The organism is Halogeometricum sp. S3BR5-2, from assembly GCF_031624635.1.
GTDB classification, from domain to species: domain Archaea; phylum Halobacteriota; class Halobacteria; order Halobacteriales; family Haloferacaceae; genus Halogeometricum; species Halogeometricum luteum.
The window spans coordinates 1-115,343 of the sequence record NZ_JAMQOQ010000007.1; the positions used below are offsets into that span (position 1 = coordinate 1).

Annotated in this window: 102 protein-coding genes, 9 pseudogenes and 1 CRISPR repeat array (1 of these 112 running past the window's edge); of the genes and pseudogenes, 67 read left to right on the forward strand and 44 right to left on the reverse strand. The window is 56.8% G+C overall.

Translation table 11 applies throughout. The annotated features are described in order from the left end of the window. The 5 genes from NDI79_RS20540 to lrp form a co-directional block, all read left to right on the forward strand. Positions 1-833, forward strand: an 833-nt coding sequence (locus tag NDI79_RS20540) for a hypothetical protein (RefSeq protein WP_310930564.1), incomplete at its 5' end; no start/stop codon positions are given. Next, on the forward strand, positions 830-2,002 hold the full coding sequence (locus NDI79_RS20545; protein ID WP_310930565.1) for a helix-hairpin-helix domain-containing protein: 1,173 nt from the start codon (positions 830-832) through the stop codon (positions 2,000-2,002). The genes NDI79_RS20540 and NDI79_RS20545, both read left to right, overlap by 4 nt. Before the next feature lie 532 nt (positions 2,003-2,534). Next, entirely contained in the window at positions 2,535-3,461 is a 927-nt protein-coding gene (locus tag NDI79_RS20550) for an ArdC-like ssDNA-binding domain-containing protein (protein WP_310930566.1), read from the forward strand. A gap of 153 nt (positions 3,462-3,614) precedes the next feature. Beyond that, a complete protein-coding gene (locus tag NDI79_RS20555) occupies positions 3,615-3,788 on the forward strand; it encodes a glycine zipper domain-containing protein (RefSeq protein ID WP_310930567.1) in 174 nt (57 codons plus the stop codon). Positions 3,789-3,968: 180 nt separating this feature from the next. Continuing rightward, positions 3,969-4,424 carry an HTH-type transcriptional regulator Lrp gene (gene lrp, locus NDI79_RS20560; RefSeq protein WP_310930568.1) on the forward strand — a complete coding sequence of 152 codons (456 nt, stop codon included), beginning with the start codon at positions 3,969-3,971 and terminating at the stop codon, positions 4,422-4,424. Between the two features lie 261 nt (positions 4,425-4,685). On the opposite strand, the gene NDI79_RS20565 is transcribed toward lrp, so the two are convergent. From NDI79_RS20565 to NDI79_RS20575, 3 genes are all read right to left on the reverse strand, one after another. Continuing rightward, the gene (locus NDI79_RS20565) at positions 4,686-5,966 is read right to left on the reverse strand and encodes a hypothetical protein (RefSeq protein WP_310930569.1); all 1,281 of its coding nucleotides are present in this window, start codon (positions 5,964-5,966) and stop codon (positions 4,686-4,688) included. Further along, a complete protein-coding gene (locus NDI79_RS20570; protein ID WP_310930570.1) occupies positions 5,938-6,417 on the reverse strand; it encodes a Panacea domain-containing protein in 480 nt (159 codons plus the stop codon). Before NDI79_RS20570 ends, NDI79_RS20565 begins: the two co-directional genes overlap by 29 nt. 148 nt (positions 6,418-6,565) lie before the next feature. After that, positions 6,566-7,300 (reverse strand): IS6 family transposase, encoded by a 735-nt coding sequence (locus tag NDI79_RS20575; protein ID WP_310930571.1) that lies wholly within the window; start codon positions 7,298-7,300, stop codon positions 6,566-6,568. A gap of 785 nt (positions 7,301-8,085) precedes the next feature. Between NDI79_RS20575 and NDI79_RS20580 the strand changes: the two genes are divergently transcribed. Next, on the forward strand, positions 8,086-8,376 hold the full coding sequence (locus NDI79_RS20580) for a hypothetical protein (protein WP_310930572.1): 291 nt from the start codon (positions 8,086-8,088) through the stop codon (positions 8,374-8,376). Positions 8,377-8,391: 15 nt separating this feature from the next. On the opposite strand, the gene NDI79_RS20585 is transcribed toward NDI79_RS20580, so the two are convergent. After that, positions 8,392-8,841 (reverse strand): HVO_A0114 family putative DNA-binding protein, encoded by a 450-nt coding sequence (locus NDI79_RS20585; protein ID WP_310930573.1) that lies wholly within the window; start codon positions 8,839-8,841, stop codon positions 8,392-8,394. Continuing rightward, the gene (locus tag NDI79_RS20590; RefSeq protein WP_310930574.1) at positions 8,822-9,160 is read right to left on the reverse strand and encodes a toxin-antitoxin system TumE family protein; all 339 of its coding nucleotides are present in this window, start codon (positions 9,158-9,160) and stop codon (positions 8,822-8,824) included. Before NDI79_RS20590 ends, NDI79_RS20585 begins: the two co-directional genes overlap by 20 nt. Positions 9,161-9,262: 102 nt before the next feature. Between NDI79_RS20590 and NDI79_RS20595 the strand changes: the two genes are divergently transcribed. Next, positions 9,263-9,628, forward strand: coding sequence for a hypothetical protein (locus NDI79_RS20595; protein WP_310930575.1), 366 nt, complete (start codon positions 9,263-9,265; stop codon positions 9,626-9,628). Between the two features lie 301 nt (positions 9,629-9,929). Next, positions 9,930-13,292: a CRISPR direct-repeat array (repeat unit 30 nt; unit sequence GCTTCAACCCCACGAGGGTACGTCTGAAAC). Positions 13,293-13,393: 101 nt separating this feature from the next. Here NDI79_RS20595 and cas2 read toward each other — a convergent pair. The 8 genes from cas2 to cas6 are packed head-to-tail and all read right to left on the reverse strand — an operon-like array spanning position 13,394 to position 22,761. After that, positions 13,394-13,654 carry a CRISPR-associated endonuclease Cas2 gene (gene cas2, locus NDI79_RS20600; RefSeq protein WP_310930576.1) on the reverse strand — a complete coding sequence of 87 codons (261 nt, stop codon included), beginning with the start codon at positions 13,652-13,654 and terminating at the stop codon, positions 13,394-13,396. Continuing rightward, complete coding sequence (gene cas1b / locus NDI79_RS20605) at positions 13,655-14,647, reverse strand: type I-B CRISPR-associated endonuclease Cas1b (protein WP_310930577.1); 993 nt, start codon at positions 14,645-14,647, stop codon at positions 13,655-13,657. Positions 14,648-14,649: 2 nt separating this feature from the next. Further along, a complete protein-coding gene (cas4, locus tag NDI79_RS20610; protein ID WP_310930578.1) occupies positions 14,650-15,195 on the reverse strand; it encodes a CRISPR-associated protein Cas4 in 546 nt (181 codons plus the stop codon). After that, positions 15,192-17,876 (reverse strand): CRISPR-associated endonuclease Cas3'', encoded by a 2,685-nt coding sequence (locus NDI79_RS20615; RefSeq protein ID WP_310930579.1) that lies wholly within the window; start codon positions 17,874-17,876, stop codon positions 15,192-15,194. Before NDI79_RS20615 ends, cas4 begins: the two co-directional genes overlap by 4 nt. A gap of 19 nt (positions 17,877-17,895) precedes the next feature. Next, a complete protein-coding gene (cas5b, locus tag NDI79_RS20620; RefSeq protein WP_310930580.1) occupies positions 17,896-18,687 on the reverse strand; it encodes a type I-B CRISPR-associated protein Cas5b in 792 nt (263 codons plus the stop codon). Further along, positions 18,687-19,808: a type I-B CRISPR-associated protein Cas7/Csh2 gene (gene cas7b / locus NDI79_RS20625; protein ID WP_310930581.1), complete on the reverse strand. Its 1,122-nt coding sequence runs from the start codon at positions 19,806-19,808 to the stop codon at positions 18,687-18,689. The genes cas5b and cas7b overlap by 1 nt, the downstream gene beginning before the upstream one ends. Then, complete coding sequence (gene cas8b / locus NDI79_RS20630; RefSeq protein WP_310930582.1) at positions 19,805-21,958, reverse strand: type I-B CRISPR-associated protein Cas8b/Csh1; 2,154 nt, start codon at positions 21,956-21,958, stop codon at positions 19,805-19,807. Before cas8b ends, cas7b begins: the two co-directional genes overlap by 4 nt. Next, entirely contained in the window at positions 21,955-22,761 is an 807-nt protein-coding gene (gene cas6 / locus NDI79_RS20635; protein WP_425499640.1) for a CRISPR-associated endoribonuclease Cas6, read from the reverse strand. Before cas6 ends, cas8b begins: the two co-directional genes overlap by 4 nt. Before the next feature lie 912 nt (positions 22,762-23,673). Here cas6 and NDI79_RS20640 point away from each other — a divergent pair. From NDI79_RS20640 to NDI79_RS20665, 6 genes are all read left to right on the forward strand, one after another. Then, complete coding sequence (locus tag NDI79_RS20640; RefSeq protein WP_310930583.1) at positions 23,674-24,765, forward strand: tyrosine-type recombinase/integrase; 1,092 nt, start codon at positions 23,674-23,676, stop codon at positions 24,763-24,765. Between the two features lie 613 nt (positions 24,766-25,378). After that, entirely contained in the window at positions 25,379-25,651 is a 273-nt protein-coding gene (locus NDI79_RS20645) for a HalOD1 output domain-containing protein (RefSeq protein WP_310930584.1), read from the forward strand. A gap of 507 nt (positions 25,652-26,158) precedes the next feature. Beyond that, positions 26,159-26,848, forward strand: a complete 690-nt coding sequence (locus tag NDI79_RS20650) for an AzlC family ABC transporter permease (protein ID WP_310930585.1) — start codon at positions 26,159-26,161, stop codon at positions 26,846-26,848. Continuing rightward, the gene (locus NDI79_RS20655) at positions 26,845-27,204 is read left to right on the forward strand and encodes an AzlD domain-containing protein (RefSeq protein ID WP_310930586.1); all 360 of its coding nucleotides are present in this window, start codon (positions 26,845-26,847) and stop codon (positions 27,202-27,204) included. Before NDI79_RS20650 ends, NDI79_RS20655 begins: the two co-directional genes overlap by 4 nt. A 335-nt stretch (positions 27,205-27,539) precedes the next feature. Further along, a complete protein-coding gene (locus NDI79_RS20660; RefSeq protein WP_310930587.1) occupies positions 27,540-27,731 on the forward strand; it encodes a hypothetical protein in 192 nt (63 codons plus the stop codon). 271 nt (positions 27,732-28,002) lie between these two features. After that, the gene (locus NDI79_RS20665) at positions 28,003-28,788 is read left to right on the forward strand and encodes a histidine kinase (protein ID WP_310930706.1); all 786 of its coding nucleotides are present in this window, start codon (positions 28,003-28,005) and stop codon (positions 28,786-28,788) included. Positions 28,789-29,191: 403 nt separating this feature from the next. Here NDI79_RS20665 and NDI79_RS20670 read toward each other — a convergent pair whose 3' ends face one another. Then, positions 29,192-30,688, reverse strand: a complete 1,497-nt coding sequence (locus tag NDI79_RS20670; RefSeq protein ID WP_310930588.1) for an MATE family efflux transporter — start codon at positions 30,686-30,688, stop codon at positions 29,192-29,194. Between the two features lie 680 nt (positions 30,689-31,368). Between NDI79_RS20670 and NDI79_RS20675 the strand changes: the two genes are divergently transcribed. The 7 genes from NDI79_RS20675 (at position 31,369) to NDI79_RS20705 (ending at position 36,575) form a co-directional block, all read left to right on the forward strand. Continuing rightward, the gene (locus NDI79_RS20675; protein WP_310930589.1) at positions 31,369-31,629 is read left to right on the forward strand and encodes a hypothetical protein; all 261 of its coding nucleotides are present in this window, start codon (positions 31,369-31,371) and stop codon (positions 31,627-31,629) included. Positions 31,630-31,997: 368 nt separating this feature from the next. Continuing rightward, positions 31,998-32,585: a TetR/AcrR family transcriptional regulator gene (locus NDI79_RS20680; protein WP_310930590.1), complete on the forward strand. Its 588-nt coding sequence runs from the start codon at positions 31,998-32,000 to the stop codon at positions 32,583-32,585. 115 nt (positions 32,586-32,700) lie between these two features. Beyond that, positions 32,701-33,093: an avidin-fold protein gene (locus tag NDI79_RS20685; RefSeq protein WP_310930591.1), complete on the forward strand. Its 393-nt coding sequence runs from the start codon at positions 32,701-32,703 to the stop codon at positions 33,091-33,093. A gap of 224 nt (positions 33,094-33,317) precedes the next feature. After that, entirely contained in the window at positions 33,318-33,848 is a 531-nt protein-coding gene (locus NDI79_RS20690) for a hypothetical protein (protein ID WP_310930592.1), read from the forward strand. A 7-nt stretch (positions 33,849-33,855) separates the two neighbouring features. Next, positions 33,856-34,521 (forward strand): DUF2306 domain-containing protein, encoded by a 666-nt coding sequence (locus tag NDI79_RS20695; RefSeq protein ID WP_310930593.1) that lies wholly within the window; start codon positions 33,856-33,858, stop codon positions 34,519-34,521. A 575-nt stretch (positions 34,522-35,096) separates the two neighbouring features. After that, positions 35,097-35,681, forward strand: a complete 585-nt coding sequence (locus NDI79_RS20700) for a YdeI/OmpD-associated family protein (RefSeq protein WP_310930594.1) — start codon at positions 35,097-35,099, stop codon at positions 35,679-35,681. Between the two features lie 324 nt (positions 35,682-36,005). Further along, positions 36,006-36,575, forward strand: coding sequence for a flavodoxin domain-containing protein (locus tag NDI79_RS20705; protein WP_310930595.1), 570 nt, complete (start codon positions 36,006-36,008; stop codon positions 36,573-36,575). Between the two features lie 261 nt (positions 36,576-36,836). Here the strand turns inward: NDI79_RS20705 and NDI79_RS20710 are convergent, their stop codons facing one another. Both NDI79_RS20710 and NDI79_RS20715 read right to left on the reverse strand, forming a co-directional pair. Further along, on the reverse strand, positions 36,837-37,919 hold the full coding sequence (locus tag NDI79_RS20710) for an NAD(P)-dependent alcohol dehydrogenase (protein WP_310930596.1): 1,083 nt from the start codon (positions 37,917-37,919) through the stop codon (positions 36,837-36,839). Beyond that, positions 37,916-38,680 (reverse strand): DUF4386 domain-containing protein, encoded by a 765-nt coding sequence (locus NDI79_RS20715; protein WP_310930597.1) that lies wholly within the window; start codon positions 38,678-38,680, stop codon positions 37,916-37,918. The genes NDI79_RS20710 and NDI79_RS20715 overlap by 4 nt, the downstream gene beginning before the upstream one ends. Before the next feature lie 1,127 nt (positions 38,681-39,807). Between NDI79_RS20715 and NDI79_RS20720 the strand changes: the two genes are divergently transcribed. The 9 genes and pseudogenes from NDI79_RS20720 (at position 39,808) to NDI79_RS20760 (ending at position 44,205) form a co-directional block, all read left to right on the forward strand. Beyond that, positions 39,808-40,491 carry a hypothetical protein gene (locus tag NDI79_RS20720; protein WP_310930598.1) on the forward strand — a complete coding sequence of 228 codons (684 nt, stop codon included), beginning with the start codon at positions 39,808-39,810 and terminating at the stop codon, positions 40,489-40,491. A gap of 199 nt (positions 40,492-40,690) precedes the next feature. Continuing rightward, a pseudogene (locus NDI79_RS20725) lies at positions 40,691-40,956 on the forward strand (DUF8069 family protein). A 23-nt stretch (positions 40,957-40,979) separates the two neighbouring features. Then, positions 40,980-41,360: pseudogene (locus NDI79_RS20730) on the forward strand (DUF7558 family protein). A 102-nt stretch (positions 41,361-41,462) separates the two neighbouring features. Further along, positions 41,463-41,831: a hypothetical protein gene (locus tag NDI79_RS20735; RefSeq protein WP_310930599.1), complete on the forward strand. Its 369-nt coding sequence runs from the start codon at positions 41,463-41,465 to the stop codon at positions 41,829-41,831. Beyond that, positions 41,828-42,397: a hypothetical protein gene (locus tag NDI79_RS20740; RefSeq protein WP_310930600.1), complete on the forward strand. Its 570-nt coding sequence runs from the start codon at positions 41,828-41,830 to the stop codon at positions 42,395-42,397. The genes NDI79_RS20735 and NDI79_RS20740 overlap by 4 nt, the downstream gene beginning before the upstream one ends. A gap of 177 nt (positions 42,398-42,574) precedes the next feature. Continuing rightward, a complete protein-coding gene (locus NDI79_RS20745; RefSeq protein ID WP_310930601.1) occupies positions 42,575-42,865 on the forward strand; it encodes a DUF8069 family protein in 291 nt (96 codons plus the stop codon). Further along, positions 42,865-43,243 (forward strand): annotated as a pseudogene (locus NDI79_RS20750) (DUF7558 family protein). The gene NDI79_RS20745 and the pseudogene NDI79_RS20750 overlap by 1 nt, the downstream one beginning before the upstream one ends. Before the next feature lie 32 nt (positions 43,244-43,275). Continuing rightward, on the forward strand, positions 43,276-43,917 hold the full coding sequence (locus tag NDI79_RS20755) for a class I SAM-dependent methyltransferase (protein WP_425499641.1): 642 nt from the start codon (positions 43,276-43,278) through the stop codon (positions 43,915-43,917). A 114-nt stretch (positions 43,918-44,031) separates the two neighbouring features. Continuing rightward, the gene (locus NDI79_RS20760; RefSeq protein ID WP_201740252.1) at positions 44,032-44,205 is read left to right on the forward strand and encodes a glycine zipper domain-containing protein; all 174 of its coding nucleotides are present in this window, start codon (positions 44,032-44,034) and stop codon (positions 44,203-44,205) included. 114 nt (positions 44,206-44,319) lie between these two features. Here the strand turns inward: NDI79_RS20760 and NDI79_RS20765 are convergent, their stop codons facing one another. Both NDI79_RS20765 and NDI79_RS20770 read right to left on the reverse strand, forming a co-directional pair. Beyond that, on the reverse strand, positions 44,320-45,084 hold the full coding sequence (locus NDI79_RS20765) for a DUF6036 family nucleotidyltransferase (protein WP_425499646.1): 765 nt from the start codon (positions 45,082-45,084) through the stop codon (positions 44,320-44,322). A 43-nt stretch (positions 45,085-45,127) separates the two neighbouring features. Next, positions 45,128-46,051 carry a helix-turn-helix domain-containing protein gene (locus tag NDI79_RS20770; protein WP_310930604.1) on the reverse strand — a complete coding sequence of 308 codons (924 nt, stop codon included), beginning with the start codon at positions 46,049-46,051 and terminating at the stop codon, positions 45,128-45,130. A 227-nt stretch (positions 46,052-46,278) separates the two neighbouring features. Between NDI79_RS20770 and NDI79_RS20775 the strand changes: the two genes are divergently transcribed. Next, positions 46,279-47,088 carry a hypothetical protein gene (locus tag NDI79_RS20775; RefSeq protein ID WP_310930605.1) on the forward strand — a complete coding sequence of 270 codons (810 nt, stop codon included), beginning with the start codon at positions 46,279-46,281 and terminating at the stop codon, positions 47,086-47,088. Between the two features lie 244 nt (positions 47,089-47,332). On the opposite strand, the gene NDI79_RS20780 is transcribed toward NDI79_RS20775, so the two are convergent. Both NDI79_RS20780 and NDI79_RS20785 read right to left on the reverse strand, forming a co-directional pair. Further along, the gene (locus NDI79_RS20780; protein ID WP_310930606.1) at positions 47,333-48,325 is read right to left on the reverse strand and encodes a hypothetical protein; all 993 of its coding nucleotides are present in this window, start codon (positions 48,323-48,325) and stop codon (positions 47,333-47,335) included. A gap of 617 nt (positions 48,326-48,942) precedes the next feature. Continuing rightward, positions 48,943-49,842 carry a PhzF family phenazine biosynthesis protein gene (locus NDI79_RS20785; RefSeq protein WP_310930707.1) on the reverse strand — a complete coding sequence of 300 codons (900 nt, stop codon included), beginning with the start codon at positions 49,840-49,842 and terminating at the stop codon, positions 48,943-48,945. Between the two features lie 297 nt (positions 49,843-50,139). On the opposite strand from NDI79_RS20785, the gene NDI79_RS20790 reads away from it, so the two are divergent. The 3 genes from NDI79_RS20790 to NDI79_RS20800 all read left to right on the forward strand — a co-directional run bounded on the left by NDI79_RS20790 (position 50,140) and on the right by NDI79_RS20800 (position 52,225). After that, on the forward strand, positions 50,140-50,316 hold the full coding sequence (locus tag NDI79_RS20790) for a hypothetical protein (protein ID WP_310930607.1): 177 nt from the start codon (positions 50,140-50,142) through the stop codon (positions 50,314-50,316). Between the two features lie 147 nt (positions 50,317-50,463). After that, on the forward strand, positions 50,464-50,745 hold the full coding sequence (locus NDI79_RS23665; RefSeq protein ID WP_425499642.1) for a hypothetical protein: 282 nt from the start codon (positions 50,464-50,466) through the stop codon (positions 50,743-50,745). 580 nt (positions 50,746-51,325) lie between these two features. Beyond that, positions 51,326-52,225 (forward strand): DNA-binding protein, encoded by a 900-nt coding sequence (locus tag NDI79_RS20800; RefSeq protein WP_310930608.1) that lies wholly within the window; start codon positions 51,326-51,328, stop codon positions 52,223-52,225. A 711-nt stretch (positions 52,226-52,936) separates the two neighbouring features. Here the strand turns inward: NDI79_RS20800 and NDI79_RS20805 are convergent. The 3 genes and pseudogenes from NDI79_RS20805 to NDI79_RS20815 form a co-directional block, all read right to left on the reverse strand. Then, positions 52,937-53,614, reverse strand: a pseudogene (locus tag NDI79_RS20805) (IS6 family transposase). A gap of 497 nt (positions 53,615-54,111) precedes the next feature. Further along, positions 54,112-54,414: a hypothetical protein gene (locus NDI79_RS20810; protein WP_310930609.1), complete on the reverse strand. Its 303-nt coding sequence runs from the start codon at positions 54,412-54,414 to the stop codon at positions 54,112-54,114. Between the two features lie 113 nt (positions 54,415-54,527). After that, positions 54,528-54,859: pseudogene (locus NDI79_RS20815) on the reverse strand (hypothetical protein); the annotation flags it as partial. 144 nt (positions 54,860-55,003) lie between these two features. On the opposite strand from NDI79_RS20815, the gene NDI79_RS20820 reads away from it, so the two are divergent. The 3 genes and pseudogenes from NDI79_RS20820 to NDI79_RS20830 all read left to right on the forward strand — a co-directional run bounded on the left by NDI79_RS20820 (position 55,004) and on the right by NDI79_RS20830 (position 57,935). Beyond that, on the forward strand, positions 55,004-55,834 hold the full coding sequence (locus NDI79_RS20820; RefSeq protein ID WP_310930610.1) for a type IV toxin-antitoxin system AbiEi family antitoxin domain-containing protein: 831 nt from the start codon (positions 55,004-55,006) through the stop codon (positions 55,832-55,834). A gap of 5 nt (positions 55,835-55,839) precedes the next feature. Then, positions 55,840-56,175: pseudogene (locus tag NDI79_RS20825) on the forward strand (nucleotidyl transferase AbiEii/AbiGii toxin family protein); the annotation flags it as partial. A gap of 563 nt (positions 56,176-56,738) precedes the next feature. Next, on the forward strand, positions 56,739-57,935 hold the full coding sequence (locus tag NDI79_RS20830) for a Cdc6/Cdc18 family protein (RefSeq protein WP_310930612.1): 1,197 nt from the start codon (positions 56,739-56,741) through the stop codon (positions 57,933-57,935). Between the two features lie 95 nt (positions 57,936-58,030). Here the strand turns inward: NDI79_RS20830 and NDI79_RS20835 are convergent, their stop codons facing one another. Next, the gene (locus NDI79_RS20835) at positions 58,031-58,735 is read right to left on the reverse strand and encodes a nucleotidyltransferase domain-containing protein (protein WP_310930613.1); all 705 of its coding nucleotides are present in this window, start codon (positions 58,733-58,735) and stop codon (positions 58,031-58,033) included. Further along, positions 58,732-59,406 (reverse strand): helix-turn-helix domain-containing protein, encoded by a 675-nt coding sequence (locus NDI79_RS20840; protein ID WP_310930614.1) that lies wholly within the window; start codon positions 59,404-59,406, stop codon positions 58,732-58,734. The genes NDI79_RS20835 and NDI79_RS20840 overlap by 4 nt, the downstream gene beginning before the upstream one ends. A 391-nt stretch (positions 59,407-59,797) precedes the next feature. Here NDI79_RS20840 and NDI79_RS20845 point away from each other — a divergent pair, with 391 nt between their 5' ends. The 4 genes from NDI79_RS20845 (at position 59,798) to NDI79_RS20860 (ending at position 61,968) form a co-directional block, all read left to right on the forward strand. Then, the gene (locus NDI79_RS20845; RefSeq protein ID WP_310930615.1) at positions 59,798-60,616 is read left to right on the forward strand and encodes a ParA family protein; all 819 of its coding nucleotides are present in this window, start codon (positions 59,798-59,800) and stop codon (positions 60,614-60,616) included. Beyond that, positions 60,613-61,014: a DUF8160 family protein gene (locus tag NDI79_RS20850; RefSeq protein WP_310930616.1), complete on the forward strand. Its 402-nt coding sequence runs from the start codon at positions 60,613-60,615 to the stop codon at positions 61,012-61,014. Before NDI79_RS20845 ends, NDI79_RS20850 begins: the two co-directional genes overlap by 4 nt. 217 nt (positions 61,015-61,231) lie before the next feature. Beyond that, positions 61,232-61,537: a DUF6788 family protein gene (locus tag NDI79_RS20855; protein WP_310930617.1), complete on the forward strand. Its 306-nt coding sequence runs from the start codon at positions 61,232-61,234 to the stop codon at positions 61,535-61,537. A gap of 80 nt (positions 61,538-61,617) precedes the next feature. Continuing rightward, positions 61,618-61,968 carry a hypothetical protein gene (locus NDI79_RS20860; protein WP_310930618.1) on the forward strand — a complete coding sequence of 117 codons (351 nt, stop codon included), beginning with the start codon at positions 61,618-61,620 and terminating at the stop codon, positions 61,966-61,968. Positions 61,969-62,107: 139 nt separating this feature from the next. On the opposite strand, the gene NDI79_RS20865 is transcribed toward NDI79_RS20860, so the two are convergent. The 4 genes and pseudogenes from NDI79_RS20865 to NDI79_RS20880 all read right to left on the reverse strand — a co-directional run bounded on the left by NDI79_RS20865 (position 62,108) and on the right by NDI79_RS20880 (position 66,366). Beyond that, complete coding sequence (locus tag NDI79_RS20865; RefSeq protein ID WP_006054540.1) at positions 62,108-62,320, reverse strand: hypothetical protein; 213 nt, start codon at positions 62,318-62,320, stop codon at positions 62,108-62,110. A gap of 114 nt (positions 62,321-62,434) precedes the next feature. Then, the gene (locus NDI79_RS20870; protein ID WP_310930619.1) at positions 62,435-63,526 is read right to left on the reverse strand and encodes a tyrosine-type recombinase/integrase; all 1,092 of its coding nucleotides are present in this window, start codon (positions 63,524-63,526) and stop codon (positions 62,435-62,437) included. Positions 63,527-63,967: 441 nt separating this feature from the next. Beyond that, positions 63,968-65,556 (reverse strand): annotated as a pseudogene (locus NDI79_RS20875) (transposase). 126 nt (positions 65,557-65,682) lie between these two features. Next, positions 65,683-66,366 carry a hypothetical protein gene (locus tag NDI79_RS20880; RefSeq protein ID WP_310930620.1) on the reverse strand — a complete coding sequence of 228 codons (684 nt, stop codon included), beginning with the start codon at positions 66,364-66,366 and terminating at the stop codon, positions 65,683-65,685. A gap of 162 nt (positions 66,367-66,528) precedes the next feature. On the opposite strand from NDI79_RS20880, the gene NDI79_RS20885 reads away from it, so the two are divergent. The 7 genes from NDI79_RS20885 (at position 66,529) to NDI79_RS20915 (ending at position 73,942) form a co-directional block, all read left to right on the forward strand. Continuing rightward, positions 66,529-67,191, forward strand: a complete 663-nt coding sequence (locus NDI79_RS20885) for a winged helix-turn-helix transcriptional regulator (RefSeq protein ID WP_310930621.1) — start codon at positions 66,529-66,531, stop codon at positions 67,189-67,191. 240 nt (positions 67,192-67,431) lie between these two features. Then, positions 67,432-68,787: a DUF7350 domain-containing protein gene (locus tag NDI79_RS20890; RefSeq protein WP_310930622.1), complete on the forward strand. Its 1,356-nt coding sequence runs from the start codon at positions 67,432-67,434 to the stop codon at positions 68,785-68,787. An 826-nt stretch (positions 68,788-69,613) separates the two neighbouring features. Then, positions 69,614-70,135 (forward strand): plastocyanin/azurin family copper-binding protein, encoded by a 522-nt coding sequence (locus NDI79_RS20895; protein ID WP_310930623.1) that lies wholly within the window; start codon positions 69,614-69,616, stop codon positions 70,133-70,135. Between the two features lie 56 nt (positions 70,136-70,191). Continuing rightward, a complete protein-coding gene (locus tag NDI79_RS20900) occupies positions 70,192-71,589 on the forward strand; it encodes an arylsulfotransferase family protein (RefSeq protein WP_310930624.1) in 1,398 nt (465 codons plus the stop codon). 489 nt (positions 71,590-72,078) lie between these two features. Next, positions 72,079-72,348: an ArsR family transcriptional regulator gene (locus NDI79_RS20905; protein WP_310930625.1), complete on the forward strand. Its 270-nt coding sequence runs from the start codon at positions 72,079-72,081 to the stop codon at positions 72,346-72,348. Then, positions 72,345-72,623 (forward strand): DUF7521 family protein, encoded by a 279-nt coding sequence (locus tag NDI79_RS20910; RefSeq protein WP_310930626.1) that lies wholly within the window; start codon positions 72,345-72,347, stop codon positions 72,621-72,623. The genes NDI79_RS20905 and NDI79_RS20910 overlap by 4 nt, the downstream gene beginning before the upstream one ends. Beyond that, the gene (locus NDI79_RS20915) at positions 72,620-73,942 is read left to right on the forward strand and encodes an aryl-sulfate sulfotransferase (RefSeq protein ID WP_310930627.1); all 1,323 of its coding nucleotides are present in this window, start codon (positions 72,620-72,622) and stop codon (positions 73,940-73,942) included. Before NDI79_RS20910 ends, NDI79_RS20915 begins: the two co-directional genes overlap by 4 nt. A gap of 577 nt (positions 73,943-74,519) precedes the next feature. Here NDI79_RS20915 and NDI79_RS20920 read toward each other — a convergent pair. Genes NDI79_RS20920 through NDI79_RS20930 form a run of 3 tightly spaced genes read right to left on the reverse strand, consistent with a single transcriptional unit; the run spans position 74,520 to position 78,554 of the window. After that, positions 74,520-75,449: a cation diffusion facilitator family transporter gene (locus NDI79_RS20920; RefSeq protein WP_310930628.1), complete on the reverse strand. Its 930-nt coding sequence runs from the start codon at positions 75,447-75,449 to the stop codon at positions 74,520-74,522. A gap of 6 nt (positions 75,450-75,455) precedes the next feature. Next, positions 75,456-75,914, reverse strand: a complete 459-nt coding sequence (locus NDI79_RS20925; RefSeq protein WP_310930629.1) for a DUF7996 family protein — start codon at positions 75,912-75,914, stop codon at positions 75,456-75,458. A 3-nt stretch (positions 75,915-75,917) separates the two neighbouring features. Beyond that, entirely contained in the window at positions 75,918-78,554 is a 2,637-nt protein-coding gene (locus NDI79_RS20930) for a heavy metal translocating P-type ATPase (RefSeq protein ID WP_310930630.1), read from the reverse strand. 169 nt (positions 78,555-78,723) lie between these two features. Between NDI79_RS20930 and NDI79_RS20935 the strand changes: the two genes are divergently transcribed. Beyond that, the gene (locus NDI79_RS20935; protein ID WP_310930631.1) at positions 78,724-78,984 is read left to right on the forward strand and encodes a DUF7520 family protein; all 261 of its coding nucleotides are present in this window, start codon (positions 78,724-78,726) and stop codon (positions 78,982-78,984) included. 288 nt (positions 78,985-79,272) lie between these two features. On the opposite strand, the gene NDI79_RS20940 is transcribed toward NDI79_RS20935, so the two are convergent. Further along, positions 79,273-80,184 (reverse strand): iron transporter, encoded by a 912-nt coding sequence (locus tag NDI79_RS20940; RefSeq protein WP_310930632.1) that lies wholly within the window; start codon positions 80,182-80,184, stop codon positions 79,273-79,275. A gap of 210 nt (positions 80,185-80,394) precedes the next feature. On the opposite strand from NDI79_RS20940, the gene NDI79_RS20945 reads away from it, so the two are divergent. Both NDI79_RS20945 and NDI79_RS20950 read left to right on the forward strand, forming a co-directional pair. Beyond that, positions 80,395-80,808 (forward strand): hypothetical protein, encoded by a 414-nt coding sequence (locus NDI79_RS20945; protein WP_310930633.1) that lies wholly within the window; start codon positions 80,395-80,397, stop codon positions 80,806-80,808. A gap of 52 nt (positions 80,809-80,860) precedes the next feature. Then, positions 80,861-82,303: a hypothetical protein gene (locus tag NDI79_RS20950; protein WP_425499643.1), complete on the forward strand. Its 1,443-nt coding sequence runs from the start codon at positions 80,861-80,863 to the stop codon at positions 82,301-82,303. 74 nt (positions 82,304-82,377) lie between these two features. Here NDI79_RS20950 and NDI79_RS20955 read toward each other — a convergent pair whose 3' ends face one another. From NDI79_RS20955 to NDI79_RS20980, 6 genes are all read right to left on the reverse strand, one after another. Next, a complete protein-coding gene (locus tag NDI79_RS20955) occupies positions 82,378-83,208 on the reverse strand; it encodes a DUF7350 domain-containing protein (protein WP_310930635.1) in 831 nt (276 codons plus the stop codon). A 217-nt stretch (positions 83,209-83,425) separates the two neighbouring features. Continuing rightward, positions 83,426-84,730 (reverse strand): DUF7405 family protein, encoded by a 1,305-nt coding sequence (locus tag NDI79_RS20960; RefSeq protein ID WP_310930636.1) that lies wholly within the window; start codon positions 84,728-84,730, stop codon positions 83,426-83,428. A 192-nt stretch (positions 84,731-84,922) separates the two neighbouring features. Further along, positions 84,923-86,014: a hypothetical protein gene (locus NDI79_RS20965; RefSeq protein ID WP_310930637.1), complete on the reverse strand. Its 1,092-nt coding sequence runs from the start codon at positions 86,012-86,014 to the stop codon at positions 84,923-84,925. A 133-nt stretch (positions 86,015-86,147) separates the two neighbouring features. After that, on the reverse strand, positions 86,148-86,966 hold the full coding sequence (locus NDI79_RS20970) for an ABC transporter permease (protein WP_310930638.1): 819 nt from the start codon (positions 86,964-86,966) through the stop codon (positions 86,148-86,150). After that, positions 86,963-87,703: an ABC transporter ATP-binding protein gene (locus tag NDI79_RS20975; protein WP_310930639.1), complete on the reverse strand. Its 741-nt coding sequence runs from the start codon at positions 87,701-87,703 to the stop codon at positions 86,963-86,965. The genes NDI79_RS20970 and NDI79_RS20975 overlap by 4 nt, the downstream gene beginning before the upstream one ends. A gap of 70 nt (positions 87,704-87,773) precedes the next feature. Beyond that, positions 87,774-88,127, reverse strand: a complete 354-nt coding sequence (locus NDI79_RS20980) for a hypothetical protein (RefSeq protein ID WP_310926342.1) — start codon at positions 88,125-88,127, stop codon at positions 87,774-87,776. On the opposite strand from NDI79_RS20980, the pseudogene NDI79_RS23670 reads away from it, so the two are divergent. The 4 genes and pseudogenes from NDI79_RS23670 to NDI79_RS20995 all read left to right on the forward strand — a co-directional run. Further along, positions 88,029-88,271 (forward strand): annotated as a pseudogene (locus tag NDI79_RS23670) (NosD domain-containing protein); the annotation flags it as partial. The gene NDI79_RS20980 and the pseudogene NDI79_RS23670 overlap by 99 nt on opposite strands. 141 nt (positions 88,272-88,412) lie before the next feature. After that, complete coding sequence (locus NDI79_RS20985; RefSeq protein ID WP_310930640.1) at positions 88,413-89,753, forward strand: right-handed parallel beta-helix repeat-containing protein; 1,341 nt, start codon at positions 88,413-88,415, stop codon at positions 89,751-89,753. Between the two features lie 709 nt (positions 89,754-90,462). Further along, complete coding sequence (locus tag NDI79_RS20990) at positions 90,463-91,182, forward strand: CPBP family intramembrane glutamic endopeptidase (protein ID WP_310930641.1); 720 nt, start codon at positions 90,463-90,465, stop codon at positions 91,180-91,182. A gap of 764 nt (positions 91,183-91,946) precedes the next feature. Continuing rightward, complete coding sequence (locus NDI79_RS20995; RefSeq protein ID WP_310930642.1) at positions 91,947-92,351, forward strand: DUF7541 family protein; 405 nt, start codon at positions 91,947-91,949, stop codon at positions 92,349-92,351. A gap of 890 nt (positions 92,352-93,241) precedes the next feature. Here NDI79_RS20995 and NDI79_RS21000 read toward each other — a convergent pair. Beyond that, complete coding sequence (locus NDI79_RS21000) at positions 93,242-95,533, reverse strand: DUF6789 family protein (RefSeq protein ID WP_310930643.1); 2,292 nt, start codon at positions 95,531-95,533, stop codon at positions 93,242-93,244. Positions 95,534-95,780: 247 nt separating this feature from the next. Next, positions 95,781-95,852, reverse strand: a pseudogene (locus NDI79_RS23675) (IS6 family transposase); the annotation flags it as partial. A 601-nt stretch (positions 95,853-96,453) separates the two neighbouring features. On the opposite strand from NDI79_RS23675, the gene NDI79_RS21005 reads away from it, so the two are divergent. From NDI79_RS21005 to NDI79_RS21060, 13 genes are all read left to right on the forward strand, one after another. Then, positions 96,454-96,876, forward strand: a complete 423-nt coding sequence (locus NDI79_RS21005; RefSeq protein ID WP_310930644.1) for a DUF7985 family protein — start codon at positions 96,454-96,456, stop codon at positions 96,874-96,876. Between the two features lie 27 nt (positions 96,877-96,903). Then, complete coding sequence (locus NDI79_RS21010; protein WP_310930645.1) at positions 96,904-98,640, forward strand: DUF8186 domain-containing protein; 1,737 nt, start codon at positions 96,904-96,906, stop codon at positions 98,638-98,640. Further along, positions 98,637-99,497, forward strand: a complete 861-nt coding sequence (locus NDI79_RS21015) for a hypothetical protein (protein WP_310930646.1) — start codon at positions 98,637-98,639, stop codon at positions 99,495-99,497. Before NDI79_RS21010 ends, NDI79_RS21015 begins: the two co-directional genes overlap by 4 nt. 2 nt (positions 99,498-99,499) lie before the next feature. Continuing rightward, a complete protein-coding gene (locus NDI79_RS21020; protein WP_310930647.1) occupies positions 99,500-100,561 on the forward strand; it encodes a TrbL/VirB6 family protein in 1,062 nt (353 codons plus the stop codon). Positions 100,562-100,563: 2 nt separating this feature from the next. Then, entirely contained in the window at positions 100,564-101,685 is a 1,122-nt protein-coding gene (locus tag NDI79_RS21025) for a TraC-like domain-containing protein (protein WP_310930648.1), read from the forward strand. Beyond that, the gene (locus NDI79_RS21030) at positions 101,678-103,876 is read left to right on the forward strand and encodes a VirB4 family type IV secretion system protein (RefSeq protein ID WP_310930649.1); all 2,199 of its coding nucleotides are present in this window, start codon (positions 101,678-101,680) and stop codon (positions 103,874-103,876) included. The genes NDI79_RS21025 and NDI79_RS21030 overlap by 8 nt, the downstream gene beginning before the upstream one ends. Beyond that, entirely contained in the window at positions 103,869-107,672 is a 3,804-nt protein-coding gene (locus NDI79_RS21035) for an ATP-binding protein (protein ID WP_310930650.1), read from the forward strand. Before NDI79_RS21030 ends, NDI79_RS21035 begins: the two co-directional genes overlap by 8 nt. Further along, positions 107,669-108,553 (forward strand): bifunctional DNA primase/polymerase, encoded by an 885-nt coding sequence (locus NDI79_RS21040; protein WP_310930651.1) that lies wholly within the window; start codon positions 107,669-107,671, stop codon positions 108,551-108,553. The genes NDI79_RS21035 and NDI79_RS21040 overlap by 4 nt, the downstream gene beginning before the upstream one ends. Further along, entirely contained in the window at positions 108,550-110,061 is a 1,512-nt protein-coding gene (locus NDI79_RS21045; protein ID WP_310930652.1) for a primase-associated protein, read from the forward strand. Before NDI79_RS21040 ends, NDI79_RS21045 begins: the two co-directional genes overlap by 4 nt. 548 nt (positions 110,062-110,609) lie before the next feature. Beyond that, on the forward strand, positions 110,610-111,053 hold the full coding sequence (locus NDI79_RS21050; protein ID WP_310930653.1) for a DUF8030 family protein: 444 nt from the start codon (positions 110,610-110,612) through the stop codon (positions 111,051-111,053). Between the two features lie 137 nt (positions 111,054-111,190). Beyond that, positions 111,191-111,724, forward strand: a complete 534-nt coding sequence (locus NDI79_RS21055; RefSeq protein ID WP_310930654.1) for a DUF7342 family protein — start codon at positions 111,191-111,193, stop codon at positions 111,722-111,724. A gap of 8 nt (positions 111,725-111,732) precedes the next feature. Continuing rightward, positions 111,733-112,167, forward strand: coding sequence for a toxin-antitoxin system TumE family protein (locus tag NDI79_RS23680; protein WP_425499644.1), 435 nt, complete (start codon positions 111,733-111,735; stop codon positions 112,165-112,167). 168 nt (positions 112,168-112,335) lie between these two features. Next, entirely contained in the window at positions 112,336-112,626 is a 291-nt protein-coding gene (locus NDI79_RS21060; RefSeq protein WP_310926376.1) for a DUF8069 family protein, read from the forward strand. A 60-nt stretch (positions 112,627-112,686) separates the two neighbouring features. On the opposite strand, the gene NDI79_RS21065 is transcribed toward NDI79_RS21060, so the two are convergent. From NDI79_RS21065 to NDI79_RS21075, 3 genes are all read right to left on the reverse strand, one after another. Then, positions 112,687-113,781 (reverse strand): CAP domain-containing protein, encoded by a 1,095-nt coding sequence (locus NDI79_RS21065; RefSeq protein WP_310930655.1) that lies wholly within the window; start codon positions 113,779-113,781, stop codon positions 112,687-112,689. 591 nt (positions 113,782-114,372) lie between these two features. Then, the gene (locus NDI79_RS21070; RefSeq protein WP_310930656.1) at positions 114,373-114,885 is read right to left on the reverse strand and encodes a DUF7342 family protein; all 513 of its coding nucleotides are present in this window, start codon (positions 114,883-114,885) and stop codon (positions 114,373-114,375) included. A 110-nt stretch (positions 114,886-114,995) separates the two neighbouring features. Further along, positions 114,996-115,343: the 3' portion of a hypothetical protein gene (locus NDI79_RS21075; protein ID WP_310930657.1), read on the reverse strand. It continues 180 nt past the right edge of the window; the window shows 348 of its 528 coding nt (coding positions 181-528); its start codon lies off the right edge, out of view; it ends in the stop codon at positions 114,996-114,998.

A 115,343-nucleotide genomic window follows, 5' to 3' on the forward strand; every position in this document is an offset into this window, starting at 1 on the left:
GCGGGTTCGAGGTAGCGTACGAACTGGGCGTCAGACTGGAGGAGGGGACCGTCGAGCTCCGACCCGACCGGTTCGACCTGGACGAACTCGATGTCGTCTACGACCCGGTGCGCTTCGAGGTCCGGTTCGATATCCCGGAGCTGTGTACCCCGTCCGTCTGCATTCCCGGCTTCCTGGGCCTCGACGAGACGTGCCTCCCCCAGATCTGCTTGTTCGAGACCGATCCCGACCTCTCGTTCGTCCTGGACCTCGGTGGCATCGTAGAGTCGGAGGTGTCGGCACTGCTGGCGGCGCACGTCGAGTTCTTCGAGAATCCCGACCGGACGCCCGGGATGACTGACCTCGACGCATACGACGACGACGTGCTGGACGCATGGCACGTCGTGATCGAGCCGGTCACGTTCGACATCGACATCGTGGACTTGGCGGACACGGTCGGGAACGCTCTGGAAAAGCGACTAGGCGACGAGATCCAGTCCCTCATCGACGCGATTCCGGGCGCCTCGCAGGTGATTTCGGCCGCAGCCGTCTTCGACTTCCTCCGCGACACCTTCGACATCTTCGACGACCTCCAAGAGGCGATCCACGACGAGTTCGAGACGGGAGCCAGCCTCGGCGGGACGATCCTCTTCGAGCTGGCCGAGCAGTTCGCCCGCACGAAGCCCATCACCATCCCGACGCCGTTCCCCGCCGCAGAGGACGACCCCGAGACGGCGGCGGAGGAGGGCCGGGACGTCGTACTCGTGCCCGTGCTCCTCCCGCTGGAGCGCCCACGGGTGGAGGTGACCGACGAGGAACTGATCGTTGGTCTGGACGTGGGGGTGGAACAGTGACGCTTCGAGCCAACCGGCACGTCCTAGCAGCGACCCGTGTAGACAGCGGTGCGCTGACTCAGGTCGGCGTCGTGCTCCACCGGTTCGACGAACCCGGGACGTACCAGTGCCGGGTCTTTCGCGGCGAACGGCTCGCAGGGCGCTGCTTCGTCGTCGTCGACCCCGAGGCCGGGGCCTCGGACGCGACCGTCGACCTCGCCAAGGTCGGACACGACGGTTCCACGCCGTCGACGGGCGCCATCGAGGCGGACGACCCGACGTACCGCGTTCATCCGAACGGGGTCGTCATCTTCCACGTCTCGCGCGGCTCGGGTAGTTACCACGTGGTCGCCAGCCGACCACGGGACGGCGGCGAGGGGTTCGAGACGGTGTTCGACAGCACCAGCCTCGGTACCGACGACGTCTTCCTCGCCCGACCGATACGACCGGGCCGCTACACGGTGACGAACGCTCACTCGAACGCGGAGGGCGAACTGATAGTGACCCGTCCCGAGAAAGGTGACCTGTTCACGCCGCGAGTGCCGGTGTCCGCGACGATCGGTGGTACTGTCGACCCCGAACGCGTCGAGACGGTCGCCGCGCAGGGCGTCGCGTACCGCGTCGAGCGCCGCGCTCGTGTCGTCGTCGAACACGAGGCGGACCTCGAGTCCGACCGCGGGGACGGAGACCGGGAGCCAGTGCGACCCCGTCCTCGGCCTCGTCCCGGCCGATCCATCGTCGGATGGCCGCCGTCCGACGACCGCTTCACGCTCGTCCATCCTGAGATCGGGGAGCGTTCGGACGCGATTCCGGTGGACGTGATCGAGTCGATTGGTGAGGCGAACGCTGAGGGACTGGCGAGTGTGGGCGTCAGGTCGGTGGCCGACCTCGCCCGGATGAACCCCGCATCCGTCGCACGTGCGATCGACGCGAGCCCCGAACGGGCGAGCCGGCTTGTCGAGACGGCCCAGCTCGTGACGCTCGGCGCGAGCTCGACCACCGCTGACCTCCTCACACGGCTCGGCGAGACCAGTCGGACGATCACGGGAGCGGACCCCGAGGACCTCCTCAAGCGGATCCGAACGGGGATTGCCGAGGACGAGCTCCCGGAATCGGACGGCTTTGACCCGGCAATCTCGGAGTTAGGGCCCCTCGTCGCGAACGCCAATCGGTTCGGAGCGCATGACTAATGGAGGGCGATTATCGGAGTGGCCCCCAATCAAGATAGTCGCGACGAACTGGCCCGCTAGGGTGACCGTCGTGGTCGACTGCAATCCGAAGAGAGATGCGAGTGGGATGGTTATTTTCGACGACACGTAGGGAGAAGTATATACGTGTGAGTCGCCTCTATATTCCTGAGGGGCACTCCCCACATCCCCCCACCCCCGATACGCCCCTCACTCTTCCTGTTGGCTAATTCTGCAGTAGATTTTAACCCGAGTCGCGGCAGCGATTACTCAGCACTCATCTAGGGGTCGGGTCATATTCTACTGTCTCGTGTCGCCAGCATCTGGCCATCGTGTTCTAGGCAATAGTCAGTGCTAAGGAGTACTTACTCCCGGTCCCGGTAGCGAGTATCGGAAAGCGACTGAGCCTCTGCTCCGCCGGATTCAACGCCGTGGTCAAATCGCCGTGAGTCATACAGCTGTTGAAACGCTCTTTTTTTGCGCCGTGAGGGGTGCGGCGCATTCTGGTCTGACAGAAAGCGTCGTGGTGAATCCGATGGCAACCAGTGACTCATCGGCCTCCTTCGAGGAGACCGACACGCGAACAGACGAGATGCACAGTACGATCGAAGCATGGCTCGACGACCTCGTTGACGATGTCGATGCGGCGCAGGCCAGCGACGAGTTCCAAGAGTGGCTCGACATCCAGAGTCGCTTCCACGACTATTCGCACCGAAATACGCTGCTCATCAAACGCCAGTGTCCCCAGGCAACGAAGGTCGCCGGCTACAACACGTGGCGAAACGACTTCGATCGGCACGTCCAAGAAGGCGAACAAGCGATCTGGATTTGGGCACCGATCATCACCAAGCGATGTCCCGAGTGCGAAAATTCGCCCAGCTACCACGAGAGAACTGATTGTGAGTACGACGAGACGCCGCCCGAGGAGTGGTCGAAAGGTCTCGTCGGGTTCAAACCAGCACCAGTCTTCGACGTCTCCCAGACAGAGGGAGAACCGCTTCCTGAACTGGAGACCGCAGCGTTTGGCGATGCCGACGACCTAGTGCCAGCGCTCAAAGATGCAGCTGATGAACTCGGTGTAACAGTACGTATCGTCGACGTTGACGACTGGGACCATGGCGACGCGAAGGGCGTCTGCAAGCAACGAAATCTCCACGAGCTCCAGCCAGTTGTCGAAGCGAAAGCCCGAGCGAACCAGGCAGATCTCGCTGTCACATCGATCCACGAGTACGCCCACGCACTGCTCCATTTCGATATCGAGAATGAACCCGAACGGGCAAAACGCGAGGTCGAAGCAGAAGCCGTCGCGTACATCGTCGGCCGGTATTTCGGCCTCGACACAAGCGGGTCTGCGTTCTATCTCGCTGCGTGGCAGGGTGATGACTCGGAGGTGATTCAAGAGCGCCTCGGTCGTATCAGTTCCACCGCTCAGGAAATCATCAGCACAGTCGTAGAGGACTGAAAACGCAAGTTATAGTTAACCAACATTCGAAGAAAGCGGTACTCGTTGTTGGTTAAGAGAGTTGTGAGGTGGTCTCTTCACGCAGATTTCGTCCTGATACAGCCGCTACAGACAGACGGTGAACTTACCACCTCAGCGGTCGCGTAACAGCACATGGAGGAGGAGAATGAGACAGCGTCAAGCGGAAAAGACATGGGGACAGGGATGGCGATTGGGATTGCAATCGGAGTCGGTATTGGTTCTGCGACGGATAATCTCGGACTGTGGATCGCGCTTGGAGTGGCACTTGGTGCTGCGATCGGAGCTGGATTGAGTAGCCAGAAATAGAGACTATGGTTCTGATTGAGTAGTGTGCAGGCTCTACTCCGTAGTCCTGTGCGTTGGCTGACGTTGACTACTATAGATAAGTTTGCGACCCATGTAATGGATTTTTGAATGAGTTCACTGCGATTTTGAACGGGAGTATTGTACAAGCGTTAAGTTCCGGTGCGAAAACAACTAGAGACTATGGCATACGAAGATCTTGACAAACAGCTCATCAACGCGCTTATTGGGAATGGACGGGCGAGTCTGCGCAGTCTTTCTGAGGAATTGGATGTCTCGGTGACAACAGTCTCGAATCACATTAACGATCTCGAAAATGAGGGAGTGATTACCGGGTATACGCCGATACTGAACTATGAGGATCTTGGATACGAAGCAACCGCCGTGCTACAGCTCAAAGTTGAGGGACAGGCGCTCTCGGACGTTATTAGACGGCTACAGGAGCACAAGCAGATAACGACGGTATACGAAACGACAGGGGAATTCGACATTATCGGTATTGGCTCATTTCGAGACACAGAGGACGTTAACCAGACGATCAAGCAGCTACTGAACGACGCAACTGTCCGGCAGTCTTCAACTGCGATCGTACTGAACAAACCGGTAGAGAATGAACAGTTTAAGCTTGATGTTGAATGAGCTGCCCGATCTGCAATGATCGGGTGCCGACCATTTCTTCTTCAGTCATTAGTACCCAAGATATGACTCAGTAGTTGGCCACAATCGGCATTCACTGGACGCCGTTATCCCCTCCAATGGCCCGTGCAAACGAGACTACCGAAGAAAGTCTGAGAAACGCCTTAGAGTACGTTGAGGAAGAAGAAGCAGAATACTGGATTTGGACCGCACTTCAGCAGCTCGTGTCGGGGTAGCAGTAAGTATCAGACGGGTCCGCTCGTATTACACTCTGGCTGTAGTCGTTGAAGTCATGAAGACCTCAACCTTCTCCCTGCATTCCGAAAGTAGGCTCTCGTACAAGGAATCGAAGTTTTCGATAAAATCGACAGAACCGTGGTGATTCAGTGCATTCGGGTCTAAATCATCTTGGCTCACGTCATTTGGTCGGGATATAACATCTACCGAAATACCTAAATCAGATAAATTCTCCTGTGCGTCCAATGTTGCAGAGTCTTCATGAAGGTCGTCTGGATACGATCCGGTAGTCAAGTATATGTATTGTATCTCGAGTTCACTGTATCGGTTCTGTAGGGCGTGAAGTTGTAATATGACGTTGTGCTTGTTACGGAGCTTCGAAGAATTGACTTCATTTTCAGCAGTTGTCTCTATAACTACTACCTGTTGGTTTTCGTAGTCACTCAAAACAATATCTAATTCTTGACTCATCTTCATCGGGCCTTCACATCGGCAGTTCAGTTTGACCTCTTCAAAATCAAAATCTACGTTAAGCTGAAAGGCAATTACAGCATTGAACAGGAACTCACCTTCGTCTTCTAACCCGAGTGAGTCCATTTGTCCTTCGTGACTGGCTATGAAATCATCATCTGTTTCGACCTCTGACGGTGGGTCTGACCCTGTCGCCAGTTCCAGTATATCGTAGTCTTCGAACTCACCGGGGATTGTGTAATCCACAGGAATATCGTGCAAGAGTCCGCTACCACCCAACATCCACAGATAGTTCGGATTCTCCCTTACTTTATCGGAGAACCAAGAAGACATGTACTCTTGACAGTCTTCACAGGCCTCGCTCGTACTTTCTTCTGCATATTCGATTGTATCAGGAACCTCAATATCTCTTCGTCCTTGCTCCATTGTTCTCGGGAGATTCGAGTGACCGGAATTGAATCCAAGTAGGGATTTTGACGGACAGACACCACAATTTCCATAGGCGTGGCCGAGGTGTGTCAAGGGATCTCGAACCTTCCCTCGACCATACGGGGTAGCGGCGTCATTTGGACACCAAATTGACGCAATCAGGTCGTCGTCTAAAATGACATGAGACAAGTCTCCCTGACCACTCCACCCCTCGTAATAGAAGGAGAACAGCCCTAAACGACCAATGTCGTCGAAGACGTTTCGTTCAGAAACGTGGTACTCTTCTGAATCTCGCGTGATTACTCCATTCTCACGTAGGATACTCAAAAAGGCTGTTTGGAGTCTTTCCCCATCCGAATCCGGAATGAGATTGAACGAATCAGCTGTTAATTGCTCTTCTTCCGGCATTCACAGTAGTATCCTGCAACAGCGGAGTGTACTTCTCTATACCGTCTAAATCGTCCAAGTCGTAAACCGTCTCAACGAGTTGTTTCGTTTGAGTGTTCTCGTATTCGCGTAGAACCTGTTTCAAGATAGCCCGCTCTTCCCGAGTTAGAGTTGAGCCTTCATAGTCGCTGTTAGACTCATAACGATAGTAGGTACCATTCTGTGAACGGCCTGATAACTCCCGTATCTCGTCACCGTCCATATCCTGCAAGGCGTCCACTATGTCTTCAGAATACGGGCCGTAGTGATACTTTATGTACTTGATGTTAGAAATTTGCCTATCACGGCCAATGTATGATTCTCGGTCTGCCAAGTAGAGAAGCTTCACTATCTTGGTTCTGGTGAGTGCATTACCCGAGAAGTGACTCACGAGGTACTCAATCATATCGTTGAGTTTAGCCTTCTCGGGCATTGTCCTATGATGAAATCAAACCTACTTCCTGAAATGCTTTGTTGTGTATTGGTACGAATCCACACCTCTGAAAGTTACACGGCGAATACATAGACTACCACTCAATGCAGTCCTCTATTTGGGAAAATGATAGCGTGATTGGCACTGTCTAGTTAACCTCCTGAGCTGGCGTTCGACCATCAAGCGATTGATGCGGTCGCTGAAAATTATAGTAATGAACGAACACTGCAAGCCATTGGCGGACGCTCAGCCGACTGCCCACCCATGAATTGTGGAAACGGTCGACCCTCATTTTGAACGTGTGAAACCACTTTTCGATGAGGTTTCTCTCTGTATAGTCAACCCGACCGTTCACACCTAATCGAGAGAAGGCAGTCCGATAGCCGAAAGCATCGGCCAGAAACACCGTGTCTGAACAATCGTGTTTCTCACAAACTCCGTGGAGAAACGCAGCCGCCGGATCAGTTCCGTGACGTTCGAACAACGCAACGTCAAGGATTACTTTTGTATCGAGGTCTATTGCAGCGTACAACCAAGACCACTTGCCGTTGATTTTGACAGCGGTCTCGTCAACTGCGACCCGCCTTGGCTGCGCCTTCGGCGGGTCTGACACGCTGTCAGCCAACCGATGTACCCACTGGAAAATCGCTTGAAACGAGCGTTCTACGCCGAGAAGATGCAGAATCGCTTCTGTCTCTCTGAGCGAAAGACCGGCAGCATGGAGTCGGACGGCGAACGCCCTGACGGGCGTCCCCAGAACCCGAAGGGTTCTGGTGTGCGAACGAGACGCGAAGCGTCTCGTTAACGTCGCCGTCCGCTCCCGCTGCCAACATTCAAGCGTAGAGGTGGCTAAACTCTGCTTGAGCAGGTCTCTGAGTAGCATGAATTACTAGCTCTTCGACCTGCTCGTTCCTTATCTAGACAGTGCCATTTTACTTTATCTCTCCGAGCGCTGACGGTGACGGCGGCGCCCCCCAAGACAGGACAGCGTGTCCTGAGTGTCCTGTTGTGTCCTCCCCCCGGGGAGAGGACACAACAGGACAGAGATTCGGGAGTTAGAGCGCTTACAGGTGGTATTTTTAGAGGGCACCCGAAGTGTGTCCTGGGTGTCCTGGGTGCAAACCGAATCTATCGAGCGTGCGAGCGAGCGTGTGCACGGGTGCACATACGTGCGCTCACGCTATAGATTCCGATTAGGGGAAGGACACCCAGGACACGTCAGTACTCTTACCACCGAACACCCGCAACACCGCCCGTAGCGCCTGTTTTCACGGCCGGCCTCTGTCCTGGGTGGGAAAGGATACGCCACCCGCACCACCCACATAGAACGCCTTGGACGTCGCCAGAGACGCCTCTACGCGACGGATATGACGGTGTCCTCCTCCGGGGGAGGACAGAGGCAGGACAAAACACACGGCCGTCGCGACGATGTCGACACCCGACGCTTGACAGTCGGTGGCCGGCGAGAGAAGAGAGAACAGTTCGGTGCTACTGCCCGTCGCCGCTGTCGGGGAGAGCTTCGGTCTCGCCGTCGCTCTCCTCACGGCGTGCGAAGAACCGCTCGGCGTGGTAGTGGCGTACCGCCAAGGTCCTCGGTGAGATCGGCACGGACGTCCTCCCGGAGGTCCTGGATAGCTTCACTGGCCTCGGCTCCCCCCGTACGACTTGGTGCGAGACGACCCGTCAGGAGCCGGCGACTGCGTCCTGTTCCGGTCGTACCTCGAACCAGAACCCTCGGCCGTCGATGAAGCCGCGAAGGGAGCGAAGGCAGACGCGAGGCGGTTAGCAGAGTGGGTCAAGGCCAAGAAGGTGAAGAAGGCCCGCGGGGACATCATCTTCCACGCTGTCGAGAACTTCGAGGACTGCGACGGCGAGCGTGCGAAGAAGCTCCTCGACATCGCCGCCCGGCAGGGGTGGTTGATCGGGACTCCCGAAAGCGACTACGAGGCGAACGTCTGAGCGGCGGCCTTCCGCCTACGCCTCGGCTCCGTCTTCGCTCGCGCTGTCGCCAGCGGTGAGTGGGAGTTCGACGGCTATCTCGTCGTACCAGACAACCGGGCGCTTCGGTTTCCCGGGGCCGTCGGTCTCGAACTTGATGAGGTCCAGCTCCGCGAGTTCTTCGAGGTTCCCGTGGACCTGCCGAACGTCGCGGTCGACGAGGCGGGCGGTCTCTCGGATACTCGCTGGCGCCTCGGCCGCGAGGACCCGCAGGAGTTCGAGATTCTTCGGTCGCGTCACCCGATGTAGGTTATCGACGTCGCGATAGACGCGTTCGAGGTACGGCTCCGGCTCTTCGCCACGGTCGAGCGCCGCGAGCGTCTCCTCGATGCGCTGCTCGTTCCCGGACCCGAACCGGATGTGCATGATGCGGTGTTTGCTCTCGTCGTCTTTGCTTCGGTCGGGGTCAGTCCCAGTGTTCGCCATAGTTTCGTACCTCTTGTTTAAAATCGTGGAAGAGATCCAGCAGGCCATCGAACTCGACCGGCTCGATTCCTCCGTCCTCGGTGTGTTTGTGATGCAGCGGAGCGTCTGGGTGGTCCGGGAAGTTGTCGTACCGGATGATCGTCCCGTCGTCGTCCTCGGGAGCGTCGCTGCGGCCGTACTGCATGCGGTACTTCACGCCGTCGGGGTAGCGCTCCGAGCGGGGGACGTGATAGGCACTGACCTGTGCGTAGGTCGCGTTCGTCGGGAACCGCTCCCGGACGTCCAGCACTTCGGTCGCCGTGTCGTCGCCCTCCGCCATCAACTGTTGTTACACACCACAACAGTATAAGGATGCTGCCGAGGAGCGCTGAAGGAGTTCTACGAGGCCCAGCAGAACACGGTCGCCGCGTTCAACGAGGTGATGGAAGACCTCGACGACGAGTACGAAGCCCACGGCCGACCGGCGGGCGAACACCGCATCAACGACCCCCCGCCGTTCGAGAAATGGGCCGACGACCTGTTCAACCGAACCGTGGGGAGTCCTGGAGGACGAGACTACGGACTGTACGGGCGGTGCGAGGCGACAGCGAAGTCCAGAGGCGGACGGTGTCGCCAGCCTGCGACCGGGGAGCACGGAAAGTGCTACTACCACAGTGGCGCTCCGGGAACCGGCGTCGGCGAAGAGCAGACCGACTGGAAGGCCGCAGAGAAACGCGCCCGGGTTCGCCGGCGCATCCGGGAGCATGTGGGCCACGCGGACGACGTTGACGAACTGGCTGCGGACTGACGCCGGAGTGGCGTCACATCGACTTCGCAAGGGCGTCTGGTAGACTGAGTTCTGGAGCACCGACGGGAGGCGGGCGACCGCGCTACGTACGTCCTGCTTCGCCATCCTCCAAAGCTAACATGTGGACGCTAGTTAGGCGTCAGACAGAAGTCACTCAGACGTCGAATATATGCCGATATGACGTTGGCGGGGTAGAGAGAACGAATGTCGCCCCTGCCGATTTATGGGACGTGTGACCCGAGTACTGGGTACGATGGACGGAACGTCGGGGAAGTAAGGCGACGTCGACGACGACACTCTCGCTTCAACTCCACGAGGGTACGTCTGAAACCAGCGAGTTGTCGGATATGTTCCGCTACCGAGGACAGCTTCAACCCCACGAGGGTACGTCTGAAACCGAGTCCGGCTACCGGACTCTCCACAGACGACGGACGGCTTCAACCCCACGAGGGTACGTCTGAAACACGTGTCGAGCGGCGGGGCCATCGAGCAGTACAACAGCTTCAACCCCACGAGGGTACGTCTGAAACTATTCTGCCGGGGTATCGCTACCCGGTCCCGGAAGCGCTTCAACCCCACGAGGGTACGTCTGAAACCCGCACATCCTCACCATCGGTCAGACGCGCGCCGGGCTTCAACCCCACGAGGGTACGTCTGAAACGGCAACGCTCGTCGCTGTTCAAGTGACTCAGAACACGCTTCAACCCCACGAGGGTACGTCTGAAACTTCGAACCCCTGAACGCTGTACCCCATTCGACACAGCTTCAACCCCACGAGGGTACGTCTGAAACAGCGTCAAGACCGTCTCCGCAGGCCGCACACGCGCTTCAACCCCACGAGGGTACGTCTGAAACGCGAGGTATCGAGACTGTAGATACGCGTCGGGTGCTTCAACCCCACGAGGGTACGTCTGAAACGCGTCCCTTCGGCGTCGTCGCCCCCGTTCGGCGCTTCAACCCCACGAGGGTACGTCTGAAACAATCGAGCACGCATCAATCGCATACTCGCCAGTCGGCTTCAACCCCACGAGGGTACGTCTGAAACTGAGGGCGTCCCGGTCGGCCTCGCGCACGTCCCGGCGCTTCAACCCCACGAGGGTACGTCTGAAACACGAGCGGGGGCACGTCGCCGACTACGGTGCGTTCAGGGACCTCGTGGCGCTTCAACCCCACGAGGGTACGTCTGAAACAAGTCCATCTCGTGCCTCCGGTCGGCGAACTCGTCGCTTCAACCCCACGAGGGTACGTCTGAAACCTACTGGCACTGCGAGCGGTGCATGATGTTCTACCAGCTTCAACCCCACGAGGGTACGTCTGAAACGCGAGCGGTCGCCCGGCGAGCCCGAGTCATCCTCGCTTCAACCCCACGAGGGTACGTCTGAAACAGTGGAAACGGATTCAAGAGTTCGCCGCCCTCGACGCTTCAACCCCACGAGGGTACGTCTGAAACCAGATAGTATGGTGAATCCGGGCGGCCCTTACGCGCTTCAACCCCACGAGGGTACGTCTGAAACAACGCCTCGAACTCAGCCGCCGGAAGCTACAGAGCGCTTCAACCCCACGAGGGTACGTCTGAAACTCCTCGTGACCGTCGGCGGTTCGGATGTCGGTACGTCGCTTCAACCCCACGAGGGTACGTCTGAAACGCAGAGGGGCTTTCGCGTCCTGATTCGCCTCCTCGCTTCAACCCCACGAGGGTACGTCTGAAACTGACGTCTCAAAACATCCCGCAGGCGACGCAATTGAAGCTTCAACCCCACGAGGGTACGTCTGAAACTCGCGGAGGTCTCCGAGAGTCGTCTCCTCCCCCGCGCTTCAACCCCACGAGGGTACGTCTGAAACGTCAGTGATGACGATCAGGACGGACTCTCGGCGCGCTTCAACCCCACGAGGGTACGTCTGAAACTCCGGTCGGCGTCATCCATGGCTTCGTCGTGTGGAGCTTCAACCCCACGAGGGTACGTCTGAAACTCGGCAGTTTGGGCGTGTTCGGCCGTCGTCGCAGCTTCAACCCCACGAGGGTACGTCTGAAACACCTCATGGCCTCCGTGGAGGGCGACACCATCGATGAGCTTCAACCCCACGAGGGTACGTCTGAAACCACTTCTCTTCTCCGCGGTGGTCGTAGCACCGGAGGCTTCAACCCCACGAGGGTACGTCTGAAACGCTCTTCGGTTTCTTCGACAGGTTCGGCACCGGAGCGCTTCAACCCCACGAGGGTACGTCTGAAACGGCGGCCGGGGCGTCTCCCGGCGCCGTCGCGACCTCGCTTCAACCCCACGAGGGTACGTCTGAAACCGTGCGGCGGTCGCTCTCGGTCGGGCGGCCGAAAGCTTCAACCCCACGAGGGTACGTCTGAAACGCGAGTTCTTCCATCACCTCGGTCTCCCGCTCGGCGCTTCAACCCCACGAGGGTACGTCTGAAACGACGATGTAGTCGTACCCATCTTCGAGCGAATCGCTTCAACCCCACGAGGGTACGTCTGAAACCTCGACAGTAGTTCTCGGCGGCCACGCGCACGGGGCTTCAACCCCACGAGGGTACGTCTGAAACCGGCAGTGTAGGGCCTCCCCGGCTCCATCGCTTGGCGCTTCAACCCCACGAGGGTACGTCTGAAACACCATGAGCGCGAGCAGGCAGGCAGCGAGCAACCGCTTCAACCCCACGAGGGTACGTCTGAAACCCGAGCCGTCGCGCGCCGTCATCGTCGTCAGGGTGCTTCAACCCCACGAGGGTACGTCTGAAACATCCGCTCCAGAGGACTTGCATGAAGTCAAATCCTCCGCTTCAACCCCACGAGGGTACGTCTGAAACACCCTGACGTAGTCGGGAGAGAACAGCCACCCGACGCTTCAACCCCACGAGGGTACGTCTGAAACCCCTCGGGTTTGATGTATTTGAGTGGGTGGATGAGGCTTCAACCCCACGAGGGTACGTCTGAAACTCGAACTCACCGGCGGATTGGAAATCCCCGCCGATACGGCTTCAACCCCACGAGGGTACGTCTGAAACAGCACCATCACCGAGTCCCGGTCACTCCCCCTGCGCTTCAACCCCACGAGGGTACGTCTGAAACCGAGGACGCACGTTTCGCCTCCGTCCGCTTAAACTCGCTTCAACCCCACGAGGGTACGTCTGAAACTCGGCTACGGCCATGCAGCATACGCGACTCGACGGCTTCAACCCCACGAGGGTACGTCTGAAACTCAATCTCCCGTTCGCCCGCACGGTCGACGTCGCGGCTTCAACCCCACGAGGGTACGTCTGAAACTCCGCCATATTGCACGGTACATCTAACGCATACTGCTTCAACCCCACGAGGGTACGTCTGAAACCGCCGACACGGCACGTGATTGAGGCCTTATCGTGGTCGCTTCAACCCCACGAGGGTACGTCTGAAACACTCTTGAGAGGTCTGCACGACAGCGCCTTTGACTGCTTCAACCCCACGAGGGTACGTCTGAAACGGGAACGGTTGCCGGCAGCACTCCGACCCCAACCCGCTTCAACCCCACGAGGGTACGTCTGAAACTTCGGGAGAGCGCGTCTCCGACCTCCCGCGTCGGGAGCTTCAACCCCACGAGGGTACGTCTGAAACCTGTTGCTTGTGCGCCGATTCGTAGACCGCCTCGGGCTTCAACCCCACGAGGGTACGTCTGAAACCATGGTGATTTTGCCCACCATACCACCTCTACCAGAGGAATACACTTCATCATTTCCGTCGACCTGCAATCCCCCCCAAACCCCCGGGGGGTCGACATCAGTTAGAGGAACCGACTGTCCTCGGTCGGATCGTCCCCATATACGGCCCGATTCAACAAGCTGTCCGAGGAAAGCTCATATACCATAACTGACTCCCCCTCCTGCAGTAGGTCTTCGATCTCCCCTTTCAATGTCGTCAGGTCGCCTTCCGAAATCTCGCCTTCGAGTACCGAGTTCTGGACGTGAACAAGATATCGACGACAGAGTTTCAGCATCAGCTGAGTCCGATCGGCCTCCATGTCGTAGACGACGATGACGTACATCTACCACCACCGCTTGAATGAGTCGTAGGACTCGCCGGTCAACAGGTGCTTCTTTAGTTTGTACGCCTCCAAGCGAAGCAGATACTGATAGCTCACCTTCCGGTTCAGCGTTGGGTGCTCGACTGTTCGCTCAAGTGTCTGCTCAAACTCCTTCAGAAACGTCGTTCGCCCCTCTTCGTTGAGTAGACAGGAGCCAACCTCGTCTCGGAAATCGTCTCGGCTGATCTGCTTCCGGTTGACCAGTCTGAACAGCAGCCGATCCGTCAACACAGGCTTGAACAGGTCGGCAATATCCAGCGAGAGCGAGTACCGGCGCTCACCCGGTTCGTGAAGATAGCTGATGGTCGGGTCGAGCGCGGTAGCACGGATTGCTGAGACACAGTTTGCGTACACCATACTGTTCCCGAACGAGATGAGCGCGTTCACAGGGTTCGGTGGAGGGTTGTACTCTCGACCATCGAACGCGAACGAGTTGGGAAGAACTGCCTCGAACGTTCGGTAGTACGCCCGGCGGGCCGTCGCTTCCACGCCCATGAGCTCTGAGATATCGGCAGTGTCGCCGATACGTGCAGTTGCGTCATCCAGATCCTCGATTACGCCCCCGAGCTTGTACTCTCGACTGTCGTAGTATGTGACGTTCGTCCGCATGTTGTGGATACTCCCACGGACGAACGAAGCGGCGAGAGACTGCCGTTGCTCCGGATCGTCGTACGCCCTGACCTGCTCAACGACGGTTCGACCGCTCGTCTGGCCGCGTTCGGGCATCAGCGATCCCGCGTAGCGATCGTTCCATCCAAAAACGTGTACGGCGACGCCGTGGTCGTTGAGAAACGACATCAGCCGCGTGTTGTAGTCGATCTGTCCGTGCAGGTAGATCGCTTCGGCGTGTTCGACGGGGATGTGTTTCTTCTCGCCGTCCGCTGTCTCCAGCCGGATCGTGTCCTCGCTCCGTTCGATGCGCCCGTCCGAAAAGATGTGGTAGTTCTTGTCCATGATCAGATCCAACAGAAGTCGTGGTAGGCACACGACTCGCAGTACGGTTTCTCAGTGGCTTCCGGCGGGCTGTCCGCGGTCACGACCGCGTGAATCCCCCGGATCGCCGACTCGACTTTGTCGCGCCGATCGTCGTCGAGGGAGACATCCTCACGTCGACGCTCAGTCGGGTGTGCCAACACGCCCTCACGTTCGACGCCGAGTACCCGGTCGAGGTACCAGAGGTAATACGAGAGCTGCATCCGCGCTGGCTCAGTCAGCGTCGAGGAGGGTTTCACCTCGACCACCCGACCGTCTTCCAGTAGGTCGAGAGCGATCATCCCGAGTCGAAGGTTCTCCTGAGAACGTTCGCCATAGGAGGACTCGTCGACGCGGGCCCCTCGGGCAACGCTCGCGTTCTCCCGGTCGATCTCGACGTTCCGGCTCTCGAACCAGAGTTCGCGTTCACAGACGTAGTAGTACTGCATCATCACGCCGGTAACGCGAAACGGGTCGTCGATGGCGTCGCCCTGAGCTGTCGCCACCAGTCGAGAGACAGGGTCGCTCACAGCAACCGAGCCTCCACACTCGTGTCGGGGATGACGATGCCGTCGGTGGCGTCGAAGTAGCCGTCATGCCGTCCCGGGCGCCCGTCGAGCACCAGCCGGTCGGTGTCGGGGAACAGCGGCTCGCACGCAGCGAGTTTCTCCATCGTGTCGTCGCCGGGGTAGACGGGAACGGAGACCTGCCAGTCCGCGGTCGACTCGACAAGGTCGTCCAGATCGTCCCACCGGTACTCGCCGAATGCTCGCCGGATCTCTTCGACGGTCTCGCGCTCATCGGCCGTTCTCGTCACGATCACGTCGACGGCGGGCCGCTCGTCGATGAGCGAGAGTCGCCCGAGCTGTTCGACTTCTGCCCGCTCGAGGTACTCCACGTACTCGTCGGCACCGACGTCACGCCCATCGAGCAGGTCGAAGTAGTGTTCGACGGCATTTCGAGTTACGTCTGGCTCGGGCATTGGGTCACCGTCGTAGACCGTTGCCAGCGCTTGGCCAGTCAATTTGGTGAGACTCTCTCCTCGACCGTAGACCGCGCTTGCGGGCGTTGTCTCGCGGTTCGGCGGCGGCGCGAGCTGCCAGACTGTCACGCGCCCACGGTTGCGGTCGTATGACCGGTTACATCGACCCGCAGCCTGCACGAGACTGTCCATCGGCGCGAAATCACGGATGACCTCGTCGAAGCTCACGTCGACGCCCGCCTCGACCAGCTGGGTGGAGACGAACAACACTGGTTCACCCGCTTCGGCGAGGTCGGATGCTACGTCGATGAGGTGGCGTCGGTCACACGGGCGGTGGCGTGTCGTGAGGTGGACCAACAGCGGTTGCCCCGAGCGTCGTCGACGGATCGCGTCGGCGCGTGTTCGCTTGGGCGGTATCGATTCGGTCGATTCATCCGTGTCGTCGAGCAGTTCGTCGTACACCTCATTGACGTCCACTGGTGTTGTTCGGTCGGCAACTGACTCGGTGAGCTCACGCGCGCTGTCGATCGTGTTGCAGATCGCCAACACCGAATCGCCGTCGCCCGCCCGGGTCGCGACGAGGTCGCCGGCTCGGTCGTAGGAGAGCGCTGCTGACTCCGCGTCGTCGTCGGTCGTGTCGCTCTCTTCACTGTCCTGCCCGGGAAGCATCGCGGTCGCGGACGGGTGAAGCACGAAGTCGAGCCGGTCCAGCTCGTCGTAGTACGGATTAGGATCCGCGACAAGGGAGAACGGCTCTCGGTCGCCCGCAGACAGGAGTTCAGGCTGGGTGGCCGTCATGGCGATCACCGACGCACCGTACTCCTCGGTCAACAGTTCGACCAGCCGGTCCACAAGCGGCCACCACTCAAGCGGCAGCGCCTGCGGTTCGTCGAGAACCACCACGCACCCGTACAGCGAGGGGAGCTTCATCGAGCGGGCGTTTGTCGGCCCGGCCAGACTCTCGAACATCTGGACGAACGTCGTCACGACCATCCCCGACCGCCAGCTCTCGCCGAGGAGGGCGGCGACGTTCTCGACGGCGTCGTCTGCGACTGATTCGGGCTCGTCCGGCGGCGAGACGAGGGTATCCGCAAGGTGGTGGTCGACGGTGAGTCGTTCGCCTCTCTCACCGGCCCCGAACAGTTCGCGGCTCTGTTCAGCCACCTGATCGATAATGGACGTGTACGGCAGTGCATAGACGAGGCGCCCCTCGTTTGGGTTCGACGCCATCTCACTCCCCTCGAGCACTGTTAGGGCGGCGTCCAGCCCCGTGAGTGTCTTCCCCATGCCCGTTGGGAGCGTCAGCGTCGCGACGTTCCGATCGTCGTCGACGAACTCTTTGGCGCGAGCGTGAACCTCCTGTCGAGCGTCCTCGCGCCGCTCGTTCATCTGTTCCGTGCGCGGGTCCAGCTCTGTCTCAGCATTCTCAGTCTGGAGTTCGTCGATGTACGCGTCGATTTCTAGCCGCCCAGGGGTCGGCGACCGGTAGGCCTCCCGGCCGATTTCGATTCCGGTCGATAGGTGCGTCGCGCTCGCCTTGTCGGCGAAGACGAGCGCACTCCAGACCTGTAGCACTGACTCGTAAAAGCCGGGAGGAAGTTTCTCCGGTGCGGGGCGAAGTCGCCGGCCGCTACAGACGGCTTCCGCGACCCACGGGAGCTCGATGGCTGCATCGGAATCGGCGAGCCGTTCGTGGAACGTTTCCCAGTCTCCAGCACCGCCCGTCGCTCGGTCCACGAGTGCCTCAGCGAGTTCAGGAACCGTCTCGTCGATGTGTGCTGCCTGTTCGAGCGCGTCGGACCGGTAGAATGTCTGGATCCGTCCGGACTGCTCGACGCTCGCTCGGTGCACGTAGTCGGCGGTATCGGGGAGGCGTCCGTGGTGTCTCGCGACGGCCAGAAAGCCGACGAGCTGATCGGCGCCGTCGAACCCGCGTGCCTCCAACGCGTAGTGGGCGAGTAGCGCCGATATCGGGGCGTGGTGTTTCGGTCCAGCTGGCTGTGCGTCGTCCGAAAGGAGATGCTCGCGGAACCACGCGGTCAACTTTCCGAAATCGTGGACTCGTGTCACCACCTCCGCCAACTCGGAGAGCGAGTTCCCCTCCGGTGTCTCGGCGTCGTCGGGGACGAGCCATCCGACCCGCTCGCGGACGTCGTCCAGATGTTCTTCGAGTGGGATCCGTTCCCCGTCAGGTCCGATGTGTGACGGTCGGTCGGTGAAATCGACCATGACTACGCCCCCTCGTGGCTCACGAGAACATCACCCGTCGGCCGTCGACCTCGTGGGTCTCGACGTCCTGTACACGGAGTGGTTCTGCCCCAGTTGCGTACGCAATCGACTGGAACGCCGTTGTCGTCCGGCCACCTTCGTCGGCCGCCATGAACGCCGGTGAGCGTTCGACTTTGACCTCCGTTTCAGGGGTGAGTTCGACGCTATCGACGGCTTCGAGCACCACCGAATCGACATCGGTCGTCTCGCGCTCGTGAGGCGTTAGCTCGAACTCGCCGAGATACGTGACCTCTGCAAGATGCTCCGAGAGGCCGAGACTCGGCGGGTAGTAGGACGTCCCATCGCGGAGTCGGTCCTGCAGTCGCCCTCGGAGATCGTCGTTCGCGAGCTGGAGATCGACACGGTAGGCCGGTTCGACGAGCACCTCGTAGTTGTGTTGCTGGCGGAGCTCCGATGGGTCAGGCATCGAGATTCGTGCATGCCCGCGGCTGGGCATCGTCGTCATGTGCTCTTTTGCCGTCGAGAGCGTGTTCATCGGCATATTGATCGCCCGGAGCTCGTCGATCGGCTCCACCGCGACAGCCGACACGTTCTGGCTGAACGCCTCGTAGTAGCTGTCCCGGTCCAACCCAAGCATCGCGGCGACGAGACCGGCGACAGTCGTCCGGGGAATGATCCGATACGTCTGTTTGACGATGTTCCCCTCGACCCGTCGGAAGTGCCCCCACTCCCCGCGGAGTTCGAACGAGAGACACGTCTCTGGGAGCCCGTCGTCCTCGTCGGTCCTGCCTTCGAGTGACTCTTGGGCCATCACTCGGGCATTGTCGCGGCAGCCTCGTCGTAGACGTCGACGACCTCAACCGTCTCGTCGTCGACAGCCTCACGGAGCACGTCGTAGAAGCCGTGCTCGCTGGGCTTGTCGCCCGCAGTGTAGACCTCGTCGTCGACGGTCACGTCGAGCACGTCGCTGGCGACGACACGAACGCGGGCGATACGGTCGGCGTGGCGGCCCAACCGGGAGACGAGCTCAGTCCCATCGAGCGTGAACTCTCGGACGTTTCGGAGTTCGTCGACAGGGGCCGAGCGCTCTTCATCGATGTCGAGGTCACGGGTGAGGCCACCGAGGTGGAAGCTCTCGTCTTCGTACTCCACACGGAGGTAGAGTCGTGGCTCTTGGCCGACTTTGCTCCGGCTGATGGTCTGGTTCTTGATCGCGCGCCACGGGAGGGTGTCGAGACGCTCGACGTCAGCCTCGGAGAGCTTCGTGTCGGCGGCACCGTTCTCATCGACCAATCCGTGAAACGCGATGAAGCCATACTGAATACGGTGGTCGTCGAGGTCGAACCCACCCTGCTCTTTCCCCTCGCCGGTCGCGATGACGCTTGTAAGGCTGTTGTACTCCTCGTTCTCGGTTACAGGATGAAGCGTCTTCGCGGGCGAGAACTGGACGGGACCGGTAAAGTGGTCTGGAAGGTAGTCCTCGAACCCCTCGTAGCTCCCCTTCATGTCGACGCTCATCGTCGCGCCGAAATACCGCACGTCGGCGCTGGCGTCAAGGAACGTGCCGAATACTTCCTCGCGGAGTTCAGCCGCCTCATCGTCGTCCAGATCGCCGAGCTCCCAGTCGTCCGGGTCTAGCTCACGCATCCGGTCCGCGAGCAGGTCTTCACGCGAGGACTGCTTGCCCGCCTCGTTTTTGACGTTCCGCACGTAGACGCCGTGGCCGTCGTCGTCTAGCTGGTCGCGGAGGTAGCGCTTCAGCCGGACGTCGGTCACGATCGCCTGCTGGGTCTCGGGATCGATGCGCGGCCGGTTCGCCCCGCTCAGGGGGTTCCCGTTCGGGTTGGCGTCGACGGCGTCGTAGCAGAAGACGATCTCGGATCGGTTCGTTACTGGGTCGTAGCTGTCGTCGGCGTATGTGTCGTCGGTCATGCTTCTTCCTCCTCGGCTGCGGGCTGGCCATCGGCCTGTTCGTCGTCGTCGCTGCTCGTCCAGTTGTTCATCCCGTAGGCAACCCCGAGCGAGTAGTAGAATCGAAGGTCCGTTGTGTCGAGTTCCCAGTCGCCGTCGATATCGAGCTGGGGGAGCGTCGTCACCAACCGATCGACAACCTCGCTGTACATCGTCCCCGCCATATTGTTCTCCCGGGAGTAGACGATGTTCTTGTCAAGCACGTCGCTGGCAAGGCGCTTCAGCTTCGACTCTGTGACGGCCTTGATCGGGTACTGGTCGATTAGCGTCGTCGAGCGCCCCTCACTGACTTGCTGGTAGCCAGTTACTTGACCGACCAGTGCGCCGAGGAGGAAACTGCCACGCCGTTCAGGCTGATCCTCCGCGAGCGCCGGCGTCTGTTCAAGGAACTGTTCGAGCTTCGTCTCCCGAGCCGCGGCGACGTTCCCGCCGTCAGCTCGGGCTGGTGTGTCCTGTTGCATATCGTCTGTCTGGTCGTGTGTCAACTGCCGCGGCTCTGCGACCGGTTCGTACGCGTCGCGTCCGGTGAGAAGCCCCGCTTCGGCGAGCGCACAGAGCTGTGCGTACTGTGCAGCGACACGGAAGCTCGGGAACTCCTCGCCCTCGTCCTCAAGCAGTCGTTCCACGTACTCTGTGAGCACCGTCTCGATGTCGAGCGGCTCGCCCGAGAGAACGGCCACGAGCGCACGGATTCGATAGTCGTCGGCGCTGGCGTCGTCGTCATCGGCCGGCGCGAACGTCTGTTCGAAGTACCAGCCGGTTGCGAGGGTGCTCAGCAATGCCGACTCCTCCGGAACGAAGATGTCCCAGTTGTCCGGTGTCGGGAACGCGGCTCGAAGCCCCGGATCGGGGTGGTCGGCGTCACCCTCCGCGTCGTACAGCCACGATCGGAGCACCCGCTGGTGCGATCTGGTGAGCTCGACGGGCGAGAACAGCGTCCCGTCCATACTGTCGCCGAATACGTCGAAGCGCTTCGTCTGGTGTTCCATCACTGCAGCGACGTAGAACCGGAAGCGTTCACCCACTTCCTGCAGCCGCGGGGTGTCCTGATAGCTTCGGTAGGCGCTCTCTAGCGGGCTCATCTCTCCGGCGTGAACCAAGTCGTAGAGAAGCCCGTAGAGATCTCTCGCATCTTCCGGACCAAGCCGCCCAAAAAAGTACGGGAGGTAGTAGACGTTTGCCCCCATCGTGTAGTAGTCGCAGGCGTCGACGAACGTACTCGCGTTCATCAGCGTCACTGCAACGTCTTCCGAGACTGGGTGTGTCCGCCACGCCTCGTCCGGATCGAACCCGGGGAACTTCTCGAGCTGCTTGCCGAGGAAGTAGTTCAGCGGATCCTCAGCTGTCCCGACAGTCGGGCCTCGATTGCCGGTCACGAGATCGGTTGCCTCACCGATGGAATCCGTGGCCTCTCCCTTCGAGACGAGCTTCGATCGCTTGCGCGCTCGCATTGCTTCGTTGAACACGGAACTCGCCTCACCCGGGAGGAGATACTCGCCGTCAGGCTCGGATTTGACTGCGACGGTCGTGAGCGCCGTCGTCTTGCCGTCGAGCTGTTCGTCGACGGCTGTCTCGATGCGTTCTCTAAGTCCCTCACTCTCGCCGAGCTCGGCGAGCGCGTCGACGATCCATCCGTCTTCGTGATCGGCGACAGCCTCTTGGATCACGTCGTCGGCCGCCCACGCGGTGAGCCGTTCGTGGAGATACTCCGCGACCTTCTCTGGCTCTTTGTTCTTGCCCGTTCGGTGGGTGACACTGTGGTCGAACCCTTTTGCGGCGTTATACCACGAGTGGGCGACTGCCTCGACTTTCTCCTTGCCGTAGCTCTCGACACCGATCGGTTGGTCGGGGTCGAGGCGGGGCTTGTCCTCACTCAGATCGACGCGGAGATAGAGTAGGCTCTCGGACTCGTCGAACAGGTCGGTCGATTTCTCCGGCGTCAGGTAGGCTGCGTACTCGCCACCTCCGGCGGTTGCGAGCGTGTATAGACGCCCGTAGACGTACTGGAGATCGCGGAGCGAGGTGATCGGTCGATCAGGCAGCTCGCTCGCTAGCTTCTCGTCGTCGCTGTAACGCTTCTCGAACGTCGACGGCTCGGGGAGCAGACTCATCCGTGGACCTCCGCCGCGGGTTCGCCGTACGGGTTGCGCTTCTCGACCAGGTTACAGAAACCCAATCCAAGCGCGTTTCGTTCCCCAAGCCCGCAGTCCAGTACAAGGTTGAGGTGGCGTCGATGGTCATCGTCTCTGACGGTGTAGTTGAACTGCCACTTCGAGAGCACGAAGGTTAGCTCCTGGTCTGCGGTTACCTGAATCGGGACGGCGAACGTCTTCAGTAGCTCGTATCCCTCGAAGAGATCGCCCGCAGTGTCGCTCGGACCCGGAAGATATTCCGGGCTGAACAGCTCGTGTTTCTGGTCGAGATTCGCTTCGACCTGCTCGCGCAGTGGCTCGATTGTATGTTCTGGCTGCCAATACACCGCCTCTTCGCCGGGGTTCTCAATTCCATAATCGTCACAACGCCATGGTGGGATGCGCACGAGGAGTCCAGTGCCAGTCTCGATCGTCCCGCTGCTCCCTGGTTCGCCGACGTCCGGTGACAGTGACGTGAGTTCGTCGATATGGAACGGCATCTGGCCGATATTGAGCTCGCGATCGGCGGTCAGGTCTTCTGCAACATCGGCCAGTAGTTGCTCTTGGGGGGCCGAAATCAGCAGAGTGCGCTCGTCCCCTTCCTGCATATCTCCCGGCGGGAAGGGGTTACTGTAATTGAATCCCGGTGGGCGGTTTTCGTCATGATACTGTTCGTACTCCGTGCCCTGCAACGCTCGCCAGATCCGACCTCGGAGCTTGTGGTGATACGCGTTGTCGTATGCGGCATCAGCGCGCGCGTGTAGCCGTGCTAGTAGTCTCACAGTGTTATGTCGATTTAGGTACCGATTCCATGGTAGTTATTCTTTTCTCCTGATGAGAAGTACATGCCAGCCCCCACCTCACCGAAGTTCATCTGAAACTTGTGACAGTGTTGGCACCATACTGGTAACTTCAACCGCAGTTGCGTTCATCTGATACGGATTGGGTGCCTCATCTAGCCGCAACCATCATGAGTGCTGGGTGTATACCCACCTATTGCACTATTTCCGTGCGGTGCTTGCATGCCTAGGGCCCGGAGTAGATATCAGGAATATCTACTCCCCTGAGGCAAACATCATATTCTTGGCTTCATCAGTATCCTATTTCCTCGCTACCGATATAGTTGTTTCTACCACTATGGAAGAGTTCCGCACGCTCCTGCTTCAGTCCCACAAGGATGCATCGCCGAGGGGCAAGTCTCGGAGATGCGGGAAGCCATCGACACTGCCGACGATCGGATCAAGATGAGGCATGACGAGTCTCAGAGCGGTTCGAATGATCGTTGACACCAGCTTCATTCTCAACGTTTTCGACGATCTCGACGAAGCAGTGGTCTGTCGCCGACTCCGAGTAGCACTGCGCACCTACGCGTTGAGCGAGTGAAAATTGCTCCCATGAGGTTTCGTTTCGAGGCGGCGTACGTGGTGGCCAAGGCGCCCGATTCGGCCGAGACGCTGACCCCCTGGACCTATCTAAGATTTTAAAATAGCGGTATTCAGTGTATGAGAGGACAGAGGCACCACCGTCTGGCGATTTTCACTCTGCACGCGGGGTCTTGGGCCACTTCCGTTTAGAGCCATAAAACAAAGTGAATATGGAAGGGTCGTCGCTGTACCCTCATCCCATCCAATGCCAACCACAGAATCCAGGGGTTACAACCCGCAAAACGCCATTCCAGTCTCACGGAGAATTTCGTGACCGTCGACGACTCCGAGGTCTCCCAAGCTGTCGGCCGCTATCTCCGCTCCAGCGGTGACTCCGACCAGTACCGTCACACCGCCGAAACCGTCCTCGACCAGTTCACCGTCTGGCTCCGACGTCGCGATCTCGAGACCTTCGGCTCCTTCGAGAACGATGGCGAGCAGATTCTTCGCCGGTATGCCGATAGGCTGAATCAGCGCGTCGAGGCAGATGGAATCGCAGCGTCGACAGCACAGATGTACTATAACGTCGTGAGCGGATTTCTCGGCTACTGTGTTCGCGACGGCGTCCTCTCACAGAACCCGGCACTCACTGATCGTGCTCGTGAGCCTTTGCCTCGCGACGATGAAGACCGTACGCAACAGTTCTGGACGCCCGAAGTTCGCCAGCAACTCGTCGAGTACACGAACGACCGCGCGTACGAAGCAATCGAAGCAGACGGTCTCGACGCGACACAGGCCGTCCAAGACCGCGCGTTCATCCACGTCCTCGCGTACACGGGTGTCCGAGGAGCAGAGGTCTTCCGCGTGAGCGGCGACGACCGCTCGGGCCGACAAGGACTCACCTGGGAACGTGTGGATATGGACTCGTGGACGTTCCGCGTCTGGGGGAAATCGCAGTCGTGGGAGGACGTCTCCGTACTTGAACAGGCTCGTGAGGCAATACAGCAGTGGAAGCGTATTCAAGATCCTCCGACCGAAGCGTGGCCGGTGTTCCCGACCGGCCACGCGCCGTCAAAGTACGCTGTGGTCCGCGATGCACGCGAGGACGCCGACGCACTTCTCAACGACGCTGACGTCAACGAGGTTCTCCGCAAGTACGAAATCGCACCACCGACGGTCACGACCCACGGCGCGCGTCGGGTCCTCGCGCGAATCGCCGCCGATGCCGGCGTCAACGTCGACGGAGAGGCACCGAAGCTACACGGTGCTCGTCGCGGCCTCGGGGACGCGCTATTCCGCAAAGACCGGGGACTGGCGTCCGACGTCCTGCGGCACTCCAGTCTCTCCGTGACGAAAGCGGCCTACTCGCACATCGACGCTTCAGAGCGCGGTGAGACCGCTAGCCGGCTCCTTGACGAGTAGTCTTACTATTTCTCCACCAGAGATATGGGTGAAATAGCCGTTTAGTAGGGCTTGCGGATTCATCACCTAAGACTCATTTTGCTTGCGCTCGCCAGTGGTGAGTATGAACTGGAAAGTCCTTCTGATTATTGTATTAGTTGGTCTCTCTTGGCCTCTCTTCATCTATTCCTCACAGAAGCAAGACTGGAATACAATCCGGAATGTCGGGATGATTATTGTCTTTAGTGGTTCCACAGCGAGTGCGGTTCTTGTAATTATCCGCCCCTTTGAGCCGTCGTTCCGCCTGTCAATGAACATACTTTGTAGCGTGAGTATGCTTGTGGGAGGAATCGTAATGTGGATGGGAAGTCGGGATCAAACACCGATGCCACCCTACTCCGATAAATAGAGACGGCGAACCGATCACCGGCCCGCTTTCGCCATCCTTCTGAGACTCAGTATGGCTGCCTCGACTGGAAAACCGCAATAGATCTCTTTATCTGTCTGTTCACTCAAAGAGATAATGAGGGAAGTTACCATGGGCCGACGAGATTGTATACGTACAGCGGTGTGGGATACTATAGTCTCTCATTCATAGCACGGCTCTTGCAACCCCAACTCTGGATAGGCACACATGACAACTGCAACAGACAGAAATCGTGGGACTGCGCAGACACGAGTGAGAGCGGACGAAGCTCCGAGCGAGGCTGTGTTCCGTCTGATTATGGAGGTAAAGCAAGCTCCGGAATCGGAGATTCTGCCGCTCTTTCACGCAATCAACCCTATTGCTCTCGACAATCTGTTTCAGTACGCAGACCCGGATACGATCCAACTTGAAGTTGATCTCGAATACGACGACCTTCTGATCAAGGTGTCTGATGAGCTCGTCACTGCCCGCCGCTGGTGATTCATGCATCCCCGAGGCAGAACTGCTACTGCGGATGAACCGGTGTGGCTCTATCGAACCTCGCAGATGCTGTTATCTCTTGGTTGGCGATGGCTTAGTGCAGTGGTTGTAGTCGGCAGAGTACCATCGACGTACTGAGACTCTGTCTCGGTCACACCACTACTGACAGAGGCTGAGTAGTTCGTTGCGGCGCTGCGAGATACAGAGCGCGTATCTTGCATATCAGGTCGTAAAGAATGTTCTCCTCGGATGACCCACCATCCCTCTGCTGGGGAGCAGTTCCTTATTTTACTCCCGACAGTCGCATTTCAAAACGAGATCAGCGACCACCCTCTCAGTACTACGCGTTGAGGTCGGGGGGGTCGAGACCCTGTTGAAACCCTCAATCGGTGATGGGTGTCGGAACCCGTGCTGCATAGATGGCACGATTCTGGCTATTGCTGGCATGAACCTCATAGCAATCTAGGGCTACCGAAAATTAATCAATTGGCCCGGTACTAGGTAGATATGGCTTTTCAAGCTGATTTCCGGTCAGGGGTGAAGGATGTCGTCCCGTTGCTCCTTCCGCTTTTCGCTATCGGTGGGGCAACTGGTATCGCTGCCACCAACGCGGGACTGTCCTCGTTCCAGACGCTCGGTATGGGTGTTCTATTCTTTTCACCCATTTCGACAGTGACTACGATTGAACTTCTGGAATCGGGAGCTCCCGCTATCGTTATCGTGGTTACTTCCATTTCGGTCGTACTGCATTTCGCTGTACTTAGTCTGTCTATTGCACCGTACTTCGCCCAGCTCTCGATAAAATGGAAATGGGTTCTTGCGTACTTCCTCAACACACCGCATTATGCGCTTTCGGTAAAGCGATATTCGGCTGATTCGGAGACGAACATTCGAGAATACTACCTGGGCGTCGCCGTTTCGGGTTGGCTCGTCTGGCAGGCGTCTATCATTGTGGGGATGCTATTTGGCGTGGGACTACCGGAGAACCTCTCTGTTGATTTCGTCATTCCGCTGGTGTTCATCGCGCTCTTGGTGAGCATGGTGAAGAACCGCCCCACTGCAGCGGCTGCGGTGTCTGCTGGAATCCTATCCTTGCTGGCAAGTACACTTCCGTTCAGCGGCGGTCTAATCCTCGCTGCGATCATTGGGATTATCGCGGGAATGATGGTCAAAACTACCGAGGTGACGGCTCAATGACAGCAGCATTGGATTCATTGTCGGTGTGGGGATTGATATTCGTAATAGGTGCAGGTATTTTTGCTGTTCGTTTGTCGTTCATTCACGTCTACACGGAGCGGAGCGAGATACCGCCGAGCATCGAAAAGGCATTGAAATTCGTGCCGATTGCGATAATCGCAGCTATCGTCTTTCCCGATGTAATCGTCATCGACGGTCCGTTACGGGGCGTAGGGCCCATCTTCGACGTATTAGTTAGTTCTCGAACAATTGCTGCGGTGATTGGTGTCCTTGTAGCATACCGAACTAGAAACATGTTGGCGACAGTTGTACTCGGAATGATCACGCTATGGACGTTTCAAATCTTTATTGGATAATTTTGGAGGACGGATGTCCATGATTGTCGAGTCGAAGCGGACAACATACCTCACTGTTCAGACATCGAGACATAGTTTATTCTCATCGATTGATTTGTTTGCTCCCCTTACTGAAACAAGACGCTTGCTGCATACACGCTCTGTATTCGGCACGCGACTTTTGACAGCGTTCGGTGAGGTTCCTGTGGCCGTGCTGAATACAGAACGCGAATCGGTCGCTGGCACAACACCCAAGCTAGAGAATTGAACCGCTCAGAACAGGGGAGAAGCTCAGCAGTCTGAATAGTATTCACTACGTCCCATGCTTTTTTGCGCTCTGCCATTTATGTCATTGTATGAATAGTAATCTGAGTACCGTATTCGGAATGGTCTTTGTGGTCCTCTACTTCTCTTTCCAGTATGCTCAAGGCGAAATACCGATAGAATTTGCAGTTCTCGGAGCCGGAGGTGCGACAATTACTGCACTCATCTGCCTCGGTTTTTATCTCAGACTGACGAGGGACGGCCAGATGAATAATCCGAGTTGAATTCAGTTCATACGCCGTCCAGTTCGCACCTCTCTACTGAACGGCTGTTTCGCAACCAACGGCGTGAAACGAATCTCAGTGCCGTGCTGAATACACCCTCTGTGTTTCCCGAGTCACCCCGAATCATCAAAATGTGTATAGTTTATGAGTGTTTAACTCGGGAGTTCTATTGAATGGTCCTCCTATCGGTCCTGTATGATGATGATGATCTGGGTCACGTAATATCTTATTCAGTTGAGGAAAACGAAAGATGAGTGAAGAGGTAATACCAATGGTCGACTCGATACGCGATTTCTTTGACTACATTGAAAATCCTGTTCGGAACTTGGTTGTCTTGGACACGTCGTCGCCCAAGCCGGTCCGTAACATGCTCAACTCGTTAGTTGAAGGCCAGCCTACCTCACTCAATTTCGATCCTGAGGATATTGGCCCCATTAGCGGAGACGCCGACACGAGTATCGTCGTCTTAGTCGAAAACGGCACCGTACTTGCTCAGTCAAGCGTTGACGAACTGCTTGAATCAGTTCTGTTGATCAATTCAGACCTGTTCAAAACAGGTGCAATAGATCTTGGTGATGTTGTCCTTCCAGACGTACTCAAAGGGCTCGATGAGGTTCCGTTTCGAGTCAGGGGATATCCAGACGCAAACAAACAAAATCTGCTGTTTATCATTATTTCACGGGTGATTGAACGAATTGCTTCCGAAACAGGTCGTGGGACGCTTCGCTCCTCATTCCAACAGCTTTCCCGAATCCACGATGAGAAGGGAACCTACGAGGTGTACGATGCCCTCTGTAAGCAGGGAGTTGACGTCCACATCTATGGTGTCGGTGATCTCGATACGTCGAAGACACCGCCAGCCACCGTTCATACTGGAGACACATACGAATACAAGAACGCGTGGGTTGTTGTTTTCACACCGCCAGCAGGGAGTGATACGAGCGACTGTGCCGCTCTCGTTGCACTCGAAGACGAGCCAAACGTCTGGAATGGCTTTTGGACATTTCGCCCTGAGTTTGTCACTCGGATCGATTCCTATCTTGCAGAGAATATGTAGTAGAAATTCTCCACCAGCTTCGATCGTCTCGTTGGTCCGTGCTGAGTTGATGTGCAAAACTCTCCTGTATCTTGTCGACGAGCCGAACAGTGTCTGAGCTGAATACGAATCTTAGTGACCAGTTCGCACGTCCCCACTGAACGGCTGTTTCACGACCCAGGGTGTGAAACGAACCGCAGTGCCGTGCTGAATACACCCTCTGAATCGGTCACAACGCTTCTGACAGCGTTCAGTGAGGTTTCGACGAGTGTGCTGAATAGAGGGCGCGAATCGGTCACCAGCTTGGTTCAACATGGGCACTCAAGCCGCTCAGTACAGAGAATTGACTCAACATTCGGTACTGGTGATAGATTGGGTTGGTGCCTCGCAGACCTCCAGAGGGAGCAGCACGGAAGCGAGTCGGTCAGTTTTGGGCTCCAGAGTCTACATCACGTGCTGTTGCCTCCACCGAATCGTCTCCGAGAACGTCCTGTAGCCACTGGCCACGGATGAAGAAAATCGCCCCTGCTATGGCTGCGGTAACGTTGGATAGCGCGATAGCGTACCACGCACCGGTCGCACCGAGACTGAGAACGAGTACGAGCACGACTGCGGCGAATGCACGGACGCCCCACAGCGTCGTCACACCGATACCCATCGCCATACGGGTTGATCCGGACCCGTAGAACGCCCCGTTCATCATGTGGTACGAGGCCATGATGACCCACGTCGGCGCGACTATCTGGAGGAACGTCGCCCCGTGGTTGATTATTGAGGTCGCCTCTGGACCAGTGATAAACACACCGACGATTGGCCTCGCAAACAAGACCGTGATGGCGCCAGCAACAAGGAAGGCCGTTGCCAATATCGTAATGGCGACGTACACCGTGCGTCGAGCGCGGTCGCGCCGTCCGCGACCGAGGTTCTGTCCCACGATTGTCTCGACGGCCATCCCCATCGCCACAGTGGGTAGCCAGACGAGCGAGATGAATCGGTTACCGATGCCGTACGCAGCGACGGCGTCAGTTCCAACAGTTGCGATAAGCGCCGTCATGACAATAGCCGCGACGGATTCGGTACTCTGATCGATAGCTCCGGGACCGCCGAGTCGAATGATCTCTCCGACTGTCTCCAGTTTCAACATGAGATTCTCCAATCGGAGTTGCAGGCCGACACGCCCACCGAACAGTAGCCACAGACCGACGACGGCTGCGACGCCCCGAGAGAGGACCGTCGCCACCGCTGCTCCGGTGACCCCGTATCCGGTGAAGCCGGTGACGGCGAACAAGGACTCTTGGAGACCGCCGAGGCCGAACCATTCGAACAGCGGGTTGCTAGCGAATCCGAGGACGAAGAACGGATCGAGAAGGATGTTGAGGCCGACGCTGAGTGCCATCAGATACATCGGCGTCTTTGTATCACCCCAGCCGCGAAGCAGTGCCATAAAAACGAAGAAGACGGACGTAAGGGGCATGCCGAGGACGATGACTCGCGTATACCTGACGGCGAGTTCGTGAACTGTCGTGCCCGTTGGAGCGCCGATTGTTTGGAGTAATTGCGGTGCGAATACCGCCCCCAGAGCAGAGACACCGACCGAGAGTACGCCGACGAACGCCATCGTCTGACCGGCGATGTGGCCGAGTCGGTCGTCGTTTCCCGCCCCGGCGTGCTGCGAGATGAGGATCGTTCCCGCGTTGGTCATCCCCCCGAGGACGCTTATCAACAGAAAGATGAATGGCCAGGAAAACGAGAGCGCGCTCACTGGATCGGCACCCAGCCGACCGACCCAGAACGTATCGGTGAGGTTGTACGCTACCTGCAGGAGCTGTGACGCAGTGAGCGGGCCGGCTAGCACAAGCAGTGGCCAGACGATCGATCCCTGAGTGAATCGCTCGGAGTGTTCACCCGACGTATCTGTCATTCTTCACCCCTAAGTGGCCGGTAGTTCCACCGCGTGAATAATCGGGTTGTTTGACTGCGCGATTCCCGTCTTCGAACTGAATATGACGGTCTGGTGAACCAGCTGTGTTGCGATTTACTCATGTGGAAGTGTCGTGTACCTCGCCGGACTACGTGGTCGTCGAACGATTCGCTATCCGAGTGCGAACAACGCGGGACTTTGAGGAGAGCGCCGCCAAGGAAGCGTCAGCGACGAGGGTCGATCCGCGAAAGCAGCGGCTTCAAGCAGGATGACCGACCGTGGGCCCGCGTATATCGAGCCCGGCTACAGCACGGCGCACATGAGAACTACACCGATGGACGGTGGTATCGGCTAAATATGTTTGCCACCCGATTAGCGGGATCTCTCGGGACTATCGCTCCAAACAGGACCTGATACCGGGCTGGGTTCGATAAACCAGAGTCAGCCGAAAGGATCGCCGTTTCGTTGTGAACGTATCGGACGGATAAGTGAACAATACGCAGACCTACTGAGCGGTTAGTTCAGCGTCGGTAAGATGGAATAAACGAGCCCTCCGTGAGAGATACATCCTCTCTATTCACACGCATCGCTGCAGACAGGCCTACACGGTCTGGGGTATGAAGACGAAGATTCGAAGTTCCACTGGAAAGCTTATATCGGTTCGGCAGTGTAGGGTGGATATGTCAACACGAAATCAGTACTCCGATCTTCGATATCCGCTCGGAGTTGTCGGACTCATCATCGTCTCGTTCTTCCTGAGAGCAGGCATTAGAAGGATCATTGATGGGATAGTTGCTGACTCGGTCTCATGGGTCCCACTCTTCGGTACGGTTGGGCAGACCGTGCTGATCTACAGCTGGGCTGTATCCCTATTCGCGTTCGTTCTCGTTCCCATAGTGGCTTTCTGGCTCGGGATGAGGTATGGACAGAGATCAGGATGAGTATGGCCCACTCATCGGGCTGTATCGGTAACAGGTAGCCGAAGTCGCTGATAGCCGTTTACTGATATACCCTCTCTATTCAGCACGTCGCTCCTGACAGCGCTCGGTGAGGTTTTTCCGAGCGTGCTGCATAGAGGGCACGAGTCGGTCACATAATGACTCTGGAGTTACACTGGATTAGCAACAGGGCCAAAATATGGGTTAGAGACAGCTCTCTTTTCTGGGTCGGTTTCTCTCCAAAAAGACGTTTGACACTCGAGCGTCGGCTTCTGTAGTGGCACATACTTAACGTCTCTCGCTTTGGAGGTTCATCGCGTTACACGAGTGAGCGTAAGGCTCAAACAAGTGAGTGTTCACTAAATGATTTAGTGACCGAAGCCGTCCCCACTGAGGCACAGGCAGAAATCACGGATGCAGTGCGCAAAGCGCTCGCCAAACACGGGTACGCGCGACTCACGACTGCGAAGATTGCCGCTGAAAGCTCGAAGACCGAGGCCGGACTCTATTACCACTACGATTCCAAGGACGCAATGGTCGTTGCGTTCCTCGAAAGTGCAACCGGATTTTTGAGACGGCAGCTCGAAGAAATCGAGGCGACTGACCCCGAAGCCCGACTCAGAGAAGCCTGTGATAGGCTGTTCGTGAAGTTCGACGACGAACCGCGGCGACGAACCAATATCGCTGTGATGGAACTACTTGCCCATGCCCCACACAACGAGACGCTCCAAGGACCCCTTCTCGAACTCGAATCCAGTAACCTCACCGTCGTCAAAGGAATCGTTGAAGACGGCATCGAACAAGGCGTCTTCCGAGAGATTGACGCTCGGGGAGTCGCGGCGTTTCTCCTTGCTGCTGCAAGTGGTTCGACCGGATTCTACCTCGCGCTGGAGATGGAAGACATCGGAGCTCCACTTCACGCACAGGCCGAGTCGTATATCGACTCGCTGTTAGTGTAGCCGAGGTGCTCTGTCGTGGATGAGCGATGCGAACGATTCGGCAGCCCAAGCGTACGAAGCTCTTGGTCCCTATCACACCGACGACTTATCTATCCCCAAGAGCGAGACTGAATAAATGAACGAAGATGAGACGTACTCGGAGCTATCTGTCGATGGCCGTGTGTTCAGGTCGGTCTCAAACGATGCCGGCGGGGACGTCGGGGGAGAGACGTACTTCTGGTTCGAACAGACGGACGACCTAATTCACGCGCGATATCACGGTGGGTCGGTCAGGCTCGGACATCTCGTTGGTCACCATCTTGGCGACACCCTCGATTTTCGCTACGCACACGCGACTACAGACGGTGAGACAGCGACGGGTCGTTCCGTCGACCGCATCGAACGTCTCGACGGTGATCGTCTCCGACTGCACGAAGAATGGGAGTGGGACTCCAAAGCGGGTTCAGGGTCGAGTGTCCTCGAAGAAGTCCTTGGAAAACAGATCCCACAGATTGAGCGCCCACTGTAAACTGGTCTCAAGCCAGCGTCGGTATGTCGACGAACAACTACCGCTGAACGAGCGCTGGATAGGGATTGAGGTTCTCAATATAGCCCATACACCGGGACATACGGTGGCTGTATCGAGAGCGATTAGGCTATTGAATCGCCGCGTCGGCGGTGCTTTGTCCCATTCTGCCGCTTAGTGAGTGTTCACTAAGTAAATTTATCACCCTCCTCATTTATCGTAAGGTGATGAGCAGTACGACGAAGCCTACAGATTTTGACCGTGGCTACGCACAGGTACTCGCCACCCGACTCAGAAGAATTCCCACTCTTGCGTGGGTTGCCGCAGCGGTCGGCGGGTTCATCGGGAGCGTCCCACTTGGCCTCATGATGCAGTACGGGAACCCTGAACCGTTGATTGCGCTCGCACTGCCGATGATGTACGGTTTCTCCGGACCTGACTTGCTCGCTGGATGGGCGATTCACCAGTTCCACGGGGTGGCACTCGCGGTGATGTACGTCGCGGCTGCCCAGTGGCAGCCAGTCACAGGTCACGCGAAGACGCTCCGTGGTGCTGTGGCCCTCGCAGTGGTCGTCGGCGTCGTCTCGACGGCGCTGTTCTCTGTGCTGCTGATGCCGCTCTGGCTCGGCGCTATCGGCTACCCGTTCACGCCGACGGTTCCCGACCTTGCGATGCCCGAGAAGCTCTGGAGTGTCTTTGGTCACGTCATCTACGCGCTCCCGGCGACGCTTGGGTATGCGCTCGTCACGAGACGGTGAGGCCTCCATGATCGCCGAAGACGTCACCCTCGGACTCCACATTCTCGCCGGTTTCACGGCACTGTTCGCGGGTTCTGGCGCGTTCGCAACGAAGAGAGGTAGCCACCGACACCGACGCCTCGGTCGCGTCTACGTCGGGTCGATGGCGTTCGTTTCAGCCTCGGCACTCGTGTTGTTCGTATTTGATCCGACCGCATCCCGTCAGTTCCTTGCGCTCGTCGCGGTGTTCAGTTTCTACTTCGTCTTCTCCGGGTACCGCGTCCTCTCGCGCAAGCGACTGACCGATAGTCCTGCAGTTATCGACTGGACAGAGACGGTTCTGCTCATAGGGGCTGGTGTCGGCCTGAGCGTGTTTGGGGCAACGCAACTCCTGTCGGGCGCAGGGTTCGGAACGGTGATGCTGGTGTTCGGAGGCATCGCCCTCGGGTTCGGTGGTACCGACATCCAGCAGTTCCGTCAAGGGGTGTCCGATTCTCGGGCGTGGTTCTACGGGCATCTCTCGCGAATGGCGGGTGGCTACATCGCGACAGTGACTGCCTTCTCGTCGGTCAACTTCACATTCCTGCCGTCGGTGGTCAGCTGGCTGTGGCCGACCGTCATCGGGACGCCTCTCAGTTTTCTGCTCGTGCGCCGGTATCGGTCGCAGTTTTCCGACGGGACCGCCAGTTCCTAAGAGGAGCGTATTCGAGCGACGGATTCGTAGGCGGATGAGTAGTAGCGTGGAGTTGACGCCAGAGTTCAACTTTGGCTTTCAGTTGAAGGACTGCCGTTCTACCTGTTCGTGACTACGTTTGGCGTACTCGTGTGCAGACAGCCTCTATCTGTTGCACACGGATTTGACAAATTTTGAGTAGTTTTCGGTTGTGCTGAAGAGAGAGCGCGTATCGGTCACGGGTACAGTACCCAGTATGAGAGAATCGACCCGCTCAGAACAAGGCGCGGGCCTTGTTTAGACGCGGTCCAGTTCGTCCTCTACGGTTATTTGCCAACCAACGAAATCGGGAGAGCAACTCTTACGAATATATTCTGTTCACCCAACAGAGTCACCAACCGATGCGATCTGGAGCGTCTAAACAAGGCTCAAGGCGCGAATTCAGCACGGGAGGTCGCTATGCTAAGACGTGTTCGGGGCGGCAGTAGTAGCGACGGTGTTACTGTAGACATTATCCCACCCCGAATCCTCTAAGAATCCCCATTAGCGCCAACGTTTAGAGTAGGGTTCTTGATGTATGATGTCTTTCTTACTGCATGGATCCAATGTTCTTCGAGTCTCAGAACGAGTTCCGTAGCTGGCTAGAAGAGCACCACGACACGGCAGAGGAGCTGTGGGTCGGCTACTACAAGGCCGATGCCGAGCGAGTCGGTATGGGCTACGACGAGTCAGTTGAGGAAGCGCTCTGCTTCGGGTGGGTCGACGGCCTGGTCAAAGGCATCGACGATGAGACGTACACCCGTCGGTTCACGCCCAGGAGCCCCGATAGCAAGTGGTCGAAGGCGAACAAGGAGCGGGTCGGCGCGATGATTCAGGCGGGAAAGATGACCCCGGCCGGAATGGAACTCGTCGAAGTGGCGAAGGAAACGGGCGAGTGGGCGGCTGCCTATCGCCTCGGCGACGACCACAAAGTCCCGGCCAAACTTGAGGCAGCGCTGCGTGCGGACGAAACCGTCTGGAAGAACTTCCAGAACTTCTCGAATACGGACCAGTATGCTTTCATCGCGGCCGTCGAGGAGGCTAAGACGGACGAGACCAGGCAAAAGCGGATCGAGCGAACGGTCAAACTCGCGGCGCAGGACCTCCGAGCATACGATGAGAACAACAAGCGGCGGCTGTGATGTGGTCTTTCGGAGGTACCCGTTTCTTAAGAACTCTCTTTTCTCGTGTCCTATTTCCTCACCATTACGGACGAAGTCACGGCTTTGCTCACCGGGAATGGTCGTGTAGTACGCGTGCTGAGTCGGTCGCGTCCTCCTGGTAGACTCCGGGTATTTTGTCGAGCTACTGCTGCGTACAGAGGATGAAGTGAGCGAGAGGGTTCACTGTAGAGTTCCGCTCGATAAAAAATCAGAATAATGACGCAGCGTAGAGCATCAGTGACAGGTTGTTTGCCCACGAGGGTCTGCAGCTAGTATTTGATTAATGGCGACGTTATTACATGCATGGCCACTATCCTTACTGTGTTTGGAACTGGCGAGGGACAGACCGCGAAGATAGCCGACAGCATCACGGAGGAATTCAAAGCCCGCGACCACAAGGCAACAACGGTGAACGTCGCGGAGATTGATCCCGAACTCGATCTCGACGAGTTCGACGCTGTCTTGATCGGCGCGTCGGTCCACTATGGGAGACAACAGAAGTCAGTTCGGAGGTGGGTCAAAACGAACCGCGACGTACTGGTGAGAAAGCCAAACGGATTCTTCCAAGTCTCCGGTGCGTCCGGGGCGAAGAATGACGAAGGGCTCGCGGAGGCGACGGGATATCTCGACAAGTTTATCGACGACACGAACTGGCAGCCCGACAGAATCGCCCTCTTCGGCGGCGCGCTACGCTTCTCAGAGTACGGCTTTCTCAAGCGAGCGCTGCTGAAATTCATCGTGAGAAACCAGGAATTCGAGATGGACGAGTCAGGAGACGCTGAGCTCACCGACTGGGAATCGGTCGTGTCGTTTGCCGATGAGTTCGCCGTGTTTGTTGAGGAGCGACTGGGCGAGGCGGTCAAAGCAGACTAAAAACCAACCGACAGTAGGCGACCGGTTGGCTTTCACGAACTGACACTGGGCGGCCACTACTTTGGCCGAGAACAACTGACTGGAGGAACAGAAGCGCGACAGCTCTCAGGCTGACGAACCCGGTATCGCTCAACGGATAAGCCATAGCGACAGTAGCTGACGTGCGCTCTGTATGCACGCAATACAGCAATCGACTCCGAGGTTCAAGGGTTTGGTCAACCTTGGCTTCTGTTGGTATCTAAATGGCTCTCCTTGCCGCTTTCATTTTCCGAACGAATCGGAGGTAATTATTATTAAGTATATCTCGAAATTCCACACGACGATGACTTTTCCAGTAGCCCGACCTGCTTCGAGATACTGAATTGCTTCTGTCACCTCGTCCAAATTATACCGTCGGTCGATAACGGGCTCGACATCACCGGATTCGAGGAGCCCCATCACGAATGCTAAATCGTCTCGGGCGGGGTTGAGCATGAGGGTACGGAACCGTTTTCCGCCCGTCACGGAGAGCACTGGGCCCGCAAGGAGTGCGGTCACGAATCGTCGCGTGGGTCCTCCAACGAAGACGTACCGTCCCGTCGGACGAAGGGCACGTGCGTACGCTCGCATCGAATGGGTTCCCGCCGCGTCCAGGATGAGGTCGTACTGCACCCCGCTTTCGGTGACATCCTCCTGCGTGTAATCGATGACGTGGTTTGCTCCGAGAGAGCGGACAGTCTCCATCTTCGCCGTGCTACACACCGCCGTGACCTCCGCGCCGAGGAACTTGGCGATCTGCACGGCGAAGGTTCCCACGCCTCCCGACGCACCGTTGACGAGGACGGTTTCACCCGATTGGAGCTTCCCGACATCCCGGAGCGCCTGTAGGGCGGCAACACCTGCAGTTGGGGCCGCCGCTGCCGCTTCGAACGAGACCGCGGCCGGCTTGCGCACGACAGCGCTGGCCGGGACACTGACGTACTCTGCGAACCCGCCAAACCCGCTTTTGGAGAGGTCAGCGACGACTTCGTCACCCGACTGGAAGTCAGCGACGTTCTTGCCGACTGCTTCGACCCGTCCCGCGACGTCAACGCCCAGAATTGGGAACTTCGGTTTGCGGTAGCCGCCGTACACAATGCGGACGAGGAACGGCGTTCCGCGCAGCAGGTGCCAGTCACCAGCGTTGACGGATCGAGCTATCACTCGAACCAGGACATCGTCGTCGCCCGGCGTGGGCAGTTCCACCTCGTCCACTCGGAGTACCTCAGGCCCTCCGTATTCCGAGTAGACGACCGCCGTCATCGTGGTCGGTTTGTGACCGGTCGTCGAGTGGGGCGATTCGGGCCGCTGTTTCGCGGTCGTCATTGGACCGCCTCCCGGGTTGCCGGGGGCTCCGTCCTGACGCCCTTGACCACGAGATACAGGGCGAGCGCGATTTCACCGACGACGGCAGTCACGATGACAATCGTGGCGGCGACCGGTTCGTAGGCGGGGATGAGGAAGAACGTGAAGCTCTCGGTCAGGTAGCCAATTGCTGCGAGTGCTACTAGCCCACCGAGAATCGCTGGGAACAGGCTAGATCTGTAGAGCAGGTATCCCAAGACGATGAGGTGTAGTCCGAAGAATATCCCACCGATCAGGTAGCCGTAGCTGTGCGCGGTGAGGAAGAGCAAGACGAGCGCGTCAATTTGTTCTGGACTAAAGACGGTCAAGTACTCCTCCCCGCGCAGCAGCTGGAGTGCCATGTACTGGTTGAGCATGTTGATGCTCGCTATCGCGGGGTGGGCAATCAGACGTAAGGATGCGGCCATTAACGCGAGCGTTCGGCTCACCGGTCTGAGGAGAACGTAGAGCAGGACAGCCACAACAGCGTCAGCTGAAAAGGCGATCAAGTCGCTGGCGATACCAAGCCGGAACAGTTGCTCAGCAGCGACGATGTTTGCGGCAGTCGCTGTCGCATCACCGGGGACGATGAGCGAGGCGCGAACGAACCCCTCACTGAAGCCAGCAGTGACAAAGATTAGCAGATAGAGAAGCCCGGTTATTCGGGCTATCGTCTTGGTTGAGATCGGTCGTTTGTTCGGCGTCTGCTCGACACCGACGGGCTCTGCGGTTGTAGTTGCCATTAGGTGTATCTCTTGGAATCCTACCTAAGCGACACCAGATACTGGGTTGGCGATATGACGAGAATCGCAGTCCAATCAACTGTGTATGTCCACTAAGGATCGCTGTAAATGTAGGATGTGAGACGATATAATCGTTTGCGTCAACTGGCAGTTGTGTTAGATATGCATAACCGTCAGTTAGAGATTTGTTGCTACCATCGTCGGCTCCTGATACATTGTTAATACGCTAATGGGCGACTCGTCCAAATCAAACGGACTGAGATGAGTACGTATGGGACAAGATGTGCGGAATGGTTAGGATTGCCGGAGTGCTACTAGACCGGATGGAATCCCGGGCAGATACGCAACAGTCGATGGCACCAGATGGATCTAGGAGCGACGATCTACCTGGGTATCCGAATACCATTGAGGACGTGTCGACGGGCGCGTCTATCACGTTCCTTGAAGACAGTGTTGACGAACAGGGCGCGTACTTGCTGATGGAAGGTGTTCTTCCACCGGGAATCGACAGTGGGCCCGCTCGTCTTCACCCGCGAGCGGAGGCTCACTCGGAGGTCGTAGCGGGTCAAGCCGACGTGACGGTACGGTGAAAGCTACACGCTGCTTCCTGGCGAGTCGCTGACTATCGAGATTGGCGAGGCCCATAGTATCCGGAACAGCGGCACCGACACGCTTGTGGTTCGGACGACGCTACGTCCGCCAGGCGAATTCGAAGGTGCGATTCGGGCGCTCGATGAAGCTAGTGCAGGCGGGGAGCCGGACTTACTTGCGGTGGTGGCGGTGCTCTCCCACTACCGAGCGGACGTGCGTCTCGCGGCGATCCCATGGTGGCTGCAGCGCCCCCTCTTGGGCGTGTTCGCCAGGATTTCGACAGTGCTCGGTCGGAATCCGATCAGGTAGTCCACAGCCCAGACACACCTGGTCGGCTGTGGACAATCTTGTTTCTCGACTGCCGGGAAAGATGGCGAGCTCATCTGGATCGTCTGGACAGGGACGAGGACAGTATGATTGACGAATGCCGGCACCAGCGGCACGGTTATCTTCCCAGACAGCTATTGTAATATCAGTGATACAAAGTGGCATCGTCTACTAACCAAGCAGTCGAGAGTATTGAGCGGCCGGCCGGTGTGAGTCGGTGGAACTACCTGCGGGTCGGTGGTCTGGCAGCGCTAACCGAGGCGGCGATCTACGTGGCCGGCATCGTGTACTTCCTCGTCGTCCTTGACTTTGCGAACGTTACCGCGCCGCTCCAGCAGGTCGAACTGTTCGTGGCGAACCAGACGAGTCTGTACGCGATGTACCTACTCATCTACGTGGTCTTCGGCGTCGTTCTGGTAGCGCTCGTCTTGTCACTCCACGCGCGCCTCAAGACCGACGCACCGATGCTGATGGGGGCGACGACCGCGTTCGGGCTGATTTGGGCCGGGCTCGTCATCGCTAGTGGGATGGTCGCCAACATCGGAACGGGCGTCGTCGTGGATCTCTACGGCACTGACCCCGCCCGAGCGACGACGGTCTGGCTGGCGGTCAGTCCGGTTATCGACGGGCTAGGCGGCGGCAACGAAATCGTCGGCGGCATCTGGACGCTTCTCGTGAGCGTGGCCGCGCTACGGACGCGGGCACTACACCGGGTGCTGAACTACTTCGGTCTCGTGGTCGGCACGGTAGGCATCCTCTCGGCCATTCCGGCACTCGGTGAGGTCGGCGGTGGCATCTTCGGTCTCACGCAGATCGTCTGGTTCGTCGGCCTCGGCATCCTCCTGTTACGCGCGGGTCGCCGTGAAGCGTCTACGTTCCTTCGTGAGGAGTGACTCGGCCGACGGCGGTGTAAGACGAACACGGGCGGGTTGCTGAATACACCCTCTCTAGTTCCCACGTCAGTGCTATCAGTTATTGAGGGTTTCAACAACCCTCCCGCTCCAATCTGACCACTCATACCGCTCTCGTTGAGGTTTGTCGGCATCCGAAGGCGCGAGGCGCGCCTACGAGCGTGCCGGAACATGACTTCACATGACTGATCCAGACGCATTCGAGGATATGGCAGCCGATCACGAACAACTCGAAACCGACCTCCTCGCACAGGACCGGGATGCGGCCCGAGTGTCGACGGCGGACGTCGATGAGACGACGGCGCAACAGATCGACAGTGACCTTGTCGACGACGGTGTTGTGACGGCAGTCGCCGAGCAGCGGGTCTCATTCACGAACCGAGTAACGAGGTATTTGATTTGATTCGACAGCTCGCCGTTTTCCATCGTGGGTGGACAGCTGGCTAGGATGCCGCCGAGGAAACGCCGTAATGCAGCAGACGCTTTCGGGATGTGCATTCTGCGATACGCTTCCCAAGTCGGAGCGGGCGCCGCCTTCACCTGGGGGAAAGATGAACGGGTTTCACATCCGATCTGCGTTGACTGCGCCGTCCAAGACCGGGCCGATCCCGACGACCGAGATCACCCCGCCTGTGATCGCAGTGGCCTTGTCGTCGATACGCTCGCGGTGTCGCCGGCACGAAGCGCCGGCTTCCAGCGGGACCTCCGGTCCCGCCCGGCTCACGCGATTTCGCATGGAACTTGGACATCTCGAGGGCCCGCTACACCTCTGTCCGCTGTCGTCCTGGTGGGCTCGCAACGTACTGGACGGCGACCCCGACAAGCATCTTGTTTGGGAAGCCACACCGTAGTAGTCGGCGACCAGCCCCTTCCAACAGGTCAGCTACATGCGTGTGCAAGCGATATGTATCACCGAAACCGTTATCGGGCTATGTGCAAAATTTACACATAGAATGAGCGCGAGAGATGAACCCCGACGAGTCCATTTCCAGTCGCCGGAGTACCTCGTCGAGCGTCTCGACGCGATTGCGGACCTCTTCGACAAAGACCGGACGGACGTCCTCGTCGAGGCCATCCGCGAATACATCGACGAGACGGCCGACAGCGAGACGTTCCAAGAATTGGTGGCGACGAAGTACTACGACGATCAACTCGAGTTCGAGACGGTCAAGCAGCTGGTTGGCGCCGAGACCGCCCAGCGGCTTCGGCTTCTCAAAGCGGATCTCGAGGCCGAACCGTTCGATCTCGCAGCGCCGACTGACGTTGACATTTACGGCGACGGTGCGACGACGGTCGAGACTGTGGACGACGACGAGCGATGAGTAGGCCGCGACTGCGGACAGTCATCGCCGACACGAGTGCGCTTGTCAGTCTCGCCGTACCTCGTGCGGACGCGACCGTCCACACCGACGTTCCCGACCCGCTGCAGTACCTGTTCACATCGTGTGACGTATTCGTGCCGCCAGAAGTGGTCGCGGAGCTCCGCGACATCACGCAGTATCAGGATATTCACGCCGCAGCTGCGAACAATGTCCTCGCAGCCCACAACCACTACACGGTTGAGGATCCCTACGAGCGCGACGAGACGCCAGACTCGCGGCCGACGTTCGGCCTTGACGACGGCGAAACTGACGGCATTGTGCTCGCGAACGCGCTCGATGTCGACGGGTTTCTCACCGACGAGTTCGGCGGGACGAACTTCCCGCTGATTCACGCCGTACTGCAGGGGCCGCGGATCGTCCCGACGCCTCGGCTCATCGTGGATTACGCTCGGAATGGACACATGAGCCACGAGGAGGCCCGAACGCTCATCACGACGATTAGCCCGCATCGCAGCTGGGAGAACAGTCCCTACGTCACGCAGTTGCTCCAGCGCCTCGACGAGTAGCTATCCAGTGGACCACGCCTACACCCTCCGCATGAAGCTCGTTCATCAATTCTGACCCCCGCGAGTTAACCAACAAAGAGTCGTAGTCCTTCGCAGCGTTGGTTAACGGCGTGGCAGCGAGTAGTTTGTCCGCGCCTGAGGGGCCGAGGCGCGTCAATACGCGCTGACGTGATTCCTATGCCAGGTTCAGACGAACTCGACGATGCATCAGCCGACCACGAACTGTTTGAAGCGGAACTCGTCGCACAGGATCAAGATGCTGCTCGCGTCACAGTAGCGGATATCGACGACGGGAGAGCCCATTCCCTCGTCAATGACCTCGTCGACGACGACGTCGTCACTCCCATCCCCGACGAACGGGTTCTCGTCCACGAGCCAAGCGACGAGGCATTTGACTTGATTCTCCAACTGGCGGTCTTCCATCGAGGCTGGACCGCCGCTCGCGACACCGACGAGGGAGGAAAGTGATGCAACAGACGCTCGCTGGCTGTGCCTTCTGCGATTCGATTCCCGGTACAGGTGTGGGGGAGGCACATACATGAGGAAAAGACGAACGAGTCACACACCCGATCTGCGTCGACTGCGCGATCCAGTCGAATCCCGATCCCGACGATCGTGACCACCACGCCTGCGATAGTTGTGGTCTCGTCGTCGATGCGCTTGCAGCGTCGCCGGCGTGAAACGCCGGCTTCCAGCGGGACCGAAGGTCCCGCCCGGCTCACACGGTTCCGTGTCGAACTCGGCCACCTAGAAGGTCCACTACAGTTGTGTGCGCGATGTTGTCCCGGTGGTCCCGCAACGTACTGGACTCGCGACCTAGACGACCATCTCGTTAGTGAGTCTTGATACAGAGTCGTAGTCGGCCGTACGTGTCAGCGATGATTCTTGAGACCCTTATCCATCAGCACAGCCTACTCGCCCTACCGATGACCGACACGGAACGCTATTCTCACGGGTACACCCCGATGGACTACGATGCGGACAGCGAGGCAGACGAGGTATACCAGCGGTGTCTGTCGTATCTTCTTGCACACGCGCCTATCGAGCCCGACGACATCGTGCTTGACATCGGTACGGGTACCGGTATCGTCGCTTTCGAACTTGCGTCGAAGTGTGACCACGTGATAGGGCGGGATATCTACGACGAGTGGCTCCGGTACGCCCGTGAGAAGGCTGAGCAGCGCGGTATAGAGAACGTCTCGTTCGGCCACGGGTCGTTCCGTGAACCGAACGTTGACGAACCGGTGGACGTCGTCGTCGCCAGCTATGCCCTCTACATGGCCTACGACGAAGGGGGCGAGGACGAATTACGCGCCGCCATCGGCGGTCTCGCGTCGCTGAATTCGCGGTGCGTAGTGATCGCCGACAAGATGCGCTTCGCGCCGGTGCAGTCCCCAAGCGAGTACGAGACGTTGCCACCGATGGGAACCGTCGCAAATCTCCTCGTGGATGCAGGCTTCACGATCACCGATATCGATATCATCACTGAGTCGGTCGGTGTCATCATCGCCACCCAGTAGCGCCACATCGGCAGCCTCTGTCGAAAACTCAGCCGTACGGCACTTCCGAAGTGAGATACTGATTTGCTCAGTACGACGGTGGGCTTACCACCTTCAACAGTCAAGCGGTGATAGATGAGTGAGGACAGTGAGTCAGGAGTAAGCGGGAAAGAGATGGGGGCAGGAATGGCGATCGGGATCGCAATCGGCGTTGCTATTGGTGCTGCTACGGATAATCTTGGACTGTGGATTGCACTCGGCGTTGCACTTGGTGCCGCAATTGGGGCTGGTTTAAGTAATCGAGAATAGGGGAGGTATGATCTCTAATTGATGAATTCGCGTCCTGTATGTATCACGCACTTCCAGTCATAATCAGAGGGTTTCAGCAGATTTTCACAGCCCTCACGTTCTACCCCCTCGCGGTCAGATCGTCGTTGAGCGACGTTCTACGCGCCCATCAGTTACCGCGACGGCGTCTTTCTCTTCCAGCCGCCTCACAATCTCCTGTACGTCCGCTGCGGGCCAGTCGAGTTCCTGTTGTAGGTCAGTCACCGATTTCGGTTCGTCGAGCGCGTGCAGCACTTCGAGCTCTTCGTAGACGCGTGCGGTGATCTCCGCCACAGGGCCGTGCAACGGTGTCGTCACGTTGTGTTGTTCGGTGAGATCGGTCAACGCTTCGTTGACGTACGTCACGAACAGCTCTTGGTCCAAGAGTTCGACCTGCGTCTCGAGTTCCGCTTCGACGACGTCGAACTCGAGGCCGGTCTGCATCAACGAGAACACATCCTCGATGTCGTCCACCCGACCGGCGACCGCTTTGAACAGGAAGATGTCTTCTGGACTCACGAGGTCGACCACGAGATTCCCAGGATCGAGATAGCGTTCGCTCCGCTCACGAATGCCTGGAGACAGAATCAGCTTGCCGATCACCTGCTGGTTGAAGATGTCGATACGACACCCGTCATCGTTCTCGAGGATGCGCTGGGCACCGAGTTCTTCGTACTCTTGGTCCGGCTCCCGGACGATATCGTATCCCAGCTCGAGGAGCACCGCCTTTAGCTGACTCAGATCGTCGCCGGAGGAGACGATGAGGTCGATGTCTTTGGTCGTCTCTTTGAGTCCGCGAAACGCCATCGACCCACCACCAATCAAGAAGACGGTGAGGGGGTTGTCCAGCTGCTGGCCGATGCGCTCGAGTTCCGACCGGATGTAGCGCTATCAAATCGCGCCCTCATAGCGTCACCTCGTACTCATCAGCCAGTTCCTGGAAGTCTTCCCACTCGGGAAGTCGGGGCGTCCGCTGGGCACCGCTGGTTTCGAGATACGTGTAGAGGTCGTCGACGACGTCGTCAACGCCGTACTTGGTGGCTTGGGTTCGGAGTTCGTTGCGGTCGATGTCGACGTGACTGAGCAAGAGCAGGCAGTATGACTGCGTTCGTGCGCCCGAATCGATCACGAGCATGTGGCAGCACAACATCTCCGGCGAGAGCTCGCTCATCGCCTCCGAATAGAGGTAGTGTCTGCGGTCACGTGCCAACAGCGGGAGGCCGTATCGCTGGAACTGGTCTGGACCTGTCGGAATGAAGTGTTCGTCGGCGATTTCAGCCGGCGTCTGGACAAGGAACTCGTCGAGGGACTCCCACAGAATCGTGTAGGTGTCGGTCTGTTCTTCAACAGTCTGGCGGTGGACGTGATGGGCCAGCTCACGAGCGAATACGCTCAGCTGTTCGAAGCCGTCATTCAGTGCGTACGCCCCGTCGTCGGTCTGGTAGACGATTCCGCGATGCTGAAGCGGGGCAAGCGCACGGTGGACGGTGCTTCGGTGGACGTCGGCGCGGCGTGCGAGTTCTGTCGCTGTCCGTGGGGTGTCGAGGTAGTAGCACACACGGAGGGCTGCCCCTGACAACAGCTCCGGCCAGTCGATGTGTGAATACTGCTGGGTGAGGTTCGTGAGTACCTCGAGTGCCTTCGCGTCCGACAGTCGAATCCGCTTTGTTTTCCCCTGTCGGCGTGTCTCTACGAGGCCAGTCGTTTCGAGGCGTTCGACGAGTTCTGAGGTGTAACTGAGACTCCGATCGAGATTCGTCGCGAGTTCAGAGACCATCTGCTCACCGTGGAGGACTGTAAGGGCGCGAACTTCACCTTCTGTGAGCATCCTGTTGCATACTAGCGAACCAATATATAAATCACTTCGGTATTTTGCAACGCAGAGCTGACTTTGTCGAAGACGTGGGCACAACAGATGAAAGCCCTCGGCCGCTCGGCATCGGCTTTTCTATGATGTGAATGAAGCATAATCAACGCAGAGCTGAAGAAGAATCTGCTTGATTAAATGCAGACCGACAGATAGTATTTTCATGTCCCGTCCCACCGTTCTTGCATATGTATTGGAACGAAGAGGAGGTCAAGGACTACATTCGCTATCCCAGCGAAGGCAGCGCAGAGGAGCTTGCTTCTGAGATTTATTTCATTGCCCAGAATGAACTTGGCCAAGATGAAGTGATGGCGGAGCTCGTCAACGAGCTTGAAGAGAACGGGTACGACTATGCACCTCTCAGGCCATACCGTTCACTCGAATACTACGAGATGAAGACCGGCGAAGTCCGCTCTACCAATAAGAAACAGTGCGTCAGGTACAATGAGATAATGCTGCACTGTATCAATATCCTGACTGAGTACCCATTTGCACTAGTTACCCATCCCGACCCGGACTCCTGGAAAATCGTCACAGCTGCAGATTTGAATACAAGAACTGCGAAGGAGTTCCTGTTCACCTATTATGCAGAGACTGCGAAAGCAGTTGCTGATCTAATCAAAGCTGAGTACAGCGTTGAAGAACTCCAGGAAGTCTACGAAGATATCCGTCCAAGAGGAGGCGCAATAGGTCGATGGCGTAACGCTGTCGATGAGAACGTGAATCTTCATCCCGTTGAGTTCATGTCCATCGCAGACCTGAAAGAAGTTATTCGAGGTAACGAGGACCTCCTCAATCAATTGGGGTTCTCCTCAAAGACTCAGTGTAAGAAGGCGTTCGACACTGTTGAGAAGTATCGAAACAAGGTGATGCACGGCAACAGAAGCGTGATTTCTAGCGAAGGGGATGTAAACGCACTCGTTGAATCACTTGAGATAGCCTGTAATATAGCGGTTGAATCAGGTGGTGACGGCCCTGGATTAGATATTCCACCTTGATTCGCCACAGGTTGCTTCGTACTCTGAGTTCGCCAGAATGTCGGCTGTATCACTGAACGTCGGGCCCGGTTGAACAGGTTCTTTGTTACGGCCTACCATGCAGCGCCGCTGCCGCCCTCCATGTCGCACGCGACCGTCAATTTGAGTTAATGTTGTCGCCCAATATTCCATAGATCTCTCTGTGAAACAGCTGGTTAGGTAGGTGACTAGGCGCACGTAGTAAATCGAATCGGGAGTAAGTCAATTAACCGAATGGAAGCCAGACTAGCATCACCCAGACAACAAGCGTATACATGGCATCGATAGCCACTGATCTTGCGTTCGTAGTGAGTACCTGATCATATCGGAGTCCGCCAAAGGAGATGTACGCGACGTTGACTACGTGCTGTAGAAGCCTCATTACAACCACCACCCCGAGAACGGTGAGGACCGGTCCAAGAATCCATGAAAGAGTCCACGATAAAACGAAGTAAACCGGGAAGACCACCATACCCGAAATTCCGAGTGCAAAACCGATAGAAACTCGATCACTGATCGGTTTCTGGTCACGGTGAGTATCAACCCAAGTTTGAAGCTCATCGATGTACGGATTGTCCTCTTCTTCTGGGATTGAGTTTCGTAGAAGAAAGTAAGCCACAGAAACATAGACTGCCCGAAGAACTTGAATGAGAAGGAGTGAAACCGCGGTTTTCATCGAGTCCCAAATCGAGTCCTCAGAATTTATGAATTCGGTGACTGCATCAACGTCTCCCAAATCCATACCAATAGATTGGGTGATAGAAACCACCTTGACGTAGTACAGAACGCCCCAACTGAACCGGTACGTCTGAAATACCGATTCGTACCCGAGTATAAACAAAACGGTCCCGAGTAGCGTAATCAATAAACTCAGGCCAACTGTCTCAATACTGGGAACAAACGCTGAAAATTCGATACTAGCAAACTGGACAATCTGTACCAGACAAATTATGGCACTAATTTGGAGAGGCCGAACCGTAAGCCTGGAAACCCGTTCTGGGTCGGCAAATCGATCTGTGAACGCAAGAAATCTGAAGACAGACGAGAAGACCAGCACCACCATCGCTACTGAAAGCAGGGTCTGTCTGTAGCCTGATGATGGAATCTGCCCAACAGCCAGTGCAAGTGCAGGTCCAATCGCAAGTTCTGCACCAAACTGTTCAGAGATTGAGCGCTGGAACACGATGTCTGAAACAGAATCGCCATCGACGCTCCCCATAGAGATGATAGGTACATTATCACATATTCTGAAGTATCTTGCTCCCCAAGCCGCTAGTTGAGAGTCGTTTTTCGCTAGCCAGTAGAATTGACTCGATGTACCACCGACAGGTGTAGATGTCCTGATCGGGGAATAACCCGAGGTTGTCGGTGAGTAGCAATTCTCGTCTCACAAGCATAGATTCTGTTTGAAAGCCCTCGGCCGCTCGGCATCCTGCGACCACGCGAGACGCAGTCCCGCTTGCTCCCGTTCGCTTCGCTCACGGGAACCCCGCTGCGCTCCTCGTGCCTGCGGTGCTTGCGGGGCCGGGGGACGACCGAGACGGCCTCGCCCTTTCTGAGTCCACCAGGATGTCGGCTGGGTAACTGAGCGTCGAGAGTGGTTGAACGGTGTTCTCTACGGCCCGCCCCGCTCGCCGCTGCCGCCCTCCGCGTCGCTCGCGACCGACCATTCCGGGCATGCGGGCGCTCTCCGCACCGCCCGCGCCCGTTCCGGGCTAAAATGAATCTGGTCTCAACGCCAGCGGGTAACCGCGGGGGGTTGCGCGACGTGGCTGCTCACCACCTACTGATTGATCTTTAGCTGAGGATACAGCAGAGAATGAGATCGGAGCCAGTTTAGAGGCTATTCGATTCGACGAGAGTCCCAGTCGCAGTCGGAATTACTCGCCCACCGACCTCTACCTGAATCGAATCTGCAGTTGTCTGCCCACGTAGATACAGTAGTGAGGGTCGGTTCACTTCATATCCTTGTTCGACACGTACGTCGATCTCAGACGTGTCGAAGTACTGGTGTTCAGTAAGGTATGCAGCGAGACACCCATTCGAAGCACCAGTGGCAGGATCCTCAGGGATACCGAAAAACTCTGCAAACACTCGGACGTTGAGCTCGTTTTCTGGTTCGTACGTCTCCGGAGCGAACACGAGGAGATTCCGTAATCCGTGCTGATCAACCAATTCCGAATACACTTCATCATTAGTCTCGGCCTCCTTCACCGCACTCAGCGATTCAACTGGCACAATTAGTGTCGGAACGCCAGTTGAGATAATCTGGGCTGGGAACTGGTCATCCAGAACGTCAGCTGGTAGGGAAACCGCGTCCGCCGCCCTCGTAGGCTCAATTTTTTCATCGAACGTTGGTTCCGGGTGCTCCATTAGTAAGATTTCTTCACCAGTAGCTGTTTTTTCGACTGAAACGGGGATTGCGCCGACTTGTTCGTGTAACACTAGTTCATCATCGGAAAGTCCGAGCCGCTCTCGGAGAACGTACGCCGTACCGAGCGTGGGGTGGCCGGCGAACGGTAGTTCTGTCGTGGGCGAGAAGATGCGGACCTCGAATCCGTCCGCATGACTTCCATCTGGGTCGATGAATGTTGTCTCTGAGTAGTCGAATTCGTTCGCGATCCGCTGCATTTCCTCGCCGCTCATTTCACCTTCTGGTTGTACAACCGCAAGTTGATTCCCCGTATATTGGCTTTGTGCAAAGACATCAACGATATCATAACGGATGTCACCCATACTGCTCACGTATTTACTTACAGAGATTGGATGATAAGTAGTCTCGTCAGGGCGAGTCTCACCGGTCTCTCTTACTCGGAGTGCGCTTTCTACTCTCCTAATTACGGGCTGTAGAAACCTGATAAATCAAGCGTAGTATGTTTCTATGACATTTGGTTCAACTGTTTAGTCCGGTAGTGTTTTGAGCGCCTGCAAAGGGTGCAGGCGCGCTCGGTCGTGCCTGCACAGCACAGGTGATTCGAGATGCGAGACCACCACCAGCGACAGGTGTACCGTCAGCAGGAGGCGCGGTAACCGATGGCGGTCGAACTGAACGAGATCCAAGTGGCCGAAGTCGAACTGGAGGAGTGGCTAGTCGAACAGGCTGAGAACGGTGTTCCGGAAATCGTCCTGATCGGGCTCCTTCGGGACTACGCGGACGACATCGAACACCTCGGCTACGTGCCCCGAATGTGGGGTGAGTCAAAGCAATGAGGCGGACCAACACCTTCGAGGTCGTCCCCCAGTCGGAACAAGACAAGGCCGTCCTGCGACACCTCCTCGATGCATCAGCCAGCCTCTGGAACCAGCTGACGTACGCCCGTCGGCAGCAGTTCTTCGCCGGCGAGAGCGTCTGGGACTGTGACGGCTACTACGACGAGTACGTCGACGTGTTGGGGGTCGGCGACGACCCAGCAGGTCACGCGCGTCAACGACGCCGCTTGGCGGTCGTTCTTCGAGACGGTCGAGGAACCCGACCAGGAGGTCAACCCGCCCGGCTACTGGGGGAACCAAGCCGACGGGCGCGACGAGCTGACGGACCTAGAAGACGAGATGTGGGAGTTGACGACCAAAGTGTCTGAGAGTATCCCGTCCGAAACGGAGTACTCGGCGGCGCGTAACGATTGGTGGCCGTTCTGGTAGCCACAAAGGCGGAAGAGCACAGTATCCTAGAACGACTCAGCGTCGGTTTCTCGGACGAGCAGTAGCCTACAACGACTGGCTGGTGTGTACTCTACGGCTCGCACCGCTCGCCGCATTCCGCCTGCCGGTGAGCAAAGCTCACCGACGTCCCGCTCACTCCGTTCACGGGACCTCCGCGTCGCTCGCGACCGACCATTCCGGGCTGCCTGCCTGCGGTAGCGGGCGGGCTGCCGGGCTAAAGTGAATGTGCCCTCGACGCCAGCGGGAAAGCTCGGGGGGTTGCGCGGCGTGGCTGCTCACCCCCCACGCTTTCTCCGCTGGACGCTCGCTCCGGGCGGGTCGCTGGAAGACTCACTCCGTTCGTCTTCCAAGCCTCACCTCGCTGTGCTCGGTGAGACGGCGCGCGGTGCTGGTTGTGCCTCTCTCTTCCGAGCGCTCTCGCTCGCGCCCCAGGGGGCGCTCGCGAAGGCGCGAGCGAGAGCGCGTAGACGGGTCTGTCGGTCGTTGTGATACGAAGAACCGCGATGTAGAGGCATCGCGGTGTCGGGCGCGTGAGCGCCTTCAGGAGCGTGTGACTCCAATGTCAAGTAAGAACGTCACCAGTCAAGTAGTTTCGGTCGATGAACAGGCATTCGGGAACACGGACGAAGCGGCGGTCGACGAGGACGGCTTCGAAGTCGTCGATGAAACGCCGGAGTTCCAAGCGACGGTGCAGATGGAGACGCAGGCGAAGGTGGATGCGAACCACCCGGACGGGATGGTCGACACCAGTGATGAGCGGATCTACGGTGCGACGCTCGAACAGGAAGAGCGCATTCAGGCGCGGGAGGCTGAACTGGAGTGTATCAGTGCCAAAGCCGAACTGGGCACGCAAGAAGGTCGAGAGAAGCGGACGCGAGATATCGCGGCAAAGCGGAGTGCTGAACGACGTGCTGAATTCCAAAGACGGGCCGCGAGCGTGGATCCGTGGGCCGACCCGGAGCGAAACGATCCTCGTGCAGAACTGACGCAGGAGCAGTTGGCAGCGGTAAATAAGCAGTCGATGCGGCTAGCCGAGAAGTTGGATGGTTGGTCGCGAGCGGCGATCGGGCGGCGGCTGGGTGAAGCCGTGGCCGATGGGAAGAGCCTGACGAGTGCAGTCGTCGGGGTGTTCGAGGAATTGGAGACGGCGCCGGGACAGGTAGTTCCCATTGGGAAGCTCGAGGAGGTTAATCGCAAGGAGGTGAGCATTGAAGGTACTGTGACGCAGCTGTGGGAGCCATCAAGTTCGGCGATTTCCCAAGTGGGACTCATCGAAGATGAGAGCGGGAAAACGAAGTTCACCAGCTGGGTGGCGAGCGACCAGCCGTGGATTGAAGAGGGCGAGTGCGTTCGGATTCACGGAGCAGCGAAGAACTGGTACAACGGGCGCGTCTCCGTGGCCTTGACGGGGTGGAGCACCGTGTATTTCCCCGAGCGCGGTCGGTGGTGGGAAGTGTAGGCAGTCATCGCGGTTTTCTTTTTTACTAAGTGCCGGACCGACCCAGACCCCACCGCTCCACCCTCCGTTCCTAGCCTCCTGTAGTCGGCCGGCAGCCACGATTGTATCCTCAACTTGGAGAGAATAAGGTTAATGGGGAGAACGACTCGCTATTGCGAGGTGACTGTGATTATCTGCCCTACGAGGGGCGAGGATACAGACAAAGTATCCCTCGAACCAACGATATCCGAAGAACACACCCTCACCGCCCGCGAACGGCTTGCGTCCCCCTCCATGGAGCCAGACGAATGACCCTCTGGTTGTCAAAGCACAGCTAGAAGTCGCTCTGGACGCCTGAGACGACCTACCCCCAATGCCGCTGCAGGAGTAGTGTCCAGTCTGTGGAAAGGGGGTGTTTTAGAGCAGATTCAAGACCATCAATGCGAAACCGGTAGCAGGAGATAGAATACGCCAGCTGGTTCGGACTCCCTTCTGAGTGTTTTCTTTGCTTATTATTCTTCTCTGGTTTCCCGCATTAGCCTCTGGATCCGCCTCGGACCATATACGTCTTCTAGATTGGCTATAACATTCTGTACGAATACTGGGTGATTTACCTTCGAATACTCTATCGATTTTACGATTCCTGATACGAATTCTTTTTCTTTACCTTCTATACTAGCTTGCTCAGCTAGGTCCCTAATTAGTACTATAACTGCTTTGTAAAGGCACTGTCTAGTTAACCTCTTCAGCCGGCGTTCGTCCATTGAGCGCTTGATGCGGTCGTTGAACGTTATAGTAATGAACGAACAGTGCAAGCCACTGGCGGACGCTCAGCCGACTGCCCACCCACGAATTATGGAAGCGGTCAACTCGCATTTTGAGGGTGTGAAACCACTTTTCGATGAGGTTTCGGTCCGTATAGTCAACCCGACCGCTCAATCCTAATCGAGAGAGGGCAGTCCGATAGCCGAACTGGTCGACCAGAAACAGAGTGTCTTCGCAATCGTGTTTCTCGACGACTCCGTGAAGGAACGCAGCCGCCGGATCGATGCCATGTCGCTTGAACAGCTGTACGTCGAGAAGTAATTTTGTGTCGATGTCTATTGCAGCGTACAACCAAGACCATTCACCGTTGATTTTGACAGCGGTTTCGTCGACCGCGACCCGCTTCGGCGAAGCCGAAGGCGGGTCTGAGACGCTGTCGGCCAGCCGATGAACCCACTGGAAAATCGCCTGAAACGAGCGATCTACGCCGATCAAGCGAAGTATCGCTTCTGTTTCCCTGAGCGAGAGACCGGCAGCGGGAGCGGACGGCGACGCCCGTCAGGGCGTTCGCCGTCCGCCTCCACGCTGCCAACATTCAAGCGTAGCTGTGTCCAAACTCTGCTTGAGCAGGTTTGAGAGTAGCATAGAACACTAGCTCTTCGACCTGCTCGCTCCTTAACTAGACAGTGCCGCGAATTCGATATTATTGGTATCGGCACATTTCGTGACACAGAGGACGTCAATCAGACGATTAAGCAGCTACTGAACGCTGCGACTGTCCGGCAGTCTTCAACTGCGATCGTACTGAACAAACCAGTAGAGAATCAACAGTTCGAGCTTGACGTCGAGTCATCAGACTGACCTGCAATGATCGGCTGGTATCCGTTTTTGTTCCAGCAATCATTCCCTACGAGGTGATTCAGTTGTTGGCCACAATTGGTATGCATGGGAGAACGCTATCCTGCTTGATGGCCCGTGAAAACGCGGCTGCCGAAGACAGTCTGAGAAATGCCTTAGAGCACGTCGAAAACAAAGAGACAGAATACTGGGTTCGGACGGCACTCCAACAGCTCGTATCGGGATAGAAGTGACGTGTCAAATGGGTCCGTGCAGAATACACTCTCAGCTACCAGTCGTCGAATTCATGTCGATTCAGTTTCTGAGATGGCAGTGACTGCAGGTAAGCAGTCAATAAACATCGAAAGAATCTCACTGGGCTCGTAATCAGGGTCGTACGGTGGTGGACTCCAGATTTCGACATCGATAGCCGTCGCTGAGGTGATCTGTCCCTCAGTGACGATGATCATGAGTACTGCGCTCTGATAGATCGCAATAACGCGGTGGGTGTCAACGTCCAGATGTTCGATTACTGTGGATTTGAGTGCTGCAAGTAGATTCACTTGTTCGGCCAGTTCGCAGTGCTTCGCTGGCTCATCCTCACTCATTGTCGTAATCTACGTTTCCCGGATACAAGTAGCTCCGGTCAGGAGCTATCTTTGAGCCCTGCAGGGCGGTGTGGAGGCTCATCAGTGACACTCACAAGGTCATCCTTGGCACGTTAGCGATATAGCCGTGCCTCACGGTCAAATAGATCGAAGACACCGTCCTGCATCCAGTCGAACAGACACTTCTCGTCCTCATACTCCGCTTAAGGACGTGGTCCTTCGAGAAGTACTCAGTCGTACCGACAAGTAATCCCTGCTCGACGAGGAAATCACTCGGGTCCTTCTCGGCGACCCCGACGAGGTACGTCACAATATCGGCGATTAAGCAGAATTTCTGGATGCTGTGGTCCCACTCACAACGGATATCGACCGTTCGGAAGACATACGCGTCGGTACGTCAGTTGAGGCGATCCACAACACGGTTCAACCGCCCAAGAGATTCTCGATATCGTCGACAGCTAGGTCGAGTGCTCCTGTTCTAACCAACAATCGGCCTTCACTCTGTCTTGTTGGTTAACTCGTTCAACGCCCGCCCTCTGTGACAAGGCTAATGCCAGTTCATTTCGTACTTTATGTACGGAACGTAGGTATGAATACCATAGAAGAAACACAAAGTAAGCGAGCAGGGCTTTCAACTCGGGAGAGTCGCCTGCTATCGCGATTGGCTTCAGAGGGTCACCAGATCATCTCGATTGACGACATCGAGACGACGCTCGAGGTCCCCTCGAACACAGCCCGGGAGATCGCTTCCCGCCTTGCCGAGAAAGGCTGGCTCGACCGACTCCTCCCCGGGCGATATCTCATCATCCCACTCGCCGCTGGTGAGGAGGCCATCTACACGACGCACGAATACCTCATTGCCGCCCACGTCGCTGAGCCGATGTATATCGGCTACTACAGCGCCCTCAGTCACCATGGACTGACCGAGCAAGTCCCACGGACGGTCTACGTCGTGACACTGACCCGAGCCCAAAGCCGAGAGATCCACGGCGTTCCCTATCGCGTTACGACGGTCACTGAGCGGAAGTTCTTCGGCTTCGAGCCGACGTCTATCGAGGGGACGACCGTCCACATCAGCGACCTCGAGAAGACGCTCGTCGACTGTGCGGACCACCCCGAATTCTGTGGCGGGATTCGCGAACTCGCGGCGGCGATGGTGGCCGCCGACGAGCAGGGCTGTTCGTGGCGGACCGTCGGTGAGTATCTTGACCGTCTCGACAACGGTGCCGCGACCAAACGCATCGTCTACCTCGCCGACCAACTTGGAATCGACCTCCCGACCCGAGAGGTACTCGTCGAATCGTTCACTAGCGGCTACTCTCTCATTGACCCTACGCGTCCCAAGAGGGGGCCCACCGACAGTACGTACTACCTCCGGATCAACGTCGAGCCAGCGATGCTCAAGCCAACGGAGTCCTAACTGCGATGATCAGCCAGAATCGACTCCGCGTCCTCGCCCGGAAACTCGGCGTCCGGCAGGGATACGCCGAAAAGAACTACGTCAATTCGTGGCTGCTCTGGGGGATCTTCACGAGCAACTATGGTGAGAATCTCCTATTCAAGGGTGGCACCGCGTTGAGCAAACTGTACTTCCCGCAATCGTGGCGGTTTTCTGAGGACCTCGACTTCGGTGTTGAGGGGGAATACCAAGGGTCGGAAGATGAGTTGCGAGCGCTCCTCGAGACAGTCACCGACCGCTCCGGGATCGAATTCACGATCCGGGAACACCACGAATCACGGCAGGAGCACTATCCTACTTACCCCGGAGTGCCGCTGTAAGCGTCTGCTCCAAGAGTTGTTCCAACGGGTCCGCGCCCCACCCCACGTTGCCGCTGTAAGACTACGGGAAGCAGCCTCAGATCCAAGAAATCACGCTGTTCCTCAATAACGCAAGCTAACATCGGTCGCGGTCTGATCAATAGCTTTATTATCTTGAGAGTCATTCGCTACCGTACCGCAATTTTGGCGTGCTAAGACGCCATGGTGTTTTGGCGTCGAAAACACGAACTGCTACTTATCTCTTTGCTGTCTCTCTCGTGATATCGCTCAGTAGACAACCGTTCCGAGACAATTATCGACAGCACCCTTTCCTTCATCTCGAGGTCATACGGGATTCGTGTTTACAGCGGCAACGTGGGGTGTGGGACAGTCGTCAATCCCGGGTTTACAGCGGCAATGTGGGGTCTGGTATCAGGATGAGATTCCCCAACCGTGAGTAATACCGCCCATATTGCCGAAATTTATCGGATGAACTGGAGTAAGTGACGTTTACAGCGGCAATCCGGTGCCGAAGATTGATATAGGTTCCCTGAGTGGAACATCCCATGAGCGACACGGAGTCATTCTTCGGGGACCCCGATCCCATCTTTGCAGACAAGGAACTCCTGCGTGTGAGTCATCTCCCCGAAGGTGACCGTATTATTGGTCGGAAAGAGGAACTTAGTAACCTCGCGAACGCGATCAAGGACGCCCAACGCGGAGGGACGCCGAACAACGTGTTGATTTACGGGAAGACGGGCACCGGAAAGAGTCTCTGTTCAAAGTACATCACGCAGGATTTGACCGACGCCGCCACTGAGAATAACGTTAACGTCTGCGTCGCGTACGTCGATTGTTTTCAAGATTCCACCGAGACACAGACCGTCCGCACGATCGCCGAGTCGTTCAACGATCCCGATGAGACGGACATAACAGTCCCGGCATCTGGTGTCTCGACGTCCGACTACTACCGTCGGCTCTGGAAAATTCTCGACGCCCGCCTGGACGTCGGGATCATCATTCTCGACGAAATCGACAAGCTCGAAGACGATAACGTCCTCATGCAACTCTCGCGTGCGGCCGAAGCCGGGAAGGTGGATGACAGCACGCTCGGCATCATCGGGATCAGCAACAAAATCCGCTACAAGGAATCGCTTAACGAGCGCGTCAAATCAAGCCTCTCAGAGCGCGATTTTGTGTTCCCGCCGTACGACGCGAATCAGCTCCGCGAGATTCTCTCATCGCGGGCGGATGCGTTCCGAGAGGGTGTTCTGGATGACGAGGTGATCCCGAAGGTGGCTGCCCTCGCAGCGAAAGAACACGGTGACGCCCGGAAGGCAATCGACATTCTTCGATACGCCGGGGAGATCGCCGACGAACACGGTGACAACCATGTCCGCGCCGAGTACGTCGATGAAGCCCACGAACGCGAAGAAGAGGCACGACTCGCCGAACTCATCGGGAAGCAACCCGAACACTCGAAGTATCTGCTTCAAGCACTCGCTCTCCAGATGCAACAATCGAGTGAACCCGATGCTGTGATCCCCTCGAAACAGGTCTATTCAGCGTACAAAGTCGTCTGTGAACGCGAGGGGACTGACCCGCTCAAAATCCGTCGTGTCCGCGACCTCCTCTCCGAGCTGGCATTTCTCTCACTGATCGAGCAGGACCGGAAGGGTCGGGGGAAAGGGAAGGGGGCTCATGCAGTGAACCAGCTTGTCGATGCGCCCGAGCTTGTCATCGAAGCGTGTAAATCTGCCTGAATTTGAGAATAGAATCTATGCTGACTGCTCAACCGGATCTGTTGAAATAACCCGAGATCGATGAGATTTTGTGGTTATTTCTGAGCCACGAGTTACTACCGCTTTTCGCTCAGGAGACCAATCTGTGAAGACAGATACTCTTGAAGGGCAGTGACCGTTCCTTCTGAGACAGCTGAGGCTCCGAAGTCACTCCGATATCCGTGCTTGAGTTCGTCGCTCTCCAAGATTTCTAGTCCACGCTCAAGCTGCTCCCGTAACGCATTGTCGTCTCCTCGCCGCAGATGGGGCGTGACAGCGTCGAGGTCGAGTTCTTCAGCGACTGCTAAGACGTCCCGTAGGTCCGTTTCACGGCCGCTGTGGAGTTTTGCTGCGACGAGGACCGCCCCATCGATGACTCTGGCTGTCGTCGTCACCGTCCCCCCGCTTACCTCCTGCTGGTGGCTGTGGTCGTACAGATAGTCGAAGGACCACTGTGCCTCCGTTTGGCGACACCCGAGGCCGTTCACCAGCAGATCGAATCCGATTGGCTGTTGTGGTGTGAGTCGCTTTTCGTACTCGATCACTTCGGTGTCGTAGAACCATTCTTTGGCGTGGCTGTCCGTTTCCTCGAAGCCCTGTCCTTCGAGGAATTCGGCGAATTCAGCCTTGGAGTCGGGTGCGACGACGATATCGAGGTCTGTGGAGAAGCGTGCGTTGAACGCTGAAACAGCGTAGCCGCCGACAAGGACGTACTCGTGCTCCGCTCGCGTGAGTTCCTCGAGCAGTTCGATGAGTGCGTCACTTCGGTTGTTGAAGCTCATATCTGTGCCCGTTCCGTCTCTCGATACGTGACACCGAGGTCAAGGTCTTCGTACATCCGGTCAAGCATCGCCAGCGCTGACTGGAACTGGGCGTAGTTCTCGCGCATATACTCGATCGTCTCAGCTCTCGGGATCACTGGGTACCCTTCGACGTGATTGACGTTGAGTGACGGGCGTGGCTCAAGGACGATCTGTAGCGGTCCGTCCAACTTGTCTCGGGGTTGTCGCTCGAATGCGGTGGGGAGGTCGAACGACTCGAAAAACACCTCCCAGTCGTCGACGTCTTGCTCGCGGACAGCAAGGAACAGCGGATAGTCGTTGGGCTTGCGACCGACCTGGTAGCCGCCTTGGGTCCATACGTAGACGGCGTCGATCCGCGTGAAGCTGAACGGCCAGTCTCCGAACTGTGGGATGACGTAGGTCTCTTCAATCGAGGGCGGACTGACGCCGGCGCTGGCAGCGACGAGCTCACGTGCGGCGTCTCTCACGCGCTCGTCGACGACGGAGAGGCCGTCGTCATAGCTGACGTAGCCTGCGTCTTCGAGCCGATTGGTGGCCTGTCTCACCGTCTCGTACGGCGTATGGAGGTGTTGTGCGACACGACGGATGGAGTCACCATTCTCGATGGCGAGGATGATTTGCGCCGCCGTGTCATCGAGTACCTCGTACATCTGGTGGTTACCAATAATCAGGTAACAGTTAAAAGAATTACTAGTGGCTCAATTCTGCTGACGCTTCCCCGTTCTCTCCTACTGCCGGCAGGGACTTACCTCACAGACGCCGTCACCGAGAAACGAATGCATCGAGAAAAACGAACGAAACGGGTGAAACGAATTAATTGCAATGAATGAGCTCGGTGAACTCCGAGAGGGTCTGATCCCTCTGGAGTAACGAACAAACTGAGCGAAACGAATGTGTTGATAGAAATGAACTCGTTTCGTTCAGTGAATGTGACGAACAATGGGTTTTAACAGGGCAGTATTCCATTCACCGAGCGAAACACTCGCACCGAACGCACCGAGAGAAACGAACGAAACGAAATCACCACTGGACACGAACGATATGAGCGACACGAACACTTCACGAATTACCGTAGCGAATCAGAAAGGAGGTGCGGGGAAAACAACGGACGTCATCCACACTGGCGGCGCACTTGCCGCGCGAGGATACGACGTACTCCTCGTCGATATCGACTACCACGGTGGGCTCACATGCTCACTTGGCTACAGTGACCTGTACTACGATACTGATCGGACCACGCTCTTCGACGTGTTCGACTTTGATCAGATGGAGGCTGTGAACGATATCATCGTCGAGCACGAAGAATTCGATATTCTCCCCGCCAGTGAGAAGCTCGCGAACAACAAGAACATCCAGACGCTGCTCGAAGCGCCTAAGAGCCGGGAGCGTCTGGGAATGACTCTTGACAAACTCGAGATGGACTACGACTACATCGTCGTCGACACTCCACCGTCCCTCAATGTTCTCACCGACAATGCCCTCGTCGCGACGGGGAACGTTATCATCCCAGTACTCCCTGAGAAACTCAACGCCAATAGTCTCCGAATTTTTGCGAAACAGCTCCAGTCCCTCGAACCAGCCTATGGTGACGTCAACCGCCTCGCTATCGTATGCAACCGGGTTGAACAGAACGCCGAACATCGAAGTACGATCGAGGAAATCCAGTCAGCCTACTCGCTACCTGTATTCGAGATCCCAAAGCGGACGGACCTATCACAATCGATTGGTGAAGGCGTATCGATCTTCGGCTTCAGCAAGGAGAACAAGCGGGTCGAAGACGCCCGCGCGCTATTCAACGATATCGCCGATCTACTTGACGAGACCTTCGAGAAAACCCCGCCGACGGAGGTGGAAGCATGAGCGATGATTGGGGAAGCGCCTCGGGTATCGAAGGAAACTACGATGACGACGATGAAGCGGAGGAAACGAACGAGGCGAGCGAGGTGACCGAGATGACTGAAACCAGTTCCTCGACTGGAACGCAGGAAACGACTTCACCGAATAAAACGAAGGAAACGAGCAAAACGAACATCAAGGAGGAGTGGAACGGCCGAACGATCTACATCCCGGACAGCATCCTTGACGACCTGGAAGATACGTACCTTGAATCCCAACTGAAACTCCGAAAAGCGGGTCGTAACGAGTTCAAGAAGAATCGACATTTCTACCCCCTCCTTGTGCAGTTCGGTCTTGAAGCACTTTCAGACGCCGACGCCGATGAAATCCAGGCTCGGCTCTCCGACATCGCCGACGAATAACCCACCCACTCTTAGACCATGCTTTTTAGCTCTCACCTTAGCTGCAATCATATCGTCACATTTCGGTTACTGACTACTCATTGAGCAGTTGTGAAGGAGATCAAGAGGTTGCTGGTTCTCTGGGAACTCGTGAAAAGTGGTGTGCTAGATACGCCAACTCCATTGATTCATCAGTAGGCTTAACCAACGCACGGCCGATAATTAACCAACATCGAGTATGCGTGACGTGCCTGACGACATTGAAGACCGACTAGAGAAATTGACTCCCCGGCAACTGGACCAGGTCTCACGACTAGCTGAGCGACTGGCCGAGGATCAACGACGTGAACAGAGGACAGAGGAGAAAGAAGAACGAGACGATGAGGTACGGACGGATATTCGGGGAGACAATCTTCCGGACGGCGTCCCAGGTAAAGCGACTTTGACGAAGAAGAAAATCAACAGCAATGAGTACTGGTACTGGCAGTGGCGAGACGGAGACAAAATCCGCTCACAATATAAGGGACCTGTTGACAGCAGCTGACGAATTAATGACCAGAGATTCTACGAATCGTTCGGTACAGGCGAAATACCTATTTCTCACACCTATAATACTCTGGCAAGATGCCAGGTATGGACTACGGTCTCGAACGAGGTTTCGGGATGATCGTCGAGACCGTCGTTGTTGCCCTCCTGATTAGTGAACTCGTTCCTTTGCTGGTTGAGCAAGGTATGCTCCCATCAGGTATCTTCTGGTGGGTAATTCCTGTTTCAATCGTGAGTGCGGTAATGACTGTAGATGCATCCCGATATTGGTCGTTCGGCTACCTCGCAGGCGTCTGTATTGGAATCTATCTTGCTATCCCAATCTTCCTCGAAGCAGGGTTACTGAGTACACTTGACATACTAATTTACGGAGGTCTCGCACTTGCAGCAGTTGGCCTCCGAGTCAAGATTCATAGTTCGGGATTCTAACCCGCTGCCTGTCCAGTAGTAGCATAAAACCCAGCTCACTTTTCCCTGATGATGAATCGGACTACGCATTTTGTTCACGCCACTTATCCGGCCTCGGTGTTACGTACAGGTGAGCTACGAATCGGTTGGTATACTATCTTTATGGGTCGATATGATGCACTGCTTCAGGAGAAAGGAGACGCCCAGTTGGTAAAGCAACCCAACTGTTCGGAAGAATTCTGAGATTACCTTCGTGGAGAATCTGTTCTTGTTCGAAATCGCCGTATACCGTTGCATTCTCGTACTCAATCACCGTTCCGTCCGAAAGTTCCTCCGCAACTTCGTCCCACACCGACTTCGTTGAAATGACCATGTCAACCGTATTGTTCTTCCAAGTGTAATCTTTAACGAATCACACGACAATCAATTCGCAGACTCTCCTGAACGGCTATTTCACACCCATCTACTGTAGAAATAAGTGATACAACTACTCGTCGAGGAGCCGACTAGCGGTCTCACCGCGCTCTGAAGCGTCGATGTGCGAGTACGCCTCTTTTGTCACTGAGAGACTGGAATGCCGAAGGATATCGGACGCTAGTCCTCGATCTTCCCGGAACAACGCATCCCCGAGGCCGCGACGAGCACCATGCAGCTTCGGTTTCTCGCCGTCGACGTCGACGCCAGCGCCCTCAGCAATCCGCGCGAGAACTCGACGAGCTCCGTGAGTCGTAATCGCCGGCGGAGCAATCTCGAGTTCATAGAGAACCTCGTCGACGTCGCCGTCGTCAAGAAGCGTGTCGGCGTCGTCGCGAGCGTTACGGACCGCAGCGTACTTCGACGGCGCGTGCCCGGTCGGGAACACCGGCCACTCGTCGATCGGAGAATCTTGAACACGCTTCCACTGCTGTATTGCCTTACGAGCCTGTTCAAGTACAGAGACGTCCTCCCACGATTGCGACTTCCCCCACACGCGGAGCGTCCACGAGTCCGTATCCACGCGTTCCCAGGTGAGTCCTTGTCGGCCCGAGCGATCGTCACCACTCACCCGGAAGACCTCCGCCCCTCGGACACCTGTGTACGCGAGAACGTGGATGAACGCGCGGTCCTGAACGGCCTGCGTTGCATCGAGACCATCTTCTTCGATAGATTCGTACGCGCGGTCGTTCGTGTATTCGACGAGCTTCTGACGGACTTCGGGCGTCCAGAATTGCTGGGTTCGGTCTTCATCGTCGCGAGGCAAAGGCTCACGAGCACGATCAGTGAGTGCCGGGTTCTGTGAGAGGACGCCGTCGCGAACACAGTAGCCAAGAAACCCACTGACGACGTTATAGTACATCTGTGCCGTTGATGCCGCGATTCCATTTGCCTCGACGCGCTGATTCAGCCGGTCGGCATACCGGCGAAGGATCTGCTCGCCATCGTTCTCGAAGGAGTCGAAGGTCTCGAAATCGCGACGTCGGAGCCAGACGGTGAACTGTTCGAGGACCGTCTCGGCAGTGTGGCGGTACTGATCGGAGTCGCCACTCGAACGCAGGTAGCGGTCAACAGCTTGGGAGACCTCGGAGTCATCGTCGGTCACGTGATCCTCCGTAATGCTGGAGTGGCGTTTCGAGGGTTGTAACCCCTGGATTTCGTTGGTGACATCGGATGGGATGAGGGTACAGCGTCGACCCCTTTAGTTCTACGTACGTGTACTGAGATACACGTAAGTGGACACTCATCATCACTTGTTGCTACAGAGAACGCTCCTACTTGCCGAATATCGCATTCCAATGCCCACCCAAGATCAATAAATCACATAGTGGTATACAAAATCTGACGGATGGGGGAACCCAGAGTTTCGGAGGACGGGTTATTTTTGCGCTTTTCTAGGGATTTTCGTGGGTCGGACAGGCCACATCGGTGTCGCATCAACTACTGTTCTCGGTGAGACACCATCGAATGCGCGAAAACAGCCCCAAATTCGACCACTCGCAAAGTGTCGCCACTCACAACAGGCAATCCGAGCTGGTGTAGAGCGCTAATCAGGTGGGATTAGTGGTGAGCAAACCAACTCGACACACTCACCAGCCGTCAGAACCGGTGCATAATCCATCTCACCATTGACACCAGCCTTCAACAGAAAATCGGTGAGCCGCCAGATATTGTGCAGCAGCACCGCGAATACAAAGTAGAACAACCGCACTCGGTAATCTTTCGAGGAGGTCTTCGCCAAGAAGTCGTTCTTGATGCTCTTGTACTCGTTCTCGATCTGCCAGCGACGACTGTACCGACGGCAGAACGTCTCAGCTTCCTTGGGGCCGACTGAGAGGTTCGTCGCAAAGACCGCTGTCTCCCTCCTTTCGTCGAGGGCACGTAGAGAAACTGCATCGCGTGCGAACCGTGATCGACGTGGACAGAGGTCGATTCAACTGCGACTTCTTGCCCATCTTCATCCATCGTCTCTATGTTCTCGCGTTCGGCGCTGTGAATCCGCTTCGGAATGAGGTAGTTCACATTGAGGTTCGAGAGCGTCTGGTAGACCGCTTTCGAGTCAAACTCTCGGTCGCACAGCACCATCTCAATCGGCACGTGCTCCTGTGCGCGTCGAACAAGCCGTCGGAGGACGCGGTGAACCCGATTCGGTGGGTTCTCGTCCCACGACGAACTCTCACGAATAGGTTCGACAGCGAGAATCAGCGGGATGTTCCATCCGACAATCGAGATCGTGGCGAACTTGAACGCCCTTCCTTCGCCGTCCTTTGTCCCGCTAACCATCGGCATTCCTTCCACGTTACCGAAGTAGTGGATGGTTGTGATGTCGATCGCGACGGTGACTGGGCGACGAAACGAGGAGTCCGATTGAATCACTGCGAGGAGTCCTTCCGTCGCCTGTTGAAATCCATCGAGTAGGTTCTCAGGATCAAATTGCTTGACAGCTCGGAGGTGGGTGTCTCCGTGGGGGCCGTACTCTTTGCCTCGTCGGAACTTGAACCGGGCCGCACCCTGTGGAGTACCACAGCCGACCATCCCGATGAACGTCTGAAGCTCAAAGAATCGCGTGTCCTCATACGTCGCGTTCTGGGCTCTCCCGGAGTCGAACGGACCGAAGCCATGCTCACGAGCGAGACGAGTTGTTCGATAAATTTCTTCGTCAGAGATTTCGGCAGCATCCTCAGCCGAGTTAATGGTCTCCTCTGATGACTGCTTGACTTCCTCCAGTGGCCGGACTTCGGGAACCGAGAGATTCTCGTTATGGATTTCCTTGACCAAGCAGTGTGCACTGGCAGTGACATACCCACGAACATCGTCGTCAAAGCGATTGCACCACGTTCGAGAGATGACTGACTCGTCGGGAATTCAGTCGAGACCGAATACATCTGCGAGTTCTGGATGGCGTGTGAGAGACCGATAGCTGTCTCCAGTGACTTCTAGATAGATGAAGAGCTTGAGCATTCCGTGGAACGAGTACGGTGTGGGGTGCCATTCCGGGTAACCGTCTTTCAGCGTCTTGATTTGGAGCTCAAGATTGGTCAGTGCAGTACACAACTCTGTACCTTCTCGAAGGTGCTTGCGGAGTACAAGAGCAGCGACAAATGCGTCGGTCAATCGGCGGCCACGCTGTACCATCGATTTGTTATACCATGAGATGATTAATGATGGTCCTGGCTTTTTAGCTTTGTTGATATTCTTATAAAAATTATGAAAATATACACACGCTATGATTAGACGGACAAGGAAAGTAAAAAGACGGAGTCAATGATAATGGGGTTCTTGAAACGGGACTACGGGGATATTCCGAACATGAAATGTCTTGCCTTGATATTCGACTGTGGTATCTAGTGTCTCGGGAAGGAGTTCAACGAGTCGATCAAACGGGAACGAGGGCGGATTTGAGACTGCTGGAATCATTCTCGGTTCGCTTTTATCGACGGGATAACTGACCCCGACCCACAGAACCCGCTCTGGATACTCTGCCGTGCCGACTGCTGCCTGAGTGCTGACCCGTACCGCCTTTGCTTCGTCTCCGAGATGGTCGTATAACAACCGTTTGATCGTCTCTCTCGCTATCTTTGTCGCTTCAACGAGGAGCCAGCTTTGAAACGACATCTCGTTAGTTCTAGTTGTGGACCCATCTGGTCCAGAATCACGTACCCCGTCGTATTCTCGCGTCACTGACTCCCTTGAGTTAAGAAAATCTGGGGAGTTTCTCCGAATTACTGCCTCGTCGTCAGATACTTTTTGGACACCAAGTATCTCGTCTTCAATGCCGAGTTGGATGGCTGCCACCTCCAGCTGATTCGGGTCCAGGTTGAAACGATTGGCAATAGTATTGAATTTTTCTGGGTCAACTGAGCCCCGCTGGACGAGCAGAGTTCCGAGAGCTGCTGCAACATCGGAGTCCTCGTGAAAGGGGAAGAGTTCATGCGTGGCAGTCATGGTTAGTGAGCGGTGCTAGATAATTATATCTCTGTATTATTAGAGACCCACGTTGACGTTGAACCTGTCTTCGATGTTCTCTATGGCTGTTGCTTGTGCGTACATGGCCTTTCCTTTGTGGATTCCTGCTATCAGGCTGTACGTGTAGTCAGTCCCGTATTCGTGGAAGACAGGACCCCCAGAGTCCCCACTTTGAGAAGTTGCTCGGTAGGCGAAGACAGACCCATCCCAAGAGGAAATGAAACCAGAAGTCCGGCCAGTACTAGCACCTTGTTTCGTGAGTTCGAAATTCTGATTCCCAGCCTGATCGTCGATTTCAGAATTAGTGAGAATCCCGGCATTCACTTCAACGAACTCCGGAGGCGCCTGGAACTCGCCAACGGCCAAGTACAGTACCACGTCCGCAAACTGAAGCGGGCGGGAGAGATCGACGAGGAGTCGTACTTCGGACGAACGCACTACTACGCTCCCGATTTCGACCCCGAGACGAGGAAGACCGTTGCCGTGCTTCGGCGGGAGACGGCACGGGATATTTTGTCCGTTCTCCTCGAGAACGGTCCGAGTCGACCGACCGAACTCATTGAAGCCCTCGGTATCGCGCGAAGCACCCTGGATTACCACGTCAATCGCCTGATCGACTGCGAACTCGTCGAGAAGCGTCGCGGCATCGGTAACCACGTGACGGTCGCCGTCGACGACCGGTCGACCGCGATCGAACTGCTCGAACTCGTTCGGCCGTCGTTCCCCGATCGAATGGTTGACCGGTTCACGAGACTGTTCGACGGTGTGTTGTACGGGCACGGAAACGACGAGGGTGAGTCGTAATCGGGTTCCCGTTTCCGTTCCGGAGAACGCACCAGAATCAGTTTGAACGCGCGGTACCGAACGCGAGTATGAGACGACGTCAGATGCTCCTCGGGGCCGGGACGGTCGCGCTCGGATCGTTGACCGGATGCACGGGGAGTGTCTCGAACGTGTTCGAGATGTCACCCGGCAACACACCTCCTCTCGTCGAGAACCGTCTGAGTGCGGTGTACGTCCCTACCCACGTGGCAAGGGATGAACATGGTCGGGACAGGCACACTCGGTGAGATAAGGGTCGGGCTGATGTACTCGTACCCACACCGATTTTGGATGGTAGAGAAAGAGAACGGCGAGTACGTCACGAACCAAGTGAAGATTCGACAGGAGGATTCGGTGCATCTGATGGCGATCCCGTGGGACGGTGAAACAGGGACGGTTCTCCCCAACACCGGGCTCTCCGTTGAGATAACGCGCGACGGCGAATTGATGAGCGAGGAGGTCATCTCCCCGATGCTCTCTCAGCGAATGGGCTTTCACTACGGTGCGAACTTCTCGCTCGACGGTGATGGCACGTACGACGTCACAGCCAACGTCGGCGGCGTCAGTATCCCGCGGTACGGTTCCTTTGAGGGGAAGTTCAGTTCGGCCGCTCAGACCACTGTCTCGTTCGAGTTCTCCAAACGCGAGCTGAACGACGTTCCGTATCAGCTATTGCGAGACAAGCAGGGCCAGCGCGGAGCGGTGAAGCCGATGAAAATGGAGATGATACCGACCGGATATGCCCCCGACTCGCTTCCGGGCACACCGCTCGGATGGGGAACTAGCGGGGACGCCGTGTTCCTCGGAAGCGTCGTCGAAGCCGAGCGGTTCGGTTCCGGTCCGTACCTCGCTCTCTCCGCCCGCACACCACACAACGGCTTCGTTATCCCCGGAATAGCGCTATCAGCGTCCATCGACGATTCCGATCCCGTCGAACTCTCTCCGGCGCTCGACCCCGAACTCAATTTCCACTACAGCGCAACCGTCGACGACCTCTCTGCTGATAGCGCGGTAGAGGAACCGTCGATGTCCCGCCGCAAGTCGCTCGGCACGAGGGGTACGAGACAGCGTTCTCGCGGATGCCTGCGTTTGAACTCGAGTAGCGATACATCGCTCTCTGTGGCGCTTTCTCCTCATCACTGTAAAAAAGAACCCGGATGGTTACGTCGATTCGTTCGTGTCCCCGAGAACTTCGATGAGCCTCTCCACGAGGTCCTGATCGGATACCGCGTTACCGTACACGCGAACCTTGCTGACCCCCGAGTATCCGTGCTCTCCGGATTTGTCCCGTTCCCAGTAGAGCCACACCGCTTCTTCATCGCCTTCGAGTCCCAGTTCGGCGACGGGGAACTCCAGGGAGAGCGATTTTTCGTTTTCTTGGTCCCCATGTCCGCTACTGGTTTCGACCGTCTCTCCGTCGTTGAGCGGACGCGCTCCGTTCCCACCGTCGAGCGCGGTCCACGACCCGAGCCGGTATCGAACGGGTCTCTCGACTGGGTCGAACGTTTCCGTCCTACCGTCCGAATTCAAGAACTGGGAGGGGTAGACGACGACCTCGACGGACTCGTGCTTGGCTAAGTCGACGAAGTTCTCTTCGTTTCCGGGTTGAACGTCGATGTCAAGTTCGGTGGGAAAATGCGCTGCTGCGGTCTTGCTGAGTAACGGAAGTGCCCCGACTGTAACTGCGGTTGCACCCGCACCCTGAATGAGCCGTCGCCGAGTAAGGTTGATGGATTTTGTTCCGTTTCGTGTTTTACTGTCTTCTCGCATTTACACGAGCACAAGGGGCCTTGTAGAGTCTGTTTCTTATGGCGTATCTCTCGTATCTGGTTTTGTATCGTACCGTTATTATAAGCCATAAGTCCACATCGAGATCTATTCTACAGCATGACGGACTCTAAACGCAAATCATTCCACCGAAAATATATTTTATCATTTGAAATCTGTATTTACAGACCTATTCATTGGAGAAGTGTCCGGACCGGCGAACGACTTTGAGAGCCGAACGACCCACGCCGATTCGGTATTCGGTGGGATGGCCTGTCACTCAACGAGAGCTAGAACATCTCCGGCGAAACTAGGAACTTTGAGGGAAATTGATTCACGATTCCGAGTAGCGTGGCCTGTGATTACTTCCGGGATAGTGGCTCGAAGACTGGATGCGAAAATATGAGAACACAAACAACTACGGATCGGAACAGAATGTGGAGATTAGACTCCGATACGTAGCTGGTACCCCTCTCAGTTCGTTCGTGTTACTGTGTTACCCATAGAACAACATCAATTTGTGGCGAGTTCCTCATTACTGAGAATCCTCCTGCGCTCTTTAGGGCAAGATGCTCAATCAAGAAGCATGGAGCGCAGACGGTATTTAAAAACAGCCAGTGTCGTCGCCACAGGCGGTGTGGCAAGCCTCGCAGGATGCACCAGTTCTGGCACTGAGGGCGACAGCAGTGACTCAACGAGCAAATCGCAACAGACGACCAGTAGCTCTAATGAGACGACCGGGAACTCAAATACGGTGCTGATGGTCACCGAAGGAAGTCAGTATTACTTCGACCCCATCGGATTGTTCGTTGAAACGGGCGATACCGTCTCGTTCAAGATTCGGAGCGGGAACCACTCCGCAACGGCGTATCAGAAAGGGAACGGTCCCGCTTCGGTGACCCGTATCCCGGACGGAGCACAAGCCTTTGATAGCGGAACTCTGAGCGAACGGGGGGCGACCTTCCAGCACACGTTCGAGACGACCGGGACGTTCGATTACTACTGTATCCCACACAAAACTCTGGGTATGGTCGGCCGAATAGTCGTTGGAAAACCAAGAGGTCCAGCTGAGGAAAACATGCCGCCAGACGGAAATGTGCCAAAAAGCGGAACAATCGTCGATAACGGTCTGGTTTCCTACAGCGAATTTAGTAGGTAATAGATTTCTAGCATCGATATCCAAACACTCAATATGCGCTAAATGGGTGAACCAATATGGATCGAAAGCGGTTGCTTCGGCTCTTCTTTGCCTTCGTTCTCGGGGTTTCAAGTCTCGGTCTCGTGTACGGATACGCTGCGGGAGCGACGAACAATACGTTCGAGAACCATCTCTCGAATCAGGGAATCGACAATCCCAACGAGAAAATCGTTCCGCCTCGTGACAACATCACCGTCATCGCGACCGATTCGAACTCGTGGCGGGGTGAGGCGAGCGGCGGTTCTCGCGCTCGAGCGGAACTCGTCGGATTCAATCCGAACGGGAGCGTCCTCTACTACAACGATTCGCACACTCGCTACTGGGACGTTGACCCGGTCGCCGGGACGGAATCGACCGTTGAGTACATGTTCGCGGATCATCTTGACTCGTCAGCGTGTCCGAGTAGTGCAGACCTTTCCCAGCGCCGGGTTAACGAGAGCACGTGGACAGAGTACGAAAGCGCTCGATCGACGGACGCTTGCACGCGGAACGGCTACGAGCGGGTCAATCTGACGACCGGGGAGGTGACCCGAATCTGGAGCGAGACCACACCCGGGAAGGAGGCGACACGCTATCACGACGCCGACCGACTCAATGACACACACTTCGTCGTCGCCGATATCTACCTCGACCGCGTGTTCGTCGTGAACACGACATCCAACCAAACTGAGTGGGTATGGAACGCCAGTTCCTCGTTCTCTCGGGAAACTGGCGGACCTTTCCCCGAAGATTGGACCCACATCAACGACGTTGAGGTCCTTGACGACGGTCGATTCATGGTAAGTGCCCGAAACCAGGACAGAGTCGTTTTCATCAACCAAAATGGTCTTAACCACGAGTGGACACTCGGTGAAGAGGATAATTACAACATCCTCTACGAGCAGCACAACCCCGATTATATTCCGTCCGAACGCGGCGGGCCATCCGTACTCGTCGCGGATTCCGAAAACAACCGCGTCGTCGAGTACCAACGAACGAACGAGAGCTGGCGACAGTCGTGGGTTTGGAGGGATGCGCGGATGCAGTGGCCTCGTGACGCTGACCGGCTTCCGAACGGTCACACGCTCGTCACGGACTCAAACGGAAATCGCGTATTCGAGGTGGACGAGTCGGGAGAAGTCGTTTGGAGCGTCAACATCGCGTTCCCCTACGAGGCGGAACGCCTCGGAACTGGAGACGAGAGTAGCGACGGTCCGAGTGCAGCGCGTGCGAATCTCGATTCCAACACCGGTGATCTCAGCGACCGATTCGTGATCGCTATCAAACAGTATATCCCCGGGAAGTATCTGAACGGTCTCATGTACATCACTCCCGTCTGGATGGGAATCTTGGAGGTACTCGAAGTGGCGATGATACTCGGGACCGGTCTACTGTGGGTTGGAACCGAGTTCGTCTGGTGGAGGCAGGATAGATGAGATTGGGTAGTAAGACCCGTGTGTGAGGTGAGACCGCTCCTCTCTGAAAGCGATTCAACGCCGATGTGAGGAAGCCTATTGTTCCCTCCTTGTCGCAACGACGAGTCAGTGGTATATATCCAGTCTGTAACGTAAGAGTGTACGTCAAATTTCCGCTCAGTGAGAGTCCGCCGTCTATCCCGTTCATTGGCGTTTTTTGCTACTCACTATGCTCTCTGTCGTACTGGTGCCGATTACGTGCTTCTCGTAGCGCGTTCGTATCCACACTTTCTATACATCGTCTAACTGACGGGTGATGTCACTGTAAATCCAACCGAGAATCTGAAAGGAGATACAGATGGAAATCGGATAACGTATCCCGGCGGACGTTCATCATCGAACAAGAGGTGGAGTCACAGTGCCGTCAGAAACCAACTTAGCGTTACAGGATGTCCCCGGTGCGCTGGATGACCCCGCCTGTCAGGCGATCCTTTGGAGACAAGCGATCCCATGACCGCCAACGAACTCGTCAATAGATGCGGAATTCTCCAATCGACGCTGTATCGGTCATTAGACGTCCTCGGCTTGGCCGCGCTTCTCAGAGAACGGGACAAGACTAACCCTAGCGGCGGTCAAACCACCTACTGCAAACGCGCTTTCGACGATGTCCTGATTTCGGTAGAAGAGACTGGTGTATTCTCCGTAACTGTCGAATACGGTTCCCAGACCACCGACGAACGAATCGCAGACATCTGGTTGATGATAGAAGACGAACTATGAACGAAATCGTGACCGCCATCGTCCTTGTGCGGTCGGGGATTTTGCTCCTCGTCAGTGGAATTACCTATCTCGCGTTTAAGACGTACCGTCGAACTGGAGAGCGCACTCTGCGTGCGCTTGGGCTCGGCTTTGGCGTGATCACCGTCGGCACACTTACCACGAGTAGTGCCAATCAATTCTTCTCGGCCCCCCTCGAAATCGGGATACTCGTGAACAGCATTTTTGTCGCTGTTGGCTTCGCAATTATCACGTATTCGCTGTACACTCAACGATGAAATCGATAACAGACCTGCCTCTCGGTCGAGTTCGTCGCGGAACAGGACTAATCACTGTCGGCTGTGTGCTCTTGGCGACGACGTTGCTCGTCAGCGCGACACTCGCTCCTGCGATCGGAGCCGGCTCCGACGGGGAACGAACCCCAGAAACGCTCGTCGGCTCGCAGGGTGGTGGACCAGGGTGGCACAAGTTCGGGAGCGTCTACCATCTCAACGGAACGAACGTCACGTGGCGCGAATCGAGCGCAGACAGCTACTTCGATGTAACGAAGACTGAGAACGGCACTATCCTCGCGGGGTTCATGGATTCCGGCTATCAAAAGTGCGGCCCGTACGACGCACCGTGTACTCGCACGGGGTTCCGTGTCATCGACCCAAGCCCCGAACCGCGCGTCGTGTCAGAGTACAGTTTCCCAGTACGGTCGAGTTCGAACAGCGAAGTTCACGACGTCGAACGACTCGAATCGGGGGAATATCTACTGACGGATATGGAGTACGAGCGCATCTTCACCGTTAAGGATGGCGAGGTGACGTGGCAGTGGAACGCGAGTGAATTCTACGACGCGCCTACCGACCCAACGACGACTGACTGGCTTCATATCAACGACGTCGACGTCATCGGAGAAGGTCGGTATCTCGTGTCCGTCCGCAACGCAAACCAGCTACTTGTCGTTCAACGCGGCGAGGGCGTCACTAACATCATTAACAAGGACACAGACGATTCGAACGATGGAAGCTGTCGGAAATCGGGTCAACTCGCGGATTACGACGGCGACGGCGAGGTTCGGTGCGGTGACCCGACCGTTCTCGATCACCAGCACAATCCGCAGTGGCTCGGAAACGGAGCGGTACTCGTCGCCGACAGCGACAACGACCGCGTGGTCGAACTCCACCGCACCGAGAACGGTGTGTGGGAACCGGCGTGGACGCTTTCGGGTGCAGGCGGTATTCCGTTTAATTGGCCCCGGGACGCCGACCGACTCCCGAACGGAAACACGCTGATCACGGATACGTTGAACCGGCGTCTCGTCGAGGTGAACGAATCGGGTGAGATCGTCTGGAGCGTCGAGACAGACCGGATTCCGTACGAGGCTGATCGGCTTCCGGTCGGCGAACTAGTCGGTGGACCTCACTACAATTCGGATGGGACGACAACAGAAACTCCGTCCGATGACGTCCCCGTCCTATCTCTCATGCTCGTGGGTATCCGGGCTGTCGTCCCATCCACGCCATTCTGGTTCCGAGAGCTACAGCTCGGTCTGACCATCCTCTCGGCGACCCTCGTCATTGTCGGAGGAATCGACCGATATCGCGACTAGCTGTCTTCATTATCGTATTGTACCGTAATCCGGTTTCACTTATCGGTCGCTCGGAGATTTTCTGAGTTTCACAACCGAATTTGTATCCGCTCGCTGTGAGACAACGCACGAATGTCTCCGTCTCGAACAGTTGGGTACGTTAGACACCGGTTGGTGTCCAAGGCGAGAAGAGGCGACGAACAGGCCCAATATGTCCCGAACAGGACGATGTTTAGTATAACAATGAAGCCCTGTTTGCAAGTAATCCCGTCAGACTCACCAGTTTCTCCGTGGAGGCTATCTGAAGGTGAGTATCGACGTAGCCGATACCGTGTGTGAGGTACCTCACCGTCGTTTCGCCTCGGTCCAAACAGACGATAATGGGATTTCCGATTGTTCCGTTGTACGTGATGGATCATCTACGTCGGCGACAGTGGTGTGTACTCTGGCCACGAAACCGTCGATTCCTTTAATTCGGTCGGTGTGACAACGCGATGAGAAGTCTACATCGTAAGTTCGGTATCGACTGTGCGATCGTTTCGTTCTATTCGATGCTGAGGATGCCGCCGGTCAGGAAACGTTTCCTATCCGTTCGTTTTCATCCCTCGTGCCCGTGGCTCGTGCGGTTCGTCGACTTAGCCTCGACATCAGCCGCCCCGAGGAGTTCGACAGTCGCGTGATCCACACCGGCCTCGGTGAGCTGTTCGTGTGCCTGTTGGCGGACCGTCTGCTGGTCTTCGAGCGTTTCGACGTCGTCTCCGAGACGAACGGTCGCGACGGTCAGCTGGCTGCACACCTGCCAGACGTGGAGGTCATCGACCCGTTCGATGCCGTCGATGGACAGCAGTTCATCCCGAAGTCGGTTCGTGTCGAGCGGACTGCGCTGTAGCAGTATCGAGGTGCTCTCCCACAGCACCTTTCCGGCGGACCAGAGCACCAACACGGCGATGAGTACCGCCGCAATTGGATCTGCGATGGGCACCTTGAAGACCGCGATCGCAGCCGTTGAAACGATCACCGCGATAGATCCGCCCGCATCACCGAGAAGGTGGTAAAACGCCCCTCGTTCGTTGAGACTCATCTCACCGCCCTGTAACACGTAAACGGACCCGAGGTTAACGAGTAACCCCCCGGTCGCGATAATCAGTGTCATCGTCGGGTCGATGCTCACTGGATCGAGGAACCGCTGGTACGACTCCCAGAGAATATAGCCGATCATCGGAACGAGCAGTATACCGTTCAAAAACGCAGCGGCGGGTTCGAGGCGGTGTAATCCATACGACCACGTCTGTCCGCCACCGTACCGCTCTGCGGTGTAACTCGCGCTGAACGCCATCGCGTACGCGAGCATGTCGAACAGCATGTGTATCGCGTCGCTTATCAGCGCTACCGACCCGAACAGGATTCCCCCGGCTAACTCGACGACGAATCCCAAGAAGTTGATGACTGCGACGATTGCGAGCGTTCTCGTACTCCCTCCTGAGGCGGATTCAAGAGCGTTCATCTCGTCGTGGTCGTGTCCAGACATGGGGGATCAGTCCTGTTTCGTGCTGTCTGCTCCGCTTTGATCCTTCGTCTTCGATGTTGACGCCTCTGTCGCCTCCGACGAAGCACTATCAGTCGTCTGTGACAGCTCTGGACGCGGTTGATCTGTATTCGACGCTTGACGTTCGCTCTCTTCCACCTCGTCCTGTTCGTCCTCTTCCGCCTCGTTCCGCTCGGACCAATCTTGTGCGTCAGTTCCGACGATTTTCAGTGGCCGGATCCAGACGTACCACACGACGAAGATCGTCGTCCCATACCCGACAATCCACACGATGTCCGCCGCTAGGGCGAGGTTCGCCTCTTCGAGTACGGACACCCCGAGTCCGGGCCCGATCAGGCCGATCGTGATGACGACGAGAAACGACAGTCGAGACGACAGTCCGAACGGATACCGACGAGATTCGTCGTCGGATTCGCGCGTACCGTCTGATGTCACTTGATCCTCCATCGTCTATCGTTGAGGCGTCTCGGCCAATTGCTCGTCCGTGTTCTCCGGCTGGATGCGAGAAAGGCGCATGGCGTTCCCAGTCACGCCGACGGTCATCCCCGCGTCGCCCGCGAGGACGGCCAGCCAGATGGGAACGAGACCGAACGGGACCCCAACGGCGAGCGCCGCCTTGACTCCGAGACTTGCCCAGATGTTCTGTCGGATGACGCTGTTCGCGTCGTTTGCGAGTTCGTACAGGTACGGGAGTTTCGAGAGGTCGTCCGCCATGAGCGCGATGTCAGCGGTTTCGAGCGCGGTATCAGTACCGGCAGCGCCCATTGCGACGCCGACAGTGGCCGTCGCGAGCGCGGGTGCGTCGTTGATGCCGTCACCGACCATCGCGACGCCGTCGTACTCCTCGACGAATTCGTCTATTGCTGACACCTTCTCGTCCGGGAGCAGTTCGGCGCGGAATTCGTCGACACCGACCTGTTTGGCGATTGCCTGTGCGGTTCGCTCGTTGTCCCCCGTGAGCATCACGGTGCGCTTGACGCCGAGGTCCTTCAACCGAGCGATAGTCCGTTTTGCCTGCGGTCGGATTTCGTCCGCGACGGCGATGATGCCCTCCAGTTCGTCCTCCGTTCCGACGAGGATGACGGTCTTCCCCTCGGATTGGAGTTTCGGGACGGCGTCTTCGAGTAGGTCGAGGCAGTTGTGACGGTCGCAGAGTTGACGGGCGGCCTGGGTGACCACACCGCCGTCGGTCGTCGCGTGGACGTGCGAGAGGTCAAATCCGAGTTCCTCGAAGAGACCGGGCTTCCCGGCGAAGTGTGGCTTACCGTCGAGCGTCGCACGGACGCCCTTGCCGGTGATGCTCTCGAACTGGTCTATCTCGCGCCCTTCGACGCCAGCGTTGGTCGCTTCTGCGACGATGGCTTCGCCGATAGGGTGTTCGCTCCGCTGTTCGAGGCCGCGCGCGCAGTTCAGTACGTCTTCCTCGTTGTTCCCGTTCAGAGGGACGACGTCTGTCACAGCGAGTTCACCCTTGGTGAGCGTGCCCGTTTTGTCGAAGGCGACGACGTCGACAGCGCCCATCGCTTCGAGATGGTTTCCGCCCTTGATGAGGACGCCGTTCTTCGCGGCACTCGTGATACCCGAAACGACGGAGACAGGCGTGGAGATGACGAACGCACACGGACACGCGAGAACCAAGAGCGTGAGACCGTAGACGACTGCGGTCGACCACGACGTGCCGAGAACGTACGGACTGCCGAGTGTGACGAGGATGGCAACTCCAACGACGACCGGTGTGTAGTACGCCGAGAACCGTTCGACGAACTGTTCACGTTCGGTCTTGTTGGACTGAGCGTCCTCGACCATCTCGACGATTCGCGAGAGCGTGTTGTCGCTCGCTTCGGAGGTGACCTGAACCTCGAGGTAGCCCTCCTCGTTGATCGTCCCGGCGTACACCTCGTCCCCGGTCGTCTTGTCGACGGGGACGCTCTCGCCGGTGATGGGCGCTTGATTGACCGCGCTCTCCCCGTCAGTGACTTCGCCGTCCATCGGTATCTTCTCACCGGGTTTGACCACCACGACGTCGCCGACAACGACGTCGTCGACGGGGACGGTCACCTCCTCGCCGTCACGTTTGACGGTCGCCTCGTCGGGCGAGAGATCCATCAACTCCTGCAGCGAGTTGCGGGCGCGGTCCATCGAGTAGCGTTCGAGCAATTCGGCGACGCTGAAGAGGAACGCGAGGGTCGCAGCCTCGAAGTACAGCGCTTCGCCGAACGCGAGACTAGCGACCAGTGCGCCGACGATAGCGACGGACATCAGGAAGTCGATGTCGAGGTTCAGGTTTCGGGCCGAGTAGTACCCGTTTCGGAGTATCTCTTGGCCACCGACTGCGATAGCCACCAAGAAGAGGACGTCGGCGACGAACAATTCCCGACTGACGACGGTCGCCACTTCGGCGTTCTGTCCGACGAGAAAGAACTCGAACAACAATCCGAGCGCGACGAATCCACCGCTGATCCATGTCTTAATCGCGCGGGTGTTCGTCCAGATGCTCTCTTCGGAGTCCTCGCTTCTGGAACCTGAGTGTCTCCCCGTCGTCGTGTCAGTCACCTCGTAGCCAGCACTCTCGATGGCGGCGACGATGTCCGACTCGCTGGTAGCGGACTCGTCGTATGTGATGGTCACCTTCCCCGTGGTAGGTTGAGTAGCGTACGTCGACACGCCGTCGACGCGTTCGAGGGCGTTTTCGATCTTCCCCGCGCAGGAGGGGCAGTCCATCTCCGGCACGGTGAACTTCGCTGTGATTTCCCCGTCGTCTTCCACGCGGTAGCCCGCCTTTTCTATGCGGCCGCTGATTGACGCTGGTGTCGTCTGCTCGGGGTCGTAGGAGACGGTGAGCGTCCCGGTCGTAACCGCCGGGTCGACGCCGTTGATTCCGTCGAGTTTGCGGACGCTGTTTTCGACCTTTCCCGCGCAGGAGGGGCAGTCCATCTCCGGTACAGAGAACTGCGCGACATCTCCTCGATCCATCGATTCTGACGTCGGCTCCGTCGGTCCGTGATCGTGATCGTGGTCATGGTCGTGATTGTGATCATGCGACTGTGAATCTCCTGGTTCGTCTGGCTCACGATGCGGAGAGGTCATTACCAGAAACGAGGGACTCCGAAGTTATTAATCCAACTGCTACTAGTTCATCCGTGAGTATGCAGAATTAACAACGGACCATCATAGAATTACTAACCGACTGCTTCAATCGAATTGTCTGAGGCCGAGAATAGGAGGGACTTAGAGAGAGGAGAAACATCGTAGGTGCATGGAAGAGATTGCCCGAACGCTGAGCGGGAAGACCGTATTCGGTTCGGTTTTCGCGGCCAGTATCGTCATCGGCGCGGTGTTCGGCTTGGTTCTCGGAACGAGCACGAAGATACAGCATATCTCGGTTTCCGACTGGATCACGTTTCATCCGACCCCCACCGGAATGGCTCTCTACGGAGCGACGGCCGCTGCCGTCTTAGTCGGTGCGGTCTTGGGTATCGTACTCCTGCTCTCCCGTTTCGACGAAGATGCGATCTGACAGCAGGTTTTTCGACAACCGCAGATGTCCAACGTGAGACGGATGACCCGGTAGAATTCGTGAATAGAATTATCAGTACTGCTTCCGATTCAGAGCGCATGTGCATCTACTGTAACGACCACGAAGAATCGCCGGAAGACGACGCGACTCGAGCAACTACGAACGAGGCGACGTCCGCAGACGAAGCGCTGAATCGGACTACTGGGGGAGTACTCTCACGAATAAAGGCGTCTATCGTCGCGTACGTCGAACACTGAGCGTCGTACGTGCCGACTACTGGGCAGAGTTTCACCGGGCTACCGAACCGACGGTACATTTCGCTGGAGGCATGTCGAGAAACGCGGTCTCGTACCCGTCGTGACGGGCGAGTTGCGGAGGGGTCACCGTCTCGATCACGACCGAATCGCTGGCTTGTAACTCCTCGACGGGAGCACGATAGTAGCATCCGATCTCGGGATCGATAGTTGCTCGAAGTTTCCGCTTCAGAATGGTCGTCTGTTTTCGGTTCACGGACCCCGTGAGTGCCATTCGAGGAAGCATGATACGATTGTACGGTGTTCGTGGAGAGACGAGTAGCGTAGGCTGGCCGTTCTTGCTGAATCGAGAGTCTCCGTCTACCAGGCTGATGAGAAAAGACACGTCGTCTGAAGTTACTTCCCCGATCGACTGTCCCGGAAGTTCTTCTCTCGGGGGGACGCGAGGTGATGGAACGGATTTCATATCCATCAACTCCACCGTTCCTTTCGTACCCGCTTTCTCCCCCAACCGCCGAATCGGGAGGTTGTAGGTTTCGCTCGTGTCAAACGTAAAGCCAACTGTTACTGACTGAGATTTCGTGAACCGCCCATCAAGTGCACCTGTCCGCTCCGTTTGAAGTGGCCCCGCGCTGATTGTGGCTCGGTAGTTCCCCTCTCCGTTTAGTGCGACGTTGTCGCCGTAGTGAAAGCCCATATTAGGGGAGATCATAGGCCATAGATTGGTATTCGTTACTTTACCGTCGCTATCTTCGATCGTCACAGAGAGATCGATTGGAAGGATCGTATCGCTCTTTGCATCCCAAACGCTTGCCATCAGGTGAAGCGAGTCGTCGGACTGAACAACCACTTTCTCCTTCCTGGTTCCGGTGAGATTCCAGAATCGGTGCGGATACGAGTACATGAGGCCGACCCCCAACCCGTTTTTCGTGGCTGTACCGTACATACCCATCCCCTCCACGATAGCCGGATAGTACACCGCATCGGGTTTATTCTTGACCTGAGGTGGATCCCGCCACGCTGACTGCGTCTCGAATCCGAGACGGCTGAGACACCCCGTTAATCCGATGCAGCTCGCCAGTCCGGTCCCTCGTTTGAGAAACGACCTCCGTCTCATATCGATTACGTGTACCCATGTAAGGGAGAGGTTTCTGGTGTGGATACCGAAGCGGAACACCGCTGTAGACGACGCGGAAGTCGAGTTCTCGTGCACTGCTACTGGTTTGCAAAAGAGCTCCGAATGCTGAACCAGAACGATTTCAAAGACGCACTGAGTAGTTCCGTGTACCGGTCACCGATCGAAATGTCACAGATACAAACAACCGTTCCAGAGGGTGAAACGCCCGCAGGCACGTGTGAGTACTGCGGACATCCGTTCCCGACCACCGACCGTCTTGTGCTTCACAGAGGTAGAGAACATAGTCAGCGGCTTGACGACATCGACAAGGAGAAGTTCAAGTCCGCATTTACGGAAGAAGAAGACGCTCTCCGCAGTCTGCGTTTGAGAGCGCTCGCAATACTGGTCATCTTGTACTTCGGGTTGTTGAACGTCTATGCCGTCTTCGCCTGATTCGACCTCCAGCGAACTGATCCATTCAGACGTGCGATCGGAACGCTGGTCGATGAGGGATAGATTGCGAGCGACTCTTTCAGCACCCCAAATCAGGGTTGCTGTGCAGTGTCTGCTCTGGATATCCGCGCTGGTCCTGTTCGTTGACACCGCATCAGCGGGGAATGGCCTAACCCTCTCGAAGCAACCCAGAGACACACTCGCAGTTCCTCGATGGCTCTATCTCGCCACTGGGGGCGCCACTATCGGTGCGTCGGCTCTCCTCGCGAGTTTTGTGACCGATCGAGCGTTTATCCGTTATCTTCACAACTGGTCGAAGACCCTCCCAACGATTGAGAGTTGGTGGCAACCAGTAGTCTGGATCGCACGTGGTCTCGGCGTCACCACCCTCGCTCTCACAGTATATCTCGGATACGTAGGTCCCCAACTCCCGACCTCAAGTCTCGCCATCTTGGTCACGTTCGCTGGAGTTCGTGCTGGCCTGCCCATCTTCACGTATCTTGTCGGAAATATTTGGCCAGTACTCAATCCGTGGCGGACCGTCGCATCCGTCCTCCCATCTGGATGGCTCGAATATCCAGGCTCGCTCAAGCGATGGCCGGCGGTTGTAGGGCTGTTGGGTCTCGTCTGGGTCGAAGTTATCTTTCCCGTCAGTACTGTCCCGGCAGTGCTCGCGACCGCAATTGTACTATACACGGCAGTCACGCTCGCCGGTGCGCTCGTGTTCGGCCCCGAACCGTGGTTCGGAAACGTTGACCCTCTCTCCGTACTCTTCCGATTTTACGGTGGCGTCTCTCCTCTCACACGACACACAGGAACCGTAGAGATGAAGCTCCCAGGAGGGGATCTCCAACACTCGGACGTCGTTGCTGATACCTCTGACATCGCATTCATCATCGCACTCGTTTGGGAACTGACGTACAGCGGGTTCATCACGACGAGTGCTGGATCAACGACGATCAGGACCATCGTCGAACTCAACTTCCCTGGGTTCGTGAGTGCAGAGGTTCGTGCAGTCGCCGTATACACACTCTTGCTCCTCGCTGGATATCTCGTCTTTTTCGCCGCATACTGGTACGCTGGTCGCGTCTCACGGCGCCGTACCGGCACCTACATCACTGCTCGAACGATCAGGTATCAGTTCGCGTCCCCACTCTTAGCGATCGCGGCAGGGTATCATCTGGCTCACTACGCAGGGCTGTTCGTCTCTCTAAGTCCTGCGCTGGTACTCGCTCTCACATCACCGCTCTCTCCACCGTCGAATCCGCTGGTCCTCTCGCCACCAGGCTGGTTTGACGGATTCAACATTGCGTCTATCCTCGTCGGACATCTACTCGCCGTCTGGACGGCTCACACTCTGGGATACGACCTCTTCTCCAGCCGACTCGTTGCGGTCCGGAGCCAGTATCCGTTCGTTGCCGTCATGATCGGTTACACGGTCGTCAGCCTCTGGATTATCTCCCTTCCCGGTGCGATTCCTCCGTATCTATCCTGAGCACAACAGAATACATCTCACCGGAGAATTTGTGGGCGTGATCGAGACGCTTTAATTTCGGCTCAGTTCCGCCGTTAGAGCGTCAGCGTCATCGGTTTCATATCGACAAACGCAGTTTCGTACCCCTCGTGGCGAGAGGTTTGGGGTGGCGAATCGATAGTTATTGTGAACTCGTCGCCAGACTGCACGTCCGAGACGACCGCGCCGTAGTGATAGCGCAGCTTGGGATCGATCGTCGACTGTAAGATTCCATCGAACACCGTGGATCCATCACGAGTTAACGTTCCCGAAACAGACATCATCGGGAGCATAGTTCGATTGTAGGGTGTCCGCGGTGACACGGCTAGATACTGCTGATTTCGATCTCCACCGAACCGCGATGCGTCTTCGAGTACCGTCACTACAAATTTTGCGTCCCCGCTCGTCGCCGTTCCACGGACATCGCCAGGAAGCGCATCGGGTTTCGGGACCTGAGAACTCGGCAACGTCTCCACATTCATCAGATCAACTGCGCCCCTCGTTCCTTCCTTGTCTGCAGGGATATCCGTATACGATATCTCTTCGAGTGTAGATTTTCTAAACTCAAACTCGAACGCGAATGAGACGTTTCCTTCGTTCCCTGACAGAGACCCCACCCGCCGAGTTGACGGACCGCCGACCCGTACTTTGACCGTATAAGAACCGTCTCCATTGAGTTGAGCGTTGTCACCGAAGTGGAACCCCATCGGTTGGGAGAGCATCGGCCACGGTGCGAACTGATCGACCGAGTTCCCATTTTGAGTGATGTAGACCTGGGGGTTGATATCGGGGGGAATGATTTCCGTTTCTGTCTCCCATACGACCGGCATCAAGTGAAGCGAATCCTCTGACTGGATGTCTACTTTTGAGATACCATCCGGCTTCATTAGCCAGAATCGGTGGGCGTACGAATAGGTGAGTGCACAGCTATAGCCGCCTTGAGTCTTCACGTTCGATGTTTTCATCCCCTCGTAGTGGCTCGGGAAGTAGACGGCATCTGGTCGATTTTCAGGGAGTGGCGGGGCCCGCGCGGACTGCGTCTGAAACAGCCCTGTGCATCCCGCGAGGCCGATTAAGGACGTTCCTCCGAGGGTTCCGAGAACGTCACGACGACGCATTGTCTACCCCTTGAGAATTCTCAGACGGAAGTACGGGCGGAAGTGCACGCAACGGCCGTGGTGGCACTAAGTAGTTACCGCGGTGCTCTGTCTGAACATACTGGAGAATCCCGTTATTGTTTCGTTGTCCAACCGCTGATTGTTCAACCACATCAGTCCCGTTCATCGCTTCCCGCGTCGCCACAAAATCACTAATTCCTCGTTGGAGCGCCAGAAAATGGAGGCCTGCCTGTCCGCCGTCGGTTGAATCAAAATCCCGCCGGAGGATAACTGGGCTGTTGTTTTCGCGGGCGGATGTCATCTTCTGAGAATGACCGACGACACCCATTTCACGAGCGGTCTCAGTCGCGGGTCCGCAGTCCTCGACCTGACTACTCGTTCCGAGGTTATCTCCTGGTCCTTCCACGACATCGTTTTCGGCGTGATACGGACAGAACATCTTCGCCTCGCGCTGCCAGCGGTCGTCTTGGTTGTACCACTGATTCAGGTTGAGCTGGAGTTTCGAGATGTGCTGTGTTGTTCCTCCCGCGAACGGCCCCGACTGGATCGTAACTCGGTCCTCACTCGCCTGATTCTTTTCGAATCCAGATTTGAAACCCATGAATAGAGGCGCATCGTCCGGAACTTTGTCGGCAGGGATCCCATCGGCATCGTCAGCGTTTTCGGCCGGAAGTCCATCACCAACGAATCCGGTTCGACGGTCGACGACTTCAAACATGTCGGTCAGCGCGGCGTCCGGTTGTTCGATACCGTTGAGGGTTCCTTTTTTCCCCTTAAGCGCTTCCTCTGCCCCGAGGATGACCGGTGCATTGTTGCTCGCGAGATGGACGACAGCATCGGGCGTATCCAATTCAGGGTCTTCGAACGAAGCAAGCGCTTTCGGCGCCGGGAGGTCAACGCTTTCGGGGAGTGCCGAATCGAACCGACTGAAGTACGCCGGAGAGTAGCTCATCGTAAGTAAGAGACCGGTTCCACTCCGTTCGTACGCTCGTTCGACACCACGAAGCGCCTTCTCAACGCTTTTCCTGTCTTTCTCGACTGGCGGACCGCTACGGCTGTACTTCAGGTATAGCAGGACGTGATGGCGCGGGGGGACGGTATTTCCCTGGTCGTCTCGTGGGAGCACTTCGTTCCACGCATGTTGACGTCGAGGAAGCGACGATAGGTTCTCCGGCCCCGTCGGAACATCTACTGATCCTCGTCCTAGGCACGCACTGAGTGCTGCCGCCCCACCGATAGCGACGGCTGACTTCATAAAATCCCTCCGCGGGACGCCTCGTCTATCAGCCATTAATTCGAATTCGGTCCACAGACAAAAATGGGTTCTGGTGAACTTATCGAACCGGATGACCGCCGATCAGGCGGGTATCGCGTGACTGCGAACCTTCGCTCGTTCAAACGAACAAAGTCGCGCGAACGCGGTCGTAGAGTCGGATAGATAATCGGCCGTGGAGAGATCGTTCAGCGGGTGGATGCCATTCCGTCAGTTAATCGTTGCCGAAGGAGATGCAGGATTCGGTTCGGGAACCGAGCCACCGGCCGATTGGAGCAGGCTACCGAGCAACATCATGATACTTAGCGCGAAGAACACGCCGCCGACGGGCGACGTCGGAATCATGAACGACCAGTAGATCGGTGTCGCAGCCGTGCCGAAGAGGACACTCAGTACGCCATAGAACGCGGGTGCACAGCAACAACATGCGGTCGCACCGGACGTCGCGAGCGATCCGGAGAGCATCTTCCTCCCGGCGACCGACCCGCTGTTTGTCCATTGCTGCGTCACGACCGCTACGTTGAGGCCGACGAGACTACCCAGCACTCCCATGACCAAGACCGTTCCAACGGAGATATATCCAGTGAAGGGGATCGACGGAAAGTACCACTCAACGGCTGGCCACACCACGAGTGGACTGGCGACTTCGTACGGGATGACGAACGCCTCCGTCGGGACATTGACACCGTCATCGGGGTTGAAACTCATCGTTCCCCCGGAGAACGCGAAGAAGACGCTCATCAACAGACCCGCCGCGATGCCGAAGAGCTTCGGTTTCGTCTGCAGGCGGATACTCTGGATGATCCCCCGAGCGTCCGACCAGACGATGGCTGTGAGAACGGCGGGAAGCGAGAGAGCGAGGAGGTAACCTAGTGGATTCGTGTATCCCTGATTCGGCATCACCACCGGGTAGGCAATCCAACTTCCGAGTATCACGCACAGGACCGCGTACAGTGGTTTCGTCGGCCACTTGAGTCGCACCGTAGCGAACCCACCTACTGCTAAGAGTGTACTCGCTACGAGGCTCAGTGGCGGATATATATCGACGAGTTTCGGCGGCGTCGTTCCGACAACTTGGAGTTCGACGAGACCGATTCCACTGAAGGCGACCGAGACGACCCCGCCGGCGAGGATGACCGCAGCGGCACGAAACGATACGATACCTCGACGAGCGGAAGCGACTGATCCTGCTATTCCACCGATTCCGACGATCAGTAAGACGAACAGAAGCCAGTGTGGCGTCCCCGCGTGAGTGGTTCCTGAATGTGCTGCAGCGGGTGTAGAGAACGCTCCAACCGCCACGAGAGCGAGACCGAGTGCCGTGATTCATCGATGAAGCATCCGTACCTTAGAGGTCGGTCACACGGCAAAGTGTGTTTTGGTGCGGACGACGAGTACGGGAGACGACGTCAATGGGCGGGTGCTGCGTCCAGCGTCACCTGTCAACTGAGCTCCAGACAAAGAAGGCGGTGGCGGTAAGCGAAAGGAGCGTCCACGCCAGAAGTACGAACGTCGACATGAACGTCTCGACCAACGAGACGTTCGCTGACGCAGTCACCGGAGCGACGGTCAGAGAGAGGACGAGATTCCGGTAGGCCCCGTTGGGACTCAGGAGCGCCAGGGCGGCGCTTGCTTCCCCACCACCTACTCCGAGCCCGACAACGGCGGCAATGTCGAAGCCGAACACGACGACCAAAAATGCGACGAGCGTCGCGACGATGCCGCGGCGCGCGTCTCGTGCGACGGCCGAAATGAGGTGAAAGACGGCCAGCGTGACGGCACCGAGAACGGCCGTCAATACAACGAACCGAAGGTACAGCACCGGTGAGTCCAGACCGGTCGACTGCGGAAGAAACGTCGCAGCGCGACCGAACAGCGGAACGGCGAAGACGAGTACTACGAGCGGGAGCACGATGCTGGCGAGGAGTGCGAGGAGCCGGGCCAGATACACTCCGAGAACGTACTCGCCGCGAGTCACCGGGTACGTCTGGTGGATATCGAGCTCATCGCGTTCGCGTTCGCCCACGATCGCGGGATACCCGAACGCGCCGGCGAACAGCGGAACTAAGAGTTCGACCGGAGTCAAAAGCGAAAGGACGAGAGGAACGTATCCGCTGACACCGCTCGTTAACGCGACGGCGACCACGAGCAGGAAGAATCCCACCGATAGGAGGAGGTAGGTCTTGGTTCGCCAGACTGTCACGAGTTCCCGCCCGAACACCACTCGGATTCGGTCGGCCCACGAGTACGTCACGACTCACCTCGCGTCCCGGTTTGAACTGCCGGTCCGTCCGGAATCGAATCGAGGAATGCGGCCGTCAGCGAGTCGTTTGGTCCAGCGTCAATGAGTTCACGCGGCGTCCCCGCTCGACGAACCGTCCCGCTATCGAGGAGCACGACGTAGTCCGTCCGAGTGGCTCCCGCGAGGTCGTGTGAACTGAGTACGACTGTGGTCTCCTCGCTGGCGATGTCACCGACGATGTCGAAGACGTGCTCTCGCATTCGGGGGTCGAGCCCCGAGGTCGGTTCGTCGAGGACGACCACAGGCGGATCCCCGAGAAGGCTCTGTGCGATGCCGAGCAGTCGACGCATCCCGCCGGACAGTTGTCCGACCCGTCGGTCACGAACGTCGAGGAGGCCGACTTGTTCCATCGACGCTTCCACGTCGACGCTTGCCTTGAGGAGATCACCGTAGTACGTGAGCGTCTCATCGACCGAGAACTGTGTTCGGAAGCGAGGGTCCTGCGGGAGGTATCCGATCGGTCGCTCCGTTTCGATTGGGACTCGACGACTTCCGCCATCGGATCCGAGAACACCGGCAACGACGCGTAACAGCGTCGTTTTTCCCGACCCGTTCGGACCGACGATCGCCGTCACCTCGTCTGTGGCGAATTCCAGAGAGATACCGTCGAGAACGGTCAGATCTCCGAACGAGCGGGTGATGTCTTCCAGCTGTACAATCACCTCTTTACTGTCCTCGGAGCCACGCATACAGGTCCGTCTCTCTGCTGGTGTGAAATGGTTGTCGGCACGCACTGCAACCCTGACGAAGGAGTTTTGACTACCACGTGCATAACTCAAACTGATGCGGACCCGTCTCGCGATTCTCGGGCTTGTGGTCGTCCTCGTAGTTGGTAGCGTCCCGTTTGCTGTTGGAGTCTCCCCGGATCGGAAGGCCGGTGCTGTCGACTTCGAGGACACCGTCAGCGTCGGAATCTCTGAGGGCGTCGTACGAGAAGCCCAGCGGTCGTCGCTCGTGCTTCCGAAAGCCCAAGTCTTCTACTCTCAGTATCGGTACCCCGTCGGCTACTACGGTATCACCTCCCTCCTGACCGACCTGCAGACAGGGTCTGAACGGGGTCTCGGCCGTCCGCTCCAGATTTACGTCACAGACTTCTCCGGTGAACCGATTCAACTCGACTCGGACGGCACGCTTCGACTGTCAAACGCGCGGAAAGCAGGCTGGGTGCGCGCGTCTGAAGCGTTCTTCGTCGTCGGTAGCCGAGCCCGCGTTCCGACGCGTGACTCCGTTGCTGTTCCCTTCTCGACCCGAACCGACGCTGCAGCGTTCGTATCCAAGTACGGCGGACGAGTCGTCCGGTGGGACGACGTACGAACCCGAGAGGAGGATTCAATCGGACACACGACTGAGGAATGGAAACAGATCGTAGACGAACGAGAGGCACGGACAGATTCGACCGTGACCTCACGACGGACGTTACTCGACCGGCCGGTCTCCGTCGTCGTCGGCGAGGACGCGCCGACGCTCACCGCTGCCCTGAGGGATGCCCCGCCGAACACGAGTATCCGCGTCCCGGCCGGAACGTACAACGTCTCCAACGTCACCGTGAGTAAGCCGGTAACGATTCGAGGAGCGGGACAGAACCGAACGCACCTCGTCGGTGACAGGACGGGGACTGTGATGACCATGACGGCGCCGCGAACGGCCGTCGCGAATCTCAGTCTCTCCGGCGTCGGCCCCGCTCGGAGCGGTAACAACGTCACGGCCGGCGCCGTCACCGTCGATAAGACGTCGTGGAACTACAACATGCGAAAGGTCCACGGATACGGCGACGCCGCGGTCGTCTTCGATACCGCGGGAGAATCCTTCGTCTCCCGAGTCCGGATCAACACCACGTCGAACGGGATTATTGCCCGCGACAGTCCAAACGTGACCATCTCGAATCTCACGTTGTACGGCACGAAACGATGGGACGAGGGATTCCTCGGTGTCGCGGCTATCGGTTCGTCGGTCGTGGTGCAGGACTCGGCCTTCTACGGCGGGAAAGTCGGCGTCTTCGCCCTCGACGTGGACGATCTCGTCGTTCGCGACTCGCGGATGGAGGGCATGATGCTCGGTGTGTTCAACCTCTACGGCCGGAATCTGTTGATCAGTAACAACCGAGTCGAAGACACCGGCTACGGTATCTACGTCGAGATGCGGTCCTCGGAGACGGCCGTCGTCGGTAACTCAGTGCGGCGGAGCGGGAACGGCGTTATCGTCGCCGGAACTGAAAACTACGTCTCGGGCAACGTCCTGACGCAGAACCGCGCCGGTCTTCTCGTCGAAGGACACTACTCGCTGTATCGCCGGAACGTCCTCGCGTACAACCGCATCGGACTCAGGAGTCTCACGCTGCTCCCGACGAATACCGTCACGGACAACGACGTGGTGCGAAACGGGAAACCGGTCACGACTTCGGCGTACGATATCGTCCACGTGTGGCGCGGGAACTACTGGTCGAGCGCACCCGGTGTGAGACGAACCCCGAGTGGGAGTCTCGTCCGGTCGTTCCGTCCGACCGGGTCGGTAGACCGCGCTGTCGGTCGCGTACCGTACGCGAACACCGTTGCCCACTCTCCGACGGTAACGGTCTTACGGCAACTCCAGCAGTTCGTCCCAGGACTTCGCAAAGGGGGCGTCGTGGACCCTGCTCCGGCGGCCGACCCGATTCGTGACGACGTCGTGAAGCGAGTCCAGGAGACGTACAATCGAACGGGTAAGAGCGAGGATGACGATTCGTGGGACTATCGTTCGTGATTGTCGGCTAACTGCCGTCAATCAGGAGGTGTTGGTAGGGTCATCGTCATTCCAAGTCGTGAATACTGATTCTCAGCCTTGTTTAGACGCGGTGCAGATTACTCGCTACGGACGTTGTCCGAACAACGAAATCAGATAGAGAGGCGCTCACGAACTGAATCTCTTCACCCAACAGAGCCACTAACCTGCGCCTTCAGTTGCGTCTAAACAAGGCCCTGATTCTCTATTCGGACCGTGAGCTATGAGAATGGCCGTCGGTACTGTCACCGCTTCTCTGTTTGCACCCACGTTCGTCAGTGCGTTGGCCTATAGTAGCGTCTGCAAGTCATCACCCACTTGACCGCACGACAGCGCGCGGTTGGATGAGTAGACAGTTGCAGACGTTACGATAGACCCGGCGCAAGATAGCACTCTGCAATTTACTAGACTTAGGGGAGCTCACCGGTTCCTCCTCTCTTGAGTTGTTCTTGCCTGGGTATACTTTGCTAACCCCTATTCAATTGATAACTGCGTTACATCCACAGGTCTGTAATAACCTGAGTGGATCGATTATTATTCTATAGGCGTTTAACCCCATAGTTATTAATAAATACTGGCGGTAATTCGGGTGCGAGATAATAACCCGTGCCGATCGTCCTATCAATAGAGACAAAGCAGAGAATCACAAACCGTTGAATAGATGCGTACTGATGCTATGTCCGACAGTCGAATGAAGGATATCGCTTCCCGAGTGAAACATGTTCTACTGGCGATTGCCCTCGCTGCTGCGGGATTCCTACTTGGACTCGTTCTTCTCTCGTTTGGTACTGCCTTCTTCGAGATGTTCGGTGTCACGCTCACCGAGCGACCGGCAATTAGGTTGGTCGTCTCAACCATACTGCTCCAGGGCGTTGCGTTTGGGACAGTCGCGCTGTGGTACGTCGCGTTTCGATCGCGAGGCTCTGAACTCCTGCACGTTCGATTCCCGAGCCGGCGAGACATCATTTGGATTATCGGCGGAGGACTCCTATTCGTCGGCGTCTACTTCGGTCTCACAGAGTTCGTCACAGCTGTCGGGCTTCCAATTGCTCAAAATAACGTCGCTATCATCGCGAGCGAAACACCGTCTGTAGTACTGTTACTGGTCCCACTTTCGATTCTCCTCGTTGGGCCCGGTGAAGAGCTGCTGTTCCGCGGTATCGTTCAGGGACTTCTCACTGAGTCGTTCACTGCTCGGTCGGCTATTGTTCTTGCGAGCGCAATCTTCGCTATCAGCCACGCGGGTTCACTAACAGGACGGGGACAGCTGACGTATATGATCGTTGTCTTCGGATTAGCGGTCGTACTCGGCACGTTCTATGAGTTGAGTGGGAATCTGGTAGTTCCAGCGCTCCTTCACGGCGGATACAACGCGGTTCTCTATACGAATCTGTATCTCTCCAGCGCGTGAGAGTACCCACTGATATCGACAACAGCGATGCGGTAGATTCCTAACTCTGATACGGTAACCGAGAAATTCGAACGATTTCGGCCAGTTGCGAACGTTCTTTAGGTAAAAGCCGATACTATGTGTTCTTCTGATTCTCGTTTAATCCTCTATCGACGACTGGCTACGAGCAGTTGTATGAACTGTAGACAAACTATCGCTCCGATTAGAGCTGACCCAATGAGTGGGGCTCTTCCCTCCGTCACCGGGTTACTCACGTAGAAACCAACCAAGGCGATCAGTAGTACGAGCGCTACAACCGATAGTGCGTTCTCGATGGCCATATCGAAAAAAAGGCACTCTTCTACAAATAATCCGCGGATTCCACTGGCAAACAGGCGTTCGTCAGTTTATATCTCCGTTGAACCTCTTCTAGTCGAATGAACACTCATTTTACGCTCCTCTCGAAGCAACACTCGTGAAAGCAAAACACCGTCTCATGTTTGTCCTGTTCGGCATCGTATTGCTATTAGTCCTGGTCGGATTCGTTGTCCGGCTGATATAGCGAAATATGTGTAGGTAGATGAATACACAGTCACAGTTGATACAATAGTATACGACTAGAATTAATAAGGTGACCTGTTCAACTGGTAGCCAGCTTATTATGCCTGTAGTGGAATAATCTCGATAATGGTTGAGCAGCAAAGAGGCGCCTTAATCCGGACCACGTATCTTGAGCGAGAGGTTTGGAGACAGACTGACGACACATCAAGTGATGGTGCGTCAGGATGAGTGAAGATGCAGAAGCAGACTTGGTGAACACTGGATCAAGTCCATGGCCGATGTTTATCGCACTCGGCCTAGCTTTGTCTGAGGTTGGTGTCCTGTTTGCGCTTCGCCCCGTTTCAGTCAGCGGGTTGTTACTATTTGTCGGATCCGTTGCCGGAATCCTTGCAGAATCGGGATACGTCACTCGATCTACTCGATCCATCGGCGCACAGGGAATCGCCCTATTGGTTATCGGGAGCGTATTGATCCTGCGAAATCAGACTGGAATGACTATCCGTGGCCAATCTATCGTTATCGCAGGAGTGCTCTGTTTCGTCCTTTTACTCCTCAGGATTGGGTACCACCGACTTCGTTTCGGAAACACGAACCGGGCTTCTGATGCGTCGGAATCTTCGTCTGACTAATCAGAGATACTGGTCTCGATAAGTAGCACCCGGAATCGTGGGTGGAAGATTTCGTCTGCTACGCCATTTGATAGAACTGGAGGCGAAATACAGTAACGAGAGCAGCGTCAAGTAGGTTGACGCAAAGATGATGCTCACGAACGGAATCGCTGCCACAATCGGTAACCGCTCTCGGTGACGATCTATGCGGCGTTGTTCGTCCCGACTTTGACACCTAAGAGCGAGATTGCAGTGATCGCCGAGAGTCCGAACGATAACGCAGTGACGTATCCGACGGCTGCATAGATGAGTGTGTGGAGTGCTGGGACACGAAATCTAACGTATGAGCGGTCGAAATTCCGGTGTCGGAGATAGAGGAGAGCAACTCCACCGAATCCGCGTCCTGTGTCAAGTACTAATGAAGGAACGATGCTCAGTACGGGAGTGATCTCAAATCCTGCGACACTTAGCACCAATCCAGCGACGAGAATAGGGCTAATCTGATACCAATGCCAACTGCTGCTGACAGGAGTTCCATACCTTTGGCGCTACCTTCTTTTGTTTGCTGTCTAAGACAGTTAACAAAGATGTGAGGCATTTGAATGGATGTGTGAGGATATTTGATTCCCTTTGGCCATATGATGGAACTGGATACAGAGAGCAAGTATTTGTAGCCGGCTCTGTTGAAACCCTCTCGCAGTCTGGCGGTTTGCTGAGAAGTCAGTTTTCCATCGGAACTGTGCAATCCGGGTGGAAGAGTCGCTCTCTGCACTGTCAACACCGAAGGATTTCAACAGAGCCTTTGTAGCCACACTGCATCATCGTTCAAAATAGGTCTCATCGCCAACGGCATGTTTTTCGCACGATTCTCAACAACACCAGTCAGCGCGTATATCGCGGTCTGCCTCCGCTCATTCTGAGACGTGAACGAGCGATGTCTGCAGACGCCCGCTCAGCATTTTGAATGTAGCCGCGAGTCCGGTGCCATACGCAAGGTGGGCAACGAACGCCACTAGAATGTAGCCGACGAGTTCCCACCCGGACTGGCCGCTGTAGAACGCCACGAAAAAGCCCGGCAGCATCACCACAGCGAACACGAGGCCCGTCCTGATAAGGGGTTCTCCCGGCAGGAAGTCCGCGAAGGTGACGAACAGGAGCGCCCACGTGGTCATGCCGCCGCCGAGGAAGATGAGGTAGCCGATCGGCGGATTCCCCTGCACGCCGACGAGCTCAGCCAGTTCAGCGAACGCCGCCAGTTGGAAGACGCCGAGGAGAGACCCGACGTAGAGGACGGCCGACATGAGCATCATGCCGACGAAGCCGGCGACGGCGCCGACGACGACGTCGCGGCCGACGCCCGAGAGATCCTCGAACGCCTTCGGACTGCCCGTATCCGCCTCGTCCTTCTGGTCGCCGACCATCTGGCTCTCCGCGGCGGCCCGCGTTTCCTCAGGCGGGGGGCTGGTGACGCCGTACTTCTCCGCGAGGCGCGCCTCGAACGCCTGCCACTCGCGGGTGAACTGCTGGGTCTTCTTCAGGTCCCATACGTCGGCGTCACGGACGATGTCGCCGAACCACAGCGAATGCAGCATGTTGTACACCCACAAGAGGACACTGAAGCCGATAATATATGCCCCGATAGTAGCCACGTCATTGAGAAATTGGAACTTCGGTGGGTAGGAGGCGAACCGCCGGGGCATCCCAAGGGCGCCAAGTATCAGGAACGCCATGAACGTAACGAACACACCGACGGATGTGAGGACAGCTTGGAGGCGCGCCAGACGTTGGTTGTACATCCGTTCGGTGATGATGGGGAACCAGTAGTAGGAGGCAGCGAACATCTGGAACGGGATGATCGCCATCAGTATCATGTGGAAGTGTCCGACGACGTAGTAGGTATCCTGATACATTACGTCGATGGGGATAGAGGCGAGGAAGACGCCTGTAATTCCCCCGATGACGAACAGGCTGAGCCCCCCGGCGGAGAACAGCATCGGTGCGGTCAACCGGATGTTCCCCTTCCACATCGTCGTTAGCCAGTTGAACACCTTGATGGCGCTGGGGACGGCGATGGCGATGGAGACGATCATGAAGGAAGTGAGAATTCGCGGATCCATCCCCGTTGTGAACATGTGGTGCGCCCAGACGCCGAACGACAGCACCCCGATGGCGAGCGTCGAGTAGACGACGAACTTGAACCCGAATAGCTTCCGCCCCGAGAACTTCGGGAGGATGGTGCTCATCAACCCCGTCGCGGGGAGGAAGATGATGTACACCTCTGGGTGGCCGAAAAACCAGAAGAGGTTTTGATACAGTATTGACCCGCCTGCCTCCACAGCGTAAAAGGAGGTACCGAAGTTGCGGTCAAGGAGCAACATGAGGAGGGCGCTCCCGAGCAGGGGGAACGCAAAGAGGATTATGCCGCTCGTTGTCAGCATCGACCACGTGAAGATATCGAGGTCACCGATGTCGACGTCCTCACCACGTTTCATGAATATAGTGACGATGAAATTTACCGCCCCCATCATCGTCGACAGCCCGCTTAAATGTAATCCAAGTAGCATAAAATCTATCTGTGGATTGGCTAATTGCGTCGACAGCGGGGTGTAGAGTGTCCATCCCGTTGCTGGTGGAGCGAGAGTGTACAAAAGCTGGAGCATTGATCGAGGCAGCCCGAGGCCAAGGATCCGTGCGAGGACTTCGGTGAGGAGGCCACCGCGGACGAGGAGTAACGAGGGAGGGAGGAGCCAGAAGGCGATGGCGTTGATGCGGGGGAACGCCAGGTCGTCGGCGCCGACGAACAACGGAAGGAAGTAGTTGGCCATGCCGAAGAACACCGGGGTGACGAAGAAGAACAGCATCGTCAGCCCATGGGTGGTGAACAGCGCGTTGTACGTCTCTTCGGACCACACGTCGACGGCAGGCGTCAGCAGTTCCGTCCGAATCATCATTGCGTCGACGCCGCCCCACAGGGCCGCCGCAGTCCCGAACACGAGGTACATGAGACCGATGTCCTTGTGGTCGACGGTCGTCATCCACCGGAGAAGGTTCTGTTTCTTCTCGCGTTCCTCCGTCTCTTCACCTTGGACGTGTCCACCGTCCGCGAAAACGATTCGAGAGAAATCTCGGAATGAGCCGTATCGTGCCCGGAGGATCACGACAGAGAGAACGATTACCGCGAGTACGTATGGTATGATGCTCATACGAATTTCCGGAGATCCGACTGTTTGAGTGCGTAGCGCATCTTATCGTTGCGGACGAAGTTTCTGCCATTAAATCTACTCCCTGAACTTGGAGAAATAATTAATCACAAGGATACTACGGAAACGATTCCGTGTGGCCAACCTCCTGAACCGGTGTTCGTCTATGGAGCGCTTGATGCAGCCTCTGAAACATCAGTAATAGATAAACCTCGCAAGACGCTAGCGGACGCTCAGTTGATCCCCGCAAATTATGAAAGCGATCAGTTCGGATCTTGAGGCTCTGAAACCACTTTTCGATCAGGTTTCGGTTAGTATAGTCAATCAACTACCTAATCCTAACCAACAGATCACAAGTCGATAATCAGACTAATCGACGAAAAATACCGTATCTTCGCAGTTCTGGTATTACGATGGAGCCGGTCTAATGCACGTTTAAATAGAAATGTGGCTACAGATTACTAACAAGAGCCATTTTAGTATTATCCCAGGCTATTTAAACTCATAATATGAAGAATACAGGTATCTAATTCTGTAGATTGATAACCTTCTCCACATAAATAACAGAAAACCCAGGTATGAACGTATATTCTACTATTTGTGTTTATTTTGAGAAGTATGAACAATAAAGCTACGGTTTGAGTTCGCTGAATATTAGACTCTAGGGTGCAAACAAGAAAATCTACAGCGACAGCTGACTCATGGGGAGAACTCAAAATCAGCCCTTCACTACATCTTGATTTGCTCACAAACTCCGTTTTATGCTGCTAGTTAGCAACACTCAGTACTAGTCTGACAAAACCACTCTACTAGTTTAAATATTATACATTCAATATATCCATAATTTATTTATCTTCTTCCATTGACCTCGTCGATAGCCGACCTCCTCGGCACCTGTCGAAGACGCAAACAAAGAACTCGCTATGTCACAGGACAGCACTACCCCCAAGATGTTTGAGAACCGTACTGACAGTCAATATACGGCGATAAGCACCGTCTCTAGACAGGCTATTCTCGCCCTTGCGCTGTTGAGCCTGTTTGCTGTCTCCCCTGTCGCAGCGCAGACGGGCGCAGTCTGTAGCGCCGAGAAGCTCCCGAGCATGATTGAGGGATTCTTCCAGCTGACTACCGGGCTCGGAATCGTCGGACTTGCTGTGGTCTGGCAGGCAGACTCACTCATTGAAATGTTCACCCTCAATTCGGAGCAGAAGAAGGGGCTCAAGCGCCACAAGCGCTCGGCGATGAAGTCTGCCGTCATCCTCCTCGTCCTTGGTCCGTTGTACACGGTCGCCGGGTCGATGATGAGTCTTCCACTGGCTGACTGCGTTAATCTCACCCCCTGGTAAGCTACTCCCCAATCCATCACGAAGCCCATGGAACACCGAGAACTCTCCGTGCTCATGGCCACCCTGCTGGCGACGAGCCTCGCTACAGGCCTCGTCACAGCTACCCCACCACGACCGGGAACGGACGACAATGGACTCTCTGAGAACGAATCCGCGACGCTGTGGTCTCGGGACACAGATAACTACACCAGCCAAGAAGCGTACCGCCAACGCTACGGTGACGAGCGAACTGCCATTCACCAGCTCGCAAACGGCAGCGATATCACGTTCAAGCGGCCGCCCGCGACCGCCGCGACGTGGACTCGGAACGACTTCGAGGACCTCGAAGCCGGTGGCTCGGATACGTCTGTTCACCCACCCCACGCGTCGCTCGAAGATGGCGTGTTCATCGCGGATGCCCACGCGACCGTATTCGCGGTGCAGCCATCGACCCATGGCCATCTCGAATCCGGTGAAACCCCACTCTACATCGCACCGAATGGAACGATGAGCGGGTTCGTCGATTACCGCATCCGTGTTCCAAACGGGAGTTCCTCTGAGAACCAGACTATCGAATGGTCGCTCGCAGACCACGAGATCGAGGAGGTTCGATTGCAGAAAGATGGAGAGACTATTGCGAGGACCGATGGGTCGCACACACCCGCTCTCGACTACCAGATCAACGACGACTGGAGCGCGACTCTCTCCCTTGAAGCCGAGATCCACGTCCGACTGAAGAAGACGATAGAGACTGACGGGGTCAACGGAACCGATGTCGAGGTCGTCTACCGAGAGGAGACGCAAAACGTCTCCGACTCGATCGACGTCGAGATTTATGACCTCTCCGCGTACCCCTACGACGCTGAGTATCCCAATGGCGATGCTGGCGTCGCTATCTTCCAGTCCCGCCCGTGGCAAGGGTACACTTTCTCCGACGATGGGAACGCGAGCGTGCGTGGTGTCTGGCGGTTCTACACCGCTCACAACACCAACTGGGATACGCTCGTCAGATCGAATCGAACCGACAGCGCCGAAGTTGAGTCCGATGCGATCCCTGTGTACGTCCACGCGTATCCATCTCGAATCGGACCGCGTGCTGAACCCGTTCGGGACGGCCCGGAGATCATCGACACGTGGGGGACCGAACGGTCCTCCCCATTAGAGAGTATCGGCGAAAACGTCACCATTGAGGTCGTCAACCAGTCCTACGAGACGACGTACGGTGTCGCCGTCCGTGCTGAGAACGTCGACCGAGAGGCGCTCCACGTTGCCGGCATCGTTCGCGGCGTGAACGCATCTATCGTTGAGCCCGACGCCGGGTCCGAGCGGCAGCTTCGACGCAGTAACCTGACGGTTGAGGTTCTCGAGCAGAACCAGTCGCAGGCGACGCTCCGAATCGAACTACGTGACAACGGGACTGGTGCACCGATCATCCTCAATGACGATACCCGTCGGTATCTGATCAGTGGGAGCGCCCGTAGTGGCTACATCACCATCGCTGGTCAGGAGGTCGAGACCAACGCCTCTGGCGTCGCCATCGTAACGGTCACTGAACCGGGTATCTACACGGCCCGCTATCATCCGGGCTCGTGGCTCGGACACAACCCGGCCTACGTGAGTGACACGGCGACCGCTCGGTGGCATCCACTCGGAACCATCGATGGCTGGTTCGACCTCGTCTTCGAGGCCGGCTGGCAGTTCATCCCTTTCTTCGTGATGTTCTACGCGGGACGCCGTCTCCTCCGAATGCTCGGTCCAGCAGACATCTTCCAACGAAACCCATGACCAGAAACAATCCATACATCAGTCGTAGAAACGCCCTCCAAACAGTGGCAGGTGCCGCGCTTGCGAGCGTAGCTGGCTGTCTGAACAATGGCGAAAGCTCCGGAACGCCTGGTGACGGAACAACCTCCCCCGACAGTCAGGGACCGCTCAAACGAGTCGCCGTCGAAGGGCCGGCACTCGTCGTTGAGCTCTCAGTAGAAGCCGACGTCGACCAGGTTAACCTTATCCAGCCGAACGGAGAGCTGTTCGGAACGCGTGACGTGGCTGCAGGGGCCCGGCAGGTCTCGTTCGAGATCGGAACTGCGTACGAACCGGGAGAGTACCGCGTGGTCGCTCTGAAAAGTGAGGAAACAGTAGTGGAGACCTCCCTTTCCATCCAACCGAATCTCAGCATTGTAGAGATGGGTATAGGGCGGAATCAACCAGAAAAGATGTGGGATAGTTCGAGTGACAAGGTAACCAAAGAGGCATTCGTAACTGTCGAAAACCAGGGTAGTGGTCCAGCTGCGATAACGCAGCTCCTCTTCATTGGAGATGTTCCGTATCCGTCAGATGAAGAAGGTACGAACTACGCCGACAACGATGATGTAAGCGGCATTTACGATCCTGAAACGGATACAGAAGTGGATGCTGTAGTCGTAGAACCGGGAGAGAAGCTTACACTGTACAGTTACCGATCACCGTTTGCTTTCATTCGAGGAGAGGGAACGTCGTGTAAGAGCGAAGAACAAGTTGGTGAGTTCGAGGTCGTCTTAGAAACGCGAGTTGGAGCAAATACGGTCTCTAAGACATACAGCATCCAGTACTCTGCATCAGAAGAGTTCGATAACTGTGATACTACAATTAGTGAGGCGTAGCTATGGTTGACCTGATTGATGTCGTCTTAGAGGGATTCAAAGACGTTGTCGACTGGGTGATTGGCCTCTTCATGGAGGGGCTGAACACCGGTTATGAAACCCTCACTGCGGAGATGTTCGGAACACCTACGCCCGAAACAGAAGGAGCGTTTGTCTTCGGTGCCCCAACAAACGGACCCTGGCCAGCAATCCGCGATGCGTTGGTTGGTGGTGAGATAATGCTGATTTCACTGCTTCTTCTGGTAATGTCTGTCCAGGGTCGACACACGATTCGGATTTTCAATATCGGGAGTGCGTATGAGGCAAGACGGACGAAGAAGACCGCGTGGGTTGGAGCGTTTCTCATCATCAGTTGGTACTGGGTGGGCATTCTCGGGCTCTACTTGGTTGACGGATTTACAATCGCCCTCATGCCGAGTCTAAGCTCGTTGGGAGATGCGATGCTTAATTTCCTAAAGGAGTCGCTGACTAACCCAGGACTCAGTTTCCTATTTGCGGTTATGGGGGGCCTCTCGATGTGGGCGCTTGAGGCACTGTACTACATCCGAGAGGTTCTTCTCTACGTCTACGTGTATGGGATGCCAATTGCGTTCGCTCTCGCCTACGGTAATATCCCCGTTCTTTCTGACATCGCTATGGGGTTCTCAAAACGATTTGTGCCTCTTGCAGTCCTTCCGCTTCCAGCAGCAGTCGTATTCAAAGGATACGATCTGCTCTACTCAGAGGGGGCACTTACCCCCAACAGCCCATTTCTGAAGTACCTGGTAGCTGCATCACTACCCCTAATTGCTCTCTATCTCACCTGGAAGACGTTCAAGTACGCGACTCCGCTGACTGCCAAGGTCGTCGGAGGAGCGACGAAAGGAGCAGCACTCATCGGCGGTGTCGCAGCGGGTGCATACGTCGGTGGCGCCGGCGTCGCGACGACTGCTGCTCGGTGGGGACCAAAGGCAGCTGCTGGTCACGCTCTCGCTCAGAAGGCAGCAGCACGAGCAGAGAGCGGTACCGAAGAGAATAGCACGCCGTCGTACCGGCGAACCGAGAACGACCCTGGAATTCACTAACAATGTCAATGGATCAAGACGCAGCCGCACGACGCATCATGGACCAGTTCGGCGAAGAGAGTCGCATCCCCTACCTCAATATCGAGGAGGGGGACGTCGGCGTACTCATCGCCTTCCCGATTATCGGCCTGTTCATCGCAGGTCTCACTGGGATTGAATCACTCGCCCTTCCGTTCGTCGTGGGTGGATTCGGGTTTGGCGTTGCTGTCATCTACGTCTCTCCCAACCACCTCAATGCGTGGACCTGGACGAAGAGCATCTATCGGTACGCCAAGCGTCCGCGAGTCACGTTCAGTGCCCCAGAAGAGCCCGACAGTACCACAAACGAGACTGAACGAAACGACGGTGGGCTCGCGAACTACACACCGTTCAAACCGGACGAGCGAACGCAAGACCTCACGAACGTCAAGCGGGCGTGGCCCGGCGCTGGAGCGATTCAACGGGCAGACGGAACGATGGAGGCCTTCATCGAGATCGACCCCGGGAACATGGACTTCGCCATGTCCGATGACTGGGCACAGCTCCAAGAGGCGGGCGAAGAGTTCGCCAACAAGGAACTTGACTCGAAGCTCAAGTTCCATGCGACAACTCGGTCATTCCCAGTGGAACAGATTACAGAGACGATCGAAGAACGACTCAACGACGAGGACGTCACACAGAATCCGATCTTCCGAGAACTCCTCGAGGAGTACCGAGAGACACGACCCAAGGAGATGCGTGATCGAGGAATTCAGCAGGTACGATACTACCTCGGTGTCGAGGTCTCCCCGCTAGAGGTTTACGACCGATTCCGAGACGAAGGGACGCCCGCCGAGAAACTGACGCAGTTCCCCGTCATCGGATTCCTATTCAACCCGTTCGTGACGCGGCGTGAGGACCTGACGGATGTTGAGCGGCGGGCTCAGATGTTCGAGAAACTGGACAGCCGCGTCAACGATGTTCGCGCCGAATTCATCCAACAGGCGTCCGGGTGGTCCGCTCGCCGGCTCAGTACGGTCGAACTGTTCGTCCTGAACATGGACTTCTGGAACGGGCGAGAGCACGACGCCGAGGAGGCAGAGCACGCTGTTCGCGAGCAACCGATCATCGGTCGCTCACGCCGGGAGGATGAGGTCAATGCGTAACGTCATCCTGCAGGCGAGTGGCGGTATCCTCGGCCAACTCACAGAGTGGCTTCTGAACCCGACGTCGCCCGAAGGCGCGGCGATTTTCGCCATACTGGTCGTTACCCTCGGGGCCAGTGGCAAACGTCTCTGGGACCGCCACACCGCCGACAGCGAACCGGAAGTCGACTTTTCGGATGTCCTCGACGAGAAGACGCTCGAAGAGGGTCACGCAGAGGGCCAGCTCCTCGACGACATTTCCGAGTCCCACAAGACAGTGATTTCGCCGGCAGCCATCGAGTGGGAGACACGAGCGGCTCACGTCGGCGAGCAGTGGACAACGACGCTGTACATCGCTGACTACGCCGATTACCCGAATGACGGCTATCTAAGCGACCTCTTCGAGTTGACAGACGTCGAGTTCGACCTCACAGCGCACATCACCCCGAAGAACCAGCAGCGAGCGCGGAACGAGCTGCAAGACATCGCTGATGACCTCCAAGTCGATGCCGACCTCGAACAGAGCGTCCGCAGTGCGTACCTCCAAGAGCGGGCAAACGAAGCTGCTGCGACGTACAAGGCCGTCGAGAGCGGCGCGAACGTCTTCGACCAAGGGATGTTCATCACGGTTCGTGACGACAACAAAGATGACCTCCGAGACTCCGTCCAGAAGGTCAAGAGTGCGCTCCGCGATGACCCGGCGAACCTCACGCCGAAGACTGCAATCTGTCGGCAGGACCTCGCGCTCCAGTCCGCTGCCCCGATTGGAGACAACAAGTTTGGCCGCGAGTCCATCGCCCTCGGTGGTGCCATCGGTGCACTGCTCTCGTCGCCGCACAACGCGACAATCCTCGAAGAGGGTGGTGTCGAGTTCGGTATCCACAAGGACAACCAGAGTCCTGTCGTCATCGACCCGTTCGACCGTGACAACGGGTACGCGATGTTCACCGTCGGCGATACTGGCTCCGGGAAGTCGTTCGGCTCGAAACAGAACTTCATCCGCTCGATCGAACAGAGCAAGGACCGCATCGGTATCATCCTCGAACCGCTCAACAACTGGGCGGGCGTCTCTGAAGCGCTCGATGCGAAACGCATCACCGTCGGTGGGACGCTTGGGCTGAATCCCTTAGAGATTCGCCAGACGCCCGACCACGTCCAGCGGGCGATGGGTGAGGATGCGAGTCCGTTCAACGAGAAACTCGACGACGCGATGAGCTTCCTCACGAACTTCTTCGCACTGCGTGGTATCTCGCTCGGGGATCGTCGGACGACGCTCGAACTCGGACTCAAACGCGCCTACATGCGTAATAGTATCTCCGACGACATCTCGACGCACAGTAACCCAAGCCCGACGATTCGGGAGATGATGGACGTCTTCGAGGATATGATCGACGAACCGGAGGAGTTCGTCGTCCGGTCCGACGAGGAGGCCGGAAAAATCCGCGAGGACGCAACCTGGCTGCTGGACCAACTGCGCCCCTTCGAGGAAGAGGGTCGCCACGCCAATCTTGGGAAGTCCTCCGAGTTCGACATTCGCGACGAGAAGGTCATCTACCTCGACCTTGCGCAGCAGGAAGGCAGTGTCGACAGCAGTACGGCGCTGACGATGCAGTTACTCATCTCGCTGGTGTACGAGCGAGCGAAGGAGACGGACAAGGAAGTCGTGTTTGTCATCGACGAGGCGCGCTATATCATGCAGGACGCCGCGAGTCTGGCGTTCCTTGAAACGGTGTTCCGTCACCACCGTCACCACGACCTCTCGATTCGCCTCGTCACCCAGACGGTCGATGAGTTCTTCGAGCACGCCGAATCAGAGGCAATCCTCGATCAGTGTGCAGTCAAGCAGTTCCATCGCCTGGATGGGATGGACGAAGAGTGGGCCGAGGAGTTCGGTCTGAATTATGCACAGATGCGCTACGTACAGGATGCGGTGCCCGGCAACGAGGACGCCGGGTTCTCTGAGGCGCTCGTCGGTGTCGACGGCGAGTGGCGTGGGATCAAGGTGCAGGCAATGTCCAAGGAAAAGCAAGTCATCGATTTCGATCCAGCCGAACAGACACGAGAAACACTTCCTGGTGCTGACGAGGAGGCCGCCACTACTGACGTGCAGCAGTTCCGTGAGGAGCTCGAACAGCAGGCCACGAACGGAGAGTCACAGTCGGTCACTGCGAAACCTGATGGTGGATCGGTGGAGGTGGACGAGGATGCGTGAGTATCTCCGCGTCACGCCGACGTCCGAACAGCTCGATTCTGCGGGAATCTCGCGTGTTCTCGCTAGTCTTCACAAGCTCACGAATACTGGATCGGAAAGCCTCACAGAGAAGCTGAACCCGTTCCACAGTGAAACACCGCCCCGGTTCGAGTTTCTTGCCCTAAGCGATGGACCGGACGAGCCAGTCGAGTTCTACTACGGCGTCGGCGAGAACCTCGACACTTTCGAGAAGCGTCTCCGTTCGATCTATCCCGAGACGTTCGATATCGAACGCGTTGACGTCGACGTCGCCTCACGGCTCATCCAGCCAGTCGAGTTCACACGATCGGAGTTCATCGACCACTACGAAGCAGGGCAACTACAGTACGAATTTGGTCCCGAGGAGCAGCACGCTCTCGACGGCGAGGGCCAGACAGAAACGTCGGAAACGTCCCCCCTCTCTACTGGCGATGCAACGGCCCAGAGAGCTACAAATCATCTCATCGAGATAGGGAACACCGCACTCGAACTCGCACCACCGAGTGCAGTTCCCGAAGACGGGCCACTGACGACACTCGAAAAACCAACCGAGACGACGGAGGGAACGATACTGGCTCGACCAACTATCGACGCCGTCTCGCCAGTTGGCGTGCGCTGGTCCGGTTCAGCCACCCGGAAGAAGGACTGGATGACGTCGCTGACGCCCTTCGCATCCAGTGATGACGACGACGCAGTAACTGCTGTCGACCAGCCCGGCTCGGCGCTGGCCTCACTCGTCGACTATCTGATGGAGACAGCGTCGCCTGTGGCGTTCCAAGTTGTGTTCGAACGGCGGGCACCCTGGCAGGCCGACGCTGAACTTCGCAGAGAGGACCTTCTCGATGGACGGGATACCTTCATCCAAGAACTCATTGGCTCATTCTTCGCGGTCGAAGAGCGACAGAACGGTCGCGAGGAGAGACAGTTCCCCGAATCAGTCGCAAAGCGGATCGAATACATCGACGCGAAGAACCACAACCGGTCGTTTACCGCAAACATTCGAGCAGTGGGCGTCCCAGTTGACAGTGCATCCCGTGACGAGCTTGCAGCTCAGATGGACTCCCTTCGGCCCGTGTTCGACCCGATCGACGGTCCCTATTACGAAGTCACTGGCAAACGACTCCGTGCTGAGGGCTTTCGAGAACAGACGAAGGAGAAGAACGCTCGAACGGCCCTTCAGCAGCTACTCGATCGAGAGATTGCGGTCGGTCGAGGCAAGACCCGACCGGATTTCGTCCTCAGTGGGGCGGAACTCGCGAACTTCGTCTTGGTTCCTTCCTCCGAGCAACTCACAGTAGAAGGAACACGCGGGACTCGCGCTGAACAGCAGAGCCGGAATCCGCTTCCGTGGCCGAATCCAGACCTTATTCAACAGTTCCAACAGGGGATGGCGGTCGGGTATGCACTCGATGAGAATGGGTCTCCCCAACCGGACCCGATCCGGATTCCGCCGAATCTCTTGACAACGCACTACGGCCGGTTCGCATCGACCGGCGGCGGGAAATCGAAGGCGATTATCAACGACGCGTTGTCTCTGCGAGAGACAACAGGTGGGCCCGTCGTCATCGTCGATCGGAAAGGCGACGGGATGTGTGCGAACTACCTTCGCTGCCACTACGAGCACTTCAGTGGGTTGGACGACGTCTACCAGTTCCGCGTTCCAGAGACGCTCCCTGCGTTCTCTTTCTTCGATATTCGGCCTGCGCTCGAAGCAGGACGAAACCGCGAAGACGCGATTCAGGATAAGGTCGACCATTTCCACGATATCATGGGGATGGTGATGGGACGCGAGATGTACGGACAAGCGTTCGTCGCCAACGAAATCCTCAGCTACCTCATCAAGGCGCTCTTCGATGAGGAGTATGGGAGCAATGTCTTCGGGCTTGACGACCTCTTCGCGGCAGCACTCCAGATGCAACGTGAGCGAACAATCCCACCGGTTTCGGCAGACAATACAAACGTCGAGGAGTCACTCACGCGGCATTTCTCGAAGGACGACCACCAGTTCCAGGTGTCGATGGACGCGGTCGGCAACCGCCTCGATAAACTCAGAGAAGACACGCACTTGCGACGGATCTTCAGTCACGTCCCGGAACAGGACGAGACCGGAGAGTACGTCGACAACCGATTCGACTTCCGCGAGTTCCTCGACGAAGACATCACAATTCTGTTCGATCTCGGTGATCTCCGTCCGGAAGCCCAGCGGGCCATCACACTTCTGCTCTTGAGTAACCTCTGGGATGCGGTGCAGGTGCGTCGACGTGACGGGCAAACGGACTACGAGAAGCTCACGAACCTCATCATTGAGGAGGCGGCACCCATCGCCGCCACGAAACTCGTTTCCGAACAGTTGCTTCCCCAAGGTCGGTCCTTCGGCCTAAGTATGGGGCTGGTGATGCAGTTCCCCGGACAGGTTCGGAATCGAAGCGAACGGGCCTACGACGAAGTCCTCAACAACATCAAGACGAAGCTCATCGGGAATATTTCCATCGAGCGCGACCTCGCTGAGTCGTTGGCCCACGAAGACTTGAGCCCGACTGACCTCCGCAATCGGATCAACACGCTCCCCAGCGGGGAGTGGATTGCGCAACTCCCGAGTCCCTCATTCGGGGAGACGGGCCCAGCCCCGTTCTCGGTGAAGCCACTGCCGATCGCACCGGGGCATCCAGAAAGCGACGAGCCGTTTTCTGTCGAGCAGGCGGACCACTTCGAGACCGTGGCCCTTCCGCGACTGTCGGAGCGAACACAGGCCCAGTACGGGCTTGCTGAGACCACCAACGAATCGGAGACAGCCGACGACAGCTGGGGGAGTAGAGCGAACGATGAAGGCCCGACATTCGTAGACTCAACTAGCCCAGTGGAATCGACGCAGTCGTCGTTCCTCCGACAGGCAACCAATGGTTCAGCAAGCGACGAAGAGAAGAAAGAGAAAGACGCGGACACCACTCCCTCGCTGTCTGGAGATTCCGAGGTAACTGCGTCGGAAGAACCAGTCGGTGAAGAAGAGGAGACTGCCGTCGAGGAGAATGGATCGTCACCGGTACAGGCAGGTGGTGTAACCGTCTCAGATGACGAACTCCAGCGGCACGGGCTCACCCACGACGACGTCCGATTCTTGACCCGCATCCTTGACGTGATGAATGGTGACGCCTCAAATCACAGACTCTTGGATTCAATGAATTCGTTCAAGAGCGACTTTGAGGATCTGGATGTGCAACGTCTCGTCGAGAAAGACCTGCTAGAGGAAGGGCGAGCCTGCGGTCGGAAATACTACACAGTCCTCCCGGCAGGGCGTGAGCTGCTCGGGCAGAAACTCAAGGTCGGTCCTAATCAGGGAGATATCGGTGAGAAGACGCCGCACAAAGTTGGTGTGAAGCTACTCGAACTGTGGTTAGATTCCCGCGACGACGTCACACAGGTCGAACCCTACTACGAGTACGATGAAGAGACGGTGTTCGACGTCGCCGGCCTCGATGCTGACGGGGAACTCGTGTGGGTCGGTGAAGCCGAACTTGCGAGTAATAACAAACACGCGCCGGTTGACGACTACGACAAGCAGAGTGCGGTGGATGCGAACGCTATATGGGTGTTCAACAGACGCGAGACAGCCGTCGAGGTGTTGGACCGTCTTGCAGAAGCCGACCGAATAGAACACAGTGTGAGCGGGCGTGCAGCCCGTCGATTCTCGGATATTCGGGAGGCCGCTGAATCGTTCGACGCAGCTGGGCTGACGACGATCCGGAGTTTCCACAAACTCGACCAGGAGTTCAATTCATGAGTTGGCGCCAAGCTACGCGCGAGGAGATCTACAGGTACTACATAGAAGAGTTCCCCTCGTACATCGACGAACTCCCACCGTTCATCACAGCAAAGGGGCCGAAGCAGTACGCACTCGCGTTTCGAGACCCTCACCCGGTACGGAAAGACGGAGTCCCAGACAAGGACTTCATCCGACGAGATACGTGGCAAACGAACGTCTCAGGTGAACGGACCTCGGCGGCATTCCACGAGTTCAACGACGTCCTCGAGTTCCTCTGCCATCCAGCACGGAACGATCCACTCGGACGGAGCAACTTCGCACTCGCCGACCCCGATCTGCTCGACAAACCAGACCCGCGTCCTGATGCAGTCTACTACGCTCTCGATCACTGGGAACGGCCGTGGGTGCTCCTCGTCGATATCGACGCGAAAACGATCGCTCGAGAGCGAGCAACACGAGCAGTACCTGACAGAGATGGTACGGGAGACAGCGAGGTGCTGCTCGATACCGCGGGCATTTTCGAAGCGGACCCGGTAGGCTACCCGTATTCCTTCGAGGATGTTGAACGGGCTATCGAGTACGGCTTCGAGCTACGAGATATCTTCGAGGACGACTTCAACGCCGAGGAGACGGTAGTGGTGTACAGCGGCCAAGGCGTTCACGTTTATGTCCTCGATACGGGCCCTGCCCATCGGTACGACGCGAAGAGCCGAGAAGTGCTGAACGACCTTCTGCAAGACACCTACGAGATTCCCATCGACCCAGTAGTTACCGCCGACCGACGTCGAGTCACCCGACTCCCCTACTCGTTGCACGCTGACGTCTGCAGTATCGTCACGCCGATAGAGAGTCCAAACTTCGACGTTCGGTCTGCAACACCGGAGATCATCCAGTCATGAGTCAGTCAACCCCTGTCGAGGACGAGCGTACCGCCTACCGCGTTGCGACGCTCCCGCTTGAATACGGCACGACACGCATTAACCAACTGTTCACGCGAGGCTACAATCGCTACATCGTCGACGGCGAAGATCAACCGGAAGATCTGTTGAACGATCTCGAGCGGTTCGGGACGGCGGCGTTCAAAGAAGACGTCAGGGCCAACGCCGCAGAGGAGCCCTTCGTCGACGAACCCGGAACGCTCGCCGTCCTTGCGACGTTGAACGCAATCTGCGTGAAATCACACCCAAAGTTCGAACACGTTCCACCGCGAAAGGTACAGGTCCTCTACGATATTCGCGAACTCTACGTCAACAATCTCGCCTCTCTCCTTCGAGAATTCGGTGATGGGAGTCTCCAACAGGATATCGCGGAGGTGCTGTACGCGAAAGACCCCGGAGAGGACGGACCACACCCCGGTCGCGTTTGTACTGGAATCAAAGAGATGCCCGAATTCAGTGACGGGTTGTATCTCGAAATTCCGATGGCTGCAGCGTCGAGGGATTGCCTCGTTCACGCCGATACTGAGACAGGCGAATCCGGAGAACTGCTCACTCGTGTCAAGAACAACCATCTCTATGTGCCGGCTGGTGATTTCGATACGAAGTATCGCGAGTATGCCAGACGTGCGTTCAAGAAGCTCCTGCGAGTCCAAGAGGAGAACCTCTCAGAAGACCAGCTCACGTGGCTGACGACGAATGAGTCGGCCATCACAGAGCGCATCGACCGCTTCATCGAGACGGGACACCACGAACGGATCTGGCAAGACTGGAACCCCGGTGAACGGACCATCCGTGTGCTTCGGGATGCGATTCGAGACGCTCCAGACGAGGTTGTCTCACTGGGAGAGTTCCACTCGGCGAAGGAGCTGTTTGAAGCGGTGGAGGCATACGACTCGGAAGCGAGCTGGAAGCGAGACGTCTGTAATCGGATTTCGAGTCCACGGAGCCTCGGGAACCTTCTCGCATCCCAGCGTGACCACCGAAGTTTGACTATCCGGCAGCACGGAAATACGAACCACTATCGGGTTCAGGAGTCTTCGCGTGGCGTCCAGCCCCTCGATGTCGAGTCAATCGAGGATCTGTTCGAACTCCCCTGTATGGCGAATATGGCCGAACGTCTCCACGAGAAGAAGCCAGTCCGAAAGGACCTGTACAACTTCGCCCGGATGGTGATGTGGCTGCCACAGTATCAGAACAGCGACCTCGAGACGATTGTCGCAGACCTCAAGGACGTCTTCTCACGGTGGCCGTGGTACGATGAACAGGTTACCGATTACCAGATTCGCTACGAGTTCTCGAACACGATTGGAGGCGACACCCCGCTTCCGATGAACTGCGACAACGATGATATGCAGCGGTACTGCATCGGTCAGGACCAGTGTCCGTATTCGATTTGGGGGAGCCTCCCCTTCCCGGATGAGATGTACGATCGACTACGTGAAGCCGAGGGTAAGGAAAACGAGTTCTAACGCAGACAGTCGGTTGTCAGGAATCATACCATTATTCAGAAGATGGGAGTGTGACGGATATTAAAATCTCGTCATCCACTTTTCAGGCCTTGTATCGACCAATTTGGACAAAATCGGATGAGTCACTAGGAGCAACATCACGTAGCCCATCATTTGCCGTCAGTCAGTTATGCCCAGTTTCAATTACACTGCGAATCAGATTCTCTCGAATTCAAGGGTTTCACCACTTCGTCAAGCACAATTTCACCCAATCACTGTATCGTAGAACTCGTCGAGGACATCAATAGCGTCTGAGAACTGCCCGACGGCCTTCTTGCTGAATTTAAGCCCGTTTCATCCCATTCTGTACCTCCAGAATTGTCCAAAGGAAGGCTAGGGTACAGCGGTGCAAGCGCCGCTGGCTCTCTCGGGCCGAAGGGCCATCAAACGACGACTGTCTCTAGCCGATATGTCAGAATTCACTCACAGGGTGGTGATGCGATCCGCGATGGAGTTTGTCGCCCCCGAGAGGGGCGAGGGGGCTGTCGTAGGCACCCCACTCAACAACCATGTCATCTGAACACGAGCAACAGCAATCACGACTCTCTAGCGAGCAGGCGGAGCAACTGAGCGAAGAATCGCGGACAGATCTCGAACTGACGCTCCCTCACAACAGAAGTCAGACTAGCATCGTCTCATTTGTCGAGTGCGCACTCGTCGAACTCACCCACGAAGACGTCGGAGCCGAGTTCGTCTCGACGAGCGTAGCGGGCGTGAAGCGAACACAGTTCATCGCCGTCGACGACGTCGGCCAGCGGTTCCAGAAGCGGTATTTCGACGAGCGTCTCGGCTGGCACGAAACGACAGTCAGCCGTGAAGCGGTTCGTGAGGAGTTGGTCAACCGACTCACACAGCGGTCGTCACTGGGCTGTGGTGTGGGTCAGCATGGCGTCGTTGGCGACCCCGACAAATTCCAGGTGATGCCAGTTCGGAAGCTGCGAGTTCAGGAGTGATGTCTTAACCAACAATAGCATAAGACCATAACGTCTGTTGGTTAAGATTGTGGCCAGTTGGTGGATTCCACCCCGCACAAAGTCAGGAAACTATTCCCCAAAGTAAGAACTATATCCTGTGCCACGCAAGAACAAGTATGTCCAACAGCGAGTCTCCAGACGGCCCGCCTTCCTTCGAGGATGCGTTTCGTGGCGACGATGTTGAGCAACGCATCTACGGGACGATTCTCCAGACTCGTGAGCCGACAACAGCGAGCGCCATCGCCAACGTCGCCGACTGTGACTCGAAAACTGCTCGGAAATATCTGGGCTGGTTCAGTGAACTCGGTATCGTCACGCGCCACGATGGCCATCCAGCCACATACGAGCGCAACGACGCCTACTTCGAGTGGCGGCGAATCAACCAGCTCGCGGCCGACCACTCCGTCGAAGACCTCCAGCAGCACGTTCGGGAACTGAGCTCGCGGATCGAGGAGTACGAGGATACGTATGGTGCTCCGACGCCAGCGGCTGTCGACGCCGTCGCCACTGCAGAATCGAGCGACGACCGAACAATCGATGACGTGTACGGTGACCTCGGCGACTGGGCGACTGCCATCAAGGAGCGAACACGCTACGAACGTGCCCGTCAGCAACGCGCAAGCACTGAAACCGAACAGGTATCCGGGTAGTCACACCGATGGTGCCGCCCACAGGTGACGGCGGAAGCCCCGCCCCTATTGATCGCCCGATACTCGAGTTCCTGCGGACGCGTCTTCAAGCAACGGGTCAGGTCGCAACAGCACGTATCACCGACGCGAGCGGCCATTTCGAACTTCGTGTGACACTCGCGCCATCGTACTATCCGGACTCCGTCGAGGAGACGACTCTGACTGTTCGCTGGTACACGAACGACGACTTCAAAATTCACTACCGGGAGGTTCAGTCAGACCGCTCCTGGGAATGTCGGTGGGATCGTCATCCCAACCCTCACAACACCCGAGACCATTTCCACCCCCCACCGGCTGCCCCTACCCCCGGCGACGATGCTTCATGGCCGACCGACCATCGCGACGTGCTTCGGCTCGTCCTCGACGAAATTGAAGACCGGATAGCGACCCTGTGGAGTGAGTAAGGGATGTCCCAAAGGTGAACTTATATCGCGAACAATTTCGTCACTCCGCTGCGAATTAACCAACACAGAACCATAGCCCCCTTGCACCGTTGGTTAAACACGTAGCAGAGAGCAGTTTGTCCGCGCCTGAGAGGCCGAGGCGCGTAGATTCGCGCCGACGTGATTCCCATGCCCGGTACAGACACACTCGACGATGCATCAGCCGACCACGAACGGTTTGAAGCGGAACTCGTCGCACAGGACCGAGATGCCGCCCGCGTCGCAATAGCGGATATTGACGACGAAAGGGCCCATTCTCTCGTCAACAACCTCGTCGACGACGACGTCGTCATTCCCATCCCCAACGAACGCGTTCTCGTCCACGAACCAAGCGACGAAGCATTCGACTCGATTCTCCAACTCGCACTCTTTCATCGGGGCTGGACTGCCGCTCACGACACCGACGAGGGAGGAGAGTGATGCAACAGACACTTGCTGGCTGTACCTTCTGTGATGCGCTCTCGATGTGAAGTCACGGGGTTACGACCCACAGAAGTTCTGGGTGGCGAAAACCTTCGTGCCGTCATCAACCTCAACGACGGCGATCCCGATGCCTTCCTTGCTGAATCGGTCTCGAAGCAGATTTTCTCGATGCCCCGGCGAGTTCATCCACTGCGTCACAATCCCTTCAGCGAGGGCCTTGTTCGTATCGTAATACTGTTCGCCGTCGTCGGTTTGGACGTGTTCTTTGTACCACGTTTGCGCGATGTTCTCCCCACTGAGTCGACAGTCGATACCGAACTGCTCGTAGCGATCTTCCATTGTCTCACCACTTGGAGAGTCGTGCGCGAAATACCCGTCCTCAGCCATATCCTCAGAATGGGAGACAGCGACTTCCTGCAAGTCTGCGCTGTACTGGAGGGTACTGACGCCTTCTTCGGACCGCCGTGCGTTCACGGCGTCGTGAACGAACTCTTGAACCCGTTGAGCGTCGAGGTCTTCCCCGAATAATCCCTCACCATCACTGCCAGTTTCGCTTGCTTCGGTCGTCAACGTCGATGCACCACCGCTGGTCTCACCGCCCTGTCCGCCAGTATTGAGATTCGGGATGTCGACACCAGAGAGATTGATCGGGGAGTCGATCACGCCGGTTTGGACGGCGCCGATGGCACCGAGAAGTGTTGTGAAGAGACCACCGATGATTCGACGACGAGTCACCACTGGCGACTTCGAGCCTGCTTCGTCGAACGAGGGCTTCTCTGGGGTCTGGTGCGACCGGGGTTTAATGCTCCCATCGGCATTGACATCAGGTCCCCTCATACCCGTTTTTTCGGGGGTCTTCCCAGCTGCTCTCGACGACCCCGAGGCATGCCGTGTTCGAGAGGGGCGGCTCTGGCCTGTTTTCTTTGACTGCCCGAACGTGGGTTTCGGAGGCGTCCGTGACCTGCTTGGTCGCCGCGAAGAGGATTTGCGAGTTGAGTCGGTGGATTGTTTTTGGTAGTAGAGGCCGGGGCAGTCGTGTTTTTCGGGGAGTCGGTGGTCGCCACAGACTCGTTCGCGACAGTAGTTACAGCGGGTGCTGAGTCCTTCTTCTTCGAGACTCGTCCCGCAGTAGTGGCATTCCCTCGCTCCCATATTGATACAGAGAATGTAGTCTTCTTTGATATGAATGTTCGGTTGAGAGAGACCGCAATTGATCCTGGCCTGTAGTCACCGAAAGAGAAACTGATGACTTACAGACGCTGCTATAGGAGACGCTCTCGTTTCGAGGACTAGCGATTCTGACTGGAGGTCAGTTCGGGGAGAGTCTCGGAGAAGAGGGTATCAAGTATTTCCCACAGAATTTCTGAAGGGACGTTCGCCTCTATCTCCGCTGGTCTATGATGTGCCCCCTCGGAGTCTGCTCGAGAGTATTGGAAGTGAACTGGACCGAGGTCTGGGTGGTCATCGTCACGATGCCACCCACAACTGAGTCCTGTATTCGGATCTGCGTAGTGAATGCGATACTGTTGTCCCTCTTTATCGAATCGCCACTCGACATCGAGAGTTGGTGACTGTGGGCCAGTCGGAGGGCTAACCCGGTCGGAGTCTATTGTCGCACGTATCGAGGTCTTGATGATGCTATCGGGTTCGTACGTGACTGCAGTGACAGTGGGGTATCGTTGGAGGATGTCTTTCAATTCCCGGTAGACTTGCCTATCGATGTCGCCTGAGAGCCCCATATATTCACGCCGAGATGGGGTCTGAGTCGTCAGCCCAATCGTATTCGTTGAGTGCGGCTCTCACTACTGGGATGCGGTTGGTGAGGTGTTCCCATTCTTTCGCGATGTCACGCCGAGTCTCACTCTCTGCTGCATTCTCAACGTCTGCGATGCTTGCTCTGAGTTCTCCGGGTGTCTCCACGCCGTACGTTTGTTTCCAGTCTGTGATTTTATTCCGCATGGTCTCGAGGGCATCGGTGAGTTCTTCGCGGGAGTGGGCTCGCTGGAGTTCTGCTACCTCTCGGTATTTCGCCATGAGTTGATCGATGCAGTACAGCGTTTGGTCTCCTTGGTCGGTTTTTCGAAGGACGTTGTCCTCGACGAGCTGGTCAAGGTATTTCTGAGCGGTTTTCGTGGAGACGCCTGTTTCGTCGGCTACCCAAGACGCTGACCGAAGGTGGTGGAGTGTTCGACCGGCACTCCGGACTCGTTCTCCTCGTGTCCGATTGTCGCGGTTCTCCTCTTCGTTGGCTGGCATACCAAGACCTACGAACTGTTGGAACATATATTCACTAGGTCGAAGAAATAGTCTAGAATGGAGATTGATATTTGATAGGACCTGTGCGACGCCGAGAGGCTCAAACTTCTTCAGTCTGTCTCTCCTTCCAGTTCTTCTAACATGTCTCTGTAGACTTGAAGTGGCCTCACATCTACCTCGTTAGTCTCGATGACGCTTTTGAGGAAACCCCACCGGGACATGGATACGCCCTGTCGACTCAGGAAGGCTGCTTGTACCGGTGGTGGACACTCTCCCTCTTCGCCTGGGGAGTAGTCAACGACAGTGAGGCTGTGTGCGTCAACGCTGAGGACTCCGTTTGACTCATTGACCGAAAGTATGACCACTGCTTCCTCCCAGCCGTCGGTTTCAGGCGTAATACCTTCAACCTCGCAGTTCTGACACCGAGCGGCGTCAAGTGACCATCCATCTGGAAGGTC

Bases quoted from the DNA above. Each gene is read 5' to 3' on its own strand.
- NDI79_RS20890 (WP_310930622.1), top strand. From the start codon at position 67,432: ATGGTCGGGACAGGCACACTCGGTGAGATAAGGGTCGGGCTGATGTAC.
- cas2 (WP_310930576.1), bottom strand. From the start codon at position 13,654: ATGTACGTCATCGTCGTCTACGACATGGAGGCCGATCGGACTCAGCTG.
- NDI79_RS20955 (WP_310930635.1), bottom strand. From the start codon at position 83,208: ATGAAGCCGGATGGTATCTCAAAAGTAGACATCCAGTCAGAGGATTCG.
- NDI79_RS20855 (WP_310930617.1), top strand. From the start codon at position 61,232: ATGCGTGACGTGCCTGACGACATTGAAGACCGACTAGAGAAATTGACT.
- NDI79_RS20850 (WP_310930616.1), top strand. From the start codon at position 60,613: ATGAGCGATGATTGGGGAAGCGCCTCGGGTATCGAAGGAAACTACGAT.
- NDI79_RS21020 (WP_310930647.1), top strand. From the start codon at position 99,500: ATGGTTGACCTGATTGATGTCGTCTTAGAGGGATTCAAAGACGTTGTC.
- NDI79_RS20910 (WP_310930626.1), top strand. From the start codon at position 72,345: ATGAACGAAATCGTGACCGCCATCGTCCTTGTGCGGTCGGGGATTTTG.
- NDI79_RS21005 (WP_310930644.1), top strand. From the start codon at position 96,454: ATGTCACAGGACAGCACTACCCCCAAGATGTTTGAGAACCGTACTGAC.
- NDI79_RS20685 (WP_310930591.1), top strand. From the start codon at position 32,701: ATGAACGAAGATGAGACGTACTCGGAGCTATCTGTCGATGGCCGTGTG.
- NDI79_RS20845 (WP_310930615.1), top strand. From the start codon at position 59,798: ATGAGCGACACGAACACTTCACGAATTACCGTAGCGAATCAGAAAGGA.
- NDI79_RS20880 (WP_310930620.1), bottom strand. From the start codon at position 66,366: ATGACTGCCACGCATGAACTCTTCCCCTTTCACGAGGACTCCGATGTT.
- NDI79_RS20865 (WP_006054540.1), bottom strand. From the start codon at position 62,320: ATGGTCATTTCAACGAAGTCGGTGTGGGACGAAGTTGCGGAGGAACTT.
- cas5b (WP_310930580.1), bottom strand. From the start codon at position 18,687: ATGGCCCAAGAGTCACTCGAAGGCAGGACCGACGAGGACGACGGGCTC.
- NDI79_RS21035 (WP_310930650.1), top strand. From the start codon at position 103,869: ATGCGTGAGTATCTCCGCGTCACGCCGACGTCCGAACAGCTCGATTCT.
- NDI79_RS21015 (WP_310930646.1), top strand. From the start codon at position 98,637: ATGACCAGAAACAATCCATACATCAGTCGTAGAAACGCCCTCCAAACA.
- cas1b (WP_310930577.1), bottom strand. From the start codon at position 14,647: ATGGACAAGAACTACCACATCTTTTCGGACGGGCGCATCGAACGGAGC.
- NDI79_RS20840 (WP_310930614.1), bottom strand. From the start codon at position 59,406: ATGTACGAGGTACTCGATGACACGGCGGCGCAAATCATCCTCGCCATC.
- NDI79_RS20935 (WP_310930631.1), top strand. From the start codon at position 78,724: ATGGAAGAGATTGCCCGAACGCTGAGCGGGAAGACCGTATTCGGTTCG.
- NDI79_RS20800 (WP_310930608.1), top strand. From the start codon at position 51,326: ATGTCAAGTAAGAACGTCACCAGTCAAGTAGTTTCGGTCGATGAACAG.
- NDI79_RS20925 (WP_310930629.1), bottom strand. From the start codon at position 75,914: ATGGAGGATCAAGTGACATCAGACGGTACGCGCGAATCCGACGACGAA.
- cas8b (WP_310930582.1), bottom strand. From the start codon at position 21,958: ATGAGTCTGCTCCCCGAGCCGTCGACGTTCGAGAAGCGTTACAGCGAC.
- NDI79_RS20930 (WP_310930630.1), bottom strand. From the start codon at position 78,554: ATGACCTCTCCGCATCGTGAGCCAGACGAACCAGGAGATTCACAGTCG.
- NDI79_RS20740 (WP_310930600.1), top strand. From the start codon at position 41,828: ATGAGTAGGCCGCGACTGCGGACAGTCATCGCCGACACGAGTGCGCTT.
- NDI79_RS20905 (WP_310930625.1), top strand. From the start codon at position 72,079: ATGACCGCCAACGAACTCGTCAATAGATGCGGAATTCTCCAATCGACG.
- NDI79_RS23680 (WP_425499644.1), top strand. From the start codon at position 111,733: ATGGTGCCGCCCACAGGTGACGGCGGAAGCCCCGCCCCTATTGATCGC.
- NDI79_RS21045 (WP_310930652.1), top strand. From the start codon at position 108,550: ATGAGTCAGTCAACCCCTGTCGAGGACGAGCGTACCGCCTACCGCGTT.
- NDI79_RS20960 (WP_310930636.1), bottom strand. From the start codon at position 84,730: ATGGCTGATAGACGAGGCGTCCCGCGGAGGGATTTTATGAAGTCAGCC.
- NDI79_RS20820 (WP_310930610.1), top strand. From the start codon at position 55,004: ATGAATACCATAGAAGAAACACAAAGTAAGCGAGCAGGGCTTTCAACT.
- NDI79_RS21055 (WP_310930654.1), top strand. From the start codon at position 111,191: ATGTCCAACAGCGAGTCTCCAGACGGCCCGCCTTCCTTCGAGGATGCG.
- NDI79_RS20585 (WP_310930573.1), bottom strand. From the start codon at position 8,841: ATGGCGAACACTGGGACTGACCCCGACCGAAGCAAAGACGACGAGAGC.
- NDI79_RS20695 (WP_310930593.1), top strand. From the start codon at position 33,856: ATGATCGCCGAAGACGTCACCCTCGGACTCCACATTCTCGCCGGTTTC.
- NDI79_RS20990 (WP_310930641.1), top strand. From the start codon at position 90,463: ATGAAGGATATCGCTTCCCGAGTGAAACATGTTCTACTGGCGATTGCC.
- NDI79_RS20770 (WP_310930604.1), bottom strand. From the start codon at position 46,051: ATGCTCACAGAAGGTGAAGTTCGCGCCCTTACAGTCCTCCACGGTGAG.
- NDI79_RS20745 (WP_310930601.1), top strand. From the start codon at position 42,575: ATGCCAGGTTCAGACGAACTCGACGATGCATCAGCCGACCACGAACTG.
- NDI79_RS20670 (WP_310930588.1), bottom strand. From the start codon at position 30,688: ATGACAGATACGTCGGGTGAACACTCCGAGCGATTCACTCAGGGATCG.
- NDI79_RS21000 (WP_310930643.1), bottom strand. From the start codon at position 95,533: ATGAGCATCATACCATACGTACTCGCGGTAATCGTTCTCTCTGTCGTG.
- NDI79_RS20785 (WP_310930707.1), bottom strand. From the start codon at position 49,842: ATGGGTGACATCCGTTATGATATCGTTGATGTCTTTGCACAAAGCCAA.
- NDI79_RS20575 (WP_310930571.1), bottom strand. From the start codon at position 7,300: ATGCTACTCAGAGACCTGCTCAAGCAGAGTTTAGCCACCTCTACGCTT.
- NDI79_RS20920 (WP_310930628.1), bottom strand. From the start codon at position 75,449: ATGTCTGGACACGACCACGACGAGATGAACGCTCTTGAATCCGCCTCA.
- NDI79_RS21030 (WP_310930649.1), top strand. From the start codon at position 101,678: ATGCGTAACGTCATCCTGCAGGCGAGTGGCGGTATCCTCGGCCAACTC.
- NDI79_RS21050 (WP_310930653.1), top strand. From the start codon at position 110,610: ATGTCATCTGAACACGAGCAACAGCAATCACGACTCTCTAGCGAGCAG.
- NDI79_RS20810 (WP_310930609.1), bottom strand. From the start codon at position 54,414: ATGAGTGAGGATGAGCCAGCGAAGCACTGCGAACTGGCCGAACAAGTG.
- NDI79_RS20760 (WP_201740252.1), top strand. From the start codon at position 44,032: ATGAGTGAGGACAGTGAGTCAGGAGTAAGCGGGAAAGAGATGGGGGCA.
- NDI79_RS20755 (WP_425499641.1), top strand. From the start codon at position 43,276: ATGATTCTTGAGACCCTTATCCATCAGCACAGCCTACTCGCCCTACCG.
- NDI79_RS20790 (WP_310930607.1), top strand. From the start codon at position 50,140: ATGGCGGTCGAACTGAACGAGATCCAAGTGGCCGAAGTCGAACTGGAG.
- NDI79_RS20655 (WP_310930586.1), top strand. From the start codon at position 26,845: ATGACAGCAGCATTGGATTCATTGTCGGTGTGGGGATTGATATTCGTA.
- NDI79_RS20705 (WP_310930595.1), top strand. From the start codon at position 36,006: ATGGCCACTATCCTTACTGTGTTTGGAACTGGCGAGGGACAGACCGCG.
- NDI79_RS20715 (WP_310930597.1), bottom strand. From the start codon at position 38,680: ATGGCAACTACAACCGCAGAGCCCGTCGGTGTCGAGCAGACGCCGAAC.
- NDI79_RS21025 (WP_310930648.1), top strand. From the start codon at position 100,564: ATGTCAATGGATCAAGACGCAGCCGCACGACGCATCATGGACCAGTTC.
- NDI79_RS20775 (WP_310930605.1), top strand. From the start codon at position 46,279: ATGTATTGGAACGAAGAGGAGGTCAAGGACTACATTCGCTATCCCAGC.
- NDI79_RS20590 (WP_310930574.1), bottom strand. From the start codon at position 9,160: ATGGCGGAGGGCGACGACACGGCGACCGAAGTGCTGGACGTCCGGGAG.
- NDI79_RS20780 (WP_310930606.1), bottom strand. From the start codon at position 48,325: ATGGGGAGCGTCGATGGCGATTCTGTTTCAGACATCGTGTTCCAGCGC.
- NDI79_RS21060 (WP_310926376.1), top strand. From the start codon at position 112,336: ATGCCCGGTACAGACACACTCGACGATGCATCAGCCGACCACGAACGG.
- NDI79_RS20860 (WP_310930618.1), top strand. From the start codon at position 61,618: ATGCCAGGTATGGACTACGGTCTCGAACGAGGTTTCGGGATGATCGTC.
- lrp (WP_310930568.1), top strand. From the start codon at position 3,969: ATGGCATACGAAGATCTTGACAAACAGCTCATCAACGCGCTTATTGGG.
- NDI79_RS20595 (WP_310930575.1), top strand. From the start codon at position 9,263: ATGGAAGACCTCGACGACGAGTACGAAGCCCACGGCCGACCGGCGGGC.
- NDI79_RS20565 (WP_310930569.1), bottom strand. From the start codon at position 5,966: ATGCCGGAAGAAGAGCAATTAACAGCTGATTCGTTCAATCTCATTCCG.
- cas7b (WP_310930581.1), bottom strand. From the start codon at position 19,808: ATGACCGACGACACATACGCCGACGACAGCTACGACCCAGTAACGAAC.
- NDI79_RS20975 (WP_310930639.1), bottom strand. From the start codon at position 87,703: ATGCGTGGCTCCGAGGACAGTAAAGAGGTGATTGTACAGCTGGAAGAC.
- NDI79_RS20900 (WP_310930624.1), top strand. From the start codon at position 70,192: ATGGATCGAAAGCGGTTGCTTCGGCTCTTCTTTGCCTTCGTTCTCGGG.
- NDI79_RS20710 (WP_310930596.1), bottom strand. From the start codon at position 37,919: ATGACGACCGCGAAACAGCGGCCCGAATCGCCCCACTCGACGACCGGT.
- NDI79_RS21040 (WP_310930651.1), top strand. From the start codon at position 107,669: ATGAGTTGGCGCCAAGCTACGCGCGAGGAGATCTACAGGTACTACATA.
- NDI79_RS20830 (WP_310930612.1), top strand. From the start codon at position 56,739: ATGAGCGACACGGAGTCATTCTTCGGGGACCCCGATCCCATCTTTGCA.
- NDI79_RS20650 (WP_310930585.1), top strand. From the start codon at position 26,159: ATGGCTTTTCAAGCTGATTTCCGGTCAGGGGTGAAGGATGTCGTCCCG.
- NDI79_RS20675 (WP_310930589.1), top strand. From the start codon at position 31,369: ATGTCAACACGAAATCAGTACTCCGATCTTCGATATCCGCTCGGAGTT.
- NDI79_RS20735 (WP_310930599.1), top strand. From the start codon at position 41,463: ATGAGCGCGAGAGATGAACCCCGACGAGTCCATTTCCAGTCGCCGGAG.
- NDI79_RS20660 (WP_310930587.1), top strand. From the start codon at position 27,540: ATGAATAGTAATCTGAGTACCGTATTCGGAATGGTCTTTGTGGTCCTC.
- NDI79_RS20690 (WP_310930592.1), top strand. From the start codon at position 33,318: ATGAGCAGTACGACGAAGCCTACAGATTTTGACCGTGGCTACGCACAG.
- NDI79_RS20665 (WP_310930706.1), top strand. From the start codon at position 28,003: ATGGTCGACTCGATACGCGATTTCTTTGACTACATTGAAAATCCTGTT.
- NDI79_RS20915 (WP_310930627.1), top strand. From the start codon at position 72,620: ATGAAATCGATAACAGACCTGCCTCTCGGTCGAGTTCGTCGCGGAACA.
- NDI79_RS20940 (WP_310930632.1), bottom strand. From the start codon at position 80,184: ATGTACGGTACAGCCACGAAAAACGGGTTGGGGGTCGGCCTCATGTAC.
- NDI79_RS21065 (WP_310930655.1), bottom strand. From the start codon at position 113,781: ATGGGAGCGAGGGAATGCCACTACTGCGGGACGAGTCTCGAAGAAGAA.
- NDI79_RS20950 (WP_425499643.1), top strand. From the start codon at position 80,861: ATGAGGGATAGATTGCGAGCGACTCTTTCAGCACCCCAAATCAGGGTT.
- NDI79_RS20615 (WP_310930579.1), bottom strand. From the start codon at position 17,876: ATGGTCGATTTCACCGACCGACCGTCACACATCGGACCTGACGGGGAA.
- NDI79_RS20835 (WP_310930613.1), bottom strand. From the start codon at position 58,735: ATGAGCTTCAACAACCGAAGTGACGCACTCATCGAACTGCTCGAGGAA.
- NDI79_RS20570 (WP_310930570.1), bottom strand. From the start codon at position 6,417: ATGCCCGAGAAGGCTAAACTCAACGATATGATTGAGTACCTCGTGAGT.
- NDI79_RS21010 (WP_310930645.1), top strand. From the start codon at position 96,904: ATGGAACACCGAGAACTCTCCGTGCTCATGGCCACCCTGCTGGCGACG.
- NDI79_RS20550 (WP_310930566.1), top strand. From the start codon at position 2,535: ATGGCAACCAGTGACTCATCGGCCTCCTTCGAGGAGACCGACACGCGA.
- NDI79_RS20555 (WP_310930567.1), top strand. From the start codon at position 3,615: ATGGAGGAGGAGAATGAGACAGCGTCAAGCGGAAAAGACATGGGGACA.
- NDI79_RS21070 (WP_310930656.1), bottom strand. From the start codon at position 114,885: ATGCCAGCCAACGAAGAGGAGAACCGCGACAATCGGACACGAGGAGAA.
- NDI79_RS20645 (WP_310930584.1), top strand. From the start codon at position 25,379: ATGACAACTGCAACAGACAGAAATCGTGGGACTGCGCAGACACGAGTG.
- NDI79_RS20700 (WP_310930594.1), top strand. From the start codon at position 35,097: ATGGATCCAATGTTCTTCGAGTCTCAGAACGAGTTCCGTAGCTGGCTA.
- NDI79_RS20995 (WP_310930642.1), top strand. From the start codon at position 91,947: ATGAGTGAAGATGCAGAAGCAGACTTGGTGAACACTGGATCAAGTCCA.